Here is a 97,140-nt window from a genome sequence, read left to right as displayed (position 1 = left end):
GAATACATTCACTACTATAATCACGAGCGAATCAAACTAAAACTGAAAGGGCTGAGTCCTGTTCAATACAGAAATCAGCCCTCCTATGTATAACTAACAAACTGTCCAACTTTTTGGGGTCAGTTCAAATTTACTTTGCCCTTTTCTTCGATCGATTTATCGCAACAATCAGAATTCTTCCCAATCCTGATCCGCACTATTATCACTGCTCTTCGCAGGTTTAGCACTGCTTGCACTTGGCAACGACTTCACCGCAGGCTTAGCCGCAGGTCTTTTCGCTGCTGGCGCGGGTCGAGCCTGGGGCGCTTTTTGCTGCTGGCTACTTGCATCCTTATCGTTGAGTTTGAAAATACTCACGGCAGCATTTAAGTTATTTGCTTGCTCTTGCATACTGCCTGCCGCTGCGGCGGCTTCTTCCACAAGTGCAGCGTTTTGTTGCACCGCTTCATCCATTTTTGAAATCGCGATATTCACCTGTGCGATACCGTCGCTTTGCTCGACACTCGCAGCAGTGATTTCCGCCATGATGTCGGCAACACCCTTAATCGATACGACAATCTCATCCATCGTTTTACCAGCATCATCGACTAGGCGGGAACCCGTTTCCACCTTATCGACGGAGTCATTAATCAGTTCTTTGATCTCTTTTGCAGCACTGGCAGATCGTTGCGCAAGGCTACGAACCTCAGAAGCAACCACAGCAAAACCGCGTCCCTGTTCACCGGCGCGAGCCGCTTCAACTGCCGCATTCAACGCGAGAATATTGGTTTGAAAAGCGATACCATCGATAACACCAATAATATCGACAATCTTTTTCGAACTCTCTTTAATTGAGTCCATGGTGTGGACCACATTACCAACCACCTCACCACCTTTGCTCGCAACACCTGATGCTTTCAATGCCAGCGTATTTGCCTGACGCGCATTGTCGGCATTTTGTTGGACTGTCGACGTCAACTCTTCCATCGACGACGCGGTTTCTTCAAGGCTTGCTGCTTGATTTTCTGTACGTGACGAGAGATCCATATTGCCACTGGCAATTTCTTCCGATGAGACTGCAATAGAGGAGCTACCTTGGCGCACGACGGTGACGGTCTGCACTAAATTCTGACGCATGTTCTCGAGACCAGTAAGCAATTGCCCCATTTCGTCATTTGATTTCGCACGTATTTGCTTGGAGAGATCACCGTTACCGATCGCTTCAAATTGTTCCAAGACAAAAGTAAGTGGATGTGAAATTGCGATCACCAGAAAATAAGCTGACGCAAAAACGGCAATTAAGCCCGCGACAACCCCAATTACATCGACCCAAACAAAGGTCTTATACGCAGCCTGACTATTGGCGAGCATAGTTTCTGCACTGGAAAACTGAAGTTCATCCAACTTTACGATCTTATCGGCAAAGGCCTCGTAGAGAGCAGGTAATTTTGTACTATTAATTCCATCTGCCTCTTCAAAGCTGCCTGATTTCACGGCATTAAGAACCGGTGTAAAGGCTTCCTTAATGAATTTGTCTCGTAACTGAGTAACTTCTATAGACAGGCTTTTCTCTACCCCTTCATCCATGGGGAGGCTTAGATATTTCTTCCAACTCTTGTCTGACTTGTCTAGAAACTCGTCGATGCGTTTAAGGAGTTCCACACGATCTGGTGTATCTGGATGAGCAATCACACGATCCACCAAAACACGGGCGCGAAGAATACTGACCCGCGTTGAAGCAAGGGCATCGAGAGACGGCAATTGATTTGCATATAGCTCTGCATTGACTGCATTACTATTACGAACACCAAACGCTCCCATAGCGCCACCGATTACTAGCATAATCGCCATCACAGCCATGGTTGCTATCAATCTAAACTTAATCGTGAAATTCAACATACAATTTTCCTCACGTGGTCGATCTATTAAGAAGAGTCAAAACGGATTTTATTGCTGCATAAGTTAAACTATTGCTGAAAATCAACTTTGATTTAGCGTAATATTGAGTATAAATTTTTTTGCTGTTCGAGGGTGAAAATATTGCTGAAATTCAATTAAAGCGATTAAAAAGATACACGATTAGACGAAAAAAAAGCCCGACCTAGGGTCGGGCTTTTTAGTGAAACCTTTTACAAGTTCAACGAAGCATCAATTAGATTGCTTGGATGTTGGAAGCTTGCTTGCCTTTTGGGCCAGTTGTCACGTCGAAAGAAACGCGTTGGTTTTCTTTCAATGATTTGAAGCCTTGCGATACGATCGCAGAGAAGTGCGCGAACAAATCTTCACCGCCTTCATCAGGAGTAATGAAACCAAAACCTTTAGAGTCATTAAACCATTTTACAATACCTGTTGCCATTACAATTTCCTATTTCAGTTAATGTGGGCATGTGCCCGATAGATCGTTTCAACCAAGCATGAAATGACAGACTGATACTGCACTACAACCTAGAATCTCAACGATTCGTCGATTATACGCACATATTCCGAATAAAGTAAATTTTAAATTGAAACTTTCTATATTCCGCTCATTTAAGTCTCAATTCTTCACAATTTAGCGGGAATTTTTGCCAGCACGGCTTAACTTTTACCCCAATCAACTTAAGCAATCTTGAAGTGAACTTATCGACAATATCCATGTCACAGCAAAACACTTTGCTTTTTACGCTGGAAAAATTTTATTAGTACTGCCCCAAATAAGCCTAATCACAATGCGCCATTTAATTTGTTTAATTTTTGTACTTGGACAACTGATCATTTCCAACATGGTTTTTGCCAGCGATCAAAATAAATCGAGTGAGTACCAAGCACTACTTCGATGTTTTGTCAGCTACGCTGATAAAACAGAAATTATCGAAACGATTGCGCATGAGCGTGGCTACGAAGTTAAACCGACAGACATCGGTGGGCGCTTCACGTTTAAAGCGGTGATGATTGGAACGTCGACAAAAATCAATCACATTTCACTGTACGCCTACTTTCAAGCGACACCCAAAGATCTCCCGATTCATGAAGCTATTTATCGCGGTCCGTTCGCGCCTAGTCAGATTCCCGTGTTAATCACACCATACAATCACCTCTATGCAGGTGAAGTAGAACGCGAACTCAAATATCACTGTGAACTATCAAAAGTCAAAAAATGAAAATCACAACCAAGATCAGTATTGGTATTATTTGCCTCCTCGCACAATTAGCTGTCACCTATGAGAGCAATGCACAGCAATCTAAAAAAGGTGAGCTCACTCTACTCTTTGCTGGTGACATTGTGCTTGACGGCCAAGCGGGTAAGCGTATTGAAGAAGGCAAAGACCCATTTGATGGCGTAAGACGTATCTTCGCGCAAGCCGATGTGCGTGTCGCGAATCTAGAATGCGTAATCGCTACAACGGGTGACGCTGCAGACAAGAATTTTACCTTTCGCGCCCATCCGAGAACGATTGCAGTGCTAGGAAAATACGTCGATGCTGTTTCAATTGCCAACAATCATTCAGGTGACTTTGGGCCAGAAGCCTTCGCTGAAATGCTGGGACTTCTGAAGCAAAGCCAACTCCCCTACTTTGGCGGCGGCTATAACTTAAAACAAGCACATGAACCGTTGATCATCAATAAACACGGCTACCGTATTGCACTATTAGGCTATAACGAGTTTATGCCACGCAGTTTTGAAGCAACATATGATCAAGCGGGTATCGCGTGGAGCGAAGATGAACATGTAATTGCAGACATTCGAGCGGCCCGCAAGATACATCGCGCAGACTTTGTCATTCCTTTTATGCATTGGGGATGGGAGAACGAGATGAAAGCGGGGCCGCGTCAACGAGAGCTCGCCCGAAAAATGATCGATGCTGGTGCCGATGCTGTTATCGGTGGGCATCCGCATGTGATTCAAGATACCGAAGAATACAAAGGAAAACCCATCATTTACAGCCTAGGAAATTTCATGATTGATTTGATGGATAATCCTGCGCAGGCACGTGGTTGGGCCCTACGTTTGCACTTAAAAGCAAATGGTGTTCAGGCATGGGACACGCAAGTCGTCAATCTTGATGAACTTGGCTTGCCACAAGCGAGTAATGAAGCAAGCGCATGCTGGAGTCGACAGGCTGGACTCAAAAGCGATTGTAAGCCTATCGCACCCTAAGTAGACAGCGACATTAAATCGTTAGAGCTTAAACGCGTAGTCAGTGAGGATCACCAAATCTGATTCTGCGGTAGCTACGCAAGGAAGGATGTATGCATCGTCTTTCTCCTCACGGCTAAGGCTAGGCCACTCAATTAGATGTCGTGCGACACCCTGCTGCAACTGACAAAAACAAGTTCGGCAACTGCCGTTACGGCAAGAACTATTAATGCGAATTCCAGCCTCTTGAGCAGCAAGTAAAATACTCTGGCCGGCCTGCACATCGAATCGCCATCCCTGCCTTATTAGCGTTACAGAATAGATTTTCATCAATACAGTTTAAATCTAAATATTCATGGCCAGAGTTTTGTTTGAAGCAGCTTGCTCAAACTACTTTTTGCAAGCGCATTGCGATACTCATATCACCCGCGAGTTTCAATTGGCCCGACATAAAGCCCATGACAGGGTTGAGTTCACCAACAAGCAATTTTGCCAGATCCGGCAAAGACAAACTTACCGTGCAGTCTGCATCACGATCGAGATGATCGACTATATGCGGACGTTGTACGGCATCGACCACGATCACACCATCGCTACCGCAATCAAATTTCAATACCGCATTCAAGCTGCTATCTTCACCCAATTTGAGACGAATTTTCTCTGCGCACGTTAATAAATCCATGCTTCCCTCATCACTTCAAAACGCAAGTTAACATCCAAAAGAATTCATTACGACTCAACCGAATATCACGCGCTACTGTCGCAAATTTCTTCTTTAAGAAACTATCGGTTGGAAAATTCTTGAGCACTTCAACTAGGCTACCATCAGGTAATTCACGACGTTGATAGGTGTTGCCCTCGGCGTCGGTTCTCGCTGTCGGTGGCGTGAAATCTTCGACATTGTTATCGCCGATGAGAACTAAGAAGCCACCAGATCCAATTGATGCTTTGATATTCTTAAATACCTTCGCGTAGTCTTCACGTTTAACATGAGGCCACATGCCTGCCGCGAAGCATGCTGAAAATGTACGTCCCTCCGGCAATTGAAGATCCAACCAATCAGCTTGCGCAAATTCTACGTTTTCTAAGACGTACTCACGCTCTTGGGCGATTTCCAGCATAATGTCATTAATATCAGTAGCCAAGACCGATTCGGCAGACTCAGCAATAAACTCAGTCCAAAAACCGGTACCACAACCAAGCTCTAAGACCTTATGATTGGCGAGTGCCTCGCTAACGTGCTCGGCCGCTGCTTGCGCATCCTCGTCAAGATCGGGCTCAAGATACTTATCTTCGTATATATCCGCTACCTGCGCATAATACTGTGCTAATTCATTGTCGGACATACTCTTCTTTCTTGATTAAACTTTTCGATTATTCGTAAGCGTCTTTATCAGCGCTTACAAATCATAATTATCTTTTCCACCTTGCATTACCTGATCGATGAGTTTTCGATTCATAGTTGGTGACAACTGTTCGATAAACGAATACATGTAGCTGCGTAGATAGGCACCTTGGCGAACGGCAACCCTCGACACGTTCATACCAAACAAGTGCCCTGCTGGAATCGCGCGTAAATTGATATCGCGTTCAGGATCGAAAGCCATGCCAGCGATAATGCCAACCCCCATTCCAAGTTCAACATACGTCTTAATCACGTCGGCATCAATCGCTTCCAACAAAACATCAGGCTTTAGGTGCTTCACATCAAAAGCATGATCAATCTTGCTACGCCCCGCGAATGCTGCGTCATAGGTGATTAGTGGAAACTTTGCAATTTCTTCTAAGGACAAGGTTTTCGATCTCAACAAGGCATGATCAACTGGTACCACGACGACGTGCTCCCATTGATAGCAAGGCATAGACACTAGGCCATCGACATTGGTAATGGCTTCCGTCGCAATCGCTAAGTCAGCTTGATCCCGCATCACCATCTCGGCGATTTGCTTAGGACTCCCCTGCAACAATGACAAACGCACTTTCGGATACTTTTGCATGAAGGCCTGCACAATCTTCGGCAACGCATAGCGGGCCTGCGTATGGGTGGTGGCAATCGTAAAACTACCACTATCTTGCGCTGCAAACTCTTTACCGATGCGCTTTAAGCCGTCGATTTCCTGCATGATCATTTCGACAGATTTCAACACGGCTCGCCCGGGCTCAGTTAAGCCCCGAATACGCTTACCGTGTCGTGCAAAAATGTCGATACCCAATTCTTCTTCGAGTTCGATAATTGCCTTTGACACGCCAGGCTGAGATGTAAAAAGTGCCTTCGCAGCTTCAGTGAGATTGAAATTCTGTCTAACTGCTTCACGCACAAAGCGCAATTGATGTAGGTTCATGCGAACATCCTTGTTCAAAAGCCCCTTGCGTACACACACTTCTTTATATGACAACAAGAGGATTTAACTTGATCGATATACCGCAGCAAGTATATAGACTAGCCGCGGTTTTATCTATGCCCGCATCGGTTTAACCGCAAAAAAACTGGAAAAATAGGAAAATCAGCTCGCGCTGTACTCGACCACACTTTGATCAATAGCGCCGAAAATGGATTTCCCATTCTTGTCCAGCATCTCAATCCGGATCTTGTCACCAAATTTCATAAACTCAGTAGTAGCCTGGCCTTCGTTTGCGATCATTTCCAGTGCTCGCTTTTCTGCGATGCAGCTGTAGCCTTTTTTCGGATCTTTATTGGACACAGTACCAGAACCGATAATCGTGCCAGCGCGGGCATTACGAGTCTTACATAAATGCGTGATCAATTGAGGGAAAGAAAATACCATATCCACCCCCGCATTCGGCTGACCAACTAGGGTTTCGTTCCATGTCGAGCGCAGTGGCAAATGGACTTTACCTTCCTTCCACGCATCGCCGAGTTCATCTGGCGTGACCGCGACCGGAGAAAAACTTGATGCTGGCTTAGACTGAAAAAAGCCAAAACCCTTTGCTAACTCAGCAGGAATCAAGTTACGCAATGAGACATCATTCACCAACATCAAAAGGCGAATATGCTCGCTCGCATGCTGCACTTTAACACCCATCGGGACATCGCCAGTGATCACAGCAATTTCACTTTCAAAATCGATTCCCCATTCTTCTGACAGCAAAGCGATATCATCTGTCGGTCCGATAAAATCATCGCTCCCGCCTTGATACATCAAGGGATCATGCCAAAAACTCTCTGGCATGTCGGCGTTGCGCGCTTTTCGCACTAATTCCACATGATTGACATAAGAAGAACCGTCGGCCCATTGGTATGCGCGCGGTAGTGGTGCCATGCAATTCTTAGGGTCGAATTCAAAACTATTGATACCACGACCTGCGTTCAGACGCTCATATACAGCATCCAACTGTGGCGCGATGAAATTCCAGTCATCTAAAGCATGTTGTAAGCTTGGCGCAATGCCGTCCGCGAGCTGCGCTGTTTTTAAATCTCTTGATACCACGGCCAATTGACCATTGCGTGTACCATCTTTAATTGTCGCTAATTTCATATTCAGTTTTACTCAGAAAAGTCATTGTTTAAACCACGTTTTGTGGCATACACTCGCTGATCGACGTTAACAACGCCAGTATCCGAGCCAAGTACATCAACCAACATTGTAACCTCGATCAGTTAACAAGAAAAAGGAGCCTTGTGAGTACAACAACGATAAGCACCAGCAAGAGAGTGAAGCTCAGAACCTTAGAAGACGAGGATGCCGCGTTTTATCTAGAACTACATAACGATCCTTCGTTCATTGAGAATATTCGAGACAAAGGAATTCGCACGCTGGAAGATGCAAAACACGCAATACGCACGGCACACAATGAAGTGCAAGAAAGGCAGGGTTTCAGCTTATTTTTGGTTGAACGCTTAGAGGACGGAGCGGCATTAGGACTATGCGGTTTAGTCAAACGTGACAACCTGCCGGGCATCGACATTGGCTATGCTCTTTTACCCCAATACTGGGGACAATCCTATGCCTTCGAAGCTTGCACAGCCGTCCTCCGTTTCGCCGCGGACAGCATTAAACTCAAAGAGCTTTATGCCATTGTTTCGCCACACAATATTGCATCTAGCAAACTCTTAGAAAAATTGGGCTTCCAAATGCAAAAAACTATCTCTTTGAGCGAAGGAGATCCTGTTAAGCTATTTCATATCGACTTAAGAATTTCTTAGTCGACACGTGAAAGTCCGCTAAGCGTCCTTTCACGTCGCTATGAGCCGGAATTAAAGGAATCGATCCAAAATCTTACGACTATGTTTGTCGATATCGAACATGTTGCGAATCAAGAAATGAATGCCGTGATTATCGGCAATCAATAAAGACTCCCTACCAATACGCCGAATATCTTCATCACCTTTTAGTACAAAGTGGGTATTGCCACGGTCGGTTTCGACGTGCCACGTGCAAGGCGTGGCGAAGCTAGTTACACTTACAATTCGCGCAATTTCCGGCATAAACTCCCTGCCTTCCAACTCGGTATCAATCAGGGCGCGCACATCATCATTCAAGTCATTCAAGTCGTCAATCCATGCAACTTCTTGACCATTTTCCAACACGAGTGAAATACCTTGACTAGGTGATTGAATTGGAAACGCACGTACAGGACGCACATCTTCAAACCGCGCACCGCTCGCGTCAGTCAGCACGAGCTTTTGAAAACTATCTCTCACCAAACTAAAATCAGTTGTCATCTTCACTCTCCTGCTACAGCAGCTGCTGCTTCATTTCGCGCTTGCGCTTCATACAATCTGAAATAGGCGCCCTCTTTACTCATCAGTTCGTCGTGGCTACCAATCTCCACTACTTCGCCGCGATCCAAAACTACCAAACGATCTGCCTTATGAAGAGTCGATAAACGATGAGCGATCGCAATCGTAGTGCGACCTTGCACCAAGTTGTCGAGCGCTTTTTGAATTTCCTTTTCGGTTTCAGAATCGACGGAAGCGGTTGCCTCATCCATGATCAAAATGCGTGGATCGATCAATAAAGCACGCGCAATTGAGATTCTTTGACGCTCACCGCCAGACAAGCCCTGACCACGTTCGCCGACCATAGAGTCATAACCTTGTGGAAGGCGCAAGATAAATTCGTGCGCATGAGCCGCACGCGCAGCCGCTATGATTTGTTCGCGTGTCGCATCCGGTTTACCGTAAGCGATATTGTCAGCAATTGTGCCGAAAAACAGGAATGGCTCTTGCAACACAAGACCAATATTACTGCGATATTGCGCCACAGGAAAAGAACGGATATCGACGCCATCAAGCAAAATAGCGCCCTCAGCAACATCATAAAACCGACAGATCAAGTTGACCAAAGTGCTCTTCCCTGAGCCACTGTGTCCCACTAAACCTATCATTTCACCAGGTTTAATACTGAGATTAATACCTCGATTCACCGAACGATTACCATAGCGGAAGCCCACCTCACGCAATTCGATTTGGCCTTTAACTTCCTTGATGCTCACAGGGTTCTGTGGCTCTGGAACGCTAGAGACGTGATCCAAAATATCAAAAATACGTTTCGCTGCAGATGCAGATTTCTGTGTAACAGAAACGATACGACTCATGGAATCGATACGACCGTAGAAGTTACTGATAAACGCCACGGCAGCTACTAAATCACCGACCGTAATTTCGTTGCGCGACACCTGCCAGATACCAAATACCCAAACCACCAAAATACCGATATCAGTCAAAAACGAAACAATCGGCGAAAACAGTGACCAGACTTTATTCAACTTATCATTGACTGCAAGGTTATGCTTGTTGGCTGCCCGGAAGCGGGTTGCCTCGCGCTCTTCTTGAGCAAAGGCTTTGACCACACGGATACCTGGAATCGTGTCAGCCAAAACATTCGTAACTTCGCCCCATACGCGATCGATCTTTTCAAAGCCAGTGCGCAATTTATCGCGCACCATATGGATCGCCCACGCGATCAAAGGCAAAGGCAAAAGTGTGACCAGTGCGAGCTTAGTATTAATTTGCAATAGAAAAGCTGCCGTCATTAAGAACATCAAAACGTCGGTCGCAAAATCTAACAAGTGCAACGAGAGGTAAACACAAATACGATCGCTCTCACTGCCGATGCGAGACATCAAATCGCCAGTACGCTTGCTGCCGAAATACTCCAAAGACAATTTCAATAGATGCTCGTACGTCGCAGTCCGTAAATCAGCACCGATGCGTTCAGATACCAAGGCCAAAATGTAGGTTTTACCCCAACTTAAGAGCCATGCCATGATTGCAGCCCCTAACAGACCGCCGATATACATACCAACCAATGAAAGCTCAACGTGCTTTCCGCTTTGGAATGGAATTAAGACCTCATCTGTCAGCGGTTTAGTCAAGTAACGCGGAATCATATGGGAGGCAGTTCCCAACAGCATCAAGGTAAAGCCAATCGCGAGTTGAAAGCGATACGGATGAGCGAAACGCCACAAGCGAAATAAAGTCCATGTCGAAGGTGGGGTATGAATCACCTTAGTACATACAGGGCACTCCTCCTGATCTGGCTCTAAAATCGCTTTGCAACTTGGGCAAATATTTTGCTCGGCTTTTGCTGGTGCCTGCCCTGTAACAACCTCCTGTTGCTTTTCGCGGAAGCCGTCCATCAGACGGATCACTAACAGATTTTGTCCCAACGTAAAACGCCAATGTGCTAGGGTGCCAAACTGACTGAAGAGCTCCAAGTGCCCTACACCAGCATGGTCATGGTGACGCAACTGTAAATCAGCGTGGTAATTCCAAGATTCCCAAGTCTGGGTATCTGGCGAACGGCTTAACAATCGCTCATTGGTAACCACCAACAAACCAGATTTGAACTGCAATCGTGCATTAAGATCAGTTTCGACACTGTGCAATACTTGCTCGTTAGGACGTAGCTCGGCATTGACTTCGCTTGCCCAAGATTCGGGCACGATGGAGATAGCGGGGGCTGACATAGTCATCGTTTAACGGACTCCAATAAGAACTCGCCACCACTGGCGGAAGCTCTTCAAAAATTAAAAAAACCGCATGTATTCGCATAGAGGCAGCTAAATTCTTGCCAAAAATTACAAAAATTTAGGAGTTTGCATCAAGCGCTATGACTGAAAGGACAAATTACGGTATTCTGTCGAAAGGGAAACCAGATCACTGAGAATATCTGTTTTTGCGCTTGGCTTGAAGTATACCAGCAAGCATACATAGTTAATTCTCAATTTTCTATATTTAACGCGCATGTCAGCGAATCGATGACATTCGCGTTATATGCTGATCTGTAAAAGCATATTTCTGGCAGACTTTGTTGGAAATGCAAAAAAGTGAAACGAATAGCAAGAATAATATTCAATAAATATTCAATATAAAATCTGACATCATTCATGACGACAAAAAAGAAAGATATCACTCCGCTGCGCGTTAACCATTTACGTGGCCCTAATATTTGGACTTATCGTCCAGTCATCGAAGTGTGGCTCGATATCGGCGAATTCGAAGAACTACCCTCAAACAAACTCCCCGGACTTTACGAACGATTGACCGCAAAACTACCGGGCTTAGCAGCCCATCGTTGCGGAGTTGGTGAGCCTGGAGGCTTTCTCGAACGTCTTCAAGAAGGTACTTGGGTCGGGCATATTTTGGAGCATGTCGTCCTTGAAATCCAAAACATGTCAGGCATGAAAACAGGTTTTGGACAAACACGTTCAACGCACGTGGACGGTGTTTACAAAATGGCTTTCCGTACGCGTCAAGAACAAGTTGGTCGCGCTGCTTTAGCCGTCGCACGAGATCTGTTGATGGCGATGATTGAAGATCAACAATATGATCTGGACGCTGAAATTCTGCGCCTACAAGATATGGTCGATTCACTTTGCCTTGGCCCAAGCACTGGCCATATTGTCGAAGCCGCGACCGATCGCAAGATCCCATCGATTCGCCTTACTGAAGGCAACCTCGTTCAACTCGGTCACGGCTGCTCGCAACGTCGCATTTGGACTGCAGAAACAGACCGCACTAGTGCAATCGCAGAAAGCATTGCCAGTGACAAGGACATGACCAAGTCTCTATTAAAGGCTTGCGGCGTGCCAGTCCCTGAAGGCAGCTTAGTCCGCAGTGCTGAAGAAGCATGGGAAGAAGCGCAAGACATTGGCCTGCCTGTTGTAATCAAACCATATGACGGAAATCATGGCCGTGGCGTTACACTCAATTTAATGACCAAAGACGAAATCTTTGAGGCATATGAACTTGCCGCCCGCAAAGGCGAAAGCAAAAGCGTCATCGTCGAGAAATTCATCACAGGCAACGAGCACCGCCTACTGGTTGTTGGTGATCGTTTAGTTGCAGCAGCGCGCGGTGACGCACTCTGGGTGACTGGAGATGGCAGTTCCAATGTAAAAAAATTGGTGGACGAACAAATCAATATTGATCCTCGCCGTGGCATGACTGAAGAGTTCCCACTCGGTCTAGTGCAGCCAGACGTCAGTGCTGAAGTGATTTTGGAATTAAAACGCCAAGGAATGACCTCAGACTCCATCCCACAAGAGGGTCAACAAGTTCTCATTCAAATTAATGGCAATGTTGCGATCGACGTCACCGATGATGTTCACCCAGAAAACGCGCGTATTGCGGCACTCGCGACTCGCATCGTTGGGCTAGACATCGCCGGCATTGACCTCGTCTGTGACGACATTTCAAAACCCCTTGCAGCGCAAGGCGGCGCCATTATTGAAGTCAATGCTAGCCCAGGCCTGCTCTCACACCTCAAACCCGCAGAAGGCAAACCACGTGATATTGGATCCGCCATCATCACACATCTTTTTGGCGAAAAAGAAAACGGTCGTATCCCGATCATCGGCGTCTCCGGTAGCAAAGGTACTAGCCTGATTGCCCGTCTGATCGGTAGCATGCTGAGTATGAGTGGCCAGTATTCTGGCGTCTCTTGCGCTGATGGTTTATACCTGGATCAACGTCAGGTAGTGAAGTCGAACTGCACCACATGGGATGCAGGTCAGCGCCTGCTATTGAATCGCAATGTCCAAGCTGCCGTATTTGAATCAAACGCCAAAGGTATTCTAAAAGACGGCTTGCCCTACGATCGCTGCAAAGTTGGTGTCGTCACTGACTTAGACGGCCACGAAGAATTAAGCGAGTTCTACATCACTGAAGCCGATCAAATGTTCAAAGTCATGCGCACGCAAATTGACGTCGTGCTCGAACATGGTGTTGCAGTAATTAGTGCCGCCATCCCAGTGGCCAATGAGCTTGCCGAACTATGCGATGGCGAAGTGATTTACTATGGTTTGGACACACATGTCGGGACGATGGCTAGACACCTACAGCAAGGCAAACGCGCTGTTTACCTCAAAGAGGGCAATATCGTTTTAGGCACAGCGACAAGCGAACAAGTACTGCTGGCATTAAATAGCCTGAAACCAGCAAAAGTAGAGCAAGCTGAGGCGGTTTTAGCTGCGGTTGCATCGGCTTGGGCCATGAACATCACGCCAGACATCATCGCTGCGGCGCTCAGAAATTTTGATTCCGCGCCTCCGAAAAAACATTACTAAAAACCATATCTGGCGCCGACTTAAAGAATCAATTCAGCGCCAGTAAACTTACATTTTTTGGCTAAACAGCCAGCAGATAGGACTAAGGTTTATGGAAGTATCACGCATCAGGGCATTACGTGGCCCCAATCTCTGGACTCATCACACCGCGGTTGAAGCAATTGTTAGGTGCAACACTGACGAACTGTCAATCACCGAGATTCCAGATTTCGAATCTCGGCTGCGCGCATTGTTCCCTGAGATAGGTCCACTACAAGCGACAGGCCATGACGACGCCATTCCACTCGCACGAGTGTTTGAACTAGCAGCTCTTGCCCTCCAAGCACAAGCGGGTTGCCCGGTCACATTTAGCCGCACAACGCAAACCTTGGAAGATGGAATCTTCCAAGTTGTTGTCGAATACTCGGAAGAAGATGTCGGTCGACAAGCGCTCGACTTTGCCGAGAAATTGGTCAATGCAGCCTTACACAATCAAAGTTTTGACTTAGCTGCAGCACTCCATGAATTACGAGAACTAGACGAAGATTTGCGCCTTGGACCATCGACTGGCTCCATTGTTTATGCTGCAGTTGCGCGCAATATTCCTTACCGTCGATTGACCAGTGGCAGCTTGGTGACTTTCGGTTGGGGCAGCAAGCAACGAAAAATTCAAGCTGCGGAAATGGATGGAACGAGTGCGATCGCCGAAGCTATCGCGCAAGATAAGGAACTCACCAAAAAATTACTGGACGCCGCCGGCGTTCCAGTTCCGCTTGGACGCACTGCATTCGATGTTGAAGACGCTTGGAATATCGCACAAGAAATAGGTTTGCCAGTTGTTGTAAAACCAAAAGACGGCAATCAAGGGAAAGGCGTAACAGTCAACATCACAACACGCGAACAACTCGAAGCTGCTTACGTCGCTGCATCGGAATTCCGTGACGATATTTTGGTTGAGCGCTACCTTCCTGGTAACGATTTCCGCTTACTAGTGGTAGGCAATAAGCTGGTTGCTGCTGCACGTCGCGACCCGCCGCAAGTGGTTGGTGATGGCACGCATTCAGTACGTGAATTAGTCGAGCAGGTCAACAAAGATCCTCGCCGTGGCAGTGGCCATGCAACTTCACTGACTAAGATTCGTTTTGACGACATCGCCTTGGCAAGCTTAGCCAAACAAGGCTATGACGCTGATTCAATTCCAACCAAGGGTACCCGCGTTGTTTTGCGCAACAATGCCAATCTCTCTACTGGCGGTTCTGCAACTGATGTAACCGACGACGTCCACCCTGAAGTAGCTGCAGGTGCAGTGGCAGCAGCACAAATGATTGGTCTTGATATTTGCGGCGTTGACTTAGTGGCTGACAGCGTGTTAAAGCCAATCGAAGATCAAAATGGTGGCATTGTTGAAGTGAATGCAGCACCTGGTCTACGTATGCATCTTTCTCCTTCATTCGGTAAAGGTCGTGCGGTCGGCGAAGCGATTGTAGCAGCGATGTTTGCAGATGGAGACGATGGCCGCATTCCTATTATTGCGGTGACCGGCACAAACGGCAAGACCACTACAGTTCGCCTCATCTCACATTTGCTAGCGAGCAGTGGCCTGCGCGTTGGTATGACCAATACCGATGGCGTTTATGTTGAAGGACGTCAAATCGATAGCGGTGACTGCAGTGGCCCGCGTAGCGCGCGAAATGTATTGTCACATCCCGACGTCGATGCAGCCGTGTTTGAAACTGCTCGCGGTGGAGTTCTACGTGAAGGTCTAGCCTATGACCGTTGTAAAGTAGCAGTAGTAACCAATATCGGCACAGGTGATCACTTAGGTTTGAATTACATCACCACCGTAGAAGATCTTGCAGTACTCAAACGCGTAATCGTCCAAAACGTGGCCGAAAATGGCGTGGCGGTTTTAAATGCCGCCGACCCTATCGTCGCTGGAATGGCCAAAAACTGCACAGGTGCGGTCACCTTCTTTGCTGTCGATAGTCAATTGCCGATCATGGCGGCACATCGCGTCAAGGGTCATCGTGTAGTATTTGTTGAAGATGGCGACTTGGTTGCTGTTGAGGGCAAATTAGTTCATCGCATTCCATTGGCAGATATCCCAATTACACGCAATGGCACAATCGGATTCCAAGTCGAAAACGTCATGGCTTCCGTTGCAGCAGCATGGGGAATCAACCTAAGTTGGGACGCAATCCGCCAAGGCTTGAAGACCTTCATGAATGACAGCGACAATGCGCCTGGTCGCTTTAATGTCTTCAGTTATCGCGGCGCAACTTTGATTGCTGACTACGGCCACAATCCTGACGCGATTAGCGCCTTGGTGCAAGCCGTCGATAGCATGCCAGGTAATCGTCGTACGGTGGTCATTAGCGGTGCTGGCGACCGTAGGGATCAAGACATTCGCCAACAAACTGAGATCCTAGGAAATGCCTTTGACCAGGTCATTTTGTATCAAGATCAATGTCAACGTGGTCGCGCTGATGGTGAAGTGGTTGCCTTACTTCGCTCTGGTCTTCAAGACGCAAAACGCACCACTGAAGTAAGGGAAATCAACGGCGAATTCATCGCTATTGATACTGCACTAGCAAGCCTGAAGGAAGGCGACTTGTGCTTGATTTTGATCGATCAAGTGGAAGAGTCTTTGGTTCACATTGCAAAGAGAATTGCGGAAGCTTAAGTGAAATGAAGTAAAAAAAAGCCGAGCATGCTCGGCTTTTTTTTCAAGTTTCCAATTTAACGCCCTAAGATTGATGAGACATTATCGTGCCCTCCAGCACCGAATAATTGTTCCTTCAACACAGCCAATTGGTCTCGTACTCGGGCAGCCTGCTCGAACTCTAGATTCTTAGCATGATCTAACATGAGTTTTTCCAAACGCTTAATTTCCTTACTAATTTGCTTCTCACTCATTGCCTCATACTTCGCTTGTTCTTGCGCGACTTTACGCTCATCTTGCGCTTCTTGAGGGTTATAAACACCGTCGATAATGTCTTTAATCTTCTTATTGATGCCGGTCGGTGTAATGTTATTCGCGGTATTAAAGTCGATTTGTTTGGCGCGGCGCCGCTCTGTCTCATCAATTGCACGACGCATCGAATCGGTGATTCTGTCGGCATATAAGATCGCTGTACCGTTCAAATTACGTGCGGCACGCCCTATAGTCTGAATCAAGCTGCGTTCAGATCGCAAAAAGCCCTCCTTGTCAGCATCAAGAATCGCTACCAAGGACACCTCTGGCAAATCCAAGCCTTCACGCAATAAATTAATCCCAACCAAAACATCAAATGCACCGAGGCGCAAATCGCGCAGAATCTCAACGCGCTCAACGGTATCGATATCGCTATGTAGATAACGAACCTTCACCCCGTTATCACCCAAAAACTCAGTCAATTGCTCAGACATTCGTTTAGTTAAAGTAGTAACCAAAACGCGTTCATTAAGTTTCACGCGCTCGGTGATTTCATTCATTAAATCATCGACTTGCGTCAACGCTGGGCGTACCTCAATGCGTGGATCAACCAAGCCGGTCGGCCGAACCACCTGCTCTACCGTTTGATCTGAATGCTGCTTCTCATACTCAGCCGGAGTTGCCGACACAAACACCGTTTGTCGCATTTTGCTCTCGAACTCTTCAAATTTCAAAGGACGATTATCTAGAGCCGAAGGCAGACGGAAACCATAATCTACCAAATTGGTTTTACGCGATCGATCACCGTTATACATCGCACTCAACTGACCCGTAAGGACGTGCGATTCATCCAAAAACATAATTGCGTCTGTCGGCAAATAGTCAACCAAGGTCGGCGGCGGCTCACCCGGTTTTGCACCACTTAAATGACGCGAGTAGTTCTCAATACCTTTGGTAAAGCCGATTTCCGCCATCATCTCCAAATCAAATCGTGTGCGCTGCTCGATGCGCTGCTCTTCGATCAGCTTATTTTCTCTACGATAGAACTCCAAGCGTTCGCGTAATTCTTCTTTAATGGTCTCAATCGCACGTAATACAGTCTCCCTTGGCGTAACGTAATGCGAACCTGGATAGACCGTAAAACGAGGAATTTTTTGTTTCACGCGGCCAGTCAAAGGATCAAACAAGGCAATACTTTCCACCTCATCGTCGAACATTTCCAAACGCACGGCGAGTTCGGCGTGTTCCGCGGGAAAAATATCGATGGTGTCACCACGGACGCGGAAAGTACCGCGACCGAAATCAACCTCATTGCGTGTGTACTGCATTTGAATTAGTCGTGCGATCACATCACGTTGACTCAACTTATCCTTAGCACGCAAGGTCAAGATCATCTTATGGTATTCGTTGGGATTACCAATACCGTATATTGCTGACACCGTTGCTACGATAATGACGTCACGGCGCTCCATCAAAGACTTCGTACAGGACAAACGCATTTGTTCTATATGCTCGTTAATTGCCGAATCTTTTTCGATAAAGAGATCGCGCTGCGGCACATACGCTTCTGGCTGGTAGTAATCGTAGTAGCTCACGAAATATTCGACCGCATTGCGCGGGAAAAATTCTTTAAATTCACTATACAACTGTGCGGCGAGAGTTTTGTTTGGTGCAAAAATAATCGCTGGACGTCCCGTACGCGCAATAACGTTAGCCATGGTGTACGTTTTACCTGAGCCAGTTACCCCCAGTAGCGTCTGAAAAAACAAGCCGTCGTTAATTCCTTCGACCAGTTGAGCTATCGCCGTTGGTTGATCACCGGCAGGCTCAAAAATCTGACAGAGTTGATAAGGTGAGTCTGGGAAAGTGACAAACTTTCCTTCTAATTCATCTTGTTCAACGGGACTTAAGGCACTCATGTATAGACTCTCTTTGGCAAAATCTGGCAGAGACTGCAAACGAATACTTGCGCCTCACGATAACTTTCCATTTTACTGTATATTCAATCAGTAGACAAAAAAGGCTTCGGTTCATCATAACGCCTTACACGATTTTCCAAAAAATTAGTACAGGATTTGTCCAAGCCGCAGTTGGACAAAAACTATTACTTTCTTTTATTCATGACCGATCTCAAGAAAAATACCCTCAAAAAGGGCGTCTAAAAAGCCAGTACTTTTCAAATAAGAACAAAAAGCTTTTGACAATAAGAGCGAAGCCCACTATAATTTTTGTCTCTGTTCCCTGATAGCTCAGTCGGTAGAGCGACGGACTGTTAATCCGCAGGTCCCTGGTTCGAGTCCAGGTCGGGGAGCCACAGAATTCGAAGTAAGCGCGTTGCAAAACGTCGCGTAGTATAAGTTAAGAAGCTAGTCTTCTATTCCCTGATAGCTCAGTCGGTAGAGCGACGGACTGTTAATCCGCAGGTCCCTGGTTCGAGTCCAGGTCGGGGAGCCAAATAAAAAGCCTTGTAGAAATACAAGGCTTTTTTCTTTTCAAAGACCCGCAAACCTAAGCAGCATGCGGCATCCATCACGTTTTTATGTTACAGTCTCGCCTTCGCTAGGGGTCCTGCGTCAATAATGATGCGGGTGAGATAGTCCCTTGAACCTGATCTGGATAATGCCAGCGAAGGGAAGCGCGCAGTCTACAGTCCACCCCGTCTGTTTGGTGAAGAATTTAATCACCTTGACTCACCCTCTTCTTTCGTTTGCGTTTTTCTAGACGTAACCTAAGTTAGAAGAGTCTCAGATGTCTACAACAAAATTCCAATTCAGCCTTATCAGCATTGCGTTAGCCCAAGCTTTCAGTTTGCCACAATTAGCCCAAGCACAAAATAAAGACCAGATTTTGCAGGAAGTGGTCGTCAGCGGAAGCCGTAGCAATAAAGTCGATACAAGCAAGCTCGGCGGCTACTTGGAAAACAGCCTACAAGACACTCCACTCTCAATTACGGCATTCTCATCAACGCAACTTCAAGACCTGCGCATTCGCCAAACCACAGACGCAATGAAGTTCGATGCCAGTGTTAATGATGCCTACAATGCAGTCGGTTACGCTGAGCAGTTTTCGATTCGCGGCTTTGCGCTCGACAATGCGTCCAGCTACCGCAAAGATGGCTTTGCCATCCCAGGCGACTCTTCAATTCCACTTGAAAACAAAGAGCGCTTAGAAATCCTCAAAGGCATCAGCGGCTTACAATCTGGCTTCACCACACCTGGAGGCGTAATCAATTACGTCACCAAACGTTCAAGTAATACTGCATTACGCTCCATCACGCTTGAAGCCAGCGAGCGCGGCACTTTGTACGGCAGCGTTGATCTCGGTGGCAAGACCGATGACAAACAATTCGGCTACCGCATCAATGCCGCTGGTGAAAAATTGCGCTCCTACATCAAAGGTGCTGATGGTGAACGTCAATTCGCCTCCGTCGCTTTAGATTGGAAGATTTCTCCACAAGCCTTATTCCAAATCGATATCGATCACCAACACAAATCACAATTGTCTGCTCCAGGTTTTCAGCTCTTCAATGGCACTGAGCTACCACGAGGAATCTCCGCGGACTTGTTGTTGAATGATCAAAAATGGGCAAAGCCAGTTGACACCACAAATCAAAATTTCGGCCTGCGCTTCGAATACCAAATCGACGCCAACTGGAATGCGAGTATTTCCAGTAATTTTCATCAATTTAAACGCGATGATTTTACAGCCTTCCCTTACGGCTGCGGCGCGCAAAACTTATACCCAGGCTACTGTGCAAATGGAGACTATGATGTTTATGACTATCAAAGTGTAGGCGAGTCTAAGAAGCTTCGAGGCACACAAGCAATCTTGACAGGAAAATTTGCGACAGCGGGTGTTGAACATCAATTAGCAGCGGGAATGAGCAACTCCGATCGTCGCGATTACTATGGCGATTACGTTTATGACTATGCGGGCAGTAGCAATCTATTCCATCCAACTGCCGTTCCACCGTCCACCAATAGAACCGGACCAGTTAGCTTACGTCGCACTGACAAAGAAAACTCTTTATTCGTGCAAGACATTATCAAGTTAAGTAAAGAGTTGGACTTACATGCCGGCCTGCGCCGACTCTCGGTTGATCGCACTCAAGCAGGCAGTCCGCAGTTCGAACAAAGCTATAACTTACCGAGCGCTGCCTTAGTGTTCAAACCGAGCGCCGAACTCAGCACCTACGCCAGTTTCAGTCAAGGTCTCGAGCACGGCGGTGTGGCGCCGATTGGAACGACGAATGCCAATAAAATGTTAGAGGCAGAAAAGTCTACACAATGGGAATTGGGGGCGAAAGCGGCGATAGGTAATGACATCAATCTGACTGCTGCTATTTTCCGCATTACCAAGCCACTGGAATACACCAACGCCGCAAACACTTACGTCAGTGCAGGCGAAGCCGAGCATCGCGGCCTTGAGTTGGCAGCGCAAGCTAAACTCAGCAAAGAATGGAATATTGGCGCCAGCGCGACAGCAATCAATGCACGCCAAAACGGCACCAACGATGCCACGATCGAAGGCAAACGCGTGACAAATGTCCCCTCCTTCAAATCCAGCGTGTACACCGATTACGCACCAGCGCTGTTAGCCGGAGCCCATCTCACAGGCTCATGGCAGTATTCTGGTAGCAAATCATTTAGCCCTGATAACAAAGTCACTGTCCCCGGCTACAACGTGGTCAACTTTGGCGCGCGTTACAGCCTGCAAAACAATGGCATCGTCACGACTTTACGTTTTGATATCAATAATGCTTTTAATAAATTCTACTGGCGTGATGTAACTCAATCCTTGGGTGGCTACCTCTTCCCAGGCGCACCACGCACCTATAAACTCTCGGCGCAAATCGACTTCTAAACGATCTTGCACATGGGACAAGTCGCTCGACTTGTCCCATTCTCATGACCCACCTCAGAAATACCCATTACCTGACAAGATTACTCAAGTTTGCTATACTTGAGTTATTCGCTCGGGATTAAAGCTTTATTTGCAAAAGAAAGCCCAGAGCGCCTCGATTCCCAGTTTGGAGTATTGAATCATGCGTCTCACCACTAAAGGCCGATTTGCTGTCACAGCCATGATCGATCTTGCCTTGCGTCAAGAGAATGGCCCTGTCACTTTAGCTGGCATCAGCCAACGCCAAGATATTTCACTGTCGTATCTGGAACAATTATTTGGCAAATTACGTCGCCATGAAATCGTAGAATCGGTACGCGGCCCAGGCGGTGGTTATCATCTAGCAAGAAAAGCACAAAACGTTACCGTCGCTGACATCATCATCGCCGTGGACGAGCCGCTTGATGCCACGCAATGCGGTAGCAAAGGCAATTGCCACGGCAGTGATCACGACAATGGCATCCACTGTATGACACATGATCTGTGGGCCAATCTGAATGCCAAAATGGTCGACTACCTCGACTCGGTTTCTTTGCAAGACCTGGTGAACCAACAAAAACAAAAAGCCCAAGAAAAACCTGTTGTTGTTGTTCGCCATGGACATGCCGAACGCACTATTTCCTAAATTTGGAGTATTGAATGACTGCTGCAACCACACCCGCTTTGACAAAAACCTTGATCGATACGCTCAAAGCCCCGCATTTTCCTATTTACATGGACTACTCGGCGACTACGCCAGTCGACCCACGTGTGGCCGATGTCATGATCCCGTACCTGCGTGCACAATTTGGCAATCCTGCTTCACGTAGTCATGCCTATGGCTGGGATGCAGAAGCTGCAGTAGAAACTGCGCGCGGCCACGTCGCTTCCTTGGTCAATGCAGACCCACGTGAAATCATCTGGACTTCTGGTGCTACTGAAAGTAACAACCTCGCTCTCAAGGGTGCCGCGCACTTCTACAAAGGCAAAGGTAAGCACATCATTACCGTCAAGACTGAGCATAAAGCGGTGCTCGATACCGTGCGCGAATTGGAACGCCAAGGTTTCGAAGCGACATATTTGCAGCCACAAGACAACGGCCTAATTAGCATCGAACAATTGAAAGAAGCAATCCGCCCTGACACCATTTTGATCTCCGTAATGTGGGTGAATAATGAAATCGGTGTCATTCAACCGATCGCAGAAATTGGCGAACTGTGCCGTGAAAAAGGCATCATTTTTCACTCTGATGCAGCACAGGCGACGGGCAAAGTTGAAATCGATTTAGAAAAAGTCAAAGTTGATTTGGTGTCGTTCTCCGCCCACAAATCCTACGGCCCGAAAGGCGTTGGTGCTTTGTATGTTCGTCGAAAACCACGCGTTCGTCTTGAAGCTCAAATGCACGGTGGTGGTCATGAACGTGGCCTGCGCTCAGGTACGTTGGCGACCCATCAAATTGCTGGGATGGGTGAAGCGTTCCGTATAGCCAAAGAAGAAATGACGACAGAACTGGCACATGTGCGTGCCATGCGTGACCGTTTGGCCAAAGGTCTCAGTGAAATTGAAGAAACCTACATTAACGGTGACATGGATCATCGCGTACCCCACAATTTAAATGTTAGTTTCAACTACGTTGAAGGCGAATCATTGATTATGGCGATCAAAGACATCGCGGTGTCATCGGGCTCTGCGTGCACTTCGGCGAGCTTGGAGCCGTCTTACGTTTTGCGCGCATTGGGTCGAAGCGACGAATTAGCACATAGCTCAATTCGCTTCACAATCGGTCGCTTTACGACAGAAGAAGATATTGACTTCACGATCGAGTTATTGAAATCAAAAGTTGGCAAACTGCGTGAATTGTCGCCACTGTGGGATATGTACAAAGATGGCATCGACATCTCAACGATTCAGTGGGCTGCTCATTAATCAAATATAGTTAACGAAAGATCTATCATGGCATATTCAGAAAAAGTATTGGATCACTACGAAAATCCACGTAACGTTGGCGCCTTCGAAAAAGGTGACGAGTCCGTTGGTACAGGCATGGTTGGTGCACCGGCTTGCGGCGACGTCATGAAATTGCAAATCAAAGTCGGTGAAGATGGTGTCATTCAGGATGCTAAATTTAAGACTTATGGTTGTGGCTCTGCGATCGCCTCTTCCTCGCTCGTAACTGAGTGGGTCAAAGGTAAGACCTTAGACCAAGCTTTGGCAATCAAAAATACAGAAATCGCTGAAGAATTAGCATTACCACCAGTCAAAATTCACTGCTCGATCTTGGCCGAAGACGCTATTAAGGCCGCGGTTTTGGACTACAAGAACAAACACAACGCTTAATTAAATCATGGCAATTACTCTGACAGAAAAAGCAGCAAAACATGTCATTCGCTATATGGAACGCCGTGGCAAAGGGATAGGCTTGCGCTTCGGTGTTCGTACAACGGGCTGTTCTGGCATGGCTTACAAGTTGGAATACGTTGACGAAGTCGGTAGTGATGATCAAATATTCGAATCGCATGGCGTCAAAGTATTTGTCGACCCAAAGAGCCTTCCTTACATCGATGGTACCGAACTCGATTTTGCGCGTGAAGGCTTGAACGAAGGCTTCAAGTTCTACAACCCCAATGTCAAAGACGAATGCGGTTGTGGCGAAAGTTTCCGTATCTAAAAAGATTTGCCCACTTTATGCAGAACCATTTCGAGCTATTTCAACTGCCGGTGTCATACGAACTCGATCGCGCCGCACTCGATACGGCTTTTCGCGAAGTGCAGTCACGCGTGCATCCAGATAAATTTGTGCAAGCGAGTGATGCTGAAAAACGGGTGGCAATGCAATGGGCAACCCAGGCCAACGAAGCCTATCAAACGTTGAAAGATTCAATCAAGCGAGCGACCTATATCTGCAATTTGCATGGTGTTGATCTTCAAACGGAATCCAACACGGCAATGCCAGCAGCTTTCTTGATGCAGCAAATGGAATGGCGTGAAGCCTTCGATGATGCACGACATGCCAATGACACCAAGGCCATGATGGCATTGGAAAAAGAATTGAATCTAGCTCTGAAAACACAAACTGCGGCAGCCGGATCTGCAATTTCGCAAAGCGATTTTGCCGCTGCCGCACAGCAAATTCGAGCATGTTTATTCCTTGAAAAATTCCTCAACGATATTGCGGCGTTAGAAGAGTAAAAATTCAAGCAACGAAAATAGATAAACAAAGAAGCAACAGTGTCAACGCGAGAGATGAACGCTGCGACTACCACAATAGATGATTCACATTTTCAATATCGAACGTAATTGAACGGTCGAATAACAAGAATAGATTATGGCCTTACTGCAAATTTCCGAACCAGGCATGTCGACCGCACCACACCAACATCGTTTGGCGGTTGGCATTGATCTCGGCACAACCAACTCCTTAGTGGCGACGGTTCGTAATAGTATCCCCGAAATTTTAAATGATGAAGATGGACGTTCATTGCTACCATCGGTAGTTCGCTATTTGCCAAACGGTCACGCGCATATCGGTTACAAAGCACAGCAAGAACAGACGCGAGATCCCAAAAACACGATTGTTTCAGTTAAGCGCTTCATGGGGCGAGGCTTGAAAGATATCGCCCATGCGGAAAACCTCCCCTACGATTTCCATGATGAACCTGGCATGGTTCAATTGAAGACGATCGCAGGCATCAAAAGCCCCGTGGAAGTCTCCGCCCAAATTCTCGCAACACTACGTCAACAAGCAGAAGATGCTTTGGGTGACGAGCTTGTCGGTGCAGTCATTACTGTCCCAGCCTATTTCGATGACGCTCAACGCCAAGCAACCAAAGATGCGGCGAAACTCGCCGGCCTCAATGTTTTACGCTTGTTGAATGAACCAACTGCGGCGGCTATTGCCTATGGCCTCGATAACGGATCAGAAGGTATTTTCGCAGTTTATGATTTGGGCGGCGGAACTTTTGATATTTCCATTTTAAAAATGAGCAAAGGCGTATTTGAAGTTCTTTCAACCGGTGGCGACTCAGCACTTGGCGGGGATGACTTTGATCACCGACTATTTTGCTGGATATTGCAAGAAGCTGGTTTATCCCTACTCAATGATGCCGATACAAGTACCTTGATGGTTAAGGCACGTGAAGCAAAAGAGATTCTATCAAACCAGCCCTCCACCTATATCGACGCCAAACTGTCGACTGGTGATGTCGTACATCTTCAAATCACCAAAAACATCTTTGCTGAGATCACCGAGAATCTCGTCATCAAAACCATTACCCCTTGCCGCAAAGTCTTACGCGACGCCAAGTTAACGGTTGATGATATTGATGGTGTTGTGTTGGTCGGTGGTGCGACACGCATGCCACACGTGCGTAAAGCCGTTGGTGAATTTTTCCAAACCACGCCATTAGCGAATATCGATCCAGATAAGGTAGTAGCGCTTGGCGCAGCAATCCAAGCAAATCTGTTGGCCGGTAATCGCGCACCAGGAGATGACTGGCTACTGCTCGATGTGATCCCGCTGTCACTCGGCATTGAAACAATGGGTGGGTTGTCTGAGAAAGTTATCCCCCGTAATTCGACCATTCCTTGTGCGCGTGCACAAGAATTTACGACTTTCAAAGACGGTCAAACAGCCCTGGCTATTCATGTTGTACAGGGTGAACGTGAGTTGGTCAGTGATTGTCGTTCGCTGGCGAAGTTCGAACTGCGCGGCATTCCACCAATGGCTGCAGGCGCTGCTCGCATTCGCATCACTTACCAAGTCGACGCTGACGGTTTATTGTCGGTCTCCGCACGCGAAATGCGTTCAGGCGTCGAATCTTCAATAGTTGTCAAGCCATCTTATGGTTTAGCTGATGATGATATCGCTCGTATGCTTCAGGATTCTTTCAGTTCATCTGAACTTGATATGCAAACCCGAGCATTGCGCGAAGAGCAAGTAGAGGCAGATCGTTTGTTACTGGCGATTGCCTCCGCCCTCTCCACTGATAAACATTTGTTGAATGAACAAGAGCTAGCCCATATCGAAGGCCATATTGGACAGCTCAATGGTGCCAAACAAGGGCAAGATCACCAATTGATCAAGGCCGCGATAACAGCACTCGCTGATGCTACAGAAGAATTTGCCGCTCGTCGCATGGATCAAAGTGTACGCACAGCACTCTCTGGCAAAAACCTTAACGACATTTAAAGAAAAACATCATGCCTAAGATTTTCATTCTGCCCCATGCACAACTCTGCCCTGAAGGCAAAACCCTCGAAGTAGAGACTGGCAAATCCTTGTGTGAAGCTATGGTCGAACATGATGTCGAAATTGAACATGCATGCGAAATGTCTTGCGCCTGCACGACCTGCCATGTCGTCGTACGCAAAGGTTTCAATTCACTCAATGAATCGAGCGATGATGAAGAAGATTTGCTCGACGCCGCTTGGGGTTTAGAGGCGACCTCCCGCTTATCATGCCAAGTCAAATTGGGGCAAGAAGACATTACCATTGAGATCCCCAAATACACTATTAACCACGCTCGCGAAAACCACTAAGCAAGCATACAAGCCCTACTCGTTCAAAGAACTACAAACATCCATTGTTCAGTGTGTGTTTTTGGTTCGCTTTATGCGAGCGTATGCAGCTGCGACTTGTGCATTTAAGCAAAACCTTCTACCATCTGCAGAGAACTTCATTATTCTCCACAAAGAAACACCTCGGCTTTTCTGTCACAACGCGCCTGCCTCTATCCATTTTGGAAGAAAATGGCTCACAAGGAACGACGTATGCTGTTGATCAAATTTGTGCAAAGGTTGAGCTAATGTTTCCAGCCTTTATCTCAAACATTCTAAGTCGTGTCACCTTACGTTTTGCGGTGATCCTCGCTGTGTTTCTTGGTCTTGGCGTAACCGCCATGGTATTGGTGCCCTACCAGAAACAGGCCATCACCAGAGATAGCGAAAAGAAGACAGTTGACGATCACAAGCGTCTCACTGAAATTCTGTCTGTCATTCTCAGCGAACCTGTATGGCAAATTACGCCAGAGATTGCGAAATCCTCAAGCGAAGTTGTTTACTCTGATCCAAGAGCATCTGAAATTAGGGTAATAACCTTACCAGACAGGAAAGTTTTTATTACTGTCGATGAGCGCAAAGCGACTCAAAAAGCTTCAAAGCGATCCTTAACACGCCAAATCACCCATGGCGATCAAGTCATCGGCGAAGTAGAACTTACGCTTGCTGACGATATCATGCAAAGTGAAATTGAAGGTAACTTTACACGTGCCTTAGCGATCACCGGCATTTCCTTTGTGCTATCGATTTTCTGCATATTGATGGTTCTGCACTGGCGTTTGGTAAAACCGATTAAATTGCTCATTGAAAAATCCGACTTACTAGCGAATGGAGAATTGAATGAGGCAATTTCTTTCGATCGTAAAGATGAAATCGGCCACTTAGCTTTAAGTTTGGAAGCGACAAGGCAAGCACTACAACGTTCATTCAACGAACTCGAAGTAAAGAATCAGCAGCTCCTCGAATATTCCGGAACCTTAGAATCAAAGGTGCGTCTCCGTACGCAAGAGCTAGAGAGTGCAAACCATCACCTTGAAGCTGCTTTGGCTAGCGTTAACAGTGCACAAAATGAATTGGCGCGTATTGAGAGAATGGCTGCCCTTGGATCTATGGTTGCAGGCGTGGCTCATGAATTAAATACCCCGCTTGGCAACTGCCTATTAGTGGCAAGTACTTTGAGCGACGAAACACGCCAAATCGAGAAGTCAATGAATGAGGGAACGATGCGACGCTCTGACCTTAGTCATTATGTTGCAGCGGCAAATGAATCAAGCAAACTCTTAATGCGAGGTTTGCAGCAAGCTGCACAGCTCGTGGGTGACTTCAAGCAAGTTGCGGTCGACCAATCTAGTGCCCAACGTCGTAAGTTTTCGCTGTTGGTTGTATTCCAAGAGCTCGCTGCACTCTTGCATTCAAGCCTACGTAAAACGCCATTCACTCTCGAACTCGATATTCCAGACTCAATTGAACTCGATAGTTATCCTGGCCCACTTGGCCAGGTATTTAGTAATTTAGTTAACAATGCGGTTGTGCATGGCCTCGATGGATATGCTCAAGGTTATATGCGTTGCTTAGCTCGAAAACAGGGTGACCATGTATTGATCGTCTTTGAAGACTCAGGAAAAGGTATTCCCCCTGCGATTATCAAGCGCATCTTTGAGCCATTTTTTACGACAAAATTTGGTAAAGGCGGTAGCGGCTTGGGTCTTAGCATCACATTCAACATTATCACCAATGTACTTGGTGGTGAAATCCGGGTTACGAGCGAGCCCAACCAAGGCGCTCGTTTCGAAATTAGCCTGCCATTAATTGCGCCGGGTAATCAAGATGTCAACGAACAAATAATCGGCGACTGATATACTTCATCTTTTAATTTTTCTCGCATCCTGCTGTTGGCTTTAGAGCAACAACAGCAGTTGATGGCTGTCCGATCAGATTATTTGATCTCAACTTACGATAGACATTCGCATGCAACAATACCTCGACTTCATGCGCCACGTTAAAGAAAACGGGCATGTTAAAACAGATCGCACAGGCACTGGCACTTTGTCAGTCTTTGGCTATCAAATGCGCTTCGACCTACAAAAAGGTTTCCCTTTGGTCACGACAAAGAAGCTGCACCTAAAATCGATTATTCATGAATTAATCTGGTTTTTGGCAGGCTCGACCAATACCAAATATCTGAAAGATAATGGCGTTTCAATTTGGGATGAGTGGGCAGATGAGAATGGTAATCTCGGTCCGGTCTATGGATCTCAATGGCGCAGTTGGCCACTGCCTGATGGTGGTCACGTCGATCAAATTGCACAATTAATTGATCAGATCAAGACCAATCCGGATTCTCGTCGATTGATCGTTTCAGCTTGGAATGTGGCGGATATCCCCCACATGAAGCTCCCTCCTTGCCACGCATTTTTCCAGTTTTACGTCGCGGGTGGAAAGTTGTCATGCCAACTCTACCAACGAAGCGCGGATATTTTCCTCGGTGTGCCGTTCAACATTGCTTCTTATGCACTCCTCACCCACATGGTGGCACAACAAACAGGGCTCGAGGTAGGTGAGTTTGTTTGGACCGGGGGCGATTGCCACTTGTACAGCAATCATCTAGAGCAAGTCGATGAGCAATTAAAACGAGCACCGTTTGCCTTGCCTCAGTTAGCGATCAAACGCCATCCAGAGAGCATTTTCGATTATCGCTTTGAGGATTTCGACATTCTCAATTATGAATTTCATCCTCACATTAAAGCGCCGGTCGCGGTGTAGAGGTAATTACAAATGGCAAGACTCAGCATTATTGTCGCCACTGACAAGAAACGTGGGATCGGCATCAATAACCAGTTGCCGTGGCACCTACCAGAGGATTTGGCGCACTTTAAGAATACGACCTCGGGTCACCCCATTATTATGGGACGCAAAACCTATGACTCAATTGGGCGCCCGTTACCCAAGCGTCGCAATATCGTCGTTTCGCGTAACAGCGAATGGAACCAAACGGGGGTAGAAACAGTCAATTCGATTGAACAAGCCTTCGCGCTACTCAATGAAGAGCAAGCCTTTGTCATCGGCGGTGCCCAAATTTATCAACAAGCTATGCAGTTAGCCGAACGTTTGGTGGTCACAGAGATTCAAGGAGAATACGACTGCGACGCTTTTTTTCCAGAGATTGATCCCAAAATATGGGGAGAAACTTCACGCCAAAGTTTCATTTCAAGCAACAACTTGGCGTATGATATCGTAATTTATTCAAAGAAATAGGAAACAAAAATGTCTGGACACGGTTTTCACGTACATGGCCCACACGATCACGAGTTGGAACATGCGGCACACGGCAACGATCAATTTTCTAGCCGAATTGCAGTCATGACCGCGATTATGGCAACCGTGGGTGCTTTAATCGGCTATGAAGGTGGCGCGACACAAAACGAAGCGGCAATGTTGAAGAATAGTGCTGCTATCAAGAAAACAGAAGCGGCTAACAAATGGAATTATTACCAAGCGAAGTCCAGCAAACAAAATCTTGCGGAACTTGCGATCTCGCTGCCGGGTACGGATGTTGAAAAATATAAAGCGGATGTAGAACGTTACAAGAAAGAAAAAGAAGATATTAAGAAAGAAGCCGAAGGTTTCGAAAAAGAGGTTTTACATTTAGAAGAGCAGTCTGAAAATGCCCTGCACCAGCACCACCGTTGGGCACAGGCCATGACCGCTGTACAAATTGCTATATCCCTTGCTGCGATCGCTTTATTAACTAAGAAAAATTGGTTACAGTATGGATCCTATGCCGTTGCGGCTGGTGGTATTGTTATTTCAGGATTTGCCTGGTTTCATCTTTGATTGAGTTCAGAAAATGAAAAAATTTGCCTTGGTTTCGGTTTTATTGATTGCTGGAGCAGCGCATGGCCAAGATTTGGGAAAGACACAGTTCTCCTTACAATCTCCGCTTGAGCAATTCAAATCAAACCGACTAGCCAGCTTAGATTTGACGAATTCACAAAGTATGGCTTTGCCATTTGAGAATACGAACAGCAAGATCGATACCAAAAGTCGTGGATTGATGTTCAAAAATAGCGCTCTCTCTAGTTTGAACTTCTCGAAGAACGATAAAATTCAATACGGTTTTAAACTCGAAGTTGATCAATTTTTCGACCCCTTCTCTTTCGAAAAACGACTTGAAGGCCGACCTGATGACAAAAGCTTCAAACAAATTAAGACCAGCGCGTTCCTCAACTATAAAATTGCAGCGGATTACAGCCTCAATGCCTCAGTTTCAAATATCAATGGCAACGAGAATGGGCGGCTCTTTAGCGTAGGTGCGAAAGCGAAGAAGTTCTTCAATCGGAAACACGCTGTTACCACGATGTTTAGTGTCAACTGGGGTAACATCACAACAAATCCTTGGAATCAGCTAGACAAAAGTCTGAATGCAAATCTCGCTGGATCGAATGATCGGTTTTCGATGCGCCCTGACGTTCGTCTCGGAGCCACTTGGAATTGGACCATCAATAATAATTGGTCACTTTCAACAGGAGTCAGTGCGCGTCATTTCATGAATGACGTCAACAAGAACCCATTTGCGACTCAGAGATCTTCAGTAACAATCTTCTCCGTCGCAAGCTACCGTTTCTAAAAAGTAGCTCGCACAAAAAGAAACGGCAGCTAGAGAAGCTGCCGTTTTTTGTTTTGATCACACTCTACTCTTGAAGATGGCCCGCAGCGATTTTCAAGGTTCTGCCACAACGTGCAGCGATTGTTAGATCATGGGTGACGAGGACCAAGGTCGAGCCGCGTTCACGATTGAGCTCAAACATTAACTGAATTACAGCTTCTCCTGTGGCTGCATCAAGGCTACCAGTAGGCTCATCCGCAAATAACAAGGGTGGCTCTGTCACAAAGGCACGCGCCAAAGCAACGCGTTGTTGCTCCCCGCCAGACAAATATTTGGGATAGTGCTTCAAACGAGCTGATAGACCAACTTTGGCTAACATCGCCTCTGCTTTTGCCTTCGCATCTTTATCGCCTCTCAATTCTAGGGGCAACATCACATTCTCTAATGCATTTAAGTGCATTAGCAATTGAAACGACTGAAATACAAACCCGAGTTGATTCTTGCGAAGTAAAGCTCGCCCATCTTCATCTAAAGCAAAAATATCAACGCCACCAAGCTTCACTGTCCCAGAGGTTGGTGTATCTAGGCCAGCTAGGATACCCAATAAAGTCGACTTGCCCGAACCTGAAGCACCGACAATCGCTAAAGTCTCACCCGCATTTGCGCTAAATTCGATATCATGCAAGATAGTTAGCTCGCCAGTGGCGTCGGCCACACGCTTATTAAGTTTCGTGACAACGATTGCTGGCTTATTGGTTTCACTCATCGTTTTTTCTTTCGTGACTATGTTCGCAAAAATATCTCGTACGTCGGTCGGGCTTTTTAAAAGCCTACTTTCCAGTATTTTATTGCTGGGTATGCTGTTTAATGTTCAAGCTGCACATTCTGCACCAAAAACTATTCTCGTGCTTGGCGATAGCTTGTCTGCGGAATATGGACTAACTCGCGGCAGCGGCTGGGTTGCACTACTTGAAAAGCGGCTCGCAGAGAAGAAGATGGGGTTCACCGTGTTTAATGCAAGTATTAGTGGTGAAACCAGCAGTGGAGGCCTGAGCCGTCTGCCCGAACTGTTAAATAAACAAAAGCCACACATCGTGATTATCGAGCTCGGTGGCAATGATGCCCTGCGAGGATTTGATCTCAAAGCCTCTGAAGCGAATTTCCGAGCGATGATCGCTGCGGTTAAGGCGAGTAAAGCACAACCACTCCTAGTTGCTATGAAGATCCCACCTAATTACGGCAAAACCTATAGCGATCAATTTTTTGGTCTCTATGGAAAACTAGCTAAGGAAATGAAGGTCGCTCTGGTGCCGTTTTTCCTAGAAGGCGTGGCCGAAAAAGCGGAGTTATTTCAAGCAGATCGCATTCATTTAAAGGCCGAAGCACACCCACAAATGCTAGATAATGTTTGGGGTCCGCTCGAAAAAATGCTAAAAAAATGAAGCACCCTGCCCCCATCAACTTCGAACAAGTATTAAACGAACTCGACTCTTTCGATTGCATTATTGATGCACGCAGCCCGGCAGAATTTGCTGAGGACCATATTCCTGGCGCAATTAACTGCCCCGTGCTCGACAACGAAGAACGCATTCGCATTGGGACTTGCTATAAACAAGTCGGTGCTTTTGAAGCGAAGAAGATAGGTGCCGCGCTTGTAGCCAAAAATATTGCAATACACCTTGAGTCACATTTTCTCGAGATGCCTAAAAACTGGCGCCCCTTGATCTATTGCTGGCGAGGTGGAAATCGCAGTGGTTCCATGGCCCACATTTTTGCGAAGATAGGGTGGCCAGCGTACCAACTCGAAGGCGGCTATAAGGAGTATCGCCGCTACGTCAATCAAGACTTGCCGAAGATAGTCTCTAGTTTAGAGTGGAAAGTCATTTGTGGCTCAACGGGAAGCTGCAAGAGTCGTTTACTTCTAGCTCTAGAGAAGCAAGGGAGCCAAGTATTAGACCTTGAACAGTTCGCACAACACCGTGGCTCCGTACTTGGCAATCTTCCTCTTCAAGATCAACCAAGCCAAAAGCATTTTGAAACGTTGATCTGGTCTAAGCTCAAATCATTCGATCCACAACTTCCTGTGTACGTCGAAGCTGAGAGCAAAAAAGTGGGGAATCTGCGAATTCCCGATTCAATGATGGACTGTTTGCGTCAAGGATCTTGCATCGAAGTTCAACTAGACATGCAACACCGCATTGATTTTCTATGTGAAGATTACGCACACTTTATTGAAGATCATTCAGCGTTGAAAACACAACTAGGCTTTTTAAGTCAATTGTATGGAAAGGAAGCAATTAAGGAGTGGGTAAATTTAATCGATCAAGGGAATCTGAAAGATTTGGTTCAGCTGCTTCTACAAAAACACTATGACCCAGCCTATCAAAAAGGTGTTATTCGAAATTTTAGTAAATTCGAACAACGAAGCCAATTCACGCTCGCGTCCTATCTGCCTGAAGATATTCATCATTTAGCACAAACGCTTATTGCAAGCGAAAATTGAGCGCACGAATTTAACTATCTTTATCGTCAATGATACTTTGACCAACTTGATCCAACTCATCAAATTGACGATGGTTTAGCGCCCACCAGAATACCCCACCAATTGCAAATACCAACAAAATACTGAGCGGCACCAATAAATATAAAATATCCATACTTTACTTTCCTTCACCTGTTGTTTGAAACAACATCGCTGCCGGCTGCAAACGCAAAACCCGAAGTCCATTAAACACGACTAGTAAAGAGCTCAAAGACATTCCTAAGGCGGCATGCCATGGCTCCAACCAACCTACTACCGCCGCCGGAATCGCAATCAGATTATAGAGCATCGCCCAAGCCAGATTTTCTTGAATTAGGCGATAGGACAACTGAGAAACTTTCAGCGCAAAACTAAGATCAGACAAGCGATTCGACATCAACAGACAATCACTGCGAGATTGCGATATCGGGGCACCTTGTCCCATCGCCACGGATACATTTGCTAACGATAACGCCGGGCCATCATTCATACCATCGCCGACCATCACCACTACCGCCCCTTGAGCTTGCAAATTCTTGACCATCTCAAATTTTTGATCGGGCTTTAGTCCGGCAAAATACGCCGTAATTCCACACGCCTCAGCGCTCGCCCGCACCACGTCGATACGATCGCCAGATAGGAGCATGACTTGCTTGCCTGAACCCTGAAGTGTTTGAACGACCTCAATCGCATCATCACGCAAACAATCTTGCAACACAAACACGGCGATCAATCCAGACTGATCGGCCAATGCTGAAATTGTTTTATCAGAATACTGCATCGGCACTGGCCAAGCGCTCCCAGATAATTCCAAAGCGAATTCGAGACGTCCAAAGCGAAGCAAATGCTCATCAAAATGCACCTCAACTCCGAGACCAGGGTACTCTTTGGCCAAACTCAAATCGATTGAAGAAGCGTTTTTTTGTTGCGCAGAATTTAAGCGCTCCACACAGTAATCGTGCACAGCTATTGATACGGGATGAGAAGATAATCCGGACATCCTCAAACCCAATGCTTGCACTGCATCAAAACCTTTTACTTGATCGCGGATCCATATTGCGTCCAAAACTTTAAGGCGACCATAACTAAGCGTGCCTGTTTTATCGAAAACAAAATGCGTTGCCTTCGCTAATGATTCAATCGCAGCACCTTTGGTGACCAACATACCCGCTTTCGCCATTTGGCCTATCGCCGCAGACATCACCCCTGGCGTCGCCAAAGATAAAGCACAAGGACAGGTCACCACAATCACACTAATGGCAATCAAGAATGCACGATCGGGTTCAATAAAACTCCAGACAATACCGCTCGTCATTGCGATCAAAATAATCGCGATTAAGAAGCGACTTGCATGCTTATCGGCGATTTGTACCAAGCGCGGCTTCTCCAAGGTGGCGTGTTCCATCATGCCGATCAAGTGAGCCAATTGGGTTTCTTGCCCAACTTTTTCTGCCTGCACGATCAGAGCACTGTGTTGGTTAATCGATCCGGCAATTACCTTATCATTCACTTGCTTCAACACAGGTTGAGACTCGCCCGTCATCAACGCCTCATCACATTCACTGTGTCCGTCCAAGACCACACCATCGCAAGGCATTTGCTCACCAGCAGGAACCAGTACGACATCACCAATCTGCAAGGTACTAGGATCAACCTGAATCGTATTTCTATCTTCGGGGAAAGCGATGATCTTATGTACGAGACTACGCGGTAGTTGAGTCAATATTTGTAATGCGGCGTTAGTCCGACTTTTCACCATATCTTCGATGAAACGTGCTCCCAATAACAGAAACACAAACATAATCGCCGAATCGAAATAGACTGCGCCGCCAAAAAACGTGGCCCAAACACTGGCGAAAAAAGTCAACAAAATGCCCAAGGAAACCGGCACGTCCATGCCAATGTGTCGATGGCGCAAATCTCGAAGGGCTCCTTCAAAAAAAGGCATCGCAGAAAACATAATTACCGGAAGACTTATCACCAAGCTCGCCAATTTCAACAAGCGGTCGAGGTCAGGCGTCAAATCACCATCAACACTCGGAACTGGTACTAAGTAGCTGGGGAAAGCGTACATCATGATCTGCATCATCGCAAAGCCAGCGATGAATAAGCGCCACAAAGCCTTCTTTTTGGCCTTCTGTTGGTACTCAGTGAGTGATTGATTCGCTGGGAACGCTGCATACCCTAAACGCACAATAGTTTGAATCACGCGTTTAAGATCAATTTGCTCTTGATGCCAGCGCAAATCCGCTTTTTGCGTCAGGGGATTGATCTTGAAACGATCGACCCCAGGCAACTGAGCGACGCTATACTCGATCAATTGCACGCAGGCAGCGCAACGGATACCAGCGATACTCAGTTTTTCTGTGACAAGTTCATTTGAGGCCGTCTGAGACAAATGTGCCGCCGAAGTTGTCGCCGCCAATGCCTCAGTCATTATTCACCACTGGATTTACCGTCGACTTATTCGCAAGATACTCATCTAACAAATCGTTTTGAATAATCGTTTGTAAAATGGCCAAACACCCATGGCAACACATAGGTTGTGAAACATCTCGCACACATAAGGACAATGCATTCTTCACGCGCATCTGTTCACCGCAATGAAAACATTGGCAACGCTCCCCTCTAAGGGAGCGCCACAAGTTTCCAAAACGGGACTCAACGAGAGTGGGCATAGACAAATACATAAGTTCGCAACTTCAAATAGTCGACTTGATCAATAGGTCGATGATAAATGAGTAAGAGGAAATTTGCTTGATTTGTCGCAAGTTTCCAAGAGAAAATGAAGTTAACGTGCAAGCCTGCTGGAATTTCCCCGGGAGGATCTTAAAGTAAGGACGAGCAAAAATGAAAAAACGATGGTATGAACCATCGTTTTTATTGCATTTGAAGCTTATTAGAAGCTTCGATATCGAGGCATGCTCACTCGATCGAATTTGACTTAATGACTTACACAGACACTTCACACATAACCGGTAAAAGTTGAACACCGGAGCTCAAATTCCATTCGTCTGCAATACAAAAATATTGTATGTATAGTGACCTCCTCTTTTGAACCAGTTACGTCTTCACTATAGGTGAGAAGATTGGGAGTTCAAAGAAAATTTTAACTATGTAAATCGTTTTGCAGATTAAAGAAAACGAATGCAGATCTTCATCCTAAGATGTTTTGGTAGAGACTTGTAAGTAATCGTCTGGGGTCCAAAAAATCTTACCATCCTCTTCAGTCAAGGCAATTTTACGCAAGCGCCCACCACGACATGGACCACCCGTACAATGCCCTGTTTCTGGCACATAAATCGCGCCATGAGTAGCACACATAATGTACAAGCCACTGCCTTCAAAAAACTCGCCTGGTGTCCAATCAAGTTCGACTGGCACATGGGCACATCGATTCAAATAAGCGTGAGCCGCGCCGTCGTAACGCACGACAAAACCAGTCGCTTCGTCACCGCCCGCCAACACAGGGAAGCGGAAACCTTTCCCACCCTCCTCAACCTCTGTTGATTCGCAAATAAAAAACTTATCCATCTCGCCTACCTTCAATCTGATCTAACAATCGCTTGTTTGCTAACTACAGTTGGATCCGTTTAAGCATTTTCCATTAACCATTGATGCAACTCAGGCACATTTCTGGCAGAAAACACCGGAGCTAATTCTTGCAACATCTGCGCATCGTGCGCCCCATACTCCACTGCGAGACCAGCAGCACCTGCATTGACTGCCATTTGCAAATCATGGGTAGTATCACCAATCATCAATGTGCGATGCATTTCTTGACCAAGTTCACGCGTCAGCTCTTGCAACATCGCGGGATGGGGTTTAGAAAAGGTTTCATCGGCACAACGAGTGGCGTCGAACACCGACAATAACTGCGAGCTATTCATCGCGCGATTGAGGCCAACGCGACTTTTTCCAGTCGCCACCGCCAAGAAATAGCCTTCGTGCGTTAACTCAGTTAGCATCTCACGCACACCAGGAAACAATGGCAATTCGTGATCACGCATAAAGTAATGATAGCGATATCGTTCTATCATGCGCGGCAACAGTTTTTCATCAAGATTGGGGAACACGCGAAAAATTGCTTCATTAAGCCCTAGGCCAATTACATGGGCTGCCTCGGCATCTTTAGGAACTGGCAAGCCCAGGTCTTTTGCGGCGCCTTGGATACTACGCACAATAGTTGCGGTGCTATCCATCAAGGTTCCGTCCCAGTCAAAGACGATAAAATCAAAACGCTTTTTCGGCATGATTATTCTTTTTGTTGCGCGCTGGTCTGCACCTTTTGAGCACTTCTCAGGCATGGATTAATTGTTGCCAACATTCTACCTGAGGAGGAAAAAATTTGCTTTAGTGCAAAGACGTCAAAAATTTCTCACACTCTTTCGGTAAAGGCGCATTCAGCGTCATCGTCTTTCCTGACTCTGGATGAGTAAACGTAATCTGATGAGCATGCAAGAACATGCGCTTCAATGCTCCCCGACTGTCATTCGCCTTCAGTAGTTCGCGGTTCAAAGCGAAATCACCGTACTTATCATCGCCTAAGATAGGAAAGCCACTGGCAGATAAATGAACTCGAATTTGATGTGTACGCCCAGTTTTTAACTCGGCTTCCAGCAACGCAAATTCTTTAAATTTCTTTTTCAGACTAAAGACTGTATGGGATTCCATGCCATCCGCTTGCACCCTCACACGACGTTCGCCATCAGCGGTCGTGTACTTATGCAAAGGTAATTTAATATGTTGCCGTTGATTCTTCCATTCACCTGCGATCATTGTTAAATAGCGTTTATCCGTTTGCCCATCACGCATTTGCTCATGCAAATTCACCAAGGCGGAACGTTTCTTTGCTAACAACAATAGACCTGAAGTTTCGCGGTCCAAACGATGGACCAACTCCAAAAACTTTGCGTCAGGGCGGGAAGCACGAAGTTGTTCAATCACACCAAAGCTAACACCAGAGCCGCCATGTACTGCAACACCCGCTGGCTTATCAATAATCAATAAATGGCTATCTTCAAAAATAATAGCGAATTCCGCACCAGGCACATGGCTAGTTGCCTTTTCAGCAATTCGAATCGGTGGTACGCGTACCACGTCGTTTTCCTTGAGTCGATACAGTTGGTCGATTCGACCTTTGTTCACGCGCACTTCACCGGAGCGCAGAACCCGATAAATATGACTTTTTGGCACTCCCTTGCAAATACGCAACAAAAAATTATCAATACGTTGACCGGCGTCTTCTTCAGTAATGGTAAGGAGTTGCACCTGTGCAAAAATTTGCCCATCTTCCGTTTTGGATGGTTTTTGAAGTAATCCCCCCATATTTATCGCTAAGTCCTTCATTTTGAATATATAATCACCAAAGCTTGAGAATTTACGCTCAAGCATGTGTAAGAAAGACGACTATTCTACACAGGGGCGTGTCTATCGGCCTCGCCATTTTGCAAATTCGATGGAAAAGATGTGTATGCACATCGTTTTGAAGGTCAAGGTTGCAACCAATTGTGGCAATCGGGCTTCAACAAAACGATTTGGATCAGTTAGTTTGAAATATAAGGATAAGTCTGGCAAGAGAAACAGGTTGACTCAAATCTGTTTGCTTGCCGGTTGATAGTTTTAGGAATACCGAGTCGATTTTGTTGAATACACACCGTTATTGAATGTGTGATGTTTGATTCGACACTAAACCGTAGAATTTGCTTCGTTTTAGTAAGTTGCTCATCGCCTGAGTTTTGTTTGCCACGCATTTCGCTGTTTACCGAATAGCGCCCGTGTGGATCTAAAAACCTTGGAGACATGTGCACTCGACTGTCAGGTAAAGCTATCCGCGCCAAGCGCATGAATAACAATTAGAGTGCTTCGCACCAGTGGTCTGATTTACTTGAGACTTTGTTGTTGCGATATTTAATTCGTTTCGTGTCAGTGGCATTTCCCGCCCCCTCAAACTCTCCGCTCCCGCATACATCCAATGTGAGCTGCCATCTTCGCTTCGGTGATCATGGTTAAAAGTGGCTTTATGCCATGGAGAAAAATATGAAACGTATGCTGTTTAATGCTACGCAGCAAGAAGAACTGCGCGTAGCCATTGTCAATGGGCAAAAGCTGATTGACATCGATATTGAAACAACCGGACGCGAACTCCGTAAATCCAATATCTATAAAGGTGTTATCACCAGGATCGAACCTTCCTTAGAAGCCTGTTTCGTCAACTACGGCGAAGAACGTCATGGCTTCCTCCCATTTAAAGAAGTCGCTCGTACTTACTTTAAAGAAGGTATCGACGTTCGCAATTCATCGATCAAAGATGCTTTGCGCGAAGGTCAAGAAATCATCGTTCAGGTAGAAAAAGAAGAGCGCGGCAACAAAGGTGCGGCACTCACTTCTTTCATTTCATTAGCTGGCCGTTACTTAGTCTTGATGCCTAACAACCCACGCGGTGGTGGCGTTTCCCGCCGTGTTGAAGGTGAAGATCGTCAAGAATTGCGCGAAACGATGGACAAACTCGACTTGCCAGCTGGCATGTCCGTGATTGCTCGCACTGCAGGTATCGGCCGCAATGTTGATGAGTTGCAATGGGACTTAAACTACTTGATGCAATTGTGGCGCGCGATTGATGGCGCTGGCAAATCTGCGCAAGGCGCATTCCTAATTTACCAAGAGTCTTCTCTGGTGATTCGTGCAATTCGTGACTACTTCCAACCTGATATCGGTGAAATTCTGATCGATACAGATGACATTTACGAACAAGCTCAACAGTTTATGAGCCACGTGATGCCCGATATGGTGCACCGTGTAAAGCGTTATAGCGATGACGTGCCGTTGTTCTCTCGCTTCCAAATCGAACATCAAATCGAAACGGCGTACTCACGTACCGTACCGTTGCCATCTGGCGGCGCAATCGTTATCGATCACACTGAAGCATTAGTATCCGTTGACGTAAACTCCGCTCGTGCGACACGCGGCGGCGATATCGAAACAACGGCGTTTAATACCAACTGCGAAGCAGCAGAAGAAGTCGCACGCCAATTGCGTCTGCGCGATTTGGGCGGTTTGATCGTGATCGATTTTATCGACATGGAAAACGCCAAGAACCAACGCGAAGTCGAAACACGATTGAAAGACGCCCTGCGTTTCGACCGTGCTCGTGTTCAAATGGGTAAGATTTCTCGCTTTGGCTTGATGGAATTGTCACGCCAACGCTTGCGCCCTTCCCTGTCTGAAGGCAGTCATGTGACCTGCCCACGTTGTAATGGCACGGGCCATATCCGTGATACAGAATCATCTGCATTGCAAGTCTTGCGTATTATCCAAGAAGAAGCGATGAAAGAAAATTCAGCAGCGATCCACGTTCAAGTGCCAGTCGATGTCGCAGCCTTCTTGTTGAACGAAAAGCGTGGCGAGATCTTGAAAATCGAAACACGTCATCGTGTTACTGCTATTCTGATTCCGAACAAACATTTGGAAACGCCGCATTACAAACTCGATCGTTTGAAACATGATGATCCTCGTTTGGAAGAAGCACATGTCAGCTATGCAATGGCAGAACAAGCTGATACCGATATTGGCTACAACAAGCGTCAAAAAGACGATGTTAAGCCACGTCAAGAAGCTGTGGTGAAGAGCATTACGCCAGACACAGCGCCTATCGTCGAACGCAAACCAGCGCCAGTTGTTGAAGCGCCGAAAGAAACAGGTGGTTTGTTTGCCGGTATTTCGAAGTTCTTTAGCTCCCTGTTTGGCAGTGCAGCCGCTCCAGCACCGGCTGTTGAAGAAAAACCTAAACTTGGTCGAGACAAGGGTGATCGCAATCGTCAACGCAATCGTGGACGTAACGGCCGCAATGGTCGCAATGCGAATGGCGCAGAAGGCGAACGCGAAGAGCGCAGTGCCAATAACAACGGCAATCGCCCTGAAAAAGAGGCAAAAGCACCTACGGCTGAGTCCAACCAACAGCAACGCCAGGGTAAGCAGCAACGTCCTCCACGCGAAGAAAAAGACGCGCAAGAGCCACGTCGTGAACGCCAACAACGTCAGCGTGATGGTCGCAAGGAAAATACTGCAGAAGTAAAACCTGAAGACATTAACCAAAATGCAGCGATTGTGAGTGCAGCACCAACGAATGCCAAAGTGAAGGCACCAGAAAGTGCTGAAAACGTAAATGCTTCACCAGAAGTCGAAGGCAATGAGCCACAGGCGGAAGAAGGTCGCCGCCGCCGCCGTGGTGGTCGCAACCGCAACCGCCGCGATCGTCATGCAGCAGAGAACGGCGAGGCAGCGGTAACGACAGAAAACAATGGTGAAGTCGCAGTTGAAGCGGCACCAGCGTTTATTCCCGTAGTTGATTTACTCAACAACACGGCACCTGTAGCCGAAAACGCTGATGCGAAACCAGTTCAATCTAGTCTCGATTTAGCACCGCAAGCCAGCGCTCCAGCAGCAGAACAAGCCGCGCCAGTGGAAGTCGCAGCAACAATGGTCGGCACAACGCAAGTTGCGACAGATGCTGTAGCGACGACACCAGTTGCGAGCGCTGAACCTCCTGCAGTTATTCAGCAGGTAGAAACACCTGTAGCTGCAGCGCCAGTCGAAGTTGCCGCGCCCGAAGTTTCTGCTGCGCCTATCATTGCAGCAGAAGAACCGACAGCACCTGTACAAGCAGATCTTTTAAGTGAAGCTGTTGCATCACCTGTCTTGGTAGCTACTGCAGAAGCGGTTCAAACACCCGAGGCAGTTATCGAAAAAACTGAAGAAGTCGCCGCCTCATCGACAGTTACTCCATCAGTAACGGTGACTGCGCCAGCAGCAGTAGTTACAGCGCCAGTTGTTGAGGATCTTAGCGATGTGTTAGCAAAAGCTGGCCTCGTTTTGGCCAGCACAGACCCTAGCAAACTCAAAGCAGCACAAGAAGCAACAACGCAAATCGCAGCTACACCACGCGTAGTACGTGAACGCAAACCTGCAGCACCGGTCTCAAGCGAGCCCCTTGTATTGGTAGAAACCAAACGTTAATGCTATATCTCCACGGCCTGTGCCGTGGGAGAAACTAATTTGCGTTTGAAAAAAACCTGATCATCCATTGATCAGGTTTTTTTTCGTTCTAGAATTGCATTTCCTCTCGGGGCTTGACCCGAGTCAAGGTGAGGTAAACAGTTTAAGCACAAGCATGCTATTGTGTCGACTATACGTTTTGTTCGATTATTGAAACCGCATGTCAGAAAAGTTTATTCCAATTAAAGTGATGCCAAGTGCGAAGTTGCACAGTGATGGCATTAAGCACTGGCCTGTTCCCGCTCAGCTTTTACCAAGTGCCGGCAATTTAAGTGATCGATTCAATCGTTCTCTGCACGACCTTCGGATATCAGTCACTGATCGGTGCAATTTTCGCTGCACATACTGCATGCCCAAAGAAATTTTCACCAAAGATTACCCTTATCTCTCACAGAACGAGCTACTTAGCTTCGAAGAAATTACACGCCTTGCAAAAATTTTTGTTCTGCATGGAGTTAGAAAAATTCGCCTCACGGGCGGAGAGCCTTTGCTTCGCAAAAATATTGAAGACTTGATAGCAATGTTGGCGGATATTCGCACGCCAGAAGGTCATGCGCTTGACCTAACGCTGACGACAAATGGCTCGCTGCTACGCAAGAAGGCGTCGGCGTTGCGCGCAGCTGGGCTCAAGCGTCTCACTGTGTCGCTCGATGCTTTAGATGACCCCATATTCAAGAGCATGAATGATGTAGATTTTCCGGTCGGCGATGTCCTAGATGGCATACAAGCTGCGAGCAATGCCGGATTTGATCAGATTAAAATCAACATGGTGGTCAAAAGAGGAGTCAATGACCACGAGATTATTCCCATGGTCAAGTACTTCAAAAATACAGGGCATACTTTAAGATTCATCGAATTTATGGACGTTGGCGACTCCAACGCTTGGCAGGCACACGATGTAATGCGCACTGATGACATTATTACGCTTCTTGATGCCGCTGGATTTCCTCTAGTGCCCTTACCCGCTCAACAGCTAGGTGAAACAGCTCAGCGCTTTCAACATCAAGATGGTAGTGCCGAACTAGGTTTCATCTCTAGTGTCAGCCACGCCTTCTGTCGCGACTGCAATCGCGCCCGCCTGTCAACCCAAGGTATGCTCTACACCTGCTTATTCGCTAGCGAAGGCCATGATTTGCGCGAGCATCTGCGATCAACAGCAAACACAGTGAACGCGGATGAGATAGTAGCCAATATCATTCGTGGTATTTGGGAAGACCGAGGGGATCGTTATTCAGAACTGCGCGATATAGAACGTCGAGCCTCACATCGGAAGAAAATCGAGATGTCATACATTGGTGGTTGAGCGAGAAGTACCTTAGAAAATTATGATTCATCGCACAGAAATTACAGGACTAATTCTCGCTGGTGGCCGCGGCATGCGCATGGGGCACGTCAACAAAGGTCTACAAACCATGCAGGGCAAAACCATGGTCGAGCATGTTATCGCGAGATTGAAGCCGCAGGTCGGCAACTTGATCATCAATGCCAATCAAGACTTAGAGCGTTATCGTGAGTTCGAGTTGGCGGTTTTCCCTGACAGCATCGCCAATTATGCTGGACCGCTCGCAGGACTTGAAAGTGGGCTGCAGCATTGCCAGACAAAATATCTTTTGAGTGCTCCCTGTGACTCACCATTTTTACCCATTGACTTGGCCAACAAACTCGCGACCACTATGGTCAAGCAAGGTACACAAATCGCAGTCCCCTTCACTGAAGAACTCGTTCAAGGGCAATTGCTTAAACAGCTGCAGCCTGTTTTTTGTCTTGTCGAGCGTGATCTTCATCATCACTTGCGCGATTTTCTAGAGCATGGGGGCAGAAAAATCAGTGACTGGCTCGGCCAACTTCGCGTGAGCGAAGTGAAATTCGAAGACCATCAAGAATTTCGAAATATCAATACTCGGGCGGAACTCAATTTCTATTCACCATCTATTCAACCCTAAGCTTTTGCTATGCAATCCTTTCATCCAAGTTTGAGCACAATTCTTGACCAACACGAACAATTTCGCGCGCCAACGCTCTCGGTTCAAGATACGAAAAACATCATTGAAAAGTTTATTACCCCGATCACCGAAGTCGACAATGTAGGTATCTTTGATTCATTGGGGCGCGTACTGGCAGAGGACATCATCTCCCCCTTCAACGTGCCACCGCATGATAATTCAGCGATGGACGGTTTTGCTTTTAATAGCGAACAACTCAAAGTAAGCACTCCGCTAAAACTCACGATCATTGGCGAATCTTTTGCTGGTCGCCCTTTTCATGGCCACGTCAATCTCGGTGAATGTGTAAAGATCATGACTGGCGCTGTCATGCCAACGGGATGCGATACAGTGGTTCCACAAGAGATGACAACATGCTCTGCGATCGATATCAAATCACAGCAAGAAATCAGTTTCGATGGTAGCAAACTCCGCCTAGGGGATAATCGTCGATTCGCTGGCGAGGATTTAGTTTCAGGACAAATTGCCATTTGCAAGGGCAAGCGATTGGGTGCAGCGGAACTTGGGCTGATTGCATCCCTCGGGATCGCTAAGGTCTCAGTCTATCGACGCCTTCGCGTCGCCTACTTTTCCACGGGTGATGAGGTTCGCTCGCTCGGTGAGGCACTGACAGAGGGAAGCATTTACGATAGCAATCGTTACACTGTTTTTGCACTGCTCAAGAACCTTGGCATTGAGATGATTGATCTCGGCGTTGCGCCCGACCATCCCGACGCACTAGAAACGACATTAAGGCAAGCATGTCAGGCGGCCGATGCTGTGATCACTTCCGGTGGAGTATCTGTTGGCGCAGCAGACTATACCAAAGAAGTCATGGCAAGAATGGGAGAAGTCGCATTCTGGACCATCGGTATGCGCCCTGGTAGACCTATGGCTTTCGGTAGAATTTCCCATCACGAAAAGTCAGCCTATTTATTTGGTCTTCCGGGTAACCCTGTCGCTGTCATGGTAAGTTTTCTGTATTTCGTACGCGATGCTTTGCTTCACATGCAAAGTGCTCAGGCCCAAACTTTACTCCTTGTCCCCGCGCGAAGTTTGCGTGCCATACGTAAACGCCAAGGTCGAACTGAATACCAACGTGGGATTGCAAACATCGACGACGATGGTCAATTACAAGTTCAAGTGACGGGATCACAAGGCTCTGGTGTACTACGATCGATGGCTGAGGCGAATTGCATGATCGTTCTGCCGGATGAACAAGCGGATGTCGCTGCAGGGACATGGGTGAAGATTCATCTCTTCGATGGACTGCTCAGATAAGGCATTGTGGCAAAAACATCTACAACCACGAGTTTATTGCAATCGAGACAAGTCATATGATCGCAGGCTTGTTGACGGGCAAGCCTAACACCGGAATATTCCGTATAATTGCAATACGGAAATCTTTTTAATCCATCACCTATATCATCTGGCTTCCCATGCTATCGTTCGCCCCCGTCCGCGATTTCTTTCACAGCAAAACGCTATTTTTTCCTTTGCAATGGATGGCCGCCTGCCTGCTATTGATCATTCTGAACATCTCTAATGTCGTGCATGCACAAACAAGGGTGCCACTTCTCTTTGGTGAAAATAAAAACGAAAAAGGTGAATTTGTACCGATGCCAGAGCGGTTCACTAAGATTTTTGAGTTCATTGAGAAAGATCTTCATATCAAATTCGATTTACAGATGTATCCATGGAATCGCGCAGTAAAGATCGCAAGTACTGATGGCGGATTAATTTTTGGTCTTAGTATTACAGCGGAACGTGAACAGATTTTCACTTTCTCAGAACCAGCCGTCTACAACTATCTTTGGCTCGTCACTCGCACCGACAAAAAGTTTGACTATTCCAAGCTTCTCGACCTTAGAGGAAAAACGATAGGCGTCGTACGCGGCTCAAAATATGGTGGCGAATTTGATGCACAAAAAAATACTTTATTCAAGACCGATGATGATATCGATGCCTATGGCCCTCGACTGCAAAAAGTTCTGACTCATCGCGTCGACGCCATGATCATAGCAAGCCCATTTACGGATGCGATTGATGTTGAACGCCAAGTTAACACCATTAAAATTGATGAGCAGGATACATCTGGTATAAAGCCGCGTTTTAGTGTTTTACCAAAACCAGTTCTCAAAGACGGAATTCGTTTCGCGCAACTCAAAGGTCAAAACGACCGATTAATTCAACAGATCAGCGTTTCACTCGATAAGTATTATGCTGCGGAGTCTAGACTTCAAAAAGCTAAGCAGTCAAAGAAATAACCATTCTTGAAAAGCCATTTTCCCTGTAACAAAGTCGTACAAATTTCGACAAAGTTCTGACAGTAAAGCAATTTTTTATTTCTCTATCTCTCCATATACTCTGGTCTTCTTCAAACGTTTCACCGGAGTGCATTTTGAAATCTGTTTTTCTTACCTTATTTGCTGCATCTGTATTGACTGCCTGTGGCGGAGACCTTTCCCAACCAATCAATAAGGCTAAAATTACTAGCGTCAGCACCGACCAACTTGTGTATCGCAAAACCACTGTTATTACCGTAAAAGGCGAAAACCTTAATGCTGGCTTCAACATGTCAAACAAGGCATGCTTGAAGATAAGCGAATTAGCTGGCGGCACTGCAAGTCAAAAATCATTTAGCTGCAAAATAATCGGGGTTGGCACTCAAGCATTGGTGATTACCGATGCAGGTGGAAACTCTCTCTATGCAAATAATTTGACAATTCCGCTTACAAAGCAACCACAAGTAAGCATGACGACCTCGCTTGGTACAGTCGTTATTGAACTCAATCCAGCGGCAGCTCCTATTACCGTTGACAACTTCTTGAATTACACGGAATCTGGCTTTTACGTGAATAAGATCTTCCATCGTGTCATCAGTAACTTCGTCATTCAAGGTGGTGGTTTTACTGCAGACTTAAATCAAGCGACAACACAGGCACCGATCAAACTAGAGGCCAACAATGGTCTAAGCAATTTACGCGGATCGATAGCAATGGCGAGAACCGCTGCAGCAGATTCCGCAACCTCGCAATTTTTCATCAACGTTGTCGATAACCTCACCCTCGATACGAATGCGGGAGGCTACGCTGTGTTTGGTAAAGTGGTATCAGGTCTGGATGTTGTCGACAAAATTAAGGCTGTACCCACAAGCACTCGAGGCGGGCTCACCGATGTACCCAACACTGCCGTTGTAATTAATTCCATGATACAGACACAGTAAAACTGACTCTGTTGATTTGAGAGCATTGTCTCTCTTGGAATACCTTGAAGTTTGACTTCAAATTGTGTTTCTCCCTCTTTAGGCTGGCCTCAGGTCAGCCTTTTTTTATTACTAAGAAGAATTTTGGCGTCAATTGATGAGTAATTGCCGTATCTCAAACGCAAACTACAGCTTGTGATAAATTATGAGCCTCGCACTTCAATCGTTTTGCTGATGCTGCGAAATCAAATTACCTGATATCCAACATACGATGCCCAATATGCTCAAAAAAATTTCTGTAATCGCTACTCTGCTTGGTGTTTCACTGCTGTCCGCATGCAATGAAGATTACGCGGCAATGCCGACGGTGGATAAAGTCGATGTGGAGCGCTATCTCGGAAAATGGTACGAGATCGCCGTCATTCCCAATCGATTTCAATCGATGTGTGTAGCAGATACACGTGCCGAATATCGGAAGGACGAGGGCGCCATTCGAGTGATAAACCGTTGCCGCAAACAAGACGGAAAAATTGAAACTGCAGAAGGTATTGCGAAAATTGTTGACGGCAGCAATAACGCAAAATTACGTGTGAGTTTTTTTCGCCCCTTCTACGGCAACTATTGGATTCTCGATTTAGACCCCAACTACCAATGGGTTTTGGTCGGAGAGCCATCACGAAAATACGGGTGGGTCTTGTCACGCAATATGAAACTTGAACCAGAACAATGGCAACAAGCAATGAAGACGGCGGAAAAACTTGGTTACAAAATTAGTGACTTTAAGCAAAGCCCGCAAATCAATAGCATAGAATAAGCTAATCCATTTCACGATCCGTTTTACGATCGGTTTCAATCAACAAAAAGCCCTGTGCGAATTCATCAACACAGGGCTTTTTCTTTCACCAAGTAATTTGACAAGCCACGGCCAACATGATGAGCGCCAGCACAAAGTAAATCAGCTGCAATGGGATCATCCATTTCGCCCAAGTTGCCCAAGGAATTCGTGCCAAGGCAAGGACACCGACAGTAATTCCTGAGGTAGGAATCATTGGTGTAGTAAATTCACCAAACTGAAAAGCCAATACTGCTGTTTGCCGAGAGACACCAACAAGGTCAGCCAAAGGCGCCATGATCGGCATAGTCAAGGCGGCTTGGCCGCTTCCAGAATGAATAAAGAAATTGATGACAGACTGGATCACAAACATTTTATGCGCTGCAAATACGGAGTTTTCTGACTGCACCAAAGGCATTAGGTGATACAGCATAGTGTCAATGATCTGTGCATCACGCGCTAAGATCATTGTCGCACGAGCTAAAGCTATCACCATTGCGGTCGTGATCAAATCTTTTGCCCCGTGCATGAAAGCTTCAACAAAGCGATCTGCGTTCAATCGTCCGACAACACCAACTGAAATCGCCATCACCAAGAATAAGGCAGCAATTTCATTTACAAACCACTCATACTTCACAACTCCGATCACCATTACGGCTAGCGTGCCCACAAACATGAACAGAACTGCTTTGTGGGTGCCGGTCATCCCTTGAAAATCGGCTAACCCGTCACTTCCTAGTTGTTGACGTTTTTCCTGATCCAATGCATAAGTTGGACTCAGCTGCGGCTGCGCCTTAATACGCGCCGCGTACCACATCAGAAATGCGATCGTCAACGTAGTCGCTAGCGCCCACACGACAATGCGAAAGCCGATTCCGGAAAAAACGGGCACGCCTGCAATTCCCTGCGCAATACCGACGTTAAAGGGATTCAAAAATGCTGCTGCAAATCCGACTTGCGAGCCAACAAACGGAATCGCGACGCCGGTAATGGAGTCATAACCTAAAGCTAGCGCTAACGGAATAAAAATCATGACAAATGGTATCGCTTCCTCGGCCATACCAAAACTAGCGCCACCTAATGAAAATAAAGTCACAAAGACTGGAATGATCATGGCCCGAACTACTCGGGAATGCGTGTGCGCTTTGGCGACAGCTTTAATCATCGAGTCGATCGCTTCTGTCTTCTGCAATACGGCAAAAGCTCCACCAACAATCAACACGAAACCAATAATCTGCGCCGCCTCAACAAACCCTTTAATTGGCGACATCATCAAATCAACAAAACCTTGCGGATGGCTCGCCACAATTTGAAATGAAGCGGGATCAACCACCGTTTTGCCATTGATGATCTGGGTTGCGTACTTACCACCAGGTACAAACCAAGTGGCTAATGCGATCAAGGCCATCAAACTAAACAGCAACACAAAGGTATTGGGCATTCTAATTTTCTTAAACATAGTCGTCTCCTGTTATGTGTTCTGACTATGCAGAAAGTAAATTGCCTGTCCGATAGGCGACCTGGCCGGCAATTTTGGCAATACGCGCTCCAGCATGAACATAGCGTCGTGCCACTCGCGCAAAGAGGACGCCAGATACACTCGCTCGCAAAGGCGTTAGTTGACCACTAATAGGATCAATTAAATCCGCAATACTATCTCCAGCTTGAACCATACTGCCGAGCTCTTTCGTGAACACCACAATCCCACCATACGGGGCAACAATAGGTTCTACGCCCTCGAGTGGAGTGGCGACACAGATCGCAGGTGGCGTAACGAAACGCTTGTTTGGATCTGTCTGAATATGTCCTTCGTGTTGTAAGTAAGCGATGATGGCGTCGGCATCTTGCTTGGCGGTCTCATGGCTAACATCAGTTTCACCTCTGAGTTCAACAGTCAATGACTGGCAAGCGAGGGGAATCGTCTTCGTTTCACCAAAATGGTCTTGTAGCTCCCACCAATGGCGCGAACAAGAATCATCAAACGGATCGTCGCCGGGTAGTTTCGAAACTAATAACGCGTGGGCCTGCAGAAACGCTGCGAGTGGTAATCCGCGTTCTGCCAGAGGAGCACCCGTGTACAAATGCATGACTGCTTGATTGTCGCAATGTAGGTCAAGCACGATGTCCGCATCGATCGCTAAACGTTGCAGGGTCTTTTTCAAATGAGCGGTTTCATCAATTGTCTGAAGTTCGTCGAGAATTTCGGCTGCAGTGCGACGGATCAGTTGGCGATTGAATTCAACATCGAGGCTCAACTGTTCACCAATTCTGTTGAGAATCTCTGGTGTCAAATGTTGGTATCCACGGTTGAAGTTGAGGCCGCTCGCCAAATCAAAGCGACCAAACGCAGTACCTTGAATGTCTTGGCTCAGCCCAATCGGGTTCGCCACGGGAACCAACACCACCGTGCCTTCGATCGCCCCTTGTGACTCTAATTTTTCTAGCCTTTGCTTGAGGTAGAAGCTGACCAACATGCCTGGAATTTCGTCTGCATGTAATGAGGACTGTATATAAACCTTTTTGCGATTTTGATTTAAACCAAAATGAAGGCTTGTGAGTTCTTTTCGACTACCCGCACTTCTACTCGACAAAACATGGATTTCGCTACGCATACGTCATACTCTCTTAATCTAATTGGTTGGAGCGCTTTCGAGCCAATTCATCTTAGCTCTGTTCTTTTCTTGGTGAGGCTCCTTAGGCGCCCCGCTGCCACATCATTGGTTTGTGTTCGTGCCACTCGTACCATTCTATTCGGTGTTTAGCTTAAGACTAAGCACAAAATCTTGATAAATAAGGCAAATTCACGACGACACCACAACCAACACCCACTTTTTGAATCAATGTGGTCTTATTAAATGAAAAACTTTATGTCTGATTTTTTACACATTCTATCTTTATGAAAAAAATCTGACAATAACTATTGAAATTTATTTTGTTTCGTTCTAAAGTTCAACCATCGACTTTTTACAAATTTTTTTCAAATTAAAATCCAATGAAAAAAAATACGACATCCGGTGAAGTAGGTTCCGAATTGAGCAGCGGCAGCAGCTCACCTGATTTGGTGTTTGCCAAATCCAGTCTCGGCAATGCTTTGCTGGCGCAACTGCAAGATGGCTCAGCTTCCTACAAAAGAATTGCTGACTATTTGTTGCGTAATCAAGTAAAAGTCACAGCATTAGGTATTGAAGACATGGCTGAACAATGCGACGTCTCAACAGCCACCATCAGCCGTTTTGCGCGCGACCTAGGCTTTTCTAACTACGCAGCATTGAAAAACAAGATTGCTGAAACTGTACAAGCTATATTTTCACCTGTAGAAAAACTACGCAATACGATCGAGGGCAAGAAACCGAGCTCATCACCTAGCCATGCCAGTCTGCAATCTGCAACCGCCAACATCAACGCTGCTAGCAACGGTCTTGAAGAAGATCAAATGCAACAAGTCGTGAGCCGATTGTGCAAAGCTGGCACGGTATACATCATGGGTTTCGGTCTAAGTGCTCATATTGCTGGGATGCTGGCATTGCACTTGCAACCTTACTGCAACCGCGTGGTGGAGGTCGTTGGTTACGGTGGTACTGAAGTCGCTGCAGGTAACTTGGCTAATATTACCGATAAGGATGTATTAGTCGTAATTTCATTTCCACGTTATGCATTGGATGTGATCCGTTTGACGCAATTTGCTCGCCACCATTCCACTTGCATCGTCGCCATCACCGATTCAGCCGCTTCGCCATTGGCGCAGTTGGGCGATTATTTATTATTAGCACCAAGCACTCATGCTGTTCTTCCAAGTAGTTCAACTGCAGCGATTGCTGTGATTGAGTCCCTTGTGAGTAGCATCATGGTGTCGAACAAGAAAAATGTCGAGAAAGCGATCCGTTTGACTGAAGCGCTCTCAGGCTATTTACACAATAACGATAACACCTCAAGAACCTCGCAACTGGAAAGTCGCAAGCCGAAAAAGTAAGTCCTTAGAACCCTCACCCAATCATAGTTTTTTAAGAACAAGCGCTTTAAAAAGTGCTTGAACGGGATCTCTTTTTCGCAAAATTTTTGCAGCATTATTTTAAACCTGAGGAGTCAATAAAGATGAGTAATTACAAACCAGGCACACAGCGCTTCCCATCTGTGCCGAAGAAAATCACATCAGCAACATGGTCCGCACTGGGCGTGATGGCAATGCTGAGTATTTCTGCAAATGCGGCTTACGCACAAGACAAAGCTGCTGAACCTGCTGTGCAAAAAATTGAAATCACGGGTTCTTCAATCAAGCGTATCAACGCCGAAACGGCGCTTCCAGTGCAAGTTATCAGCCGCATTGAAATCGCTAAGACCGGCGCTACCACCGCTGAGCAATTACTGAACACATTGAGCGCAAACAGTGGTTACACACAAGAATCAGCAAGTATCAGTGACAAACCAGGTTCCAGTGGTTTGTCTGGTGCAAACTTGCGCGGCCTCGGTGTTTCTTCCACCTTGGTATTGTTGAATGGTCGCCGTATGGCTGCATTTGCTTTCGGTGGCGAAGGTACGGATCTGAACTCCATTCCATTGTCTGCCATTGATCGTGTTGAAGTATTGAAAGATGGCGCATCCGCGGTGTACGGTGCAGATGCAGTTGGTGGTGTCATCAACTTTATCACGCGCAAAGACTTCACTGGTTTCGAAGCAAGTCTTGGTGGCATGCGCACAGACGAAGGCGGCGGTGGCGACAAAACGGTCAGCTTGCTAGCAGGTTTCGGTAACTTGACTAGTGATGGCTACAATTTCTTCGCTAGCTTACAACACAAGAAAAACGATCAACTGCGCACAGCACAACGTGATTTCGCTGTCAGCGCTTGGCGTCCATTAGAAGCGCGCGGCTATCCAGACAACTTTACATCAGCCAATACTTTCCCAGCTGGTATGTATTCTGTTTCTGGCAAAAAGTATTTGGGTAACCCAAGTGCGCCAGATTGCGCTCCACCAGCAAGTATCAATATCAATGGCGCCTGCCGCTTTGACTATCAAGCAGCAGCTGACATCTATCCAGAGTCAGCGAAAACAAACTTAATCAGCCGCGCAACTTTCGCGATCGATGCAGATCATACGATTTTCGCAGAATTCACCGCATCAAAAAATGACGCTAAATATCGCTTATCACCAACTGGCGTCAACGGCAATAACGGCACAAGCAGCAGCGCTTGGACCTACCCTGCTGGTGGTCCATTCTATCCAGCGTTTTATGTCAACTCCGCTGGCGTCAAAGTACCGACCGATGGCAAAGCCTTCAACGTTCGTATGCGTATGGTTCCTGGTGGCGCACGTACTAATGGTCAAGAGTCAAATCAATCTCGTCTCTTGTTAGGTAGCGAAGGTACGATCGCAGGTTGGGACTACAACACAGCTTTTGCGCACTCCGTCTCTGACAACACACAAACCTTGACTAACGGTTACTACGATCGCGTCAAGCTGTTGGCTGCTTTCCGCACAGGTAAAATCAATCCATTCGGTGCACAATCTGCTGAAGGTCAAGCATTGTTAGACGGTGCTGAACGAAACATCGATGGTCGTAAAGGTAAGTCAACTAGCGATATCTTTGACGCACGCTTTACTCGTGAAATCGCACAGACAGATGCGGGTCCAGTTGGCATGGCAACAGGTATCGAGTTCCGTCGCGAAAAATTGGAAGACAATTCTTCCGATGAAATTTTGTCCGGCACGATTTACTCCACTTCTAAATCCCGCCGCGTGTCTGAATCACGTGATGTGAAGGCGATTTTTGCCGAGTTCGAAGTTCCGTTGACAAAAGAATTGAGCTCACAACTGGCTTTGCGTCACGATTCTTACGGCGGCAACATTGGCAGCTCCACTAATCCAAAAGTTGCACTGCGCTATCAGCCAACTAAAGAAGTATTGTTCCGAGCATCTTTCGGCACAGGCTTCCGTGCGCCAACAATGAAGGATTTGGATCCATCTAAAGTGGAAACTTCAACCGGTGGTTTGTACTTCGATACGATCGGCTGTACAAAGTACGATTCTCAATGCTTTAGCGATCAAATCCCAACTACTGAAGCAGGTAATCCAAACCTGAAGCCAGAGAAGTCTAAACAATTCTCCTTCGGTTTCGTGTGGGAACCAGCAACAGCTTTCTCTGCGGGCGTCGATTTCTGGAGCGTACGTAAGACTGACGTCATCAAGTTTGCACCAGAAACTTTGATCGATACAGACCCAGCTTACGTCGAGAACTTCATCACACGTGACAGCGACGGTTATATTGTTAACTGGGCTTTGACAGCACAGAACCAAGGTAAAGAGACGAAGAGCGGTATCGACATCAACCTCGCCTACCGTACTAAGTTTGAAGGCTATGGCAAAGTCACTACACGTTTGGCCGGTACCTTGATGACGAAGAGTGAACAGCAATTTGCTGAAGGCTCAAAAGTATTTGATAACCTCGGCAAATGGGGCTTCGAATACGTGACACCAAAATGGCGTCATCGCTTGAGCGCAGATTGGGATATTGGCACATGGGGCTTCACTTTGGCGAATACCTTCCAATTGCACCACGAAGATCAACAACTTGATCCGAATGGTAAACGTCCAACGGTAGCGTCATACAGCCTGTGGGATTTGCAAGCAGCATACTACGGCTTTAAAGACATCAAAATCAGCGGCGGCATCTTGAATTTGGCGAACACTAAGCCACCATTCTCGAACCAAACTTTGACTTACTTCGCTGGCTTTGACTCAACGTATGTAGATCCACGTGGACGTGCTTTCTACGTTCGTTTGAACTATGCCTTCAAATAATCGAGGGGCATAGATTCACATCCTTGAAATCAGTATAGAAGTTTGCCGGGTCAGTCCAACGACGATCCGGCACTTCAAGAACGAGCATTAAAGAGTAATTTTTGTAGCACCGTTGTAGTCGGCATAAGCGTTTTGAGGATGACACCACCTTTCCTCCGGTTTTACCTTGTAAGCGCGAATGCAGACTTTGGTTTCACTTTGTTTTCTTGTGCGGTATTTCTCCCGCATTGAGGGTAGCATCGAATGTGTGCTACCCTTTTTTTTGATCTCATTTTTACACGTTTAGACCGATCCACTTTCTCCATCGAGTATCGCCATGTCGTCTTCCTCTCAATTTCGTGTATCCGTAGGCTTGCCAATGCTGGCAGGTTTCCCGCATATGTTTTCGTCTCTCATTATTTGTTTGCTTATGCTCGGCGTCAGCATGAATGCGAGGGCTGAAACCGGCATGCAGGTAAAAGGAAGCTTGGCGATCATTGGCGGAGCACTTCGTTACGACAACAGTGTGGTATGGCAAAGAATTGTGCAGGAAGCAGGTGGCCAAGGGGCAAAAATTGCAATTATTCCTGCGGCCTCAGCCAATCCAGATCGCACTGGCCAGAATTTGGTTAAGATACTCAAGCAATATGGTGCCGATGCCTACCTACTGCCATTATCGATCAAGTATCTAGACAAAGATGGTAAGCCGACTTATACCAAGGTCAACCGCGATACACAGTGGCTAGACCAGTTAAAGAATACTAGCGCTGTGTATTTTTCCGGCGGAGATCAAAGCAGAATCACTAAGGTCTTATTTGATGAAGACGGAACACGGACACCATTGCTGGAAGCCATTTGGGATCTATATCGCCGTGGGGGGCTGATCGCTGGCACCAGTGCTGGAGCAGCAATCATGAGTGAGACTATGTTTTCAAACGCAAAATCGGTTTTGCATACCTTGCAAAATGAGATTCACGTTGGCCGTGAAATCGATCAAGGTTTAGGTTTTATCGGGCCACATATTTTTGTTGATCAACATCTCATCATTCGCGGACGTTTTGCCCGTATGCTGCCCGTCATGCAAAGCCAACAGATCCCCCTCGGTCTAGGGGTCGATGAAAATACGGCGATGTTCATTTTCCAGCAGCGCAATCTGGAAGTCGTTGGCTACAAAGGCGTGATCGTATTAGACTTAAATCAGCAACAAAAGAAATCAACGAAAACCGGTTTTCAACTTCAGAACGCACGCATTAGTTATCTCAGTCATGGCGACAAACTTGATTTAATTACTAAAGCAATCACACCATCGGCAGACAAAGAGTTGATCAAGACAACCCAAAGTGAAGAAGCTGATCAGCAACCGCGTATGTACAGTGATATCTTAGCGAATACGGCTGTTGTGGAGTTAATCAGCAATCTAATCGAGAGCCCCGCTCGCTCACTTAAAGGCTTAGCTTTTGATGCGCGAAGTAATAGCAATTCTCTGGGCTTCGAATTCCATTTCCAGAAAACACCGGAAAGCCTGGGCTACTACAGTAGCCAATCTGGGATGGATAACTTTACCGTTTCGGGAATACGACTCGATGTCCGTCCGATAAAAATGAAAAAACCTTTATATCAAGAGGTTAAATAGCCCAGGTCGTTGGTAGATCGACTCTAAACTGCACAACTAGACTTTCTGAGTTGGCCAAATTGTCGTAAGCTGTTTCTACAAAAATAGAATTAGGAGACAGCATGACTACCGTACAAGACTCTAGCAATATCAATTCGACAACTAGCGAACGCGAAGTCGATCGGCTCTTGAATCACTATGCCGAGAGCCATCGCAATCCCACTAATGAAAAAATCCATTTTATTTGCGTACCAACCATTATGTGGACAGTACTCGGACTGATTTGGGCAATACACCCTTGGGCAGCCTTAGGCGGAGCCCTGCTCGCTTTAATTTATTACTTTACGCTCTCATTTACTTTCGCCATTGGCATGGCCGTCATGGCCAGCATCATGCTCGCGATTCTGCAGAGTATTCCGCCTGCTTATGTGCTACCAAGTGCAGGTGCCGTATTTATAGTGGCGTGGATTTTCCAATTCATTGGCCATAAAATCGAAGGCAAAAAACCCTCTTTCTTCGAAGACCTACGCTATCTCTTGATAGGACCATTGTTTGTACTGAGTTTTTTGTATCGCAGACTCAATATTCGTTATTGAATCACCAAAAAGCGACTCTCCAATAAAAAACCGCAGATCAAGTCTGCGGTTTTTTTATTACTGGAAGCTGAACCTACAATTAGGAAAGGCTCCAGATATGCTCTAATTTTGCCCAAGCTTGTTGTGGCTTACCATCTTTCAAGGATGGCTTAAATTTGCAAGAAGAATAGATTTTAACTGCTGCTTTATCCAACGTTTTAGAACCACTGGATTGATCTACTTTGGAATCCACAACGCTGCCGTCTGGGCCAACCAAAACAGACAACATGACCGTGCCAGTTTCTTCATTCATTAATGCCGATTTTGGATAAACGGCTTTTTCACATGTTTGCTTTTCAACTACTGGCGCTACCTCTGCGGCATTTGCTACGCCTACTGCACTCAATAAACTCAACGCTAACAAAAATTTTTTCATATCACTATTAAAGGAAAAAGTTGAACAAATGCCCACAAGAAACAATTTCCATGCGGAAAGTACGCATTCTAAGTTAAATTTTTCCACGTGGCAATAGTTTTGCGCAAATTTTCAGCACTTTTTCTCCAAGACGTCATTCATGTTTTCAAACTAAACACGAAAAAAGCCGGCAGCTTTTTGTAAGCTACCGGCTGTCAAATCCAATCCCAGTGGGAGACCGCAGATTGAATCAGGTTCACCCTGACCTATTCGTTACTATTCATAAGTCGCGCTCAAGGTCACGCCACTAAATGCTTGTTTAGCGCGCAGCGTAATGTAGTACCACTGACCTGTCGTCGGCGTTGCCAACAATACACTTTCATCATTACCTGCTTTCAATGAAGCTGCATCGTAAGAAGTCGTCGTTGGGTAGGCGCCTTTTTTCACATACAAATCAACATCACCAGTGCCACCATTCGTGAACAACTTCAGATTTTTTGCACCTGCTGGCAACATAATGTAAGCGTATGCTTGACTGGTCGAACTGAAGTTTTTGATTGAGCAGTTTTTACCTAGTTGCGAAGTCGATGAGCACGCTGGCAAACTGACGACTGGTGTCGATGGTAATGGAGGCTCACCTGCAACCGTAGCGGTCTGCACCCAATTTGCAAACTCCGTGTCGTAACGTGTGCCAATGTTATTGACCAGAGTTTGATAACCGTTGTAGTCACCTGCACGGAATTTCGCCACCATCGCATCGATATCGCTACGATGCTTTTCGTTCATAAAGCGCACTGCCATATAACCCCAACGATAAGCACGAGTCACATAGTCAGACATAGAGTAGGTATTTCCAAAAATAGTGCTCAGCTTATAGTTACCCGTTTTTGCAGCATCGATCGCTTCTTGATAATTGTTCTTGTGGGACAAATATTCGGCGACACCTTCAATCCACCAAATCGTTGGTTTTGCCGTCCCTGCAGAAAAGTCGCCCGCCATATCGAAACGACCATCGAGGTAATGCACATACTCATGTTCTAAATTCCATACAGAGAATGCCGGACGCAACCAGGACGCTTCATGTGCAATAAAACGTGCTTGATTGTTCACATCAGCTGGATCACCTTCTAAGTACATACCTCCGTTATCAGTGCCGATGCCGTAAATGGCTCCTGCATATTTGCTGTAATTGGTGTAGTCATCAAACACGACCAACTCCAAAGACTTGTTATTGTCGTTAGGAAGCGGCGTGTTATTCGTCAACAGCATTTTGTGGAAGTAGGCTTCTTCAGCACCAAGGATGCTGCAAGAGTCTTGCAATTGTTGCGTTGTCATATCCTGAGCACGAATCTTGATCGTTGGGCTGCAGGTGTAGCTGGTCTTCAATACTGCATCTGCCAATTTGGTTTGATAACCACAAGTGCCATACTCAGCACAGTTTGCGCTATCGTAGTAATCGACGGCACTCGCTGCGTTCAACCACAGATCACTATCAGGGCCCGTCATTGTCGATGTCGCCAACTGATTTTTGACCATAGGCTTGACCGCATTCAACAGCGACGCATACTTCATGAAACGGAAAGCTTCATTTTCTGCATCACTCAATTGATAGGCGGTGCTGGTATTGAGTAAAGCTGCCTTATTATTGACCACAAAATTGTTCAAGGCGGTTGGATAAGAAGCATCTTGAATAATCGATGCGGCATTTGCTCTATCGTGCGCATAGAACATCACCGTCAACGCACCAGTAAATGCGCCCGCAGCAGAAGACTGTAGCAGACCATTCGCTGCGGTAGGGTTCGACGGCGTGTTGGTGTAACGAATAAAGACATTCTTGACGCTAGGCAGGTAGTACGCTTCGTCATTTAAATTGGTCACCAATTTAAACACTTCACTCGCCGTATTTCCCCATGCCGCATTCGATGCATACAAGGCGGTACCGTCGATCAATTGCTTAATCGGTGCGCGCAGATTCGTGACAACGGTCGGTGCTGGTGCTGCAATCGTCCCACCAGAAGCTAAGTAGTAACCGGCGCGCAAATACAAGGTCAAGTTCACCAAAGCGATGTTGCTCGCGTTATAGCTGCTCGCCTCTTGCGTAAAACGTGATGCTACCGCATTCAAGTTAGTGGCGGAATAGATGCCCGCGCCTTGTGCCGATGTCAAAGAAAACAAACCATAAGTGCACTCTGGATCTGGCAAAGAAACCAAATAATTCGCCAAGGCCGCACCGCTATAGCTCGCTAAGGTGCTCATGTCTTTACATGCGGCAGTTGGCGCTGGCGCCATCAGGGGTGTAGATTTTGCCGCAGCAGAATTCTTGCTAGAAGCATATAGAGCCTGCACATCTTTCTTACTCTGCGGCAGATTGAATTTCACCTGTTCGGCACTGGGCGGTAAAGTAGTACGTGCGTGTGGGCGAGGCGCTTGTTTCAGGGGTTGATGATCATGCTCAGCCCCCTCGGTATGGGCTAATTTGACGGCACTGCCCGCGACCGCTATTCCCGTGACATTGGCGGCGAGTAAAGCTGCCACGATCATCGAATTTCTCTTCATCGACATTTGAAAACTCCTATTGTATTTATGGATAGATGAGCTAGGTTTAACCTACACCTCCCTGCTCGATTGCCCTTTGCCGTGCTCATGAATGTATAAGAACCAAACGTTTTATCTCGTCGAACCCAGACAGCGAACACTGCAGTAACATCAGCCAGCTTTCCCCTCCCTCAGAAGAAATCTGACTAACGTTAAGGCGAATTCATCTTATAAATATATTTAAGAAATATCAACGATATATTCACAAAGAGCGCCAGAGCGAGGGCAATCTCGTGCAAAAACAGAGTAAATTTTGGAAAGGTAAAAAATTGTGAAATTTTGCTCGGAGGAGAAATTCAAAACCCAAACAAAATTCCAAAATTCGTCGCAAATAGGCGAATTTCCCATGGGAATCATGGGGATTAATGTAGTTTTATTTGGTGAATCGCGGGAGGAAATTTTTGATTAGGTGATTATTTGGTAGTAATGGAGTGAGGATGGTTGGAGGGGATGGTGTTGTCGTGGCTTTTCGCAACCGTATATTTTAATGCCGATTTTAAAACCTTATTTGCAAACGACGTCGAGGGAAGGTCAAGTTTCGAAACTTAGCACTCAAGAATAAAATGGCCAACAAAGCTCGATGTCCTGATACGATAACGAACAGTGAAAACGAAAAGCTTGTTCACCAACGCTGTCGTCTAAATACAAATGCAGATCGCGACCTAAAGTTAGGCCTCCGTCTAGACAATCGGAATCCAATATTTATGAAGCCAAGCTAAAGCTGATATGGGTTCTAAGTTAGGCATATCGAAGACTTAATGCGTTAAACAAACAAACTAATTTGACGAAAAAAAAGATCGGGGAAAATGATATTTAATGTAATTGCCAAGTCAATCGATCATTTCAATGCCTGGTCAATCAGATCTAAAACCGTAGATTTTGAAAATGACGTCAACTTCAACGAACAAATATTACATGCCAATGCATTCCGACGAAGTTGGATTAGATTGTATGTTTCAATCTTGATCTTTATTTTGTATTTCGTATTCTATGAAGAAGGTAGCAAGATCTTGGGTTGGACACATGCTTTTTTCTCGTTCATTGCTTGTGGCTATATCATTTACTCAATGAGTCGTTACAAATGTCCAAAATGTAATGACACTCAAATGAGTAAATTTGTCAGTTTTGGTTCTAACACGGAATATGAAAATGGAATTCATCCTTTTCCGACAAAGTGCAAGAAATGCGGTTGCTATTTAAGTCAACGAAAACTATTAAAGGATTCAATAGCAAAAAAAATCGAATGATCTAAATACTTGCCAGCGTAGGTACGATTAAAGCGAAGCGTAATCGTACGCATGTCGACCACCACCGCCAACACGACTTTCGAAATCACCGCAGCAGTCCGGAAGATAAGTTCCGGTCTTCATTTCTAAAAAAAAGGAATAAGACCCCTCACATACGCATTTCATCAATCCATGTTCTAGAGAATTTCTATGAACATCATCGACATGCCCTTAAAATCAAGATCATCACGAATCAAATTTTCCCATTAATGTCGCTGCAACAGATTGGCCGTAGAACGCCAAGTCACGCTGGCACAAATGCGCGCCGTTCATTTTTTTCCGATAAAAGAGTTGTGAATGTTTGCGATGACTTGCGTACGATTACGCTGCGCTTCAATCGTACCTACGCGGGCTGCGCATTATGCGCCGAAACCGAAGAGCGAATGGTTGAAAAAATGCCGGACATCGAGATTCCCAAATGCGTAGTGTCCGAGCCGAGCGTTGAGTTAAACATTATCAAAACCCCGCTCCTTAATTAAATCCAGCTTCGCAATTGCATTTTCTAATTCGGCTGCCGTTGGGTATTTGTCTTGATCATATTTATCTGCGATATTAATTTTTTCTAAAATTTCAGATCGACTTACATGATATTTCTGGGACATATGAACCGCGCAAGATCGGACATGTGAAATTCGGTGCTCTATAGACAAAGTCGAGTCTAAACATTGACGGTGATGTGCTGAGTATGACATTTCAAATATCTGATATTTAACGTCGAATTGAGATGAGCCGCTCGAAGCGGAAAATTTTAAAGCGAAACAATATCACGGCTTCATCCTCGAATACCATGTTATACCTTCCCACTCAATGACTTAAAAGTTAAAGGAAACCGGCGCTTAAATTCTTCCAATTCAGGAAACGCCGAGAAGTTACCATACTCGTGTCCTGCAGTCATGAATGTTAACAAGGTCTGTGTTTCGGTCTTGTTCAGTTTGGAAGTCATTCCACTAAAAGCTGTATCGCCCAACTTGATAAGGGCTTGAACCAACGTTTTCCCATGTTCGTAGGCTCCTTCGCCATCACAACGTACGTTAATTAAGTACCTTAGATCCTCTGGATCTTGATCACTAAGTAGCAATCTTAAATGTCTGTGATATTCATACTTCTCAGTGGTACTTTGCAGAGAAACCGCCGTCTCACTAACGTCAATTCCCTCAATAGGGCGAAACACGTAATAGAGGTGCGTCGCAAAACCTACAAGCATCAGAACAAGGAGAAAAGCTATCTTCTTCATGAGGTATAACTCGATTTATGCGACACCATGTCGCCAAATAAACTAAGGTGACGCATAACACTTTTCATAAACTCTCCCCAATGCCTCATGAATACTCGCTTTCCAAGTATCGACATCATTTTCAGTAGTATTAAAATTCCGCAAGAAACGTAACGTCGAAAACGGGATTCTACCTTGCATTATCGGCATGTCAATAAATACATTCACGAGTTTTGAGATCTACGATACTGATTAGAAACTGCGCTTCTGCACTCACTTTCCCGTCCGACTTATTCAGAATCAACGACAAAACTCAAACATAAAAAAACGGGCATACTCACGCATGCCCGCTCTTCTACCAAACTAAAACTTCAGCAAGTAATTACTCGTAATCACTCATTGGAACACAAGCGCAGAACAAGTTACGATCGCCATAGACGTTGTCCGCACGGCCTACTGGTGCCCAGTATTTTTGCTTACGCAATGCTGGTACTGGATAAGCTGCCACTTCGCGGCCATAGGCGTGATTCCATTCGTTGGCAACCAATACTTCTGCAGTATGTGGTGCGTTTTTGAGTGGATTGTCTTTGGCGTCGAATTCACCGCTAGCGACTTTAGCGATTTCTTCACGGATCGCGATCATGGCGTCGATGAAGCGATCCAACTCAGCTTGGGATTCGCTTTCTGTTGGTTCGATCATCAAAGTGCCTGGCACTGGGAAGCTCATGGTTGGAGCGTGGAAACCGAAGTCGATCAAACGTTTGGCCACGTCTTCATTGGAGATGCCTGTTGCATCTGTCAATGGACGCAAATCCAAAATACATTCATGCGCAACCAAGCCGTCGTGGCCTGTGTATAGCACTGGATAATGTGGTGCCAAACGTTTCGCGATGTAGTTCGCTGCCAAGATGGCTGTTTCTGTCGCGGCTTTCAAACCTTCTGCACCCATCATGGCGATATACATCCATGAGATTGGCAAAATGGAAGCGGAACCGAAAGGTGCAGCACTGACCGCAGAGATACCTGCTTCGCTACGGACATAACCGTTAGAGCGTTGGTTCGGCAAGAATTTTGCCAAGTGCGCGCCAACCGCTACTGGACCAACACCTGGGCCGCCACCACCGTGAGGGATACAGAATGTTTTGTGCAAGTTCAAGTGACTGACGTCGCCACCGAATTTGCCTGGAGCCGCTACGCCAACCAATGCATTCATGTTCGCGCCGTCGACATACACTTGGCCACCGTGTGCATGAACGATTTCGCACAAAGTTTGAATACCTTCTTCAAACACACCGTGAGTAGATGGATAAGTTACCATCGCTGCTGCCAAATTGGCGCTGTGTTTTTCTGCTTTGGCTTTCAAATCAGCCAAATCCACGTTACCGTTTTCATCGCACGCAACCACAACAACTTCCATGCCCACCATAGAAGCAGACGCTGGGTTAGTACCGTGTGCTGAAGATGGGATCAAGCAGATATTACGATGTGCATCACCACGTGATTGGTGATAAGCCTGAATGATCAACAAACCTGCGTATTCACCTTGGGAACCGGCGTTAGGTTGCAAGGACACGGCATCATAGCCTGTCGCTGCGCACAACATCGCCTCTAACTGATCGATCATTTCGCGATAACCAACCGTTTGATCGTTTGGCGCGAATGGATGGATGTTAGAAAACTCTGGCCATGTCACTGGAATCATTTCGGAAGTGGCATTCAACTTCATCGTGCATGATCCGAGCGGGATCATCGTGCGATCTAATGCCAAGTCTTTATCTGCCAAGCTACGCAAGTAACGCAGCATTTCGTGTTCTGCGTGGTAACGGTTAAACGTTGGGTGCGTCAAGTAGCTTGTTGTACGTGCCAATGCTGCTGGGAAGGCATCTGCCACACTTGCTTCAGTCACGTCAAACGCTGGAGCTGCTTTACCTTGGCCGAGGATAGTCCACAAAGCTTCAACGTCTGCACGTGTTGTGGTTTCGTCCAAAGACACGCCAACTTGTGTCGCGCTGATCTGACGCAAGTTATAGCCCGCTGCTTGCGCTGCTGCGTGAACTGCTGCAGCATCAGCAACATTGATTGTCAATGTATCGAAGAAAGAAGTATTTGCGATCGCTACGCCCATTTGTTTCAAACCAGCGGCCAAAGTGCCAGTCAAACGGTGTGTGCGTTGGGCGATTTGTTTCAAGCCTGCTGGACCATGGTAGACCGCGTACATCGAAGCAATCACTGCCAACAATACTTGCGCTGTACAAATGTTAGATGTCGCTTTTTCGCGGCGGATATGTTGTTCGCGAGTTTGCAATGCCAAACGGTAAGCTTGTTTACCTTGCGCATCAACAGTCACACCGACCAAACGGCCTGGCATAGAACGTTTGAATGCATCTTTCGTGCCCATATAACCAGCGTGTGGACCACCAAAACCGAGCGGCACACCGAAGCGTTGGCTGTTTCCGACGACGACGTCAACACCCCATGTGCCTGGCGCTTCGATCAAGGTCAATGCCAACAAATCTGCAGCAGCGATCACCATCGCGCCTTTAGCATGGACAGCGGCTGTAAATTCGCGGTAATCGCGGATTTCGCCATCAACACTTGGGTATTGCAAGAGTACGCCGAAGCAGTCATTTTCGATGGCTTCATTGCCTGTCAATGTGCGTACTTCTACGCCCAAAGGTTTGGCACGTGTTTCGATGATTTCACGTGTTTGTGGCAAGACGTCATGCGCTACATAGAACACGTTAGAGTTCGATTTACCAACACGTTGAATCAAGGTCATCGCTTCGGCAGCGGCTGTACCTTCGTCGAGCATAGACGCATTCGCGATATCCATGCCAGTCATATCCATGATGACTTGTTGGAAGTTCAAAATCGCTTCCAAGCGACCTTGAGAAATTTCTGGTTGGTATGGCGTGTAAGCCGTGTACCACGCTGGGTTTTCAAAAATATTACGTAAAATCACGCCTGGCGTGTGCGTGTTGTAATAGCCTTGGCCGATGAAAGACTTGAGCACTTTGTTTTTGCTCGCCAATGCTTTCAATGTTGCCAATGCTTCAGTTTCAGATTTCGCTTCTGTGAAGTCTGCCAATGGCAAAACGTTTTTACGACGGATGTTCGCTGGAACAATCGCATCGATCAAGGCTGTACGATCCGCATAGCCCAACACTTTGAGCATAGCAGCTTGTTCTGCTTCAGACGGGCCGATATGACGGGCGATAAAGGCATCATGTGCCTCAAGTTGGGAAAGGCTAGTACGTGTCATGGTAATTTGGGGGATAAAAACGGGTTAGAACAGATTCTGGCAAGTTTCGGATATATCAATCTATCCGAGACAACTTTGTGCCCGTAGAAACTCAATTATCAGGATGCAGTACAAGGCAAGTTGCAGAAAATATGCACAGCAATATGTCAATATTGCGCGCATTTGCAACGCCGGAATGCGCCCGAGAATTGGGTTTATGCGGACACAAAAAAAATTAGCCGATATTTTTTTGATATGCTTCTGCGCTCAACAACGCATCAACATCTGCTGCATTCGCTGGCTTCAACTTGAACAACCACGCATCGAATGCGCCCGTATTGATAGATGCAGGCTCGTCCACGACTGCATCATTCACCGCAACAACTTCACCAGCAACCGGTGCGTACACGTCGCCAGCGGCTTTAACAGATTCGATTACGCAGCAATCTTTACCAGCAGCCAAGCTTGCGCCCACTTTTGGCAAGTCCACGAAAACGATATCGCCCAATGCGTCTTGTGCGAAGTCTGTGATGCCAACGGATACTGTACCGTCTGCTTCAACGCGTACCCATTCGTGGGATTCTGTGTATTTACGATCTGCTGGAATTGTCATGTTGTTCTCCAAAAAAATTTGAATTGTTTAACTCTAAAAAACTAAAAATCGAAAACGAAAACTTAAAAATCAATACTTAAAACCTGAAACTACCTTCGGGACCACAGAAGTACTGCGTTCGCCGAGCACTTTATTTCACGTCGTTCCTGCGAAGGCAGGATCCCAGTATCTTTAGTTTGTTACGCCGCTGGGTTCCCGCCTTCGCGGGAATGACAAGACTAAAACTTCTGCGTACTCTGCGCCTCGGCGACGAAAAAATAATTAAGCAACCAATACCTTACCATTACGCACAAACGGAAGCTTCACTACTGTTGCTGCCAATTGTTTGTCACGAATCTGTACGTGCACCGTGTCACCAATCGCCACGCCCATAGGCAAACGTGCCAAGGCGATTGCTTCTTGCATCGTTGGACTGAAAGTACCGCTCGTAATTTCGCCTTCGCCTTGCGGTGTCACCACTTTTTGGTGAGCTCGCAAGATGCCGCCTTTTTCACGCAAGATCAAGCCAAGAAATTGTTGTGTTTGGCCTTGCTCTTGCAAAGCTTTCTTACCGACGAAATCACGTTCAGCAACCAAGTCGATCGTCCATGCCAAACCAGCATTCAATGGATTGACTGTTTCGTCCATATCTTGACCGTACAAGTTCATGCCCGCTTCCAAACGCAAAGTATCGCGTGCGCCCAAGCCTGCTGGTTTTACGCCTGCAGCTGCCAAGGCATTCCACAAGTCGGTGATACGTTCTGCAGAGACAGCGATTTCGAAGCCATCTTCACCGGTGTAGCCAGTGCGTGCGACCATCACTTCGCCGAAGGAAGTGTTTTCAACGATCACTGCGTTAAATGGTTTGATGTCAGCACTCGCCGCTTTAGTCTCTGGCAAAACTTCCCATGCCTTCGCACGAGCATTGGGGCCTTGAACAGCGATCAAGCCGTAAGAATTTGCACCGTCACGACGTTGTGTGATGGTGATACCAGCGTTCGTTGCTGTGTTGTGCGCATTCATCCACGCCACGTCTTTTTCCGCTGTACCGGCATTCACCACCAGACGGAACCAAGTTTCGTTCATGAAGTAGATGATCAAATCGTCGATCACTGTTCCTTCAGGTTTTAGCATCGCTGAGTACAAGGCTTTGCCTGGTACTTGCAATTTGTCGACATTATTAGCAACCAGACCGCGCAAGAAGCTACGTACGTTCTCGCCTTTGAGGTCAACTACGCACATATGGGAAACGTCAAACATACCGACGTCACTACGCACGGCATGGTGTTCTTCGATTTGGGAGCCGTAGTTCACGGGCATATCCCAACCGCCGAAATCAACCATCTTCGCGCCGGCTGCACGGTGTGCTGCGTTCAAGGGAGTTACTTTAAGAGTTGCTTGCGTCATGTGAGTGCCTCAGTACCAAGTTTGGACAGAAAAAGGGACGAAAAAAAACATACGATTTTTTGACTTCTTCGTATGTAATTGGTTATCTCTAGAATTCGATTTTGCGGATGCGATGCCAGGCGTTCAACCAAACAATGCGCCCTATAATCGGATTATAGAGGTGACCATACAATCGTTACCCCTCTGTCCTGGTACCTGAGAGATTACGAGATTCATGTTTCAACGATTCTCGTCGCACCTTCGGTGGGTAGTTCAGTGCGATTCTACTTTGCACTGCTACCGCTCTCCAGAGTAGGGGAGTTTTCACACCACCCCGCTGATCGGTCCTTTTGCCTGAGAGTTTGTTGGGTATTAGCCCCTTCGGCGGCTGTCTGCAAAATCACTCTTTTGCGCAGCTCTCTCCCGATCAAGTGGCAGAATTATACCGCGAAACACTGTAATTGCCGCTATTCGAACAACTATTTCGCTCATATTTTCACACTTGCACAGTCACAATACTTATTCTATTTACTATCAAATCAAACACCAAAGCCTGCCTATTTCAAGCCAGAAATGGAACTTGCCGAGAGCAGTTCAAAACTGAATTCACTTCCACCATCGGGTCTAGCTTGGTAAGCCACATCCCCACCCAATTTGTTGACAATACGCTTAACCAGAGACAATCCTACACCATGCCCTTCTTTACTGTCGTTACCCAAGCGCTCAAACGCTTCGAACAAGTCCGGCACATCCTCGGGTTTCACCCCTGGCCCGCGATCAGCCACAATGTATCGCACCGTGCCGTTCGATTTCATTTCGCAAAAGATATCGATATGAGGCGGCTCGCCTCCGTACTTCAGAGCGTTACTCACATAATTCATGAGCACTTGTTCGACCCAAGCATTAATACCCATCACGGGCAACCAATGATCTGTGTAATGAATACGGGCACCAGACTCATGAATTTGTGCTTCGAGCCGCTGCAACACCTCTTTTACAATGCCTCCCATCTCGAGCTTCTGCAATTTAAGATCAGACTCTTTCCGCACGCTCCCCATGAGAAGCAGTGCTTCAATGATTTCTTGCATCTTTACGGCATTTCGATCTGCCATTGCCAACATAATTTGTAGCTGGCTTTGTGGTAATTCATGCAAACGCGCGCGTGCTAGTCGAAGTGAGCCAAGTATGGTGGTTAAAGGATTTTTGAGATCATGCGCAACACTATGTGCATAGGCGTCGAGCTCTGTGTTTTGCTCTGCCAATTGATGATTGCGTTGACGTAACTCGTCCTCGATTAATTTTCGCGAGGCGATTTCTTTCTGCGCAATTTCATGAAGTTGAGCATGATCAATCACCATCGCTGCCAAGCGAGAGAAACGCATACCGCGTTCTATATCAAGCGGAGAAAACACATGGCCTTCACGAACTCTGCCTAAACCTAGCACTCCAAGACAACGGTCCCCTGCCATAATAGGAAAATCACCCACCGCATATAGTTCAGCGTCACCATACACCACACGGCGACCGGCCCATTTGGAATAGTCATCGATGATAGCGGGCATTCCTGTATCATGAGCTCGCCAACTAACCAGAGCATCACCACGACGAACACGATCTCCCTGGAGATGACTGAGATTTTTTGTGAATGCTCGCACCACGAGCTCGTCTTTGTCGACCAACATAATTTCAGTCAGCGGTGCATCCAAAATCGTCGCTGCTTGCTCGACAATAGTTTGCAACAAACTATCCAAGTCGTGCCGCTCCAACATATCGAGGCTAGTTTGATAAAGTAAGGCGAAAAAGCTTTGCTCAATGTCGATGTTATTCTGAGGACCAATCTGCTCGATGGCTTGACTATCGCGGTCGAATTGCGCATGCGCAAATGGTATCGGTGACTGCAAGGGCTTCCATAAAGAGAACCGTGTATGACCTTTGGGGAAGTGGTCAAGCTGTCCGTAGGCGCGATAGCCCTGACGATAATAGAAGCGAGGAGATTGAAAGCTAAAGGTTTCTAAGGCAGAGAATAGACATCCACGCTCAATTGCCGTCTGCTCAGCTTTGACTAAAAGCTGCACACCATATCCGAGACCACGGCATTCATCGCTGATCCACAGTGTATGGATCACCAACCATTGCCAAATGGTATCTGCCAGAAGGCCACCAACAACTTCTCCTTCTTTGTTTTTAAGCACGAACTGCAAGGCTTGCAGATCGCGTGTGCCGACTGCTTGTCGATTGTATAGATGCAAACCAGAACGTAGCTGCGCAATATCAGCATCACTGGGGTTGGAGTCTAACTGAATTTCTTCAAGAGGCTTCATGCAAGGAGATAAGGAGCGATCAGACACCCTTGCACTTTAGCGCATTTCCTGACGAGGCCAGAATTTCTCACGACAAAAAATAGGAAAGTGTCGCTTCTCTATCGCATTCATCTGGGCGTTTTTAGCAAAAAACCAAGTTCAATAAAATTGCTCTTGCAAATCGATGTACGAGAACTTTCCTTGTTTCAGTTTGAAGGATTACTCTTGCACACGTTCAGGCTTACGACTCTCGGCAGCTTTTTCTACCCCATTCGTGATACCGCCCACAGCCAAAATAGGTTGTCGTGGTGGCTCCCCCCACATGCCCTTACCTCTCGCATAATAGGCATGCAGGTAGCCCCAAAATACCAAACCATCCGCGCTACGTGGATCGAGCAAATAAAAGCCCAGTCGCCCTAAGGGCTGATTCAAGGGAACATATAAAGCGCGGTCTAGAGTGTCTTTGGTCCAAGTATAGCCCGCGCGTTTTTCTGGAAGTTGATCTTTCCAAGCACCCTTAATTTGCACTGTAAAAATTCCCTGAAAAGTGTCTTTTGCAACTTGTCGATCACTCTCGTGGAAATACATCAAGCTTTGGTCTTTCGGTCTCGCCGAACCGGGATACACTTTCAGACCATGCGCCTCGAGTATCGGACGCAATTTTTCAGCATAGGCGGGATCAACCAAATAGCCTTGGGGTATGGCGATTTCATCGACGGCTTTAAACGCAACATAGGCCGGCAATTCCATTTTGGTTCTTGATTTTTCACCGATGATCTGGCCATTCGCGTCTTTAATAGGGTCAACCACATCGAATACATAGTTTTCAGCGAGCGTCATTTCAGTACGCAAAGGCAAGCGCGCTGTTTGAGCTTTCCATTGGGCAGACCAACGTTCACGCGCTGCGAATTGTTCTTGTTTGACCGCGTCTTTGTGCTTCGCCAGCCAGCGCAATAATTCCACCACATATAAACGATTATCTTCAATTCTTTGCGGATATGTGCGGTACACATAGGTTTCGACCAAAACACCTAAGGCGTACTGCAACGTTGGATAATTACTGACCAGATTAGGCGTAGAAAAAGCCGATTCCCAACCATCAATTTGTTTATCTTTGTTGTAGCGAAAATTTCCGTAGTCATAAGTCGGCATACCACGCGCAGCCATCGTCGAGCGCACATCAGTCAACATCGTGCGATTCAAGCTTTGTAGGCTGGCGTCTCCCCCCGTTGCCCACGCTGGCTCATAGGTGATATGGAAGCCATGATAACTGCCGTTGGTAGTATGCAAATCAAACACTGCAGCGGGCTGAAAATCTTGGTACATCGCCAACATCCAACGAGTATTGGCCGCAGCCGCTTTCATCATGTCGCGATTCAAATCAATGCCAAATGCATTTTCACGCGGTCCAACACCACCTTCCGGATTGGGTTGATGACGGCGATTGGCGGGGTCTTGCGCATCGGCGCCATCTGCGTTATAGGTCGGCAAAGTCACGATCTCAATCGCTTGACGAATCTCGGGGTACTTCCCTTGCAATAGCTCACGCATAATCAATTGCATCGCATCTTTACCTTCAACCTCTCCGGCATGGATACCCGCGTTGATATACACACGAAGCGGATCTTTACCCGTCGCCGCTAAGCGCCATGCGTTCAGCGGTTGCCCGGTCTCGGTCGTACGTGGCGCATTTTTCGGCAAGTACACCTGCAAGGATTTATCTTTCTTCATCAAGGCCGACATGAAGATATCAACATCAGCTACGGTGCTCGTCGTCTGATAATTATTTTGTTCAAACCGCGTTTGTGGCCATGGCGATTTATCCGCAGCGAAGCTTGATGTTGACTGAAAGCCCAAGACAGACGCTATCAAAGCGTACGCGAGTAAGCGTGTTGGTCTTACTGATGAGTTGAAATTAAACATGACATTCCACTAAAACGAAAACGGTCGATTGAAAAACAAAGACCCAAAGAAAAAGGCGCAGAACTATTCTGCGCCTTCAATCAAGATGAAAACTTATTTAGCGCCTTGACGCTCTTTCCAAGCTTTCAAATATTTTGCTGCTTTGGGATTTCCCTCATCCCATTTTGGCGCATTCGTATCGTTAGCGATCGTTGCCACTGCGAGCGCCACCGCGCGATCGACTTTGGCCATATTTTCATAATCAATCTTGTTCGCTTCGTCACCGACACCATGGTAGTCAGGAAAACCATATGCCACACTGATCGTGTGAGCAGGGATACCTTGATCCGCCAAGGCTTGATTATCGCTTGCGCCAAAATAACGATCACTATTGACTGGATGTTTCCAAACATTGATGCCAGTTTTCACACCAGCCGCTTTAATAATGGCACCCACTTCAGAAAAATCAAAACCGGTAACACCAACGGATGCAACTTGTGCGCCTTCGGAGTCGTCCGTGCGTCCAACTTGTTCGATATTAATGCCTGCGACAGTTTTCTCAATAGGAAAAATAGGATGCGCTCCATAGTAACGGGAACCGACCAAGCCTTTTTCTTCGCCAAAAAATGTCATGAAAACAATAGAACGTTTTGGACGCTCTTTCATGCTCGCGAAGGCTTTCGCTAATTCGATAACTGAAACGGTACCGCTCGCATCGTCGTTTGCACCATTAAAAATGCGATCACCATCACCGCTCGGTTTCATACCAATGTGGTCGTAGTGAGCTGTAACCAACACATAAGTGTCTTTCAAAACTGGATCAGAACCACGCAACACACCGACCACATTTTTAACCATGTCATGTGGCACCCCTTCGGCTTTTGCCGGTGGCGGTGGCGTTCCTGGACGACGTGGGAGATTCTTCGCGAGCTCGTCCCAGTCTGCCATTTGAAAGTAACCATTGTCACCTGCGGGCTCTAAGCCAGCGACTTTAAATTGTGCAGCGATATACTCAGCTGCCAAATCCAGTCCACGAGATGGGGTATTACGACCTTCCAGCAAATCAGATGCCAAAAAACCCATGTGTCCACGCATTGACTGCGCAGAAATTTGATTCAACGTCGCCTGCACCGCGGGCGGGATCGCAGCATCTTTGGTCTCCGCCTTTTGAGCCCAAACACTGCCAGCAAAAGCCAACTGAATGGCCAAGAGGCCCGCACTGACGATCCACGTTTTTTTATTCATATTCATCGTTCATCCCTAGGTAATTGGTTTTTCTTACTTATTTCTACATGTACAAGGTACTCAGACTAAGTCTTTTCAAAGAAGTTCCCCGCCTCGTTTACGCCTAATCACGCAGCATCCACTCTTTTAAGCCATTCACCCAAATTGGCGCTTGCAGCTTGTAGTTCACTCGCAAAATAGCCGCCCGTTGATATAAGACATCGAAGTCCACTTCCGGCGCCATCTTGAATGCGATTGCCACCACGTTAGCATCGTGCACCTCGGGCAACCACACCACGACATCAAAGCAGGCTTGCATTGCTTCGATATTTTTCTGACGTTGCAAATCATTCGCGAACAAATTGACTGTCAACATACCCGTTTCGTTGAGGCAATCCGCACATGCCTGATAAAACTCAGGGCTATCTAGCACCGGTCCCTCGGCCTCAGCGTCGTATAAATCTACTTGAATAACATCGAGACTTCCGTGGCGCTGTGATTGCTTCACAAAGTCAAAGGCATCCATTTCCAATACCTGTAGACGTTCATCATCGTCGGGCAGTTTGAACTGCTCGCGACACATCGCAATGACTTTAGGATTTAAATCGACGGCAGTCACTTTCGACTGAGGAAAATTTCGATAGCAAAACTTAGTGAGCGAGGCCGCACCCAAGCCTAGTTGCACAATATGTTGCGGCACCATGTTGAACAGCATCCATACATTCATCTGCTGTACGTATTCAAGTTCAATTTGATCAGGCACAGCTAAACGCATCGAACCTTGAATAGGTGCGGTTGAGGTATCGGAATTGATTTCACTTGCCAGATGCAAAGAACGGACGCCACGAAACTCCGAAACAAAGACATCGGGATGCTCAACGATATCTACTTTTGCCTTAGTGATTTTCTTTGATTTACTCACGCTCATTTCTTCGCTTTGCTTTGACGATTATTTGGATGCCAATCACACTCGCGCGAATGATCATTGACCATCCCAATTGCCTGCATATAAGCATAGATAATCGTCGATCCAACAAATTTAAACCCACGTTTTTTAAGGTCTTTGGAAATTTGATCTGATAAGGGACTAGTCACGATACGCCCATCCAAATTCACAAGAGGTTTACCATCGACATGCCCCCAGAGATAGGCATCGAGACTGCCAACGTCTTTGCACAGTTCCAAGTAGGCACGCGCATTGACAATCACCGCATTGATCTTTAACCGGTTGCGAATGATGCCTGCGTTTTGCATCAAACTCTCGACTTTTTTCTCATCATATCGAATAATTTTTTGGGGGTCGAATCGATCGAAAGCTAAGCGATAGTTTTCGCGTTTATTAAGTACCGTTTCCCAACTTAGACCAGCCTGTGCGCCTTCTAAATTCAACATTTCAAACAATTGACGCTCATCGTGGCAAGGAACTCCCCACTCGTGGTCGTGGTATTCGAGATACAACGGATTGGCGGGATTCGCCCAAGTACATCGTCTGACTGACATATTTTCCCCAGGTTCTACTACATTCCAAGAAGTTAGCCTAAGTCTTCTGAAACATAAACAGATCAACAGCTACTGAACGTCAATGCATATTGACTTAACTTCAAAAGCCTTTGTTTGACCCGCGACGTTTAGCATTGCGAATCACACAAGTTTATAATTACTTCGATTATACTTGTCAGACACTAGTTCAATACACATCTGTCATTAACAATTCCACTTTGCGGAGCACAAGTTATCATGTTGAATCCTCAAAAAGCCTTCGCTTACTCCCTTGCATTGACAGGATTGCTGGCTTTGACCAGCTGCGGCGGCGGTGGTGGTAGTACACCCGCCTCAATTAATTCTTGCAATAACAACAGTGCACTTTGTAGCGTTGTGAATGGTGGGAGCACAAATAACGGCAGCATTGGCAATCCTGATCAACTGGCAAATGTGTGTACACCGACAGGTGAAAAGGCTTGGGTTCGCGCCCATTTAAACGATGTCTATCTCTGGTACAGAGAAATTGTCGAGGTCCCAGCAACGAGCTACAGCAGTCCACAGGCATACTTCGATGCCCTACTGGTCAAATCTAAAGACCGCTTCAGCTTTACCGGTAGCACAGAAGAAATCAATAACTATTTTGATTCTGGGGCAGAAATCGGCTTTGGCTACGAATTGGTCAATCAAAATGGCAGCTTGCGTGTCACCTATGTTCAGCCCAATTCACCAGCTGCAACACAAAACCTACAACGTGGAACCCGAATCATCGGTATTAACGGTGCTGCAATTGAGACACTCTCACGGGATACACAAATCGCGGCATTGTATCCAGACAAAGCTGGCGTGAAGACCATACTACAAGTCAAAGATAACGGGGCAATGAGCACGCGCTCGGTTGAACTTGTCTCGACTTCTATTACGAGTTACCCCGTACTGCAAAATTCAATCATCACGACAAGCTCGAACCGCAAATTAGGTTACCTTGTATTCACAGACCATATTGCAACCGCAGAAGCTCCTTTAATCAATACGATGCAAGAATTCAAGCAAAGCGGTATCGATGATTTAGTCATTGATTTGCGCTACAACGGAGGCGGCTACTTATACATTGCGAATGAAGTTGCTTCCATGATCGCAGGTAGCAAGGTCCAGGGGCGCGTATTTGAACAACTACAGTTCAACGACAAGCACCCCGAAAAGACTTCACAAAGCCGCGACCTTTACACGAACAAAGCCCGAAATGGCCAGGCTTTACCGCAATTAAATTTGAGTCGCGTTTTCGTATTGACTTCGTCGCGTACCTGCTCAGCAAGTGAGTCCATTATTAACGGACTATCGCCGTTTGTGCAGGTCATTACCATTGGCGGCACAACCTGCGGGAAACCGTATGGTTTTATCCAAGCTGACAACTGTGGCACGGCCTATTTCGCCATCGAGTTCTCAGGTGTGAACGATCAAGGCAACGGAGGATATGTCAATGGTTTCGCGCCGACCTGTGCAAGTAGTGACGACTTGGAAAATCCACTCGGTAGCAGCAATGAACGATTATTGGCCAATGCCATCAATTATTCGCAAACAGGTACATGCAGCACCAGTGGACTTGCGTCACCGCCAATCGAACGCAGTTCCGTATTGAGCAATGCGATCGAGACACGTGAGCGTGCTTGGCGAAATATTCGTCTACTGAAACATTAAGAATCAAAAGTCTGGTCATCGCTTGATGGCGAGCGCCATTTTCCGTCTTAGAATAAACAGATTGACTTCATTTTTTCGTTTTTTTGAACAAAATGATGTAAGAATCCGGCATGCATACCGACAAATGCCAAATGCATTACACTTACGGCTCACTTCACCATTTCTCATTTTCATGAAAAAACATTTCTTTGTTGCACTTGCCATTGGCATCTCTGCCCTTCTGGCTCAAACACCTGCCCACTCTGCACAAAGTAAGGCTGTGACCCAATCAAACCAAATCAAGTTGATTGGCACTGACAGCAATGGAGCGAATTTCGATCTCAAGACTTATGCTGGAAAGACTGTTCTAGTTAGTTTCTATGGCGCTGCTTGCACAGTGTGCGAACGCGACTTGAAATTGATGCGCGAATTTTATCGCGACAACGCAGCCAAAAAATTTGTTCTGGTTGGTGTCAATATCGATAAAACAAAAAGCGACTTTGAGACCTATGCCAAAATCGTTGCCTTGAGCACCCCAAAAAATCAACAATTTCCTTTGTTATGGAAAGGCAACCTCAATAGCTTAGACGGATTTGGTAATGTCTCGACAGGACCAGTTCACTTCGTCATCAATAGTAAAGGTGAGTTGATTTTGCGCCGCGACGGCACCTTCAAGGGCGAAGACTGGGACAACTTATGGGAATCGTTGGCGCAATAAATAAAGTCCATATTACGGCTCGAGTTCAAATCGAAAGTCGCCAATAAAAAAAGCAGACCTACATGGTCTGCTTTTTTGTGATCATCATCGTGCAGAGTTACACAACAATCGTTTGATGTTCGTTACCTTCACGTGCACGAATCGCACCGATTTTATATACAGTTTCGCCAGCCGCTGACAATTGTGTCATCGCTGCCTCTGCTTGATCTGCCGCTACAATCACCACCATACCAATACCGCAGTTGAACACACGATGCATTTCAGCATCGGCTACACCGCCATGCTGTTGCAACCACTTAAACAAAGGTGGTAATTCCCAGCTCGTACTATCAAGCACTGCTGTCAATTTATCGCCCAATACACGCGGCACATTTTCGACCAATCCACCACCTGTGATATGCGCCATACCTTTAACTTCCATGCTAGCCATCAAAGCCAACAATGGTTTGACATAGATACGAGTTGGCGCGATCAAAGCATCCGCCAAGCTACGACCATGAAAATCTGCGTTCAAATCTGGGTTCGCAACCTCGATGATCTTACGCACCAAAGAAAAACCGTTGGAATGGATGCCGGAAGAAGCTAAACCAAGAATGACATCGCCTGGAACGATTTTGCTGCCGTCGATAATTTTAGACTTTTCTACTGCGCCAACTGCAAACCCAGCTAAATCGTATTCGCCCTCAGGATACATAGAAGGCATTTCAGCAGTTTCGCCACCGATCAAAGCGCAACCTGCTTGTTCGCAACCAAATGCAATACCCTTGATGACGTCAGTTGCAGTAGCGACGTCGAGTTTACCGCAGGCGAAATAGTCGAGGAAAAACAATGGTTCAGCGCCTTGCACCAAAATATCGTTGACGCTCATCGCCACCAAATCAACGCCGACTGTATCGTGACGGTTCAAGTGGAAGGCCAATTTCAACTTAGTACCAACGCCATCAGTACCAGAAACCAACACTGGTTCTTTATATTTCTTGCTGACTTCGAACATTGCGCCAAAACCACCGATGCCAGCCATGACACCTTCGCGCATCGTGCGTTTAGCAAAGGGTTTAATCGCATCGACGAGGGCGTCACCGGCGACCATATCGACACCAGCGTCGGCATAAGAAAGAGAAACAGGAGTATTTGTGCTCATAGGATATTCGTCAGTAGGGGCTTGAGGCGGTAAAATAGCGGAATTGCCAAATTTCCTTGGCTTTCTGTTTCAAGGATTTCCTTGCGTGACTCCAACAATGGTTGGAAACAAGGCAGAATATGAAACGAAAAGACCGAAAAGCGCTATTTTAACAAATCGACCTGAGTTTTACCTAGTTTTTAGGCAAATCAGGCGGAATACCGAGAAGCAAACTATGTCATTTAAGCTAACTGCAAACCAAAAACAGAGCATTCTGTGGCTTGGCGTCGCCACTGGTTTTGTGCTTTTACTATCGCTTCTAGGCCCAATTTTGATGCCATTTGTTGTGGCTGCAACGCTTGCGTACATACTCAACCCTTTCGTCGACCGGCTCAGTAAACTAAAGTTTCGCAAGCGTTGCATGCCCCGTTCGCTAGCGGTTGTAGTGATTCTGTTGCTCTTGATCGCTTTGGTGTTTGCGTTCTTTTTGATCATGGTGCCGATCTTCCAGAAAGAAATTCCGCAGCTGCAAAATCAAATTCCACTTTTCTTAGAACGATTCAATGCCATGATCACCCCTATCCTGAGTGATTTGGGCATCAATAACAAAATCGATGCGGAGGGGTTTAAGTCTCTGGTGTCTGAACACTTAGCGTCGAGTGGCGATGTAATCGGCAAAGCAGTTCTCTCCTCCATTCGTGTAGGCGGTACAGCGGTTTTAGGGATCATCGCAAACCTGATGTTGATTCCTATTGTTCTGTATTACCTCTTGATCGATTGGCATGCGTTAGTAAATCGCCTCAAAAATTTCATTCCTCGACGTTGGTTGGAAAAGACCATGTCTTGGGGTAGTGAAGTGGACAGCCTGCTCGCGCAGTACCTGCATGGTCAATTATTGGTAATGCTGGTGCTGGCAATTTATTATTCGGTCGCTTTGTGGATCGCACGCTTTGACTTGGCCATCCCAGTTGGCGTTTTAACTGGGTTGTTAGTTTTCATCCCTTACTTAGGTTTTGGTTTTGGACTTTTCTTGGCATTAGTTACCGCAGTTCTGCAATTTAATGATTTACACGGCCTCATCGCAGTCGCCATCGTTTATGGCTTTGGACAAGTCATCGAAGGTTTCTATTTGACGCCAAAATTAGTCGGCGAACGCATTGGACTGCACCCATTAGCGGTCATCTTTGCATTGATGGCCTTTGGCCAATTATTCGGATTTATCGGAATTCTGGTGGCTTTACCAGCGTCCGCCATTGTCTCAGTCGCGATGAAGCATTTGCGTGCTTCCTACCTCAGCAGTAGCTTTTATCGCCAAACATAAATGTAATTGAAGTAATGATGAGACAACTCTTGTTAGATCTCGACGCCGAACTACCGCCGTCATTAGATACCTTTGTCGTAGGACAAAATGCCGAATTGGCGCAAATTCTTTGTTTGTTTTCCGAAAAGACCGCTAGTCAATATGGTGAACGTTCCGTGTATTTTTGGGGTGAGACTGGTGCCGGCAAAACCCACCTACTACACGCACTAGCGCAACACCCCCACGCCCGATACATCAGCGCCGATGCCCCGGAAGAGCAATTCTTTTATAGCGAGGGCACCGAGCTGTATTTGTTAGATGATTGCGAACAGCTCTCGCCTGCTGCACAAATTGATGCATTCGCTCTCTTTAACGAAGCGAAAGCCAATGGTGCCTTCTTCGTAGCAGCGGGAAAACAACCGCCCATGCTGTTGAATCTACGTGAAGATTTACGAACTCGCCTCGGCTGGGGCTTGGTTTATCAAGTTTTGGGTTTAAGTGACGAAGACAAACTCGACGCCTTGGAACGCGCGGCAGAAGCCAAAGGTATTGGTCTCGCACAAGGCGTTTTGCCCTATTTAATTACGCACTATAGACGCGACATGCAGTCTCTCAGCCAAATGCTCACAGACTTAGACCACTTCTCATTAGAAACCAAGCGCCCCATCACGCTTCCGCTATTACGCGAGCTTTTACATCGAAATCATCTAGATCATCATGAAAATGCTAGCAATATCGACCGATAATGCTGTTTTGATGCGCATTTGATGCTTTTTTGATGCCCAATTGCACTACAATCAATACTTTGCGTTCATCTCCATTGGTTCTAATTTCGAATTTTGCTCGATATTCCACGTAAAACATGCCTAATCTCGCCCTCTTTGATCTAGACCATACGCTTATCCCCATTGATTCAGACTATGAATGGGGACAATTTTTGGTACGTATTGGCGCTGTCGATGCGGACGAATTTAGCCGCCGGAATGCGGAATTTTTTGCCCAATATCAAGCAGGCACTTTAGATCCAGTTGAATATCTCGAATTTGCCTTAGGTACACTCGCCGCGTTTAATCCCCAACAACTAGCGCAATGGCATCAACTGTTCATGCGTGAAGTGATCGAACCGGCGCTGCTCCCCGCAGCTTACGATTTGCTCAAAAGACATCAGGCAGATAATGACTTAATAGCCATCATCACTGCCACCAATCGCTTTGTCACGACACCGATTGCTGCTGCGCTGGGGGTCCCTCATTTACTCGCGGCAGAACCCGAGATTGATGCAAGTGGCCAACTTACTGGAAAATTAATCGGGGTGCCAAGTTCTGGTGCGGGTAAAATTACGCACTTACAGCATTGGTTGGAAAAGCAAGGCAAACACTTGGATCAGTTTGAGAAGACCTACTTTTATAGTGACTCGCAAAACGACATCCCATTACTATCGTTGGTGAGCCACCCAATAGCAACCAATCCGAATGCTTTATTACAAGCCCACGCCGATCAACACGGATGGCAGACATTACATCTATTTAAGAGCAATGATTAAGAAATTTATTCGCAAGATTCTCGGAGTAAAAGAGAACACAGAGAACGGCAAAAGCGACGAGAGTGGCAAGAGTAAAGCCAAGAACAAGCCTAAAGTACTCGGCGCGAAAGAGCACGGCATCGATCCCAAATTAGTTTCAAATAATGCGATTCGTGTTACACAAACGCTGCAGGAAAATGGCTTCAAAGCATTCATCGTCGGTGGTGCAGTTCGCGATTTATTGCTCGGTGTAAAACCAAAAGACTTCGACGTTGCCACCAATGCTACACCCGAGCAAGTAAAACGCTTGTTCCGCCGTGCCTTCATCATCGGTCGTCGTTTTCAAATTGTGCATGTGATGTTTGGTCAAGACTTAATCGAGGTCACAACCTTCCGTGGTGCGGCGAAAAACGATGCACCAACAGATGAGCACGGCCGAGTCTTGCGCGATAACACCTTTGGCGAACAGCACGAAGATGCAGTACGACGCGACTTCACCATCAATGCCATGTATTACGATCCATCGAGCGAAACAGTGTTGGATTATCACGGTGGCATCGCTGACATTCGCAAGAAAACCCTGCGTATCATCGGTGTCCCAGAACTCCGTTATCGTGAAGATCCAGTGCGCATGCTACGTGTAGTACGCTTCGCTGCCAAACTACAATTTTCTATTGATGCAGAAACCCGCAAGCCGATTCCGGTAATGGCTCCACTCATCGACAACGTGCCGAACGCACGTGTGTTCGATGAGATGCTTAAATTACTGATGAGTGGTCACGCCATGGCGTGCTTGCAGCAGCTACGCAAAGAAGGTTTGCATCACGGCTTGATGCCTTTGCTCGATGTGGTGTTAGAACAGCCGATGGGTGAACGCTTTGTGACGCTAGCCCTCGCTAATACTGACGAACGTGTTAGACAAGGTAAAACAGTCTCCCCTGGTTTCTTGTTTGCCTCTCTACTATGGCATCAAGTATTGGAAAAATGGGAAGCTTACAAAGCAGCGGGTGAACTTAGCATTCCTGCTTTACACCTTGCAGCTGATGACGTGCTCAATACACAAACAGATGCACTCGCGCTTCAAAGAAAAATCGGAAGCGATATGCGTGACATCTGGGCGATGCAGCCACGTTTTGAAAAACGTATAGGTAAATCTCCCTACAAGATGCTGGAAAATTCCCGCTTGCGCGCTGGCTATGATTTCCTGCTACTGCGTTGTGCATCAGGCGAAATCGATAATGAAATCGGTGAATGGTGGACGGCCTTTATTCAAGGTGATGAAGCAGAACGTGTTCGCCTGTTGAGCATCAAACCAAAGGCTAAAGTGGGCGAGGTCCCCGCTGCGAAAAAACGTCGTCCACGTCGTAGTAATAATCGCCGCCCAAAAACGGCAGCTAGCGAATAAAAACGATGGCGACCATTGCCTACATTGGGATCGGTGCCAACCTTGGCGATGCGCGCGCCACAGTTGAATATGCCATCGATAAACTCAATCAGTTTCCCACCACGAGCATGCAAAAAGCGTCGTCGCTGTTCGTGACTGCGCCAATTGATTCCAGCGGGGATGACTACATTAATGCTGTTGCTCGCATCAGTACCTCGCTCGATGCAGAGACTCTGCTCAATCATTTACAAGAACTCGAATTAGTATGTGGGCGCGAACGCCCTTACCGCAACGCACCACGAACTTTGGACCTCGATTTGCTTCTTTTTGGTGAGCAGCGGATCGCCACAGAACGCCTCACAGTGCCTCATCCTCGCATGCATGAACGGGCCTTTGTGTTAATTCCCCTACTTCAGCTTGATCCCTTCATTAGCATTCCTAGCAAAGGTGCCGCGCACCAGTTCGCCCCGTTGGTTGCGAATCAAGGAATTCGCAAGCTTATCGCTAGTCCAATTTAAGTCGATACCGAAACGCTATGCAGATCCCTATCATCGTACAAACGACCGGGCTCTTAGTTTTATCAAATGTCTTCATGACTTTTGCTTGGTATGGGCACCTCAAGAATCTGCAATCGAAAGCCTGGTATGTCGCCGCTTTTGTCAGTTGGGGTATTGCGCTTTTCGAGTATTTACTCCAAGTGCCCGCGAATCGGATCGGGTACACTGCCTACAGTCTGGCGCAACTAAAAATCTTACAAGAAGTATTAACGCTGTTAGTATTTGTACCGTTTTCCATGATCTACATGAACCAACCATTCAAGCTTGATTATGTTTGGGCCGGCTTATGTCTGATTGGCGCCGTTTATTTTATTTTTCGAAGCTAAGCGTCCTACCTATAGTTGGTCTAACGTTTAGTATCACACCGGAGATTAGCCGTGGCTGAATATCTACAAGATCGTAAAGCGATTACCCTCACCACCCTTAATAACATGCGTCAAAATGGCGAGAAAATTGCCATGCTGACTTGCTACGATGCGAGTTTCGCATCGATGATGGATCGTTGTGGCGTCGACATTCTGTTGATAGGCGACTCCTTGGGGATGGTATGCCAAGGCCATGAATCCACCTTACCGGTAAGTAATGCTGATGTTGCCTACCATACAGCCTGTGTACATCGCGGCAATGACAAATCATTTCTGATTGCTGACATGCCTTTTGGAACATACCCAACGCCGGAACAAGCTTTTACCAATGCGGTGCAACTGATACAAGCGGGTGCGCAAATGGTAAAAGTCGAAGGTGGTGCGTGGATTGCTCCGATCATTCAGTTTCTAACTGAACGAGCGATCCCAGTCTGCGCGCACCTTGGGTTAACGCCTCAATCAGTCCATCAACTTGGTGGCTATAAAGTGCAAGGAAAGACGACTGAAGCTGCAGACATTTTGAAAGCGGATGCATTAAAACTACAAGCTGCGGGTGCGGCTTTGCTCGTACTCGAAGCCATCCCTGCTCCACTGGCAGAAGAAGTGACCGGCATGCTACATATCCCCACGATCGGCATCGGCGCGGGGCCAAAATGTTCCGGTCAAGTGTTGGTCATGCATGACCTTCTTGGCGTTTTCCCTGGACGAAAAGCTCGTTTTGTGAAAAACTTCATGGAAGGACACAGTAACATCGATGATGCCATTAAAGCCTACGTGGCGGCGGTCAAAGATCAAAGTTTTCCAGCACCGGAACACTGTTTCTAAAATAAAAAAATAAACGCCTCCCAAGAAAATTCCAGGAAACGGTGCTGATATGGTCGAATACTCCTTCGTGTGGGCGACCGCTTTCCTGATTCACCAACGAGATATTTCAATCTGATAGGGATTTGATGATGAGGCTTGTTTTTTTACTGTGTATTTCTAGTTTGATTTTTATTCAAACGCCACTCTCTTACGCACAAGGTCTAGAACCCGTTGTTTCCAGCGAGGCGCAGATGGCAGCAGATCTCGCGGCCAAAGGCGAGTTTGCAAAAGCAGCAAAGATCTACACTAAGCTATCAAATCAGGGGGATATCAACGCCACCTACAATCTAGGCTTACTGTATTACAAAGGACAAGGCGTTAAACAAGACTACGAGCTTGCTTTCTCCTATATCAATCGTGCCGCGTTTCGCAAAATTAGTAGTGCCCGCCTGCAATTGGCTGGAATGCATTTACAAGGCCTTGGTACCAAACGAAACGTGGATGAGGCAGTCAAACTTTATATCGAAGTAGCCGAACAAAACAACGCTGCAGCGCAGATGATTCTCGCAGATCTCTATGCCAGCGGCAAAGAGCTACCAGCGAATAAAGGACTAGCTTTCAAGTGGTATCGCCGTGCGGCTGATCTGAATAATAAAGACGCGCAATATCAGGTCGCGAAAGCCTTTGATAACGGCAATATCGTGGCGCCCGACATGAAACAAGCAATCTATTGGTATGAAAAAGCAGCGAGCCAAGGCCAGCCAGAGGCACAATATAAACTCGGCGTTGCTTACCTAATTGGCCGAGGTGTCACACAAGACGCTACGCAAGCTGCCGCTTGGTTCAAGTCTGCCACAGAGAACGGCCATCTAGCGGCGCGCTTTGAATTAAGCAAGCTGGCCTATACCGGCACAGGCGTCAATCAGGACTTTTCTCCTGCATTTAATGAAAATGATTTAGAGGCCAAAAAAGGGGACCCTATTGCTCAATTTAATTTGGCTTTAATGTTCCAAAAAGGCCAAGGAACAAAGATCAATCTGCAACAAGCACAATATTGGTACGAGCAAAGTGCTGAGAAACAAAACATACCTGCCCAATACAACCTTGCATTGCTATTGCTTAATGACGATTATCAGCAAAGAAATCCAAGTATGGGAATGGAGTGGCTGGAAAAAGCCGCACGTGCAGGAAATGCGTCTGCGCAGTTTAACTTAGGAGCGCAATACATTAATGCCGATTACGTTAAGCGTGACTTCCTCAAAGCTTATCTATGGTTTAGTGTGGCTGAAAAAAATGGAAAACCTGAGAGCCGCAACCCTCTCGAAATGTGCCGCAAGAAATTAACGCCGTCGGAAATTGCAGAACTCGACGCGCAAGTGCCCGCGATCATGGCAGCCTTCCAACCTTAAGCCTACGCGAAACGATTGACGAAAAATTAAAGCGGAAACAGGAAGCTATGCTTTTAATGAACGATGAAAGATTAACCGTTGCTTTGGCACAAATCGCCCCCATTTGGCTCGATCGCCAAGGCACCACGAAGAAAATCTGCGCATATGTCGCTGACGCAGCAAAGCAAGGCGCGGAATTCATTTGTTTTGGCGAAACTATCTTGCCTGGTTATCCATTCTGGTTAGACTTAACTCAGGGATCTCGCTTCAATGACGACGTTCAAAAAGATTTACATGCTTACTATGTTGCTCAAGGAGTCGACATTGAAGCAGGAGATCTTGATTCCATTTGTGAAGCCGCCAAGCAACATCAAATCGCTATTATGCTTGGCTGCCTTGAGCGCCCGTCTGATCGTACAGGGTATAGCGTGTACTGTTCATGCGTGTATATCAATGCCCAAGGTGAAATTGGATCGGTCCACCGCAAACTGATGCCAACCTATGAAGAACGCTTAACTTGGGCCCCGGGTGACGGCCATGGTTTACGTACTCACGGCCTGAAGAATTTTAGGGTCGGTGGTCTCAATTGTTGGGAAAATTGGATGCCACTATCAAGGGCTGCGCTCTATGCCCAAGGTGAGGACGTGCATGTGGGGATTTGGCCAGGAAATCTACGCAACACAGAAGACCTCACTCGATTCATCGCCAAAGAAGGACGTAGTTTCAGCATTGCGGTTTCTGGTCTCATGCGACGTCAAGACTTTCCATCTGACTTCCCACACATCGACAAGATCCTTGAACGTTGCCCAGATATCTTAGCCAACGGAGGTTCCTGCATTGCCAACCCCGACGGCACTTGGCTTATTGAGCCTGTCATTGATCAAGAGTGTCTATTGCTGGCGACTTTGGACAAAAATGAAGTGCGTCGCGAGCGACAAAACTTCGATGTCGCTGGACACTACTCCCGCCCTGATATCACACGCCTTGTTGTCAACCGCGAACGACAAACTTTGGTGCGATTCGAAGGCGAATGAGCACCAACTTTCGCTCCCCCTTTAACTCATTTTTTGCTATTGAGATGACTTAACAACCCGGGCAGCTTCGTTCTCGGAAGCTGCAGCCGTATGCAGTCTTTGTTTCAAAGTATCTAAAGCTGCCTCCAAGACGACATCTCGTTTTGCAATCAAATCAGCACGCGAAATCATCAATAAACGATCTGGAAGTACGCCATTACCTTCAATTCGTTTGCCTGCAATAGGGACGAAGTCCATTTCACTATAAGCCAGTGCGCCTCCGCCGGGAATATTGGCATAGCCCATATAGCCTAATAGACATCCACAACTAGTGCTTCCAAAAACTTGTGCACGACCTATTGCTTGCAAACTGCCAGATAGAAATTCACTCGCACTCGCACTGTCACTATCAACCAAGACGATAAGTGGCTTTAGGTAAGGCTGACTGACACCCTTTAACTCCAACTTCAAGCTGCCCGCAGAAATGAGACCGAACATAAACGTCGGCGGCTTCCCTGTACGCGTTTTACGTTCGCCGATCGCCACCTTACCACTGACGACATGATCCATCATGTTCAACGCCATACCTAAGGAGCCACCACCATTACCCCGAAGATCGACGATGAGCGCCTGAGTTTCTTTAAGCTTCTCAAAGTGTTGAGCTATTTGACCATTCAACTTTTGATCAAAAGCCGTCAGTTTGATATACCCAATATTACCGTCTTGAATCTCACTAGTAATGCTATCCTTACGCGGCAAAATACCACGTGTCAGTTCTAATTCACGCAAACCTCCATCGGCTGCGGCGATCTTCAGTCTAACTTGGCTTGTTTCTCGTTCGGGATCACCACCGTTGAGTAATCTACGTACAGACTTCTCGCGCGCCCGCTCAGTCGAATTCTTGCGCGCTTTTTGACGTTCTTGTTGCCACCACTGCTGAGCATCGACACCATCAATTTCCACAATTTTGTCACCAACAAGAATCTTCGCTTGATCAGCCGCAGAATCCTTTGCGATGCCAAATACCAAAATCCCCTCGTTCGTATCGCCAATGTTGAGCCCTAGACTCAAAATTTGACGCTCTTTATCGTTGGCATATTGTTTTGCGGAGAGTACTCGGGTATGAGCGTCACCCAGTTCCGCAACCATTTCATCGAGATTACGCCAAAACAAAGCATCGTTTGGCGCTCCCATAATTTTCGGATAATGTATTTCCCCGACATGTTTCCAATCCACCCCATTAAACTGCGGATCAACATAGGCTTCATTAACACGGTTCCAAACAAAGTTGTAGGCGTCTTGTTTGATCTCTGGCGACAAGGGGCGACCGTCAGCCGGCGCAGAATTTCCAAACTGCCTAGTGATCACATGTTGAGGATCAATCGCAGCACAGCCAAATAAACCACTACATAAAACCAGTAGCAATACACTACGGTGAAAATTTAAAAATTGAGCTAGCACATTCCATCTTTCAGAAAGGATTCGTCATCGAACAGCCAATTGGCTAACAACTGCTTACCATGGCAAGCGTTCTCCATTATATGCAACAAACAAACCAGAATCATCCGCTTTTAAGCTATCCAATACATTTAAGATTTCTTGTGCTGCAAGAACAGCTGGGCGCCCTATAGGAGCACCTGTACTTTTTTTCGAGAACGGCTGAGAAAGTTTTGAATCAACCGTACCGGGATGAACCGCCGCCAACACCGCCTGTGGGTGGGTTCTTTTTATTTCGATGGCTGCGGTTTTGATTAACATGTTCAAGGCTGCCTTCGAAGCGCGGTAACTATACCAACCGCCGAGTCGATTATCACCAATGCTACCGACTTTCGCCGACAGAAAAGCAAATAGACTTCGCTCTTTATCGAGCATTGGCACAAAATAACGCAATACAAATGCAGGTCCAAAAGTGTTCACCAAGAAGGTCTGGTGCATCTGTTGTAGATTCAGATCTGATAGTTTCTTCTCTGGCATAAATTCCGGCGTGTGCAAGATCCCACTTGCAACGATAATCAGTTGAAAAGGTCCCATGGCGCGCAACTGTTCAGCACATTGCGCCACCGACTGCTCATCGCCCACATCGATTGCGGGTATAGAATTTCGATGCAAGCAGACGACCTGCTCACATGCAGGATCGATCCGCAATTGTTCCGCAATCGCGTTCCCAATTCCTCCAGAAGCGCCGATCACACACGCCTTATATCCTTGAACTAAACTCTGCATCATTTTCTCTTTTCATATTTTGACCGAAGATGTCTTCATCTATTGCCAGCCTTGCTTCCAAATGGTGCTGTCGTGCAATTGGCGCCACGGAATAATGCGCTTGACCTTGCTATACACAGCCTCGATTTCAACCTCGACGATAGGCAAATCTTCATGTTCTGGTTCAATCACCTTACTCACCAAAAAGTGTTTTTGTTTGTTCTCGACAGAAACCGCTGTCCATTTTGAGAGTAATAATTTTTTAGGATTCAAACGCGAGTTCATCTTGTGCTCCTATATTTTGTGTAAATGCAGTTGAATATAGCGGGCACGTTCTTTCAATGCGATCAGATCATCGTCCTTCATTTGCCTCAATTGTTTATAGACAATGCCAAGCCGAGGATTTCTACCCAACAAGTTCTCATGACGATGATGAAAATCCCAATATAAGGCATTGAACGGGCAAGCATCTTCCCCTAGTCTTAACTTTTTATTGTAGTGACAGCCTTTGCAGTAATCACTCATACGATCGATGTATGCCGCACTTGACACATAAGGCTTGGTTGCCAAGTGGCCGCCATCGGCGTACTGACTCATTCCTATCGTATTGGGCAATTCGACCCATTCGAAGGCGTCAATGTAAATCCCCAAATACCACTGGTGCACTGCCTTAGGGTCTAGACCGACGAGCAGCGAAAAATTACCAATCACCATTAATCGCTGGATATGGTGGGCGTGTGCGTGCTGCAAAGATTGCGAAATCGCGGTCGCCATACAGCGCATTTTGGTTTCACCATTCCAAAACCATTCAGGCAAAGCCTGCTGATGGGCGAAATAGTTTGCATCCTCGTAGTGCGGCATACGATGCCAATATACGCCACGCACATATTCACGCCAGCCGATGATTTGGCGAATAAATCCTTCAACCGATGCTAACGGAAGTTGTTGCTCCTGGTAGGCATCAAGCACGGCATTTACTACTTCACGCGGTGATAGCATTTTTACGTTTAAGGCGAATGACAGCATAGAGTGGAACAAGCGCCATGCTTTGCTACTCATTGCGTCCTGAAATTCACCAAAATTCGGTAATGCATACTGAATAAAATGCTGCAACTGTTGTAAAGCATCATTCCGATTCAAAGGCCAACGAAATTGTTCCGCTTGTGGCTCGCCGAAACTCTTGACTCCAGCAGCCACAACACTATCCCATAGGGTCGAATGATCATAACGAGGTCTATTATCCGCCGGCTCCCATGGCAAACCAGGCCACGATTTCCGATTATCGTGATCGAAATTCCAAGCGCCACCGATGGGCTGCTTTTTCTCATCGACGAGTATGTGATGCTGGACGCGCATCGAACGATAAAAAGCTTCCATCAACCATTGTTTTCTTTGGCTGAAAAAGGATGCCACCTCCGCTCGAGAAGTATAGAAATGTTCGGTGTCGACCATCACTCCTGGCAGTTGAGGATCTGATGCCAACTGCGACAGTTGTTGATCAAGCCGCCATTCATCTGGTGCTTGATACGCAAATTTTTCTGCGCCGTACATTTGCGCCAACATTTGCATATTCAAGGGAATGCCATGCTGATTTTGCAAGTCATCGATTTTCAAATAATGCACTCGATGTCCCGCCTCTTGCAGCTCTTGCGCAAAAGCACGCATTGCAGCGAAGATCGCGATAATCTTTTGCGCATGATGCAGAACGTAATCGGTCTCCTGGCGCACTTCCATCAAGACATAGACAATCTTCTCGTCGAATCCCGCAAACCAGCTATGTTGTCGATTCAATTGATCGCCCAAAATCAAACGCAACTGATCTGCTTTTTTTATGGTGTCCATAAACTGCACCCTAGAATTTAGTTTGAAGCCAAACAAGAAACGCCACCACGCTGGCAACGCTCGGAGCAATACTTCACTTGCTCCCAATTGAGCTTCCATTTTTTACGCCAAGAAAAAGACAGTCCGCATCTCGTGCAAATCTTAGTCGGCAACTCCGACTTCTTTCGCATCTTCATCTGGCTTAAGCGACGAGACTGATACCTTCAGCTTGGGCAACCCGCAGCAACGCCTGCTCCAAGGAAGCTCGTGCATGTGCGGCGGTGTAATGCAAATCTCGGTGCAATTCAGCATCGTCGGCATTCCGGTTCTCACATTGAGCACTGTATTGCTCGAAGCTAGTTAACATTTGCAGTAAATCAACCAAATGTCGTGGGCATTCGCAATGTATTGAAGTTGCCGAACGGGCGATCAAGGCCAATGCATCGTCATCAATTGCTCTAGCTGGTGCCGACTTATTGCTCATAAATTGACGGCTGCGTGCCTGAGTCATGACGCGCTTTTGCTTGGTTTGCAAATGGATTTGTGCACGTGCCAGGGCAACGCGACACAAAGGCTCGATCTCACCAATCTCACCTGGGATTCTAGCCACTTGGTTGCCTGCCAAACGTAGACGTCGAATAGCATCACTTGATGCGAAACGGTACAGCACTAGAACCGCGCGAGCACCGCACACTTGTTGTGCATCTCGTATTAATTGCAATTGCTCTTCGGGTTCCGCGATCTCACCTATTTCGACCACTAAAACATCGACTACGACATCCTTGAGTTGAACGGTGGCTTGATGTAGGTTTGTCGCTGTCTGCACTAAACTCAGCATGCTATGCTCGTCGCGTTGATTGATGAGCGCATGACGTAAATGTGCACCGACCAGGGCAATTCGCAGCATTTTTTGTTCCATTGCCCCGGCGTAGCTCGCTTGCGGACCTGTACCAGCAGCCGCATGCTGCATGTTCAGCAATTCATCTAGACTTAATTTAGCCACCGCACCTATCGCATTTCCGGCATCGACCAATTGCTTAATCAAGCCGAGTCGACGAACATCCTCAAATGAGTATTGCCGCTGTCCCTGGTCACTACGAACCGGATTTGTCACGCCGTAGCGTCGCTCCCAAACCCTGAGTGTTTCGACCGGCACGCCAGACAAACGAGCAGCCGCCCCACTGCGATAACGCGTGTTTTGTGTTGAATTACTGCTTGCTTCTGATAGTTGACGTTGAGACATTTGATACCTCGCTTCAGTTGATTTTACGACTCAAATTCAAATTGAACTTCATTTGAACCATTTACGAACCGAAATTTACCACAGTTTTTATTTCTTTGCCGGTTCAAAGCCATTACAATCAAAAACAGCTCAATACTTGCCAAATCAATCAATGAATACTGCAAAACCACCAACAAATCGCTGCACCGTGTATTACGACGGTGCGTGCCCATTGTGCTCAAAAGAAATTGCGGTCTACCGTAACTGGAAAGGTGGAGAACAAATGAACTGGGTTGATGCGAGTCGCTGTGACCCCGAGCAACTAGGAGGCAATTTAACTCGTGAGCAGGCCTTGGCGCGCTTACATTGTCGGGATGAAGCAGGAAACTTAATTGATGGTGCCGAGGCGTTTGTAGAGATATGGTCGCGCTTGCGCTGGCTTTCCTATCTCACCCCACTACTTTCGAGCAAATTAGTTTTAAGGGTATTGGAGCGCTGCTATCGAGGTTTTTTAAGCGTCCGACGACGCATTCATTCGCGCAAGATAAGCGCTAATTCCTAGACGAAAAAAAGCGGGCTCGCAAGCGCATAAATGGCGTCTCGATACACCAAAATTGGAAGTAGGCAGCCAATATACTGATGACGAACATGAGGGTAATCGAGAGCACGCCGGTGACACCTAATCCACTCGATTTAAAAACTGGAATCAGCGCATTCATCAGCGGTTTATGCACCAAGTAAAGCGCATAAGACCAAATCGCGAGTGCTGCGGCCCCAGGAATCTGAATACGCGCCAACAAAGAATTTGCACTCAAGGCCGCCAACGTTAAGTAACCGAACCCACACGCCAATATGGTGTAACCAAAAGTCGTCGTAAAACCAGAGAATCCAAACTCAGGATCGTAATTAAAACTCTGAAACAAAATGAAAGCAACGCCTGTCAGGACCAAACCAACCATCAAATTACGTCCGCCTTTTGCGGCCCAATCTTGCCAAACTAAGCGGTGATAATTTTTCACTAGTGCCAGCGCCACACCAGGCAAAAGTTCGTCGAAACGACACCAGCTAGAATAGTAAATATAAGTCCGGTAAAGGCCGCCATCCACACCTACCTTGTCTAACATCAGAAAACGCATACAAGCGCAAATCATCATCGTTCCGGCAATGACAATCCACATGCCACGCGCAGACTTCAAACGCGACAGTACTAGCAAAGAAATTAAAGGTAATAAGACGTAGAACTGTTCTTCGATACATAAAGACCATGCATGCGAAAACGAGGAGCCCGATTTCAAATCGAAATTCTGGGTAAAAGTGAGAAACTTCCATAACGGCGTTAATGGATTACCGCCCGCCGCGACCGGAAATAAAAAATAAATCGCTAGAATAAAATAATAATTGGGAAGCGTGCGCAAAGCACGTCGTGCGTAAAAACGCGTAAGAGAAAATCCCTCGGTTGTGCGCATCTCAGAAAAAATTTGGTTTCCAATGAGATAGCCACTCAGCACAAAAAACAAATCCACTCCCGCCCAACCAATCTCACTCAACAGCCCAAAGCTCGGCTCATTACTCACAAATACCATGTAGTGATACATCATCACCAATAGAATGGCAGCAGCACGGAGGGTATCGAGACCATGAATACGTTGAATTTCTACATTTGTTTTTGTTAGCATTTGTGTTTAAAGCAGTTGATTCGAGCTGCTCGATTTATTATTGATTGATGATTCGACAGTCTACAGTTGAGTAACAGTTTTGGAATGCGATTTCATGACATCCACAATCTGGTCCAAATAGAATGGAAAAAAATAGCGAAGGTCGCCCTTCGCTATTTTTTTGAACTATTGAGATGCGAGAACTCAAGGGTTCGATATCTACCCAAATTTACAGGCTAGCATAGCGCGCCAATGAACGCTCTAGATGTGGCGCCAACATATCCGCTGAGTTGATCGTCATCCCAAGCTCACTGAGAAGGCCATCTTGAATTCCATAAACCCAACCGTGAACCGCAACTTCTTGACCACGTTCCCATGCATCTTGAATGATGGTGGTTTGGCATACATTCACAACTTGTTCGATGACATTGAGTTCGCACAAACGATCTAGACGCTCTTTGGGTGGCAAGACTTCGCCGAGGTACTTCTCGTGTTTCTGATGAACGTCCTGCACATGACGTAACCAGTTGTCGGCCAAACCAATTCGACGACCAGTTAGCGCTGCTTGCACGCCGGAACAGCCATAGTGACCACACACGATAATATGCTTCACTTTCAACACATCAATTGCAAACTGTAGGACCGACAAACAATTCAAGTCCGAGTGAACCACCACGTTTGCAATATTACGATGTACGAATAACTCTCCGGGCAGCAAACCCAACAATTCGTTTGCGGATACACGACTATCCGCACAGCCTATCCACAAATACTCTGGACTTTGTTGAGCTGCTAGTTTCTTGAAAAAGTCGGCATCGCGACTAACAATACTTCCAGCCCACTTACGATTATTCTCAAACAGTTGTTCGGGGGTGACACTATTTCTTAACATTTCACTCATGTTGCGCCTTTACCAATTCATTCCCGCCATTTTACCTTTTCTAGAGCTTTTCACCTAATTTCAGGTCAAGCGACAGCCATAAAAAAACGCGGATCTGACTGCGATCCGCGCTTCTTATATCGAAAAAAAAGCAAGATTATTCGAAGAATTTCTTCACTTTATCCATCCAGGTTTTGCTCTGAGGGCTATGCTTAGAGCCACCTTCCACAGTCAATTGTTCGAAATTGCGTAAGAGGTCTTTCTGTTTATCGGTCAATTTGACTGGGGTTTCGATCACTACGTGGCAGAACAAATCGCCGGCATAGCCAGAACGCACGCCCTTCACGCCTTTGCTACGCAAACGGAAGGTCTTACCTGATTGAGTACCTTCTGGAATCGTAAACGATGCTTTACCGCTTAAAGTCGGCACTTCAATATCGCCGCCCAGCGCTGCTTTCACAAAGGAGATAGGAATCTCACAATGCAAATCGTCGCCATCACGTTGGAAAACCTGATGAGGTTTGATATGGATTTCCACATACAAGTCACCCGGCGGCCCACCATTAATGCCTGGCTCGCCATTACCAGAAGAACGAATGCGCATGCCATTATCGATACCAGCAGGGATCTTCACTTCCAAAGTCTTGTTTCGCTTGATTCGACCAGTGCCACTACATGGATTACATGGGTCAGTAATCATCTTGCCAGTGCCATGACATTTCGGGCAAGTCTGTTGAATACTGAACAAACCTTGTTGCATACGAACTTGGCCATGCCCACCGCAAGTCGTACATGTGACTGGTGAGGTACCAGGTTTCGCACCAGAACCATGACAAGTTTCGCATTCATCGTAACTTGGGACGCGTATCGTCGTATCGAAACCATTGGCCGCTTGTTCCAGCGTGATTTCGAGGTTGTAACGTAAGTCAGCGCCACGATACACCTGTGGGCCTGAGCTACGACGACCACCACCGAAGATATCACCGAAAATATCGCCAAAGGCATCAGCAAAACCAGCGCCATGGCCGCCACCGCCGCCCCCCATATTAGGATCGACACCCGCATGTCCATAACGATCGTAGGCTTCGCGTTTTTGTGGGTCGGAAAGCATCTCGTAGGCTTCTTTGCCTTCTTTGAATTTTTCTTCCGCAGTCTTGCTATCCGGATTGCGGTCCGGATGATATTTCATCGCTAGTTTGCGATAAGCTTTTTTGATTTCATCTTCTGAGGCGTTTTTTGCAACCCCCAGAATTTCGTAAAAATCACGCTTCGCCATCTCGATTACACCTTGTTTTTATTAAAGTTAGTTGTGATACGCAATTCAATTCAAAAAGCACTTACCGCAAAGGCGCAGAGCACGTAGAGTAAGCCTTTGAGCTGTTCCCAACGTCCTCTGCGCCTCTGCGGCTACTTTTTACAATTCAATTACTTGGCGTCTTTCACTTCTTTGAAATCGGCATCGACGACGTCATCATCTTGTGGTTTAGCATCTGCACCAGGTGCTGCGCCGGCTGCGCCACCCGCTGCAGCTTGCTGTGCTTGCATTTCTGCGTACACTTTTTCACCCAATTTTTGTGACGCTGTAGACAAGTTGCCGATCTTCGTATCGATCTCAGCTTTATCGCCTGCTTTCAACACATCTTCCAATTCTTTGATTGCAGTTTCGATTTTCTCTTTTTCGCCAGCATCTAACTTATCGCCGTGCTCAGCCAAAGCTTTTTTGGTTGAGTGAACCAATGCGTCGCCTTGATTGCGAGA

The 97,140-nt window shown here is 46.6% G+C and carries 86 protein-coding genes, 2 tRNA genes and 3 riboswitches (1 of these 91 cut by a window edge); of the genes, 46 read left to right on the top strand and 42 right to left on the bottom strand.

What is annotated here, in order from left to right; genetic code table 11:
- On the top strand, positions 1–93 hold a 93-nt coding region (locus H8K36_RS13080; RefSeq protein WP_186916919.1), incomplete at its 5' end, for an IS3 family transposase.
- Between the two features lie 75 nt (positions 94–168).
- Here the strand turns inward: H8K36_RS13080 and H8K36_RS19630 are convergent.
- Complete coding sequence (locus H8K36_RS19630; protein ID WP_186916918.1) at positions 169–1,878, bottom strand: methyl-accepting chemotaxis protein; 1,710 nt, start codon at positions 1,876–1,878, stop codon at positions 169–171.
- 253 nt (positions 1,879–2,131) lie between these two features.
- Positions 2,132–2,335, bottom strand: a complete 204-nt coding sequence (locus tag H8K36_RS13070) for a cold-shock protein (RefSeq protein WP_186916917.1) — start codon at positions 2,333–2,335, stop codon at positions 2,132–2,134.
- 406 nt (positions 2,336–2,741) lie between these two features.
- Here H8K36_RS13070 and H8K36_RS13065 point away from each other — a divergent pair, with 406 nt between their 5' ends.
- Positions 2,742–3,119 carry a hypothetical protein gene (locus H8K36_RS13065; protein WP_186916916.1) on the top strand — a complete coding sequence of 126 codons (378 nt, stop codon included), beginning with the start codon at positions 2,742–2,744 and terminating at the stop codon, positions 3,117–3,119.
- The gene (locus H8K36_RS13060; RefSeq protein WP_186916915.1) at positions 3,116–4,117 is read left to right on the top strand and encodes a CapA family protein; all 1,002 of its coding nucleotides are present in this window, start codon (positions 3,116–3,118) and stop codon (positions 4,115–4,117) included. Before H8K36_RS13065 ends, H8K36_RS13060 begins: the two co-directional genes overlap by 4 nt.
- 21 nt (positions 4,118–4,138) lie before the next feature.
- Here H8K36_RS13060 and H8K36_RS13055 read toward each other — a convergent pair whose 3' ends face one another.
- From H8K36_RS13055 to H8K36_RS13035, 5 genes are all read right to left on the bottom strand, one after another.
- Positions 4,139–4,426, bottom strand: coding sequence for a 2Fe-2S iron-sulfur cluster-binding protein (locus tag H8K36_RS13055; protein ID WP_186916914.1), 288 nt, complete (start codon positions 4,424–4,426; stop codon positions 4,139–4,141).
- A gap of 55 nt (positions 4,427–4,481) precedes the next feature.
- Positions 4,482–4,778: an SCP2 sterol-binding domain-containing protein gene (locus tag H8K36_RS13050; protein ID WP_186916913.1), complete on the bottom strand. Its 297-nt coding sequence runs from the start codon at positions 4,776–4,778 to the stop codon at positions 4,482–4,484.
- Between the two features lie 10 nt (positions 4,779–4,788).
- A complete protein-coding gene (locus H8K36_RS13045) occupies positions 4,789–5,442 on the bottom strand; it encodes a class I SAM-dependent methyltransferase (protein ID WP_186916912.1) in 654 nt (217 codons plus the stop codon).
- 54 nt (positions 5,443–5,496) lie between these two features.
- Positions 5,497–6,438, bottom strand: coding sequence for a CysB family HTH-type transcriptional regulator (locus tag H8K36_RS13040; RefSeq protein WP_186916911.1), 942 nt, complete (start codon positions 6,436–6,438; stop codon positions 5,497–5,499).
- A gap of 162 nt (positions 6,439–6,600) precedes the next feature.
- Complete coding sequence (locus H8K36_RS13035; RefSeq protein ID WP_186916910.1) at positions 6,601–7,593, bottom strand: fumarylacetoacetate hydrolase family protein; 993 nt, start codon at positions 7,591–7,593, stop codon at positions 6,601–6,603.
- Positions 7,594–7,736: 143 nt separating this feature from the next.
- Here H8K36_RS13035 and H8K36_RS13030 point away from each other — a divergent pair, with 143 nt between their 5' ends.
- On the top strand, positions 7,737–8,261 hold the full coding sequence (locus H8K36_RS13030) for a GNAT family N-acetyltransferase (protein WP_186916909.1): 525 nt from the start codon (positions 7,737–7,739) through the stop codon (positions 8,259–8,261).
- A 51-nt stretch (positions 8,262–8,312) separates the two neighbouring features.
- On the opposite strand, the gene H8K36_RS13025 is transcribed toward H8K36_RS13030, so the two are convergent.
- Together H8K36_RS13025 and H8K36_RS13020 are read right to left on the bottom strand one after the other, a co-directional pair.
- A complete protein-coding gene (locus H8K36_RS13025) occupies positions 8,313–8,780 on the bottom strand; it encodes a cyanophycin metabolism-associated DUF1854 family protein (protein WP_186916908.1) in 468 nt (155 codons plus the stop codon).
- A gap of 2 nt (positions 8,781–8,782) precedes the next feature.
- Positions 8,783–11,035 carry a cyanophycin metabolism-associated ABC transporter gene (locus H8K36_RS13020; RefSeq protein ID WP_186916907.1) on the bottom strand — a complete coding sequence of 751 codons (2,253 nt, stop codon included), beginning with the start codon at positions 11,033–11,035 and terminating at the stop codon, positions 8,783–8,785.
- A 414-nt stretch (positions 11,036–11,449) separates the two neighbouring features.
- On the opposite strand from H8K36_RS13020, the gene H8K36_RS13015 reads away from it, so the two are divergent.
- Both H8K36_RS13015 and cphA read left to right on the top strand, forming a co-directional pair.
- Positions 11,450–13,630: a cyanophycin synthetase gene (locus H8K36_RS13015; RefSeq protein WP_186916906.1), complete on the top strand. Its 2,181-nt coding sequence runs from the start codon at positions 11,450–11,452 to the stop codon at positions 13,628–13,630.
- A 91-nt stretch (positions 13,631–13,721) separates the two neighbouring features.
- A complete protein-coding gene (cphA, locus tag H8K36_RS13010; protein WP_186916905.1) occupies positions 13,722–16,292 on the top strand; it encodes a cyanophycin synthetase in 2,571 nt (856 codons plus the stop codon).
- A gap of 56 nt (positions 16,293–16,348) precedes the next feature.
- Here cphA and uvrB read toward each other — a convergent pair whose 3' ends face one another.
- Positions 16,349–18,442, bottom strand: coding sequence for an excinuclease ABC subunit UvrB (gene uvrB / locus H8K36_RS13005; protein WP_186916904.1), 2,094 nt, complete (start codon positions 18,440–18,442; stop codon positions 16,349–16,351).
- A 319-nt stretch (positions 18,443–18,761) separates the two neighbouring features.
- Between uvrB and H8K36_RS13000 the strand changes: the two genes are divergently transcribed.
- The 15 genes from H8K36_RS13000 (at position 18,762) to H8K36_RS12930 (ending at position 31,587) form a co-directional block, all read left to right on the top strand.
- Positions 18,762–18,837 (top strand) — tRNA-Asn (locus H8K36_RS13000).
- A 64-nt stretch (positions 18,838–18,901) separates the two neighbouring features.
- Positions 18,902–18,977 (top strand) — tRNA-Asn (locus tag H8K36_RS12995).
- Positions 18,978–19,074: 97 nt separating this feature from the next.
- Positions 19,075–19,174, top strand: a riboswitch (TPP riboswitch).
- Positions 19,175–19,271: 97 nt separating this feature from the next.
- Entirely contained in the window at positions 19,272–21,386 is a 2,115-nt protein-coding gene (locus tag H8K36_RS12990; RefSeq protein WP_186916903.1) for a TonB-dependent siderophore receptor, read from the top strand.
- 181 nt (positions 21,387–21,567) lie between these two features.
- The gene (iscR, locus tag H8K36_RS12985) at positions 21,568–22,050 is read left to right on the top strand and encodes a Fe-S cluster assembly transcriptional regulator IscR (RefSeq protein WP_186916902.1); all 483 of its coding nucleotides are present in this window, start codon (positions 21,568–21,570) and stop codon (positions 22,048–22,050) included.
- Between the two features lie 14 nt (positions 22,051–22,064).
- Positions 22,065–23,330, top strand: coding sequence for an IscS subfamily cysteine desulfurase (locus tag H8K36_RS12980; RefSeq protein ID WP_186916901.1), 1,266 nt, complete (start codon positions 22,065–22,067; stop codon positions 23,328–23,330).
- Between the two features lie 27 nt (positions 23,331–23,357).
- On the top strand, positions 23,358–23,741 hold the full coding sequence (gene iscU, locus H8K36_RS12975) for a Fe-S cluster assembly scaffold IscU (protein WP_186916900.1): 384 nt from the start codon (positions 23,358–23,360) through the stop codon (positions 23,739–23,741).
- A gap of 7 nt (positions 23,742–23,748) precedes the next feature.
- Complete coding sequence (gene iscA / locus H8K36_RS12970) at positions 23,749–24,072, top strand: iron-sulfur cluster assembly protein IscA (protein WP_186916899.1); 324 nt, start codon at positions 23,749–23,751, stop codon at positions 24,070–24,072.
- A gap of 17 nt (positions 24,073–24,089) precedes the next feature.
- Positions 24,090–24,593, top strand: a complete 504-nt coding sequence (gene hscB / locus H8K36_RS12965; protein WP_186916898.1) for a Fe-S protein assembly co-chaperone HscB — start codon at positions 24,090–24,092, stop codon at positions 24,591–24,593.
- Between the two features lie 136 nt (positions 24,594–24,729).
- Positions 24,730–26,592 carry a Fe-S protein assembly chaperone HscA gene (gene hscA / locus H8K36_RS12960; protein WP_186916897.1) on the top strand — a complete coding sequence of 621 codons (1,863 nt, stop codon included), beginning with the start codon at positions 24,730–24,732 and terminating at the stop codon, positions 26,590–26,592.
- A gap of 11 nt (positions 26,593–26,603) precedes the next feature.
- Positions 26,604–26,942, top strand: coding sequence for an ISC system 2Fe-2S type ferredoxin (gene fdx / locus H8K36_RS12955; RefSeq protein WP_186916896.1), 339 nt, complete (start codon positions 26,604–26,606; stop codon positions 26,940–26,942).
- 83 nt (positions 26,943–27,025) lie between these two features.
- A complete protein-coding gene (locus H8K36_RS12950) occupies positions 27,026–28,816 on the top strand; it encodes a sensor histidine kinase (RefSeq protein ID WP_186920452.1) in 1,791 nt (596 codons plus the stop codon).
- Positions 28,817–28,928: 112 nt separating this feature from the next.
- Positions 28,929–29,723, top strand: a complete 795-nt coding sequence (locus H8K36_RS12945; protein WP_186916894.1) for a thymidylate synthase — start codon at positions 28,929–28,931, stop codon at positions 29,721–29,723.
- Between the two features lie 12 nt (positions 29,724–29,735).
- A complete protein-coding gene (locus H8K36_RS12940) occupies positions 29,736–30,215 on the top strand; it encodes a dihydrofolate reductase (RefSeq protein WP_186916893.1) in 480 nt (159 codons plus the stop codon).
- Between the two features lie 9 nt (positions 30,216–30,224).
- The gene (locus H8K36_RS12935) at positions 30,225–30,794 is read left to right on the top strand and encodes a DUF4337 domain-containing protein (RefSeq protein WP_186916892.1); all 570 of its coding nucleotides are present in this window, start codon (positions 30,225–30,227) and stop codon (positions 30,792–30,794) included.
- Positions 30,795–30,807: 13 nt separating this feature from the next.
- Complete coding sequence (locus tag H8K36_RS12930; protein ID WP_186916891.1) at positions 30,808–31,587, top strand: MipA/OmpV family protein; 780 nt, start codon at positions 30,808–30,810, stop codon at positions 31,585–31,587.
- 64 nt (positions 31,588–31,651) lie between these two features.
- Here the strand turns inward: H8K36_RS12930 and H8K36_RS12925 are convergent, their stop codons facing one another.
- Positions 31,652–32,332, bottom strand: a complete 681-nt coding sequence (locus H8K36_RS12925) for an ABC transporter ATP-binding protein (protein WP_186916890.1) — start codon at positions 32,330–32,332, stop codon at positions 31,652–31,654.
- A 19-nt stretch (positions 32,333–32,351) separates the two neighbouring features.
- Here H8K36_RS12925 and H8K36_RS12920 point away from each other — a divergent pair, with 19 nt between their 5' ends.
- The gene (locus H8K36_RS12920; RefSeq protein WP_186916889.1) at positions 32,352–33,008 is read left to right on the top strand and encodes an arylesterase; all 657 of its coding nucleotides are present in this window, start codon (positions 32,352–32,354) and stop codon (positions 33,006–33,008) included.
- Positions 33,005–34,069, top strand: a complete 1,065-nt coding sequence (gene mnmH, locus H8K36_RS12915) for a tRNA 2-selenouridine(34) synthase MnmH (RefSeq protein WP_186916888.1) — start codon at positions 33,005–33,007, stop codon at positions 34,067–34,069. The genes H8K36_RS12920 and mnmH overlap by 4 nt, the downstream gene beginning before the upstream one ends.
- A gap of 10 nt (positions 34,070–34,079) precedes the next feature.
- On the opposite strand, the gene ccoS is transcribed toward mnmH, so the two are convergent.
- From ccoS to H8K36_RS12885, 6 genes are all read right to left on the bottom strand, one after another.
- Complete coding sequence (ccoS, locus tag H8K36_RS12910) at positions 34,080–34,223, bottom strand: cbb3-type cytochrome oxidase assembly protein CcoS (protein WP_186916887.1); 144 nt, start codon at positions 34,221–34,223, stop codon at positions 34,080–34,082.
- Positions 34,224–34,226: 3 nt separating this feature from the next.
- A complete protein-coding gene (locus tag H8K36_RS12905) occupies positions 34,227–36,524 on the bottom strand; it encodes a heavy metal translocating P-type ATPase (protein WP_186916886.1) in 2,298 nt (765 codons plus the stop codon).
- A complete protein-coding gene (locus H8K36_RS19720; protein ID WP_370587145.1) occupies positions 36,517–36,765 on the bottom strand; it encodes a heavy metal translocating P-type ATPase metal-binding domain-containing protein in 249 nt (82 codons plus the stop codon). The genes H8K36_RS12905 and H8K36_RS19720 overlap by 8 nt, the downstream gene beginning before the upstream one ends.
- 484 nt (positions 36,766–37,249) lie before the next feature.
- On the bottom strand, positions 37,250–37,621 hold the full coding sequence (locus H8K36_RS12895; protein ID WP_186916884.1) for a Rieske (2Fe-2S) protein: 372 nt from the start codon (positions 37,619–37,621) through the stop codon (positions 37,250–37,252).
- Positions 37,622–37,680: 59 nt separating this feature from the next.
- The gene (locus H8K36_RS12890; protein WP_186916883.1) at positions 37,681–38,340 is read right to left on the bottom strand and encodes an HAD-IA family hydrolase; all 660 of its coding nucleotides are present in this window, start codon (positions 38,338–38,340) and stop codon (positions 37,681–37,683) included.
- A 100-nt stretch (positions 38,341–38,440) separates the two neighbouring features.
- Positions 38,441–39,415 (bottom strand): RluA family pseudouridine synthase, encoded by a 975-nt coding sequence (locus H8K36_RS12885; RefSeq protein WP_230404614.1) that lies wholly within the window; start codon positions 39,413–39,415, stop codon positions 38,441–38,443.
- A gap of 711 nt (positions 39,416–40,126) precedes the next feature.
- On the opposite strand from H8K36_RS12885, the gene H8K36_RS12880 reads away from it, so the two are divergent.
- The 7 genes from H8K36_RS12880 (at position 40,127) to H8K36_RS12850 (ending at position 49,142) form a co-directional block, all read left to right on the top strand.
- The gene (locus tag H8K36_RS12880; protein WP_186916881.1) at positions 40,127–43,102 is read left to right on the top strand and encodes a ribonuclease E/G; all 2,976 of its coding nucleotides are present in this window, start codon (positions 40,127–40,129) and stop codon (positions 43,100–43,102) included.
- A 229-nt stretch (positions 43,103–43,331) separates the two neighbouring features.
- Positions 43,332–44,444 carry a GTP 3',8-cyclase MoaA gene (moaA, locus tag H8K36_RS12875; RefSeq protein WP_329604230.1) on the top strand — a complete coding sequence of 371 codons (1,113 nt, stop codon included), beginning with the start codon at positions 43,332–43,334 and terminating at the stop codon, positions 44,442–44,444.
- Between the two features lie 22 nt (positions 44,445–44,466).
- Entirely contained in the window at positions 44,467–45,084 is a 618-nt protein-coding gene (gene mobA / locus H8K36_RS12870; RefSeq protein WP_186916879.1) for a molybdenum cofactor guanylyltransferase MobA, read from the top strand.
- Between the two features lie 9 nt (positions 45,085–45,093).
- Positions 45,094–46,404 (top strand): molybdopterin molybdotransferase MoeA, encoded by a 1,311-nt coding sequence (moeA, locus tag H8K36_RS12865; protein ID WP_186916878.1) that lies wholly within the window; start codon positions 45,094–45,096, stop codon positions 46,402–46,404.
- A 158-nt stretch (positions 46,405–46,562) separates the two neighbouring features.
- Complete coding sequence (locus H8K36_RS12860; protein ID WP_186916877.1) at positions 46,563–47,390, top strand: substrate-binding periplasmic protein; 828 nt, start codon at positions 46,563–46,565, stop codon at positions 47,388–47,390.
- Positions 47,391–47,524: 134 nt separating this feature from the next.
- Entirely contained in the window at positions 47,525–48,349 is an 825-nt protein-coding gene (locus H8K36_RS12855) for a peptidylprolyl isomerase (protein ID WP_230404611.1), read from the top strand.
- A gap of 259 nt (positions 48,350–48,608) precedes the next feature.
- Positions 48,609–49,142 (top strand): lipocalin family protein, encoded by a 534-nt coding sequence (locus tag H8K36_RS12850; protein WP_186916876.1) that lies wholly within the window; start codon positions 48,609–48,611, stop codon positions 49,140–49,142.
- Between the two features lie 85 nt (positions 49,143–49,227).
- Here H8K36_RS12850 and H8K36_RS12845 read toward each other — a convergent pair whose 3' ends face one another.
- On the bottom strand, positions 49,228–50,619 hold the full coding sequence (locus H8K36_RS12845) for a YfcC family protein (RefSeq protein WP_186916875.1): 1,392 nt from the start codon (positions 50,617–50,619) through the stop codon (positions 49,228–49,230).
- Positions 50,620–50,644: 25 nt separating this feature from the next.
- Positions 50,645–51,772 (bottom strand): succinylglutamate desuccinylase/aspartoacylase family protein, encoded by a 1,128-nt coding sequence (locus H8K36_RS12840; protein ID WP_186916874.1) that lies wholly within the window; start codon positions 51,770–51,772, stop codon positions 50,645–50,647.
- Between the two features lie 380 nt (positions 51,773–52,152).
- Here H8K36_RS12840 and H8K36_RS12835 point away from each other — a divergent pair, with 380 nt between their 5' ends.
- From H8K36_RS12835 to H8K36_RS12820, 4 genes are all read left to right on the top strand, one after another.
- Positions 52,153–53,130, top strand: coding sequence for a MurR/RpiR family transcriptional regulator (locus tag H8K36_RS12835; RefSeq protein WP_186916873.1), 978 nt, complete (start codon positions 52,153–52,155; stop codon positions 53,128–53,130).
- A 122-nt stretch (positions 53,131–53,252) separates the two neighbouring features.
- Positions 53,253–55,955, top strand: coding sequence for a TonB-dependent receptor plug domain-containing protein (locus H8K36_RS12830; protein ID WP_186916872.1), 2,703 nt, complete (start codon positions 53,253–53,255; stop codon positions 55,953–55,955).
- A 316-nt stretch (positions 55,956–56,271) separates the two neighbouring features.
- The gene (locus H8K36_RS12825; RefSeq protein WP_186916871.1) at positions 56,272–57,567 is read left to right on the top strand and encodes a cyanophycinase; all 1,296 of its coding nucleotides are present in this window, start codon (positions 56,272–56,274) and stop codon (positions 57,565–57,567) included.
- A 101-nt stretch (positions 57,568–57,668) separates the two neighbouring features.
- Positions 57,669–58,142, top strand: coding sequence for an Mpo1 family 2-hydroxy fatty acid dioxygenase (locus H8K36_RS12820; protein ID WP_186916870.1), 474 nt, complete (start codon positions 57,669–57,671; stop codon positions 58,140–58,142).
- A gap of 79 nt (positions 58,143–58,221) precedes the next feature.
- On the opposite strand, the gene H8K36_RS12815 is transcribed toward H8K36_RS12820, so the two are convergent.
- The 12 genes from H8K36_RS12815 to H8K36_RS12760 all read right to left on the bottom strand — a co-directional run bounded on the left by H8K36_RS12815 (position 58,222) and on the right by H8K36_RS12760 (position 75,775).
- Complete coding sequence (locus H8K36_RS12815; protein ID WP_329604227.1) at positions 58,222–58,644, bottom strand: energy transducer TonB; 423 nt, start codon at positions 58,642–58,644, stop codon at positions 58,222–58,224.
- A gap of 168 nt (positions 58,645–58,812) precedes the next feature.
- On the bottom strand, positions 58,813–61,098 hold the full coding sequence (locus H8K36_RS12810; protein WP_186916869.1) for a M9 family metallopeptidase: 2,286 nt from the start codon (positions 61,096–61,098) through the stop codon (positions 58,813–58,815).
- Positions 61,099–62,863: 1,765 nt separating this feature from the next.
- Positions 62,864–63,019: a hypothetical protein gene (locus H8K36_RS12805; protein ID WP_186916868.1), complete on the bottom strand. Its 156-nt coding sequence runs from the start codon at positions 63,017–63,019 to the stop codon at positions 62,864–62,866.
- 188 nt (positions 63,020–63,207) lie between these two features.
- Entirely contained in the window at positions 63,208–63,651 is a 444-nt protein-coding gene (locus H8K36_RS12800; protein ID WP_186916867.1) for a hypothetical protein, read from the bottom strand.
- A 361-nt stretch (positions 63,652–64,012) separates the two neighbouring features.
- Entirely contained in the window at positions 64,013–66,892 is a 2,880-nt protein-coding gene (gene gcvP / locus H8K36_RS12795) for an aminomethyl-transferring glycine dehydrogenase (protein ID WP_186916866.1), read from the bottom strand.
- Positions 66,893–67,106: 214 nt separating this feature from the next.
- On the bottom strand, positions 67,107–67,484 hold the full coding sequence (gcvH, locus tag H8K36_RS12790; protein WP_186916865.1) for a glycine cleavage system protein GcvH: 378 nt from the start codon (positions 67,482–67,484) through the stop codon (positions 67,107–67,109).
- A gap of 261 nt (positions 67,485–67,745) precedes the next feature.
- A complete protein-coding gene (gene gcvT / locus H8K36_RS12785; protein WP_186916864.1) occupies positions 67,746–68,870 on the bottom strand; it encodes a glycine cleavage system aminomethyltransferase GcvT in 1,125 nt (374 codons plus the stop codon).
- Positions 68,871–69,043: 173 nt separating this feature from the next.
- Positions 69,044–69,170, bottom strand: a riboswitch (glycine riboswitch).
- Positions 69,171–69,181: 11 nt separating this feature from the next.
- Positions 69,182–69,285: riboswitch (glycine riboswitch) on the bottom strand.
- A 121-nt stretch (positions 69,286–69,406) separates the two neighbouring features.
- Entirely contained in the window at positions 69,407–71,170 is a 1,764-nt protein-coding gene (locus H8K36_RS12780) for a GNAT family N-acetyltransferase (RefSeq protein ID WP_186920451.1), read from the bottom strand.
- 198 nt (positions 71,171–71,368) lie between these two features.
- On the bottom strand, positions 71,369–73,072 hold the full coding sequence (locus tag H8K36_RS12775) for a M14 family zinc carboxypeptidase (protein ID WP_186916862.1): 1,704 nt from the start codon (positions 73,070–73,072) through the stop codon (positions 71,369–71,371).
- Between the two features lie 93 nt (positions 73,073–73,165).
- Complete coding sequence (locus H8K36_RS12770) at positions 73,166–74,302, bottom strand: M28 family peptidase (protein WP_230404609.1); 1,137 nt, start codon at positions 74,300–74,302, stop codon at positions 73,166–73,168.
- 97 nt (positions 74,303–74,399) lie between these two features.
- Entirely contained in the window at positions 74,400–75,197 is a 798-nt protein-coding gene (locus tag H8K36_RS12765; RefSeq protein ID WP_370587144.1) for a spermine/spermidine synthase domain-containing protein, read from the bottom strand.
- A gap of 2 nt (positions 75,198–75,199) precedes the next feature.
- A complete protein-coding gene (locus H8K36_RS12760; RefSeq protein WP_186916860.1) occupies positions 75,200–75,775 on the bottom strand; it encodes a DNA-3-methyladenine glycosylase I in 576 nt (191 codons plus the stop codon).
- A gap of 237 nt (positions 75,776–76,012) precedes the next feature.
- On the opposite strand from H8K36_RS12760, the gene H8K36_RS12755 reads away from it, so the two are divergent.
- Both H8K36_RS12755 and H8K36_RS12750 read left to right on the top strand, forming a co-directional pair.
- Positions 76,013–77,452: a S41 family peptidase gene (locus H8K36_RS12755; RefSeq protein ID WP_186916859.1), complete on the top strand. Its 1,440-nt coding sequence runs from the start codon at positions 76,013–76,015 to the stop codon at positions 77,450–77,452.
- A 172-nt stretch (positions 77,453–77,624) separates the two neighbouring features.
- On the top strand, positions 77,625–78,149 hold the full coding sequence (locus H8K36_RS12750) for a TlpA family protein disulfide reductase (protein ID WP_186916858.1): 525 nt from the start codon (positions 77,625–77,627) through the stop codon (positions 78,147–78,149).
- Positions 78,150–78,246: 97 nt separating this feature from the next.
- On the opposite strand, the gene purM is transcribed toward H8K36_RS12750, so the two are convergent.
- Positions 78,247–79,290 carry a phosphoribosylformylglycinamidine cyclo-ligase gene (purM, locus tag H8K36_RS12745; protein ID WP_186916857.1) on the bottom strand — a complete coding sequence of 348 codons (1,044 nt, stop codon included), beginning with the start codon at positions 79,288–79,290 and terminating at the stop codon, positions 78,247–78,249.
- 214 nt (positions 79,291–79,504) lie between these two features.
- Between purM and H8K36_RS12740 the strand changes: the two genes are divergently transcribed.
- From H8K36_RS12740 to H8K36_RS12700, 9 genes are all read left to right on the top strand, one after another.
- On the top strand, positions 79,505–80,590 hold the full coding sequence (locus tag H8K36_RS12740) for an AI-2E family transporter (RefSeq protein WP_186916856.1): 1,086 nt from the start codon (positions 79,505–79,507) through the stop codon (positions 80,588–80,590).
- A 17-nt stretch (positions 80,591–80,607) separates the two neighbouring features.
- Positions 80,608–81,315 carry a DnaA regulatory inactivator Hda gene (hda, locus tag H8K36_RS12735; RefSeq protein WP_186916940.1) on the top strand — a complete coding sequence of 236 codons (708 nt, stop codon included), beginning with the start codon at positions 80,608–80,610 and terminating at the stop codon, positions 81,313–81,315.
- A 116-nt stretch (positions 81,316–81,431) separates the two neighbouring features.
- The gene (locus tag H8K36_RS12730; RefSeq protein WP_186916855.1) at positions 81,432–82,112 is read left to right on the top strand and encodes a histidinol-phosphatase; all 681 of its coding nucleotides are present in this window, start codon (positions 81,432–81,434) and stop codon (positions 82,110–82,112) included.
- Positions 82,105–83,496 (top strand): polynucleotide adenylyltransferase PcnB, encoded by a 1,392-nt coding sequence (gene pcnB / locus H8K36_RS12725; protein ID WP_186916854.1) that lies wholly within the window; start codon positions 82,105–82,107, stop codon positions 83,494–83,496. Before H8K36_RS12730 ends, pcnB begins: the two co-directional genes overlap by 8 nt.
- A gap of 5 nt (positions 83,497–83,501) precedes the next feature.
- Positions 83,502–83,993 carry a 2-amino-4-hydroxy-6-hydroxymethyldihydropteridine diphosphokinase gene (gene folK, locus H8K36_RS12720; protein WP_186916853.1) on the top strand — a complete coding sequence of 164 codons (492 nt, stop codon included), beginning with the start codon at positions 83,502–83,504 and terminating at the stop codon, positions 83,991–83,993.
- A gap of 17 nt (positions 83,994–84,010) precedes the next feature.
- Positions 84,011–84,358 carry a DMT family protein gene (locus H8K36_RS12715; protein ID WP_186916852.1) on the top strand — a complete coding sequence of 116 codons (348 nt, stop codon included), beginning with the start codon at positions 84,011–84,013 and terminating at the stop codon, positions 84,356–84,358.
- Between the two features lie 51 nt (positions 84,359–84,409).
- A complete protein-coding gene (gene panB / locus H8K36_RS12710; protein WP_186916851.1) occupies positions 84,410–85,222 on the top strand; it encodes a 3-methyl-2-oxobutanoate hydroxymethyltransferase in 813 nt (270 codons plus the stop codon).
- Positions 85,223–85,452: 230 nt separating this feature from the next.
- Entirely contained in the window at positions 85,453–86,610 is a 1,158-nt protein-coding gene (locus tag H8K36_RS12705; protein WP_186920450.1) for an SEL1-like repeat protein, read from the top strand.
- Positions 86,611–86,666: 56 nt separating this feature from the next.
- Positions 86,667–87,623 carry a carbon-nitrogen hydrolase family protein gene (locus H8K36_RS12700; protein ID WP_186916849.1) on the top strand — a complete coding sequence of 319 codons (957 nt, stop codon included), beginning with the start codon at positions 86,667–86,669 and terminating at the stop codon, positions 87,621–87,623.
- 36 nt (positions 87,624–87,659) lie between these two features.
- On the opposite strand, the gene H8K36_RS12695 is transcribed toward H8K36_RS12700, so the two are convergent.
- Genes H8K36_RS12695 through H8K36_RS12670 form a run of 6 tightly spaced genes read right to left on the bottom strand, consistent with a single transcriptional unit; the run spans position 87,660 to position 92,868 of the window.
- A complete protein-coding gene (locus H8K36_RS12695) occupies positions 87,660–89,063 on the bottom strand; it encodes a S41 family peptidase (RefSeq protein ID WP_186916848.1) in 1,404 nt (467 codons plus the stop codon).
- A gap of 54 nt (positions 89,064–89,117) precedes the next feature.
- The gene (locus tag H8K36_RS12690) at positions 89,118–89,828 is read right to left on the bottom strand and encodes an SDR family NAD(P)-dependent oxidoreductase (RefSeq protein ID WP_186916847.1); all 711 of its coding nucleotides are present in this window, start codon (positions 89,826–89,828) and stop codon (positions 89,118–89,120) included.
- Positions 89,829–89,864: 36 nt separating this feature from the next.
- Positions 89,865–90,089: a TIGR02450 family Trp-rich protein gene (locus H8K36_RS12685; RefSeq protein ID WP_186916846.1), complete on the bottom strand. Its 225-nt coding sequence runs from the start codon at positions 90,087–90,089 to the stop codon at positions 89,865–89,867.
- Between the two features lie 9 nt (positions 90,090–90,098).
- Positions 90,099–91,646, bottom strand: coding sequence for a cryptochrome/photolyase family protein (locus H8K36_RS12680; protein WP_186916845.1), 1,548 nt, complete (start codon positions 91,644–91,646; stop codon positions 90,099–90,101).
- A 17-nt stretch (positions 91,647–91,663) separates the two neighbouring features.
- A complete protein-coding gene (locus H8K36_RS12675) occupies positions 91,664–91,816 on the bottom strand; it encodes a DUF2256 domain-containing protein (RefSeq protein WP_329604226.1) in 153 nt (50 codons plus the stop codon).
- A gap of 11 nt (positions 91,817–91,827) precedes the next feature.
- Positions 91,828–92,868, bottom strand: coding sequence for a MerR family transcriptional regulator (locus H8K36_RS12670; protein ID WP_186916843.1), 1,041 nt, complete (start codon positions 92,866–92,868; stop codon positions 91,828–91,830).
- Positions 92,869–92,920: 52 nt separating this feature from the next.
- On the opposite strand from H8K36_RS12670, the gene H8K36_RS12665 reads away from it, so the two are divergent.
- Entirely contained in the window at positions 92,921–93,409 is a 489-nt protein-coding gene (locus H8K36_RS12665) for a thiol-disulfide oxidoreductase DCC family protein (RefSeq protein WP_186916842.1), read from the top strand.
- Here the strand turns inward: H8K36_RS12665 and H8K36_RS12660 are convergent.
- The 4 genes from H8K36_RS12660 to dnaK form a co-directional block, all read right to left on the bottom strand.
- Positions 93,399–94,523, bottom strand: a complete 1,125-nt coding sequence (locus H8K36_RS12660; protein WP_186916841.1) for an acyltransferase family protein — start codon at positions 94,521–94,523, stop codon at positions 93,399–93,401. The two genes, H8K36_RS12665 and H8K36_RS12660, sit on opposite strands and share 11 nt — an antisense overlap.
- 208 nt (positions 94,524–94,731) lie before the next feature.
- Entirely contained in the window at positions 94,732–95,403 is a 672-nt protein-coding gene (gene can / locus H8K36_RS12655; protein WP_186916840.1) for a carbonate dehydratase, read from the bottom strand.
- A 136-nt stretch (positions 95,404–95,539) separates the two neighbouring features.
- On the bottom strand, positions 95,540–96,658 hold the full coding sequence (gene dnaJ / locus H8K36_RS12650) for a molecular chaperone DnaJ (protein ID WP_186916839.1): 1,119 nt from the start codon (positions 96,656–96,658) through the stop codon (positions 95,540–95,542).
- A 149-nt stretch (positions 96,659–96,807) separates the two neighbouring features.
- Positions 96,808–97,140, bottom strand: the 3' end of a protein-coding gene (dnaK, locus tag H8K36_RS12645) for a molecular chaperone DnaK (RefSeq protein ID WP_186916838.1). Its footprint extends 1,605 nt past the window's final position; the window shows 333 of its 1,938 coding nt (coding positions 1,606–1,938); the start codon falls outside the window, past its right edge — the gene reads right to left on this strand; its stop codon occupies positions 96,808–96,810.

Origin of the sequence: Affinundibacterium nitidum (genome assembly GCF_014284155.1) — a bacterium.
Taxonomy (GTDB): Bacteria; Pseudomonadota; Gammaproteobacteria; order Burkholderiales; family Burkholderiaceae_D; genus Undibacterium; species Undibacterium nitidum.
The sequence above is the reverse complement of the archived record's forward strand: the minus strand, read 5'-3'. Positions and strand labels throughout refer to the sequence as shown.

Excerpts from the sequence above, each read along its gene's own strand:
- H8K36_RS19630 (WP_186916918.1), bottom strand. The coding sequence starts at position 1,878 with ATGTTGAATTTCACGATTAAGTTTAGATTGATAGCAACCATGGCTGTG.
- H8K36_RS13070 (WP_186916917.1), bottom strand. The coding sequence starts at position 2,335 with ATGGCAACAGGTATTGTAAAATGGTTTAATGACTCTAAAGGTTTTGGT.
- H8K36_RS13065 (WP_186916916.1), top strand. The coding sequence starts at position 2,742 with ATGGTTTTTGCCAGCGATCAAAATAAATCGAGTGAGTACCAAGCACTA.
- H8K36_RS13060 (WP_186916915.1), top strand. The coding sequence starts at position 3,116 with ATGAAAATCACAACCAAGATCAGTATTGGTATTATTTGCCTCCTCGCA.
- H8K36_RS13055 (WP_186916914.1), bottom strand. The coding sequence starts at position 4,426 with ATGAAAATCTATTCTGTAACGCTAATAAGGCAGGGATGGCGATTCGAT.
- H8K36_RS13050 (WP_186916913.1), bottom strand. The coding sequence starts at position 4,778 with ATGGATTTATTAACGTGCGCAGAGAAAATTCGTCTCAAATTGGGTGAA.
- H8K36_RS13045 (WP_186916912.1), bottom strand. The coding sequence starts at position 5,442 with ATGTCCGACAATGAATTAGCACAGTATTATGCGCAGGTAGCGGATATA.
- H8K36_RS13040 (WP_186916911.1), bottom strand. The coding sequence starts at position 6,438 with ATGAACCTACATCAATTGCGCTTTGTGCGTGAAGCAGTTAGACAGAAT.
- H8K36_RS13035 (WP_186916910.1), bottom strand. The coding sequence starts at position 7,593 with ATGAAATTAGCGACAATTAAAGATGGTACACGCAATGGTCAATTGGCC.
- H8K36_RS13025 (WP_186916908.1), bottom strand. The coding sequence starts at position 8,780 with ATGACAACTGATTTTAGTTTGGTGAGAGATAGTTTTCAAAAGCTCGTG.
- H8K36_RS13020 (WP_186916907.1), bottom strand. The coding sequence starts at position 11,035 with ATGACTATGTCAGCCCCCGCTATCTCCATCGTGCCCGAATCTTGGGCA.
- H8K36_RS13015 (WP_186916906.1), top strand. The coding sequence starts at position 11,450 with ATGACGACAAAAAAGAAAGATATCACTCCGCTGCGCGTTAACCATTTA.
- cphA (WP_186916905.1), top strand. The coding sequence starts at position 13,722 with ATGGAAGTATCACGCATCAGGGCATTACGTGGCCCCAATCTCTGGACT.
- uvrB (WP_186916904.1), bottom strand. The coding sequence starts at position 18,442 with ATGAGTGCCTTAAGTCCCGTTGAACAAGATGAATTAGAAGGAAAGTTT.
- H8K36_RS12990 (WP_186916903.1), top strand. The coding sequence starts at position 19,272 with ATGTCTACAACAAAATTCCAATTCAGCCTTATCAGCATTGCGTTAGCC.
- iscR (WP_186916902.1), top strand. The coding sequence starts at position 21,568 with ATGCGTCTCACCACTAAAGGCCGATTTGCTGTCACAGCCATGATCGAT.
- H8K36_RS12980 (WP_186916901.1), top strand. The coding sequence starts at position 22,065 with ATGACTGCTGCAACCACACCCGCTTTGACAAAAACCTTGATCGATACG.
- iscU (WP_186916900.1), top strand. The coding sequence starts at position 23,358 with ATGGCATATTCAGAAAAAGTATTGGATCACTACGAAAATCCACGTAAC.
- iscA (WP_186916899.1), top strand. The coding sequence starts at position 23,749 with ATGGCAATTACTCTGACAGAAAAAGCAGCAAAACATGTCATTCGCTAT.
- hscB (WP_186916898.1), top strand. The coding sequence starts at position 24,090 with ATGCAGAACCATTTCGAGCTATTTCAACTGCCGGTGTCATACGAACTC.
- hscA (WP_186916897.1), top strand. The coding sequence starts at position 24,730 with ATGGCCTTACTGCAAATTTCCGAACCAGGCATGTCGACCGCACCACAC.
- fdx (WP_186916896.1), top strand. The coding sequence starts at position 26,604 with ATGCCTAAGATTTTCATTCTGCCCCATGCACAACTCTGCCCTGAAGGC.
- H8K36_RS12950 (WP_186920452.1), top strand. The coding sequence starts at position 27,026 with ATGCAGCTGCGACTTGTGCATTTAAGCAAAACCTTCTACCATCTGCAG.
- H8K36_RS12945 (WP_186916894.1), top strand. The coding sequence starts at position 28,929 with ATGCAACAATACCTCGACTTCATGCGCCACGTTAAAGAAAACGGGCAT.
- H8K36_RS12940 (WP_186916893.1), top strand. The coding sequence starts at position 29,736 with ATGGCAAGACTCAGCATTATTGTCGCCACTGACAAGAAACGTGGGATC.
- H8K36_RS12935 (WP_186916892.1), top strand. The coding sequence starts at position 30,225 with ATGTCTGGACACGGTTTTCACGTACATGGCCCACACGATCACGAGTTG.
- H8K36_RS12930 (WP_186916891.1), top strand. The coding sequence starts at position 30,808 with ATGAAAAAATTTGCCTTGGTTTCGGTTTTATTGATTGCTGGAGCAGCG.
- H8K36_RS12925 (WP_186916890.1), bottom strand. The coding sequence starts at position 32,332 with ATGAGTGAAACCAATAAGCCAGCAATCGTTGTCACGAAACTTAATAAG.
- H8K36_RS12920 (WP_186916889.1), top strand. The coding sequence starts at position 32,352 with ATGTTCGCAAAAATATCTCGTACGTCGGTCGGGCTTTTTAAAAGCCTA.
- mnmH (WP_186916888.1), top strand. The coding sequence starts at position 33,005 with ATGAAGCACCCTGCCCCCATCAACTTCGAACAAGTATTAAACGAACTC.
- ccoS (WP_186916887.1), bottom strand. The coding sequence starts at position 34,223 with ATGGATATTTTATATTTATTGGTGCCGCTCAGTATTTTGTTGGTATTT.
- H8K36_RS12905 (WP_186916886.1), bottom strand. The coding sequence starts at position 36,524 with ATGACTGAGGCATTGGCGGCGACAACTTCGGCGGCACATTTGTCTCAG.
- H8K36_RS19720 (WP_370587145.1), bottom strand. The coding sequence starts at position 36,765 with ATGCCCACTCTCGTTGAGTCCCGTTTTGGAAACTTGTGGCGCTCCCTT.
- H8K36_RS12895 (WP_186916884.1), bottom strand. The coding sequence starts at position 37,621 with ATGGATAAGTTTTTTATTTGCGAATCAACAGAGGTTGAGGAGGGTGGG.
- H8K36_RS12890 (WP_186916883.1), bottom strand. The coding sequence starts at position 38,340 with ATGCCGAAAAAGCGTTTTGATTTTATCGTCTTTGACTGGGACGGAACC.
- H8K36_RS12885 (WP_230404614.1), bottom strand. The coding sequence starts at position 39,415 with ATGGGGGGATTACTTCAAAAACCATCCAAAACGGAAGATGGGCAAATT.
- H8K36_RS12880 (WP_186916881.1), top strand. The coding sequence starts at position 40,127 with ATGAAACGTATGCTGTTTAATGCTACGCAGCAAGAAGAACTGCGCGTA.
- moaA (WP_329604230.1), top strand. The coding sequence starts at position 43,332 with ATGCCAAGTGCGAAGTTGCACAGTGATGGCATTAAGCACTGGCCTGTT.
- mobA (WP_186916879.1), top strand. The coding sequence starts at position 44,467 with ATGATTCATCGCACAGAAATTACAGGACTAATTCTCGCTGGTGGCCGC.
- moeA (WP_186916878.1), top strand. The coding sequence starts at position 45,094 with ATGCAATCCTTTCATCCAAGTTTGAGCACAATTCTTGACCAACACGAA.
- H8K36_RS12860 (WP_186916877.1), top strand. The coding sequence starts at position 46,563 with ATGCTATCGTTCGCCCCCGTCCGCGATTTCTTTCACAGCAAAACGCTA.
- H8K36_RS12850 (WP_186916876.1), top strand. The coding sequence starts at position 48,609 with ATGCTCAAAAAAATTTCTGTAATCGCTACTCTGCTTGGTGTTTCACTG.
- H8K36_RS12845 (WP_186916875.1), bottom strand. The coding sequence starts at position 50,619 with ATGTTTAAGAAAATTAGAATGCCCAATACCTTTGTGTTGCTGTTTAGT.
- H8K36_RS12840 (WP_186916874.1), bottom strand. The coding sequence starts at position 51,772 with ATGCGTAGCGAAATCCATGTTTTGTCGAGTAGAAGTGCGGGTAGTCGA.
- H8K36_RS12835 (WP_186916873.1), top strand. The coding sequence starts at position 52,153 with ATGAAAAAAAATACGACATCCGGTGAAGTAGGTTCCGAATTGAGCAGC.
- H8K36_RS12830 (WP_186916872.1), top strand. The coding sequence starts at position 53,253 with ATGAGTAATTACAAACCAGGCACACAGCGCTTCCCATCTGTGCCGAAG.
- H8K36_RS12825 (WP_186916871.1), top strand. The coding sequence starts at position 56,272 with ATGTCGTCTTCCTCTCAATTTCGTGTATCCGTAGGCTTGCCAATGCTG.
- H8K36_RS12820 (WP_186916870.1), top strand. The coding sequence starts at position 57,669 with ATGACTACCGTACAAGACTCTAGCAATATCAATTCGACAACTAGCGAA.
- H8K36_RS12810 (WP_186916869.1), bottom strand. The coding sequence starts at position 61,098 with ATGTCGATGAAGAGAAATTCGATGATCGTGGCAGCTTTACTCGCCGCC.
- H8K36_RS12805 (WP_186916868.1), bottom strand. The coding sequence starts at position 63,019 with ATGTCCCAGAAATATCATGTAAGTCGATCTGAAATTTTAGAAAAAATT.
- H8K36_RS12800 (WP_186916867.1), bottom strand. The coding sequence starts at position 63,651 with ATGAAGAAGATAGCTTTTCTCCTTGTTCTGATGCTTGTAGGTTTTGCG.
- gcvP (WP_186916866.1), bottom strand. The coding sequence starts at position 66,892 with ATGACACGTACTAGCCTTTCCCAACTTGAGGCACATGATGCCTTTATC.
- gcvH (WP_186916865.1), bottom strand. The coding sequence starts at position 67,484 with ATGACAATTCCAGCAGATCGTAAATACACAGAATCCCACGAATGGGTA.
- gcvT (WP_186916864.1), bottom strand. The coding sequence starts at position 68,870 with ATGACGCAAGCAACTCTTAAAGTAACTCCCTTGAACGCAGCACACCGT.
- H8K36_RS12780 (WP_186920451.1), bottom strand. The coding sequence starts at position 71,170 with ATGAAGCCTCTTGAAGAAATTCAGTTAGACTCCAACCCCAGTGATGCT.
- H8K36_RS12775 (WP_186916862.1), bottom strand. The coding sequence starts at position 73,072 with ATGTTTAATTTCAACTCATCAGTAAGACCAACACGCTTACTCGCGTAC.
- H8K36_RS12770 (WP_230404609.1), bottom strand. The coding sequence starts at position 74,302 with ATGAATATGAATAAAAAAACGTGGATCGTCAGTGCGGGCCTCTTGGCC.
- H8K36_RS12760 (WP_186916860.1), bottom strand. The coding sequence starts at position 75,775 with ATGTCAGTCAGACGATGTACTTGGGCGAATCCCGCCAATCCGTTGTAT.
- H8K36_RS12755 (WP_186916859.1), top strand. The coding sequence starts at position 76,013 with ATGTTGAATCCTCAAAAAGCCTTCGCTTACTCCCTTGCATTGACAGGA.
- H8K36_RS12750 (WP_186916858.1), top strand. The coding sequence starts at position 77,625 with ATGAAAAAACATTTCTTTGTTGCACTTGCCATTGGCATCTCTGCCCTT.
- purM (WP_186916857.1), bottom strand. The coding sequence starts at position 79,290 with ATGAGCACAAATACTCCTGTTTCTCTTTCTTATGCCGACGCTGGTGTC.
- H8K36_RS12740 (WP_186916856.1), top strand. The coding sequence starts at position 79,505 with ATGTCATTTAAGCTAACTGCAAACCAAAAACAGAGCATTCTGTGGCTT.
- hda (WP_186916940.1), top strand. The coding sequence starts at position 80,608 with ATGAGACAACTCTTGTTAGATCTCGACGCCGAACTACCGCCGTCATTA.
- H8K36_RS12730 (WP_186916855.1), top strand. The coding sequence starts at position 81,432 with ATGCCTAATCTCGCCCTCTTTGATCTAGACCATACGCTTATCCCCATT.
- pcnB (WP_186916854.1), top strand. The coding sequence starts at position 82,105 with ATGATTAAGAAATTTATTCGCAAGATTCTCGGAGTAAAAGAGAACACA.
- folK (WP_186916853.1), top strand. The coding sequence starts at position 83,502 with ATGGCGACCATTGCCTACATTGGGATCGGTGCCAACCTTGGCGATGCG.
- H8K36_RS12715 (WP_186916852.1), top strand. The coding sequence starts at position 84,011 with ATGCAGATCCCTATCATCGTACAAACGACCGGGCTCTTAGTTTTATCA.
- H8K36_RS12705 (WP_186920450.1), top strand. The coding sequence starts at position 85,453 with ATGGCAGCAGATCTCGCGGCCAAAGGCGAGTTTGCAAAAGCAGCAAAG.
- H8K36_RS12700 (WP_186916849.1), top strand. The coding sequence starts at position 86,667 with ATGAACGATGAAAGATTAACCGTTGCTTTGGCACAAATCGCCCCCATT.
- H8K36_RS12690 (WP_186916847.1), bottom strand. The coding sequence starts at position 89,828 with ATGATGCAGAGTTTAGTTCAAGGATATAAGGCGTGTGTGATCGGCGCT.
- H8K36_RS12685 (WP_186916846.1), bottom strand. The coding sequence starts at position 90,089 with ATGAACTCGCGTTTGAATCCTAAAAAATTATTACTCTCAAAATGGACA.
- H8K36_RS12680 (WP_186916845.1), bottom strand. The coding sequence starts at position 91,646 with ATGGACACCATAAAAAAAGCAGATCAGTTGCGTTTGATTTTGGGCGAT.
- H8K36_RS12675 (WP_329604226.1), bottom strand. The coding sequence starts at position 91,816 with ATGCGAAAGAAGTCGGAGTTGCCGACTAAGATTTGCACGAGATGCGGA.
- H8K36_RS12670 (WP_186916843.1), bottom strand. The coding sequence starts at position 92,868 with ATGTCTCAACGTCAACTATCAGAAGCAAGCAGTAATTCAACACAAAAC.
- H8K36_RS12660 (WP_186916841.1), bottom strand. The coding sequence starts at position 94,523 with ATGCTAACAAAAACAAATGTAGAAATTCAACGTATTCATGGTCTCGAT.
- can (WP_186916840.1), bottom strand. The coding sequence starts at position 95,403 with ATGAGTGAAATGTTAAGAAATAGTGTCACCCCCGAACAACTGTTTGAG.
- dnaJ (WP_186916839.1), bottom strand. The coding sequence starts at position 96,658 with ATGGCGAAGCGTGATTTTTACGAAATTCTGGGGGTTGCAAAAAACGCC.